Origin of the sequence: Spirillospora sp. CA-108201 (genome assembly GCF_050936235.1) — a bacterium.
Lineage (GTDB): Bacteria > Actinomycetota > Actinomycetes > Streptosporangiales > Streptosporangiaceae > Spirillospora.
On sequence record NZ_JBNJNE010000001.1, the window covers coordinates 8,820,127 to 8,932,461 of the forward strand.

The following is a 112,335-nucleotide window of genomic DNA, read 5'->3' on the forward strand; positions in this document are numbered from 1 at the left end:
GGCCGGGTGTGGGATGAGTAAAGAAACATCCGAGAGTTTCAGATAGTGGGTGCGATGCTTCTAATAAATGGCTGAACATCGCTTTTTCGCCCTTTAAATATTGATCTGGGGTAGTTGGTGGTGAGTCCGGCCGGTGTGAGCAACGTCTCAGCAGGTCACCTCGCGTGTTACACGGCGTTCACAAACGGGCAACAGATGCGAAATGCCCGGTTGGCACGTTCTGTGGAGCCGAACCCGCAAGGCCCGGCAGCGAACGAAGGGACCGACGTTGAGCTACAAGGCCGAGTACATCTGGATCGACGGAACCGAGCCGACCGCGCGGCTGCGGTCGAAGACGAGGATCCTCGCCGACGGGGCCGAGCTGCCGGACTGGGGGTTCGACGGGTCCAGCACGAACCAGGCGCCCGGCGACAACTCGGACTGCGTGCTGAAGCCGGTCTTCTCCTGTCCGGACCCGATCCGGGGCGGCGACCACAAGCTGGTGCTGTGCGAGGTCTACCTCGTGGACGGCACGCCGCACGAGACCAACGCCCGCGCCAAGCTGCGGCCCGTGGCCGAGCAGTTCGCGGCGCAGGACTCCTGGTACGGCATCGAGCAGGAGTACACCTTCTTCAAGGACGGCCGCCCGCTCGGCTTCCCGGAGCGCGGCTACCCGGCCCCGCAGGGCTTCTACTACTGCGGCGTGGGCTCGGACGAGGTGTTCGGCCGCGACATCGTCGAGCAGCACATGGACGCCTGCCTGGCGGCGGGGCTGAAGATCTCCGGCATCAACGCCGAGGTCATGCCCGGCCAGTGGGAGTTCCAGATCGGCCCGGCGGGGACGATCGAGGTCGGCGACCACCTGTGGATCGCCCGGTGGCTGCTCTACCGCATCGCCGAGGAGCACGACGTGTCCGCCACCCTCGACCCGAAGCCGGTCGAGGGCGACTGGAACGGCGCCGGCGCGCACACCAACTTCTCCACCCAGGCCATGCGCGAGGGCTACGACGCGATCATCACGGCGTGCGAGGCGCTCGCCGAGAAGGCGCAGGAGCACGTGGCCGGGTACGGCGCCGACATCGAGCGGCGGCTGACCGGCATGCACGAGACCGCCCCGTGGAGCGAGTTCAGCTACGGCGTGTCGAACCGCGGCGCCTCGGTGCGGATCCCGTGGCAGGTCGAGGTGGACAAGAAGGGCTACATCGAGGACCGCCGCCCGAACGCCAACATCGACCCGTACGTGGTGACCCGTCTGATCACGGGCACCTGCTGCGCGGCGCTGGAGAAGGCCGGCCTGGTCTGACGAATCCTGGCAAACCACGACAGATCCCCGGGGAGTGCGGCTCCCCGGGGATCTGCCGTGTTCTGCCTTACGGGGGAACGCGGCCAAACATCTGCAAAATGGTGACGTTGGGCGAGTTCCTCCCCGTGGTGCCGGGTAGCACTCCTACGTTCGCACCGGGGGAGGGAACATGCCCGACTCATCCTTCGGGCGGAACTCCGGTGGCCTGCCGGGCAGGCACGCCGGCCGCCCGGCGCCGCGGCCGTGGGAACGCTCGTTCCGCTGTCCTTCCGCGGCGCGGCGGCGGCCGACGGAGGCACCGCCCAGACGGTACGAGGACTTCGTCGCGCTGCACGAGGAGATATCCAGGGAGGGTTCGGGCGCGCCGCTGCGCCCGCTGTGGTGGACGGGGGTCTCCGCCGCGCTGGCCGGCGGAGGCCTGGCGTTCGCGGTGACGATAGGGATGCGCTCGGCGTTCGGCGTCGAGGTGCCGGTGTTCGCGGGCGGGCACACCGCCGCGGCGCCCGCCGCGGCGAGCTACGCCCTGTGCGCCATGGCGGCGACGATCCAGGCCACCGCGCTCATGCACCTGCTGCTGTCGTCGGCGGCGCGCCCGGTCCGGGCGTTCGCCTGGATCGGCGGCATCGCGGTCGCGCTGCTGACGATCCTGCCGCTCACCCTGCACGCCCGGCTCGACGCGGCGCTCGCCACGTCCGCGATCAACCTGGCCGGCGGGTCGGCCGTGGTGGCGCTGCTGTGCGCGGTGGTCGCGGCGACGTCGCGGCAGTTCCCGTGGGACGGCCCGTTCAGACGCGGCCGACCATGATCGTCAGCGGGCCGGGCGCCGCCGAGGAGACGACCCGGACGTGCCGCAGCCGCCGCCACACCTGAACGTCCACCGGCTCGTCCGGCGCCAGCAGCCGCAGCTCGCGGTGCATCCCGGAGAAGCCGAGGCACAGCGAGACGTCCCAGGTCCCGCGCGGCAGCGGGTCGTCGATGAACGCCCGCGTCGCGGGCACCGCGGCCCGGTAACCGAGCCGGTCCGGGCGCTCCTCCAGCATCGCGATGACCCCGTAGACGTGCCGCGAGCGGCGCTCGGTCATCTGCAGCGTCCCGGAGATCGGCATGCCGGTCCGCCGCAGGTCGAGGTGTCCGGTGACGACGACCTCCTCGCGCTCCTCGTTCCAGCTCAGCGTGTCCGCGGCGACGGACCCGGCGACGTGCGGGCGGCCGCCGACGTCGATCGCGAGACCGCCGTCGCCGAAGTAGGCGATCACCGTGCAGGAGCCGGGCAGGAACCGCCGCAGGGGCGAGGCGTCCAGGCCGGGCGCGCGGCCCCGGCCGAGCGGGACGACGGCGGTCCCCATCGGCGCGCCGACCGACAGGCTCACGTCCCAGAGGCCGCCGGGCACCGGATGCCCGCCGACGAGGGTCGCGACGTCGACCTCCGCCTCGAACGCGACGCGCCCGTCCCGCGCCGCGGCCGATGCGGGCACGCGCAGCAGGCCGCCGCCGTCGCGCTCGCGCAGCAGCACCTCGATCTCCGAGACGGGTCCGTCGGGTTTGAGGGTGCCGGCCAGCCGGAGCGCCGACCCCGCCCAGCCGATCTCCGTCAGTAGGGGGTCTGGCATCGCCGCCTCCGCCTCGTCCGCCGCCGTCCCTCCCACGCCTTCCCCGCGAGCGCCGCCCGAACCAGGGCGGGTCAGGGCACGACGGTCACCGGCCACCGCCCCGCCTTGACCAGCCGGACGGCGACGGACCCGATGAGCCGGTGCCCGGCCTGCGCCGACGCGCCGACGACCACGGCGTCCGCGCGGGACTCGTCGGCGACGCGGGCGAGCACGGTGTAGGCGTCGCCGAGCTCGGTGACGAGGTCGTAGCGGACCCGCTCGCGCCCGGCGGCGGCCTCCAGGTCGCGGCGGATCTGCGCGGTCACCTCCTCGGCGGTCTCGCGCAGCGCGGCGGCGCCGCCGGGGGTGAGGGTGCCCATCGAGGCGACCGGTGCGACGTGCACGACGACGAGCCGGGCCCCGGCGCGGCGCGCGAGGCCCCACGCGTAGGCGCCGGCGCGCATCGACGTCTCGGAGCCGTCCACCCCGGCCACGATCACCTTCGGCCCGTCGACGCCGTACTCGAACGGTCTCATGTGATCACCACGGGACCAGCGTAATCGGCGGGTCAGGGCCGGACGAACCGGGCCAGAAGGTCGTCGAGGCCGAGGGCGCCGGTGCCGAGCGCCGCGTACATGGCGTCGGCGTCGCCGTAGCCGAGGTCGCGGGCCGCGGCCAGGGACTCGCCGCGCGCCTCGGCGGCGAGCAGGTCGACGCCGCGCGCCGCCAGCGCCCCGGCGAGGCGGCGCCGGCCGGCGTCGGCGTCCTCCTCGGCGCGGCGCAGCGCGAGCCGCTGCTGGATGTGGACGCGGGCGGGCACCGAGACGGCGAAGCCGAGCCAGTCCTCCGACGGGGAGCCGGACGGGTCGGTGAGGATCTGCACGACGTTGCCGCTGCGGATCTGGACCGACATGGGCGCGAGCCGGCCGTTGACGACGGCGCCGATGCAGCGGTCGCCGGTGCCGGGGCCGAGCGCGTAGGCGAAGTCGAGCGCGGTCGCGCCCGCGGGCAGCGGCACGATGTCGCCGCGGGTGGTGAACGCGGCGACGTTGCCCGCGGCGAGGTCGGTGCGCAGCCGGTCCAGGAACTCGGCGGACGGCGAGTCGGACTGCCAGGCCAGCAGCCGGCTCAGCCACACCAGGTCGCGGCGCTCGGCGACGGTGGGGCCGGTGTCGGGGCCCGCGTCCCTGATGTGCGCGACGATGCCGTACTCGGCGACCGGGTGCATCGCCTCGCTGCGAATGATCACCTCGAACGGGTCGCCGTCCGGGCTGATCACGCGGGTGTGCAGCGACCGGTAGAGGTTGTCCTTCGGTGTCGCGATGAAGTCGCGGACCTGCCCGGCCACCGGGTGCAGCGCGGCGTGCACGGCCCCGAGCGCGATGTAGCAGTCGCTCTCGGCCCCGTCCACCACCAGCAGGAGCCGCGCCGCCTCGCAGGGCCGCAGCCCGGCCAGGCCGCCGCCGAACGACTGGTGCACCGCGTACAGGTGGGAGGGCCGGACCTCCACCCGCGCCCTGACCCGGTGCTCGGCGAGCGAGGGGCGCAGCAGCGCCGTCGCCGGCCCGAACGTCGGGCCCGCCCCGCTCAGGGCCGCCCGGACGGCGCGCCGGGTCGCCTCGTGCGCCCGCGGGTCGCGGGCGGCGAAGGCGAGGTCGTCCATCTCCCGCTTGAGGACGTGGATGCCGAGCCGCTCCGCGAACGGGACCAGCAGTTCGTGGGACGCCTGGGCGTAGGGGGCGCGCTTGTGCTCCGGCTGGTGGCGCAGCGTCCGCAGGTTGTGCAGCCGGTCCGCCAGCTTGATCACCAGGACGCGCAGGTCGGCCGCGGCCGCCAGCACGATCTTGCGGAACGTCTCGGCCTCGGCGCGGTCGCCCCAGCGCTTTCCGTCCAGCTTGGTGACGCCGTCCACCAGCACCGCGATCTCGTCGCCGAAGTCGGCGCGGACCTCCCCGAGCGTGTACGGGGTGTCCTCGACGGTGTCGTGCAGCAGCGCGGCCACCAGGGTCGTGGTGTCCAGCCCCATGCCGGCGAGGATCAGCGCGACGGCCAGCGGATGGGTGATGTACGGGGCGCCGGACTTGCGGAGTTGCCCGCGGTGCATGCGCTCGGCCACAGCGTACCCGCGCAGCAGCCCGGCCTCGGCGGAGCCCGGGAGGGGGCCGCCCGGGTGGGCGGCGCGATGGGCGGCGAGCAGGGGGGCGAGGGCGGCCCGCACGGGGTCCGGGCCGCCCCCCGCCTCCTCCCGCCGCCGCGCCGGGAGGCGGAACCGGCCCGTCGCCGCGTTCAGCGTCGCCATCGCGCCCCCGCCTGGCCCGTCCGCGGCACACCGCCACGGACTGTGATCGCCATTATGCGCGATGTGGCCGTGCCGGGGCGAGACCCCGGCCGGGGCCGACTCCGGCCCCCGCCGCGCGTCAAGGGACGTTCCAATCTCCTTTGCCGTGCCGCCATCAACGCGTCCCCGGGTGTGTCGCCTCCGTGATCGGGCCGTCGCCGACCGTAGTGTGGCGCACCGTTGTTGCGAGCCGCGCCGGTCACGCGCCGGGCCGCGCGGGACGTCGGGGGGCTGTGCATGACGGGCAGGGGCGGACGGGACGGGGGCCGGGACGAGCGACCCGGGACCGAGATCATCGGGGTCGCCCCGTTCGGCCGGCCCGCGCCCCGCCTCGCCGTCGCGGTCGCCCGCGCGGGCGGCACCGGCGTGCTCGACCTCGGCGCCGACCGGACCGCCGGGCTCGCCGCCCTCGCCGACGTCGGCCGCTGGTGGACGGGCCCGTTCGGCGTCCGCGTGCCCGCCGGGTGCCGGATCCGGCCGAACGAGGTCCCCGAGGCCGCCCGCACCGTCCTGGTCGACGCGCCCGTGCTGGTCGGCCCGCCCGCGCCGGGGGCGACGGCGCGCCGGACGTCGCGGGGCTCGCCCGCGGGCGCCGCCTGCTGGTGGAGGTCGTGGGCCCGGACGAGGCCGCCGCCGCGATCTCCGCCGCGCGGCGGATCGGCGGAGAGGTGGGGCTCGTCGCGCGGGGCCGCGAGGCGGGCGGGCGCGTCGGTGAGCTGACCACGTTCGTGCTGCTCCAGCACCTCCTGGCGGACACCGATCTTCTGGTGGACGGGGCCGTACCGGTGTACGCGGCGGGCGGGATCGGGCCGCACTCCGCCGCGGCGGCGGTGGCCGGGGGCGCGGCCGGGGTCGTCTTGGACGTCCAGCTCGCGCTGGTCCGGGAGGCGGAGACGCCCACCGGCGTCGCGGCCAGGCTGGCGGCGATGGACGGCACCGAGACCGCGGTCGTCGACGGGCACCGCGTCGACCAGGGGCCCGGCGCGCCGGAGGCCGGGGGGCCGCTGCCCGTCGGGCAGGACGCGCCGCTCGCCGCCGCGCTCGCCGGGCGGTACAAGACCGCCGGGGGAGTGGTGCGGGCCGTCCGGGAGCAGATCGACCTGCACCTGCGGGCCGCCGTGCGGTCCGAGCCGCTCGCGCCGCGCGGCGCACCGGCCGTCGTGCAGGGCCCCATGACGCAGGTCAGCGACACCTCCGCGTTCGCCGGCGCGGTCGCGCAGGACGGCGGCCTGCCGTTCCTCGCGCTCGCCCTGACCGACCCCGTCCGGGTGCGGGAGCTGCTGGGCGAGACCGCCGACCGGCTCGGCGGGCGTCCCTGGGGCGTCGGCGTCCTCGGCATCGCGCCGCCCGAACTGCGGGAGGCCCAGCTCGCCGCGGTCCGCGAGGCCGCCCCGCCCTTCGCGATCATCGCGGGCGGCGGCCCGGCGCAGGCCGAGCCGCTGGAGGCCGCCGGCATCAGCACGTACCTGCACGTCCGGTCCCCGGAGCTGCTGGACCGGTTCCTGGCCGAGGGCGCCCGCAGGTTCGTCTTCGAGGGCGCGGAGTGCGGAGGCCATGTCGGGCCGCGCGCGAGCTTCCCGCTCTGGGACGCGCAGGCCGAGCGGCTGGCGGCGTTCGGCGGCGATCCGCGCGAGCTGTCGGTGATGTTCGCCGGCGGCGTGCACGACGCGCGGTCCGCCGCGATGGTCGCCGCGCTCGCCGGGCCGCTGGCCGAGCGCGGCGCCGACGTCCGCGTCCTGATGGGCACCGCGTACCTGTTCACCGCCGAGGCGGTCGCGGCGGGCGCGATCCTGCCGGGCTTCCAGGACGTCGCGCTCGGCTGCGAGGCGACGGCGCTGCTGGAGACCTCGCCCGGCCTCGCGACCCGCTGCGCCCCCACCCCCTACGTCCGGACGTTCGAGGAGACCCGCCGAGAGCTGGAGCAGGTCGGCACTGCGCGGCGCGAGGTGTGGCGCCGCCTGGAGAAGCTGAACCTCGGCCGCCTGCGCGTCGCGAGCAAGGGCCTGCGCCGCGGCACGCCGGTGGACGCCGCCGTCCAGCGCTCCGACGGCCTCTACATGATCGGGCAGGTCGCCGCGCTGCGGTCGGCCACGACCCGGATCGCCGACCTGCACGAGCAGGTCACCTCCGGCGCGACCGCCTTCCTGGCCGCCCGCGCGGCCGAGCTGGGCGTGGCCGGGCCCGCGGCGGGCCCCGCCGGGGCCCGCCCGGCCGACATCGCGATCATCGGAATGGGCTGCGTCTTCCCGGGGGCCGGCGACGCCGGGCGGTACTGGGCGAACATCGTCGGCGGCGTCGACGCGGTCACCGAGGTCGCCCGCTGGGACCCGGAGATCCACTACTCGCCGTCCCGGGAGGGCGCGACGCCCTCGAAGTGGGGCGGCTTCATCCCCGACGTCCCGTTCGACGCGCGCGCCCACGGCATCCCGCCCGGCGCGCTCGGCGGCGTCGACCCGATCCAGCTGCTGTCGCTGGAGGTCGCGTCCCGCGCGCTGGCCGACGCCGGATACGCCGACCGCCCCTTCGACCGGTCCCGCACGGCGGTGGTCTTCGGCGCGGCCGGGGGCGGCGACCTCGGCGCCGCGTACGGGATGCGCGCGGCGCTGCCGTCCTACTACGGCGAGGTGCCCGCGGGCCTGGACGAGCGGCTGCCGCGCCCGGCCGTGGGCTCCCTCCCCGGCGTCCTCACCAGCGTCATCGCCGCCCGGATCGCGAACCGGCTCGACCTCGGCGGCGCGAACCACACGGTGGACGCCGCGGGCGCCGCCTCGCTGGCCGCGCTCGACGCCGCCTGCAAGGAACTCGTCACCGGCGCCGCCGACCTGGTGCTGTGCGGCGGCGCCGACCTGCGCACCGGCGTCCAGGACTACCTGCTGCTCGCCTCGGCGGGCGCGCTGTCCCCGTCCGGGCGGTGCGCCGCGTTCGACTCGTCCGCCGACGGCGTCGCGCCCGGCGAGGGCGTCGGATGCGTGGTCCTCAAGCGCCTCGCGGACGCCGAACGCGACGGCGACCGGATCTACGCGGTGGTCAGGTCGGTCGCCGGGGCCGGCGACGGCCGCGCCCCCGACCTCGCCGCGCCCCGGCCCGAGGGCCAGCGGCGCGCCCTGGAACGCGCCTACGAGCGCGCCGGCGTGGCACCCGCCGCGGTGGGGCTCGTCGAGGCGCACGGAGCCGGGGCCGAGGCGGACGACGGGACGGAGCTGGCGGCCCTCGCCTCGGTGTTCGCCGGCGCCGCGCCGGGGAGCGTCACGCTCGGGTCGGTGAAGTCGCAGATCGGGCACACCGGGTGCGCCGCGGGCCTCGCCGGCCTCATCAAGACCGCGTACGCGCTGCACACGGGCGTGCTGCCGGGGACGCTGCACCTCGCCCGGCCGAACGCGGAGTGGACGCAGGACGGCCCGTTCGCCTTCGGCGGCGGCGCCCGGCCGTGGACCGCCGGCCCCGGCGAGCGGCATGCGGGGCTGAGCGGCGTCGGGGTCGGCGGCGCGAACTTCCACGCCGTCCTGTCCGGCTACGCCGGCGCTCCCGAGCCGGTGTCGGGGCTGGGCGAGTGGCCGGCCGAGCTGTTCCTGATCCGCGGGGCGGACCGCACCGCCGCGAGCGCCGTCATCGACCGGCTCTCGGCGCTGCTGCCCGCCGCGCCCCGGCTGCGCGACCTCGCCAGGACCGCCGCCTCGTCCGAAGGGCCCGTGCAGGTGGCGCTGGTGGCCTCAGGCCTGGAGGACCTCCGGGGCAAGCTCGCGCTCGCGTCCGCCTTCCGCCCCGCGCCGGGCGTCTTCCCCGCCTCCGGCGAGCCGGGGCAGGTCGCGTTCCTCTTCCCCGGACAGGGCGGTCAGCGGCCCGGGATGCTCGCGGACCTCTTCGTCGCCTTCCCCCGCCTCCAGCGCCTGCTGCGGCACGCCGGCGGACGGTACGCGGCCGCGATGTTCCCGCCCGCGGCGTTCACCCGGTCGGACTCCCGCCGCCACCGGGCGGAGCTCGCCGACACGCGGGTCGCGCAGCCCGCCCTCGGCATCGCCGGGCTGGCCGTCCACCGGCTGCTGACCGCGGTCGGCGTGCATCCCGATCTCGCCGCCGGGCACGGCTGCGGCGAGCTCGTCGCGCTCTGCGCCGCCGGCGTGTTCGACGACGCCGACATGGTCGGCCTGAGCGCCGCGCGCGCCGAGGCGATCCTGTCGGCGGCCGGGACCGGGGCGGGCGCCATGGCGGCGGTGGGCGCGACGCCGGAGCGGGTGCGGGCGGCGCTGCCGGAGGGGGCGACGTGGTCGTCGCCCACCACGACGCCCCCCGCCGCGTCGTGATCTCCGGGACCTCGGCGGGCGTGGACCGCGCGCTGGGCGTCCTGTCGGAGGCGGGCCTGCGCGCCGAGCGGATCCCGGGGGCGTGCGCGTTCCACAGCCCGCTCGTCGCCGCCGCGTCGGAGGCGCTGCGCGCGGAGCTGCTCGGCCGCGACCTGCGCTCGCCCGCGTTCCCGGTCTGGTCGAACGCGACGGCGGCGCCCTACGACACCGATCCGCCCGAGCTGGCCGCCGCCCTCGCGGGGCAGCTCGCCGCGCCCGTCCGCTTCGTGGAGCAGATCGAGGCCATGTACGCCGCGGGCGCCCGCACGTTCGTCGAGGCGGGCCCCGGCCGGGTCCTCACCGGCCATGTCGCCGCGATCCTCGGGGACCGGCCGCACACCGCGGTGAGCTGCGACGCGCCCGGCGACGACGCGCTGGCCGGGCTGCTGCGCGGGCTCGCCGAGCTGGCCGCCGCGGGCGTCCCGGTCGACCCGCTGCCCCTGTTCGCCGGGCGCGACGCCCGCCCGCTCTCCGGCGAGCCCGCCCCGGCGCCCGGGTGGATCGTCAACGGTCATCTCGTCCGCACCGCCGGCGGCGGGTACCCGGCGGGCGCGCTCCGCCCCGCCGAGCGCATCGAGGGCCCCGGCCCGGACGGCTCGGAGGCCGCCGTCCTGGAGTACCTGCGCGCGAGCCGCGAGGTGATCGCCGCGCAGCGCGAGGTGGTCCTGCGCCACCTCGCGACCCCGGCGGGCCGGGACGCGGCGGCGCGGTCCGTCCCCGCGCCCCGTCCCGTCCTGCCGGGCGAGACGCTGCCGGAAGGCGGCCTGAAGCAGGAGCAGCCGACAGCCGACGACCTGCGGGACGTGCACGCCGCCGCCCACGCAGCGATCCGAACACCCGGGGACGCCCTCGCCGAGCCGCCGCTTCCCACCACCCCCAAGCCCGCCGTCGCCGCCGAGCCTGCTCCTGAGTCCGCCGAGCCTGCTCCTGAGCCCACCGTTGCCGCTGAGCCGGCGCCCGTCGCTGAGTCCGCCGCCACTTCGGCTTCCGCCGGAGCCCCGGAGGCCGCCGTCGTTCCGGGGCCGGGTGTGGCTCGGCTGGTCTGGTCCGCTTCACATGTGGGGGCCGGGGGGTTGTCCGGGGGGCGGCCTTTGCCCCGGGTGGCGCGTCAGGTTCCGCGGATCGTGGAGCTGGGCGCGTTGCCGGCGCCGCCGGAGTCCGGGACGGGGTTCGCCGGCCGGCGGTTCCTGATCGTGGACGACGCGTGCGGCGTCGCCCTCGAACTGGCCGACCTGCTGGAGCGGCACGGCGCGCAGGTGCGCGTCCCGCCGGACGTGGACGGGCCCTGCGACGGGCTCGTCCATCTGGCGGCGCTGCGGCCGGGAGCCGGGCGCGTGCTGCCGCAGGCGTTCGCGGGCGTCCGGCGGGCGCTGGCCGGGGGCTGCGGTGGCTGGTCTTCGCGAGCGGCGCCGGCGGGACGTTCGGGCGGCGGTTCGACGGCGGCGCCGTCGGGGACCCGGGGCCGGGAGCGGGCCTCGGGGGGCTGGCACGGACCATCGCGCAGGAGTACCCGGAGGTGCTCGTCCGCGCGCTGGACGTCGACACCGAGGACACCCCGCGCGCGATCGCGCAGCGGATCCTGGCCGAGCTGCTGACCGCCGAGGCGCCGGTCGTGGTCGGGCACGAGATCGGCAGGCGCACCACCCTGGACCTGATTCCCGCCGGGCCGCCCGGCGGGGACGCGGCGAGCGCGCCGGACCTCGAACCGGACGGCGTCGTCCTGCTGACCGGGGGCGCGCGGGGGATCACCGCGCGGGTCGCGTTGGAGTTCGCCCGGACGAGCGGCTGCCGCATCGAGCTGGTGGGCCGAACCCCGGAGCCGGTGGGGGAGCCGGAGTTCCCCGGCGCCGAGGACGAGGCCGGGCTGCGCCGGGCGCTCGTCGCGCACGGCGAGGAGCAGCCCGCCGAGATCGAGGCGACGGTCCGCAGGATCCTCGCCGAGCGCGAGATACGCCGGACCCTGGCGGCCCTGGGCGAGCACGCCGCCTCCGTGCGGTACCACGCGGCGGACGTGCGGGACCCGGGCGCCGTGCGGGCCGTGGTCGACGACGTCTACCGGCGGCACCGGCGGCTGGACGGCGTCGTCCACGGCGCCGGCATCGCCGAGGACCGCCTCATCCGCGACAGGTCGCCCGAGTCGTTCGCGCGGGTGTACCGGACGAAGGTGGACGGCGCCGCCGCGCTCGTCCAGGCGGTCCGCCCCGGCCTCGCGTTCTTCGTCGTCTTCGGCGGCGTCGCCGGTGTGCACGGCCGGGGGCGGGCCGGGCACGCGTCGGCGGGCGACGCGTGCGGATCGCTCGCGCACGTGTGGCGGAGGCGGCACGGGCGGGTGCTCGTCGCCGACTGGGGCCCGTGGGCGGGCGGAGCGGTGTCGCCCGAGCAGGTGCAGGAGTACGCGCGGCACGGCGTCGGGCTGATCGATCCGGACGCGGGGGCGGCCGCCCTGCTCAGGGAGATCGCGCACGGGGACGAGACGCGGGTCGTGCTGACCGGGACCGTCCGGTGAGCGGGGCGGCGGAGCCGATCGCGATCGTCGGCGCCGGGGCGGTCTTCCCCGGCGCGGGCTCGGCGGCCGAGCTGTGGCGCAACGTCCTCGACGGGGTCGACGCGATCGGCGACGTGCCGCCCGGCCGCTGGGACCCCGCCCTCTACTACGACCCGGAGGCGTACGGGCGGGAGCCGGAGAGCGACCGGTTCTACTGCCGGCGCGGAGGGTTCGTCGACGAGCTGGCCACCGTCGACCCGGCCCGCTTCGGGATCGTGCCGGCGGCGGTGCGGGGCATGGAGCCCGACCACCTGCTGGCGCTGCGCGCGGCCGGGGACGCGATCGCCGACGCGGGCGGCGCCGAGCGGCTGCCCGACCGGTCCCGGATCGGCGTCGTCATCGGGCGCGGCGGCTACCTCACCACGGGCTTCGCGCGGTTCGACCAGCGGGTCAGGACCTCCCACCAGGTCGCCGGGATCCTCGGGGAGCTGGTGCCCGAACTCGGGCCGCGGCGGCTGGCGGAGATCCGCCGGGCGTTCTGCGACCGGCTGGGCCCCGACGAACCGGACGCCTCGGCCGGGCTGCTGCCGAGCTTCGCCGCGGCCCGCATCGCCGACCGGTTCGACCTGCGGGGCCCCGCCTACACGCTGGACGCGGCGTGCGCGTCGTCGCTGCTCGCGGTCGAGCACGCCGTGCGGGCGCTGCGCGGAGGGCAGGCCGACGCGATGCTGGCGGGCGGCGTCCACCACGCGCACCACGCCACCGTGTGGGGCGTCTTCAGCCGGCTCCGCGCGCTGAGCCCGACCGGGACGATCCGGCCGTTCGACCGCGCCGCCGACGGGACGCTCCTGGCGGAGGGGACGGGCGTCGTCCTGCTCAAGCGGCTGTCGGACGCCCGGCGGGCCGGCGACCGCGTCCACGCGGTGATCCTGGGCGCCGGGTCGTCCAGCGACGGGCGCGCCGCGAACATCATGAGCCCGCTGGTGGACGGGCAGGTCCTCGCGGTCGAGCGGGCGTGGCGGGACGCGGGCCTGGACCCGGCCGCGCCCGGCGCGGTGGGGCTGATCGAGGCGCACGGCACCGGCGCCCCGGCGGGCGACGAGGTGGAGCTGGCGACGCTGCGCCGGGTCTTCGGCACGGCCGGCCCGCCGATCGGCCTCGGCACCGTCAAGTCGATGATCGGGCACGCGATGCCGGCCGCGGGGATCGCCGGGCTGCTCAAGGCCGCCTTCGCGCTGCGCGACGGAGTCCTGCCGCCGACGCTGCACGTCGACGACCCGCATCCGGCGCTGGACGGCGGCCGGCTGCGGCTCGTCCGGGAGGCCGCGGAATGGGCCCGGGAGGGCGGCCCCCGCAGGGCGGCGGTCAACGCGTTCGGGTTCGGGGGCGCCAACGCGCACGTGGTCCTGGAGGAGCCGCCCGCCGCCCGCAGGCCCCGGCGGCGCAGGCTCGACGCGCCGCAGTCGGAGGAGGGCGTCCTCCGGCTCGCCGCACGCACGGCGGAGGAACTGTCGGAGGCCCTGACCGCCCCCGACGAGGAGCTCCTCGCCAAGGTCCGCGACGACGTCCCGGACCTTCCGTGCCGTCTCGCCATCGTCGGCCCGACGCCGCGCAGGCTCGACCTGGCGCGCGCCCTCGTCCAGCGGGGGACCGCCTGGCGGGGCCGCAGCGACGTGTGGTTCACGCCCCGCCCCCTTCTCGCGGGCGGCGGGCGGCTGGCGTTCCTGTACCCCGGTTTCGAGGCCGCCTTCGACCCGCGCGTGGACGACGTCGCCGCGCACTTCGGCATGGCGGCGCCGGCGCTGACCGGCCGCACGGACCTGGTCGGGCACGCCGCCGACGTGCTGCGCACGGGCCGGCTGCTGACCGCGGCGCTGAGCGGGCTCGGCGTCGAGCCCGACGTCGCGGCGGGCCACAGCCTCGGCGAGTGGACGGCGATGACCGCCGCCGGGGTCTGCGGCGCGGACGCGTTCGAGGCGCTCCTCGCCGCCCTCGACGGGGAGGCCCTGGACGTCCCCGGCGTCGCGTACGCGGTGCTCGGGTGCGGTGCGGCCCGGGCGCAGGAGGCCGTGGGCGGGCGTTCGGGCGTCGTGGTCAGCCACGACAACTGCCCGCACCAGTCGGTGGTCTGCGGCCCGGCGGGGGAGGTCCGCGAGGTCCTGGGCCGGCTCGCCTCCGAAGGCGTGCTCGGCCAGGAGCTGCCGTTCCGGTCGGGGTTCCACACCCCGCTCGCCGAGGCGTACGAGAAGCAGGTGCGGCGCGCGTTCGAGGCGCTGGAGATCCGCGAGCCCCGCCTCCCGCTGTGGTCGGCGACGACGGTCGCGCCGTTCCCGCGCCGCCCCGCCGAGGTCCGCGAGCTGGTCGCGCGCCACCTGCTCGAACCCGTCCGGTTCAGCGAGCTGGTCGAGGAGCTGTACGGCGCGGCGCACGTGCGGGCCTTCGTGCAGGTCGGGCCGGGCGCGCTCCCCGAGTTCGTCGCCGACCGCCTCGGCGGCCGCGAGCACCTCGCGATGGCCGTCAACGTGCCGAAGCGCGACGGGATGGCCCAGCTCCGCCGCGTCGTCGCCGCGCTGTGGGCCGAGGGCTACGGCGCGTCCTCGCCGTCCCCGCCCTCCACGACGGGCATGCGCCTGGACCTCGGGACGCCCCTGGTCAGGCTGGACGGGGCCGTGAGCCCCCTGCGCCTCGGCCGGGAGGCTCTGCCGCTGCCGGCGGACGATCCGGTGCTGGCCGAGCTGGAGGCCCTGCTCGACGACGCGGCGAGCGGGGCGCGGTCGGTCCTGGAGGCGCTCGGCGGCGGGGCCGCGCCCGGCCCGGGCGAGGACGTCTCGCCGGCGGCCGCGGAGCTGAACGTCTCCCGCGTCTTCTCGATGGAGTCGATGCCGTGGCTGCGCGACCACTGCCTCGTCCCGCAGCCCCCCGACTGGCCGGACATGTCGGACAGATTTCCGATCGTTCCGCTGGCGGGGCTGCTGGAGGTCATGGCCGACACGGCGCGCGAGCTGCTGCCCGACCTGGTGGTCGTCGGGTTCGAGAACGTCCACGCGGTCCGCTGGCTCGTCGCGGCGCCCGCGACCACCGCCGACATCCGCGCCCACCTCATCGAGTCGGCCGGACGGCCCCTCAAGGTGAAGGTCGTCGTCAACGGCCACGCCGACGGGACGGTCCTGCTCGCCGAGCGCTACCCGGCGCCGCCCCAGCCGGACCGCACGCCGCTCAGCATCGAGGGGCCGCCGATCGTCACCGCCGAGCGCCTCTACGAGGAGCGCTGGATGTTCCACGGCCCGCTCTTCCGCGGCGTCAGCGAGATCACGGCGCTCGCGGAGGACGGCGTACGAGCCGTCCTGACCTCGTTGCCCACGCCCGGCGCGCTCATGGACGGCGCAGGGCAGCTCTGCGCCCACTGGATCCAGGTGTACGGCGACACCAACCAGACCGTCTTCCCCGTGGGGATCGAACGGGTCGCCCTCTACGGACCCACGCCGTCCCCGGGGGAAGACCTGGACACCACCATCTGGAACCAGTCCCTCACCGACACCACCATGCGCTGCTCAGCGGAGATGGTCACGGAGAACGGAACGGTGTGGGGGCGCGTCGACGGATGGACGACGCACCGCTTCTACACCGACGAGGCGCTCTGGCGGATGAAGTTCACCCCGGAGGTGTCCGGGACGGGGGAGCCGCAACCCGGCGGCTGGTGCCTGGCCCGCAAGCGGTGGGACGGCACCGCGTCCCGCGATCTGCTGATGCGCCAGTACCTCTGCGCCGCCGAGCGCGCCGAGTACGAGGCCCTTCCGCCGTTCGCGCAGGGGCCCTGGCTGCTCGGACGGATCGCCGCCAAGGACGCCGTCCGCCACCACCTGTGGCGCGAGGGCCACGGGCCGCTGTTCCCCGCCGAACTCGCCGTCCAGGACGGCCAGGCGGCGACGGGGCCGTTCGAGGAGCCGCTCACCCTCTCGATCGCCGCGGACGCCGAGCTGGGCGTGGCCCTGGTCAGATCCGGCCGCGAACCGGCCGGCGTCGGGCTCGCCCTGAACGGCGAGGGCGCGCGGATCCGCGCGGCCAAGCAGGCGGTGCTCCAGGCGGTGCTGCGGGGCCGGGGCCCCGGATCCGACCGCCTCGAACTCGTCGTGACCGTCGCCGACGCCGAACGGCTGCTGATCGCGGCGGACGGGACGGTCACCACGGTGGAGACCCGCGAACTCGAAGGACACGTCGTGGCCTGGACGGCCGCATCCGGAACGGCCGACATGGAGGAGACCCGCGCATGAACGACGTCGACCACGCCCGGCCGCCGGCGGGAGCCGGCCGGTGAGCGCCCGCCGCGTGCGGGTCCCGTCCCTGCTGGGCGACCCCGGGGTGGCGCGGGCGTGCGCCCCGTCGCGCCGCTTCCTGTTCGCGGTCCCGCCGCTCGCCGGGCATGTCGCCGCGGTCGCCGCGGTCGCCGCCGAGCTCGTCCGCCGCGGCCACAAGGTCGCCTGGACGGGCCACCGCGCGACCCTCGAACCCCGGCTGCGCTCCCGCGCGCGGATCTTCAGCGCGCTCGGTGACGAGGACGCGGCGCGCCTGCTCGACGACCGCCTGCGCGCGTGCGGTCCCGCCGACCCCCGCTTCTGGGAGGAGTTCCTCGTCCCCCTCGGCCACGCCATGATGCCCGGCGTCGAGACGGCGATCGACCGGTTCCGCCCGGACGCGGTGGTCGCCGACCAGCTCGCCCTCGCCGCGCCCGTCGCGGCCCGCCGCCGCGAGATCCCCTGGGCCACGGCCGCCGCGACGCCCGCCGAGTTCACCCGCCCGCTCGCCGGCCGGCCGGAGGACGAGCGGCGGGTGCGCGAGCGCATCGGCGGGCTCCAGCTCGACCACGGCATCGACGACCTGCTCGACCTGCGCTTCTCCGACCACCTCGTGCTGGTCTTCGCCACCGGCGCGCTGCTCGGCGACGTCTCCTTCTTCCCCGACCACTTCGCCTTCGTGGGGCCCGTCCCCGGCCGTCCCGCGCCGAGCGCGTTCCCGTGGGACCGGCTGGACGGCCGCCCCGCCGTGCTCGTCGCGCTCGACACGGCCGGCGACGCGTCCCGGGAGCGGTTCCTCCGGGTCGCCGCCGAGGCCGTCCGCGAGCTGGACGTCCAGGCGGTCTTCGTGGCGCCGCCCGGGGCGGTGGGGGCGGCGCCGCCGAACGTCCTCGTCCGCGGGCAGGTCCCTCGGCCGAAGATCCTCGAACGGATGTCGGCGGTCGTCTGCGACGGCGGCTACGGCGCGGTGTGCGAGTCGCTCGCCCGCGGCCTGCCGCTGGTGGCCGCTCCGATCCGCGACGACCAGCCGATCATCGCGGGCCTGCTGGAGAAGGCGGGCGCGGGGACCGCCGTCCCGTTCGACGGCGTCCGGCCGGACGCGCTGCGGGCCGCGATCACCGCCGTCCTGGCCGACGGCCCGCACCGCGCCGCCGCCGCGCGGGTCCAGGACTCCTTCGCCGCGGCGGGAGGCGCCGCCGAGGCCGCCGACCGCCTGGAGAAGCTCACCTGACCCCGGCGGGCGGCCGGCAGGCCGCGGCGCTCCATACTCTCGACCATGACGGAACGACGCGCGATCCTCAGCGGCTCGACGTTCGAGGAGCAGATCGGCTACGCCCGCGCCGTGGTGGACGGCGACCGGGTCCACGTCTCGGGCACGACCGGGTTCGACTACGCCACCATGACGATCTCCGATGACGTGGTGGAGCAGGCCGAGCAGTGCCTCCGCAACATCGGGGCCGCGCTCGCGGAGGCGGGCTGCGGGTTCGCCGACGTGGTGCGCGTCCGGTACCTGCTGCCCGACCGCGCCGACTTCGAGCCGTGCTGGCCGGTGCTGCGGCGCCGCTTCGGCGAGGTGCGCCCGGCCGCGACGATGCAGGTGTGCGGGCTCGCCGACCCCCGCATGAAGATCGAGATCGAGGTCGACGCGCGGAGGGCCGCGGGGTAGGGCGCGGCTAGTCGGGGCGGTCGGCGGTGGTGAAGGAGCCGAGGAGGCCGCCGAGGTCGCCGAAGGGGGACGTCGCCTCGCGGAGGCGGTCGGGCCAGTCGGGGTCGGTGCGCAGGGCGCCCACCGCGGTCTCCAGGCCCCGGGAGGAGCCCCACAGCGCGGAGTCGCGGGCGGCGGCGTCGCGCTGGTCGCGGGTCCACCAGGCGCCGACGGCGCGGAACTGCTCGGCGAGCGTGTCCCCGGGGATCGCGCGCCCGTAGCGGCTCTCCCACTCGCCGCTCAGCGGGTGGCGCCCGCCGCCGGGAGTCGAACGCCGCGCCTCGCCGAGCTCCTCCAGGACGAGGCACCAGCGGTACGGGGCGGCGAAGAACTCCGTCTCGCCGGCGGTGCACGCGCCGCCCTTCAGGATCGCGACCATATGCCCGGCCAGACCGGCGGGGGCGGCGCGGGACGCCGTGGCCGCGTCCACCGCGTGCGAGAGGGCGCAGTCGCGGATCCGGGACGGCAGCCCGTCCATGAGGGAGGCGGGCGGGCGCGGGGAGCCCCAGCCGGTCAGGTGGGCCGCGGCGGCGAGCTCCGCCCACACCGCCAGCTCGGGACGGTCCGACAGGGCCCGCTGGGCGGTGCGCATGTCCCGCAGTGTGCAGGGGGAGTCGCGGCAGTCCGTCCCGCACGTGCCGCTGCGGGGGGTCACCAGCACGCGGGGCGAGGCCGTCGGCGGCGCGGCCTCCTCCAGGCGCGAGCCGTCCGGCATCCGGACCAGGTGCGGGTAGTCCATGCCGTCGGTGAACACCGCGCCCTCGCCCGGCGTGAGCGTGACGAGGAACTGCGACTGCGCCTCGGTGATGTTCATCGTGGCGCCGACCGCGTCCCGGTCGTCCTTCGCGGGCAGCCGGTGGACGATCTTGACGGCGGTGTTCTTGATGACGTCCGGGACGAGCTTGGAGGGGATCTGCTCCGCCACGATCAGCCCCTCGCCGTACGCGCGGATCTCCGCCAGCAGGCTCGCGAACGTCTCCACGGCGTGCGACGCGGGCCCGGCCTGCTCGCTGCGGCGCAGCAGCCGGTGCGCCTCCTCGAACACGCTGAGGTGCCGCAGCCCGGTCGGGGCGCCCCGCCGCTGCCGCAGCCGCAGGTGCTCGACCAGCCGCACCAGGACGGTGCCCATCAGGAACGCCTTGTCGCGGTCGTCCCCGACGTCCTCGATCTCCAGGACGACGTTGCGGGCGAGCAGCGCGTCGAAGTCGATCGGGTGGCCGCCCTCGAAGAACCGCCCGGTGGTGCCGAGCCGCAGGCTGGACAGCCGGACCCGGATGAAGCCGCGCACGTTGTCGGTGATCTCCTGGCCGTAGCCGATCTCGTCGACGACCTGCTCGGCGGTGGCCTGCAGGTCGGCCAGCGTCGGGTAGCGCGGCGCGGCGCCCGGCGCGGCCGGCTCGCCGAGCGCGAGGTCCCACCCGAGCCGCTCGTAGCAGCGGGTCAGCGCCGCCGCGAGCACCTGCGGGAACGGCTCGTCGGCCTCGAACGCCGCGAGGAACAGGGCGCGGACGAGATCGGCGTGGGTCTGCAGCGGGAACGGCCGCCCGTCCGGTCCGGTCGCCGGTTCGAGCGGGTTGATCCCGGCCGCGATCGCCTCGGCGTCCCCCGGGCGGATCGTGACGACCTCCGCGTCCGGGAGCCGCGCCGCCATCAGCCGGTACTCCGCCTTCGCGGGCTCGACCACCAGCCACGGCAGCCCCGCCCCGGACGCGGCCGCGAGCAGCGACCGGACGGTCTGCGACTTGCCGGCGCCGGTCGCGCCGCACACGAACGTGTGCCGGTTCAGGCTGGACAGCGGCAGCGAGATCGGGCCCACGTCGCGGCGGTTGCGGTCCAGGACCCGTCCCAGCCCGACCCCGGTGCCCGGCGACTCGGGCGTGACGTCGAACTCCGGCCGCATCACGAACCGGACCCCGGCGATCTCCCGGACGGGCGGACGGGCCAGCGCCGCGACCAGCTGCGAGCTCGCCTCGAACGGGCCCGCCGCGCCCGGGACCAGCGCGTACGGCAGGCGGCCGAGGTCCGCCGACGCGCACACGAGCGCCGCGACGCGGGCGGCGGCCCGCGGCGTGGCCGCGCCGGCCGCCAGGTGCACCCGCCAGAGGCCGGACGTGGCCGCCTGGCGCAGCTCGCGGTGCCGCTTCTCCATCCGGACGGCCTCGACCGAGTCCTCCGGCGACATCTCCGCCATCGACCGGGCGCGCTGCTGCCGGTCGGCCAGGTCGTCGGCGAGGCGCCGCGCCTCGTCCGGGTCGACGGGCTCGGCGACCAGCATCCAGGCGAACGGCTGCATCCACACCGAGAGAAGGCCGTCCTCCAGGGACGGGCGCGCGGGCTCCTCCGGCGGGGGGTCCTCCACGAGCAGGCCGTCGGCGATGCCGCCGATGCTCACCCAGTGGGCCATCGCGTCCTCGCCGATCCCCTGGGGCAGCAGGGTCCCGCGCCCGCCCGCGGGGAGGCTCAGAGTCGCGGTCCGCCCGTCGCGGTCGGCGACGAGCCCGTCCCCGCCGACGAACACCTCCGTGGGCCCGAACGCCTCCGCGCGCCGCCAGCCGACCAGCACCGGATCCCTGCCCGCGTGGTAGGCCGACACCAGCGCCGCGAGCCGCTGGTCGCGCCACTCGTCCCGCCCGTCCGCCTCGTCCGGGCGGGGGACCTCCGTCAGCCGGCAGACCGGAAGACCGCGCACGACGTCCCACATCGTCAGCCCCGCCGAGGGGCCGGGCCGGACATTTTCGCGATCTCGCCTCGGTCCAAGGTCATGAGCAGTCAGGCTATTGAGCAAGGACCCCTTTGGGAAGGCCGTTTCCTTACGGAGGGCCTGACAAGTTACATGTCAATCTGCTTGGGTTATTTGCGGCATACCGAGCGGGACGGGACGGGCGTGACGAACGCGCCGGCACCCGGACGGGACGGGGGTTTGATCGTGAGGGGCGGTCCGGTCGACCATGGGGGATTGCTGTCACGCCGCGAGCGGCTCTTCACCCCCGATCCCCGCCTGGGCTGGGTCTTCCGGGACCGGTGGTGGTTCCTGCGCCCCTTCCCGGACGCGCCGCCCCAGCAGCAGGCCCTGCCCGACTACCTGGCCCGCCGGGTCGTGCAGACCGAGCAGCTCGCGCAGCGCAGGCTGAGCCGTACCCTCCCGGTGAGCGCGGCGATCGCCGCGGTGCTCGTGCTGTTCGCCGCCTGCTCGGCGGGCGGCTCCCAGACCGTCTCGGTCGGTTCGCTCCTGCTGGCCGCCGTCGCGCTGGCGCCCGGCGCGGTGCTGACATGGTGGGCGGTGCGGCAGCGGCAGAGCGCCCGGCAGGCCCACGAACTCGCCCAGCAGCAGATCATCGGCGGCTACCAGGACCAGGCGCGTCAGTGGCACGCGCGCAGGCAGGCCCACGACACCGCGGAGCGCGCGCGGCTGGACGGCCTGCCCGAGTGGGGCGCGGCCCCCCGCCCCGGCCGCCGCCTGGACGTCTTCGGCGGGACGCTGTGGGCGTGGGAGGCGCTGCTCACCACGTACGGGACGTCCACCCTCGCCGTCCAGCCGCTGCTCGTCCTCGACCTCTCCCGCGAGGTCGTCAGCCGCGAACTGGTCGAGCTGGCCCAGGCGGCGTGGATGGGCGTGGACGCGCAGCTGCTGCCCAGCCGCCAGGCCTCGTCCAGCCTCCTGGCCGACATGGCGCCCCGCGACCTGGTGGACGCGATCGTCGAGTCCATGCACGGCGGCACGCCCGACGCCGCGCGCGCCGACCGCAGCATGGACGACCGGATCCTGACCAAGGTCTGCGACGCGCTCGGCGGCGACGTCACCCTCGGCCGGATCGCGGCGGCGCTGCGCGCCCTGATGGGCGAGCCCGACGACGGCGACGCGCTGACCCGCGAGGAGCGGCGGCACGTCGCGAGCGAGCTGTTCACCGTGGAGTACCGGCGGCAGGCCCACGCGAACCTGTCGCGGATCGAGTCCTACGTCCACCCGCTGGAGGACCTCGGCGCGGCGCCCGCGGAGCGGGAGGGCGCCGGCTACCTGACCTGCGTCGCTCTCGACAGCCAGGCCCGCAACGTCCGCTCCGAGCTGCTCACCGACCTCATCGTCCAGTGGGTGACGCACCGCATCACGGCGTCGCGGGCCTCCACGCCCGCCCTCGTCGTCGCCGGCGCGGACGAACTGGCCCGCCGCCACCTGGAGCGGCTCTCGGACGCCTGCGAGCGGCGCGGCGTCCCGCTGACCCTGCTGTTCCGGCGGCTCCGGGAGACGTCCGCCGAGATGATCGGCGGCGGCGCCGTCGCGTTCATGCGGCTCGGCAACCACGAGGACGCGTCCCGCGCCGCCGACTTCATCGGGCGCGACCACCGCTTCGTCCTGTCGCAGATCACCAAGAACGTCGGCGGGAACGAGTCCCACACCACCACCGACACCGAGGGCACGGGCGACTCCGAGACCTACAGCACCAGCCGCACGACCGGGACGTCCCGCAACTGGGGGACGAACCGCTCGTCCGGCACCAGCTACTCGGGCGGCGAGATGTTCGGGCTGTTCCCCGACCGCTCCACGTCCTACCAGCGGGGCAGCAACCGCGGCGGCTCCACCAGCACCAGCGACACCGAGGGCACGTCCACCTCCACGTCGCGGAACTGGTCGGCCGCCTACTCCTTCGCGGAGGGGACCAACTGGAGCGACGCCGACACCACGCAGCGCGTGTACGAGTACGTCGTCGAACCCGTCACCCTCCAGCACCTGCCCGACCACGCCCTGCTGCTGGTCGAGTCGGCGCCCGGCGGCGGCCGCACGATCACGCCCGTCGAGTGCGACCCGGCCATCGTCACGCTGGACCGCGTCACCACCGGCCCCCTTCCGGAACCGCCGCCCCCGCAGCAGGCGCTGCCCGCCCCCACCGCGCTGACCTCGTCCGCCCCCGCGCCGCAACACCAGGGGTGGGGCGCGCCGTCCGCCCCCCCGTGGGCCGGCCCGGCCGCGCCGCCCCCGCCGCGCGCGCCCCTCTCGACCCGGCCGGGCCCGCCGCCCGGCCAGCAGACCGGTCCGCGGCCGCCCGGCGACCCCCGCCAGGGGCCGCCGCCGCTGTTCGGCGGGAGGAGCTGACCGGGCTCAGCCGAGCCGGCGGCGGAGCGCCTGCGCCCGCCGGACGAGCGGGAGCGGCAACCCGTCGGGCTGGTGCTCGATGCGGTGCTCCACGGCCGCGACGAGGTCCGCGCCGAACCCCATGCGCACCGCCGCCGCGTCGGCCCGCGCCTCGCCCCCGGCGCTCAGCAGGCGCGCCCCCAGCGAGGCGGCGTAGGCGAGGGCGGCCGGCAGCGCCACCAGCACCGTCACCACCGCGGCGACGGCGGCCAGCAGGAGCACCCCCAGGAACCCGATCGGCCGGTGCCACTCGACGGCCCGCTTCCACATCGGGCCGATCGGCGACCACACCGTGCGCAGCGCCCACTGGAGCGTCCGGTTCGGCAGCGTCACCTGCGCGTGGACGAACGCCGGCACCGCCCGCCACCCCTGGAGGTGCCCCAGCTCGTGGGCGAGGACGGCGGCGAGGCGCCCGGGCGGCAGCGAGCGGGCGGACTGCGACGTGACCGCCACCGTGCGCGTCGACGGCCGGCAGGCGTTCAGCCCGTCCGACTCGACGATCACGAGCCGGTAGCCGCTGACCCCGGCGTGCTGCTGCACGTAGCGCCACGCGTGCTCCAGCCGCGCGCGCTCGTCGCCGTCCGGCTCCCGGTAGCCGTACGAGCGCGAGGCGCTGAAGGGAGCCAGCAGCAGCAACGCCCAGACGGCGAACACCAGGACCGCGCCCCAGAGAGTCCAGACGGACCCCGCCCCGAACGCGACGGCGGCGACCACGCCCCCTTCGGCCGCCACGACGAGGCCGATCGCGATCCGAGCCCGCCCGGACGGCGTGCCCTGCGGCAGCCCCGGGGGAAGATAACGCGGCCCAGGCTCCTCCGCCTGCCGCGGCGCCTCCGGCCGCTGCCCCGGCACCGGCGGCCGACGCACAGGCCCGGCGGTCCGCGGCGCCGGAGGCCGCGGAGCATGCGGCTTCCGCTGCCCCGGCGTCGGGGGCGCCGACGACTCCATCCGAGCCTCCTGCAAGGGCGGTGGCTGCACAGGCCGCGCCGAACGAGCCCCACCCATCCGCGACGGAGGCGCCGGCGTCTCGAACCGCGCCTGCGGAGGCACAGGCCACGAGCCCGCCCCCCGCCCTGACGGTGTCTCAGGCCGAACTCCCGCCGAGGGCGGTGTGGGTGGCCGCGAAGGCGTCGACAGGCGCGGTGGGACCTGCGGCCCGACCGGGGCGGAGGGCGCACCCGCCTCGCCGCGGCTAGGCGGCGGGGCGACCGGCGTTTCTGATGGAGCCGAGGGCGAAGGTGGCGTGAGGCGCGGCGGTATCGGGCCGGGGGGTGCGGTGTGCGGGCCAGTTGACGGCGTACGAGCCTCTGTCTCCGGCGCAGGCGGGGAAGGCGGCGGCGCGGCTGGCCGGGACGGGGGTGAAGAGGGTCGTGGTGTGGAGGACGCACCGAGGCTCGGCGGGGGAGGCGTGGGGGGTTCGGGCCGAGCCTCTTGGAGGGGCGACTGTGAAGCAGACGGCGTCTCGGTGAGAGGGGGCGGCGGCGTGGCCGCGTGCTGAGGCAGCTCAGGGCCCAGAAGCGGAAGGTGTGGTGCCTCAGGCTCGGTCTTCGCCGAAGGCGGGGGGTCGACGGGCGCAGGGGAAGGCGGCTCGGGTGCCTGCTGTGGGGCGGGGCCAGGGCGTTGCGGGCGCGGGGCGGGGGCGGGTGGGGGGTCGGTGCTCAGGGAGGCGCGGCGGCGTGCGCGGGAGTCGTAGCGGCGCGACTCGCCGGTCCAGTTCTGGCCGTCCCAGTAGCGTTCGCGACCCATCAACTCCGGATCTGGATACCACCCAGGTGGTGCGCTCACCGGAACCCCGCCTCCCGTAAGGAACAGTTGACTTCCTCCCCACGGGCTAAGGCCGGGGGATTGCAGCCGGCGCATAGGCCGGTTGATGCGGTCTCCCTCGCGGGGCCGCAGGTTCCTGCTTCACTGACCGGCCGCTGCCGAGGTCTCCACAGGCTGGCACCGCATGCCCTGCGGCGCTGAGGATGTTCTTCGCGGCGTTGATGTCTGCGTGGTCGCGGTGGCCGCAGGCCATGCACGCGAAGACCGCTTGGCTCTCACGGTTCTTGGCGTCCACATGCCGGCACCGGTTGCACGTCTGTGAGGTGAACGCGGGGTTGACCAGCACCACTCGGGTGCCGGTCGACCTGGCCGCGTTGCGGATGGCCGACTCCATGCGGTGCCGGCCCTTGTCGAGGATGGCGCGGTTCAGCCCGGCCTTGGCCCGCACATTGCGGCCGGGCTCGTCGACGGTTCCTTTGGCGGAGGCAGTCATGCTCCGGGTGCGCAGATCCTCCAGCACGATGACGCTGCGCCGGGCGGTCAGACGGCCGGCCGTCCAAGCGGCGAAGTCGGCGCGCCGGTCGGTGACCCGGCCCATGACCCGGTTCATCGCGGCGACGGTCTTGCGCCGGTTCGCCGAGCCCTTCCGGCTGCGGGCCAGGCGCTGCTGAAGGCGCCGGTGGCGAAGCCTCTCGCCCGCGGTGGCGAACTCGCGGTCGTAGAACGCCCCGGTGCTGGCCACAGCGGCAACCTTCACACCACGGTCGATGCCGACCGCGGTTCCGGGGTGGTGCTCGGGGGTGAGCAGACCGTCCTCGACGAGGAAGGAGACGTGCCAGTGCCCTGCCCTGCGGGAAACGGTGGCCGAGCGGACCTCGCCGCCCAGGGGACGGGTCCATCGGAAGGCGGTCCAGCCCAGCTTGGGCAGCTTCACGCGGCCCCACTTTCGGTTCAGCCGTTCCACCCGGATCTGCTCGGCGTCGGGGAACCGGAAAGAAGGAGCCCAGCGGGCCTTGGATCGCCACCGGACCCTGAACGTCCCGTGCGCGCGGCACGCCCTGTCCGGATCCTTCAGCGTCTGCTGCAGGACATGCGACGGAGCGGCCCGCAGCCACTCGTGCTCGCTCTCGGCCTCGGCCAACTCGGCGGCCTGTGGAACGTAGTTCATCCATGCTCCGCGCCGCCGGTACTCACGGCGCTGCTCAAGAGCGGTGTTCCAGACCGACCGGCAGATGTCGCCGAACTCCTCGCACAACCCGGCCTGCTCAGGCGAGAGCCTGAGCCGGTACCTGCGGCCCGTCAGAATGGAGCACCCCCTTCCTCAGCCCGTGCTCCCGGCTCTCCCGGTGCTGGTTCACCACCTCACGGCGGGCGCCGCCCGCCGTGACGAGAGAGCAGGAGTTCCAGAAGACCAGGGTCGTGTCGGCTACCCAGAACAGATCAAGGCTTGCGCACGCCGCGACACAGCGTCAACACGGTGGTCACAGCTTGGGGGTGAAGGGGCGGCGATGGGCGGGATCGTCCGGCTCGGCGAGGCCGCGCAGGGCCGTCTCGACGAGCTCGATCCCCTGGAGGAGCGAGACGAGGCGCGCGCCCTCGCGGCGGTAGGCGTCCAGGACGGACTCGACGCCGTGCGGGGGGACGACGTCCCCGAGATCGACGCGAGCGGTGCGGAAGCCCTCCCGGGCCGCCTCCACGGACGCGTGGACGTGGTGGCGGGCCATGCGGGCGAGGGCGATGGGATAGCGGCGCAGGACGCCGTAGCGCCGGTACTCGGGCGGGACGAGTTCCAGCAGCCAGGCGAGCGCCGTGTCCACGAAGCGGTCGGTGCCCGGTGGATGCACCTGCGAGGGCCAGCCGGGCGGAACGTAGGTGCTCACGAGGGCAGGATAACCCGGATTCGAACTTGTGTTCGAGAGCGTTCCGGCGGCGTCACCCGGGCGGCGGGGTGCGGCGGATCCGGATCTTGCCGGACTCCAGGTCGTCGCGGACACCGCCGGATCCGGTCTGCTCGTGGTCGTCTTGGCGCAGCACCTTCTGCCGCTCCTGCTCCTCCTGCTTGACCTTCTTGGAGCCCTCGAAGGCGGAGGCGAGGTCCTCGAACATGCCGCCGCCGAAGCCGGCGCCGGTCTCACCGTCGCCCCTGATGGCCCCCATCAGGGACGACTTGCCCGTCCCCTCGCGGGGCCACTCGATGGTCTCCGGCTCGGCCGCCTCCGGGCGGGTGCCCATCGGACGGCCCTTGACGCGCTTGCGGCGGCGAAAGGGTGGCTTCACACACTCTCCAACGCGATGAGTCTCCAGAATGATCCCGGCAGACTTTCAGGTTACGAACGACCACCGGGTGGGAGAACCGGTGAAGTCTCCCTGGCGTAGCCCGAACACCGACTGTGGCCGCACCGCGACGGTGGCGTTCACCTCCGGGTCCAGGAAATCGACACGATAGCGCGTGGCGTACTTGGAGTTGACCAGGTCGATGAACCGCTGGAGCTCCCGCTGCTCGGTGACGATCTCGGCGCGGCCCTCGATGACCACGGGGTTCTCGGCCTCCTCGGTGGTGACCGTGACCTGTGGGTTCAGCCGCAGGTTCACCATCTTGCGGGACGGCACCGCGCTGCTGAACAGCAGTGCCTCCCCTGACCAGGCGCCCCAGACCGGCATGGCGTGGGGGCGCCCGTCCGGCCGTACCGTGCACACCCAGAAGTTGCGGGCGGCCCGCAGCCGCTCCACCGCCCAGGACCACGGCAGCAGGCCGCTTCCCTCGTGCGGTCCCTGGATGCCGTAACCCGGCATGTACGGACGTTCCGCCTTAGGTTCGACGGGGTGGACGGGCTTGATGGGCTCCGGTTCCGCGGCGGCGCCGGCGGCCGACATGGCGTTCCTCCCTCGGTCGTGCACTGTCCCGTCCCATATCGTTACAGACCTCGGCGTCTCGGGGTGACGCTCGGTGGCTCGTTGGGAGCGCCCAGGCGCGGTAGCCTGCGGGACGTGCGCCTATCCCACGTCATCTCCGCTCTGGAGGAGCTCTACCCGCCCGCGTGGGCGGAGTCCTGGGACGCCGTCGGCCTCGTCTGCGGCGACCCCGGCCAGGAGGTGGGACGGGTGCTGTTCGCGGTCGACCCCGTCGGCGCCGTGATCGACGAGGCGCTGGAGTGGGAGGCCGACCTCGTGGTCACCCACCATCCGCTGCTGTTGCGCGGCGTGCATTCGGTCGCCGCCACCACGCCCAAGGGCCGGCTCGTCCACCGCATGATCAGGAACGGGATCGCGCTGCACACCGCGCACACCAACGCCGACCGGGCCGTCCCGGGCGTGTCGGACGCGCTGGCGCGGGCCGTCGGGCTCACCGGGGAGCTGCGCCCGATGGTCCCCGCCGACGACGACCCGCGCCGCGGCCTCGGCCGGATCGGGGAGCTGGACGAGCCCGTCGCGCTGCGGGAGTTCACCCGCCGCGCCGCGGCCGGGCTGCCGTCCACCGCCTGGGGGGTGCGGGCGTCCGGCGACCCGGACCGCCCCGTCCGCACCGTCGCGGTCTGCGGTGGTGCGGGCGACTCCCTGCTCGGCACCGCCCAGGCGGCCGGCGTCGACGTCTACCTCACCGCCGATCTGCGGCACCACCCCGCGTCGGAGTTCACCGAGCAGGGCGGCCCTGCCCTGGTGGACGCCGCGCACTGGGCGACGGAGTGGCCCTGGCTCGCCGACGTCGAGCGGCGCCTGGCCGGGTCGTCCCAGGAAGCCGGCAAGTTGGAGACACGGGTGTCCACGCTCGTCACCGACGCGTGGACCCTTCACGACGAAGGAGCAAAGTGAAAGCCGCACCGCAAGCCCAGCTTCGCCTGATCGACCTGCAGGACCTCGACAGCTCGCTCGACCGCCTGGCGCACCGCCGCCGCACGCTGCCCGAGCTGGCGGAGATCGAGCGGCTGGAGGGCCGGCTGACCGAGCTGCGCGACGCGATCGTGGCGGCCGAGACGGAGGTCGGCGACCTGCGGCGCGAGCAGAAGAAGGCCGAGCAGGACGTCGACCAGGTCCGCACCCGCGCCGACCGCGACCAGAAGCGGCTGGACTCGGGGCAGGTGACCTCCGCGAAGGACCTCAGCAGCCTGCAGGCCGAGATCGAGTCGCTGCAGCGCCGCCAGTCCGACCTGGAGGAGGTCGTGCTGGAGATCATGGAGCGGACCGAGGAGGCCGAGGGCCGGGTCGCCGCGCTGAACGCCGAGCGGTCCGGCGCGACCGACGAGCTGGCCGCGCTCGCCGAGCGCCGCGACGCCGCCCAGCGCGACATCGACGACGAGGCGGGGACGTCGAGCGCCGCGCGCACCGCCGTCGCCAAGGACGTCCCGGACGACCTGCTCGGCCTCTACGAGAAGCTGCGCGGCCAGTTCGGCGGCGTCGGCGCGGCCAAGCTGTACCGCGGCGCCTGCCAGGGCTGCCACCTCGCGCTGAACACCGTCGACCTGAACCGCATCCGGGCCGCCGCCGAGGACGAGGTCATCCGCTGCGAGGAGTGCCGCCGCATCCTCGTCCGGACGCCCGAGTCGGGTCTGTGAGCGCCGGCCGGAAGCTGGTCGTCGAGGCGGACGGGGGCTCGCGCGGCAACCCCGGGCCCGCCGGGTACGGGGCCCTCGTCCGCGACGCGCTGACCGGCGAGGTGCTCGCGGAGGTCGCCGAGTCGATCGGGCACGCCACCAACAACGTCGCCGAGTACCGGGGGCTGATCGCCGGGCTCGCGGCGGCCGCCGGGGTCGACCCGTCGGCCCGCGTCGAGGTCCGGATGGACTCCAAGCTCGTCGTGGAGCAGATGTCGGGCCGCTGGAAGATCAAGCACCCGGACATGGTGCCGCTGGCGCTGGAGGCCCGCGAGCTGGCCGCCGCGCTGGGCTCGGTGTCCTACGGCTGGATCCCGCGCAACCGCAACGCGCACGCCGACCGGCTCGCCAACGAGGCCATGGACGCCGCCGCCCGCGGCGAGAACTGGACCCGCAAGGTCGAGGAGGCGCCCGGGGAGCCCGAGCCGCCGCCCCTGCCCGCCTCGTCCACGCCGACGACGACGCTCCTGCTCCGGCACGGCGAGACGCCCCTGTCGATCGAGAAGCGGTTCGCCGGGATCGGCCCCGTCCCGCTCACCCCGCACGGCCTCGCCCAGGCCCGCGCCGCGGCGCTCGCCCTCAAGGACCGCGGGATCGACGCGATCGTCACCTCGCCCTTGTCCCGCTGCCGCGACACCGCGGCCGAGGTCGCCGCCGTCACCGGCCTGGACGTCCGGGTCGAGGACGGCCTCCGGGAGACCGACTTCGGCGACTGGGAGGGCCTCACGTTCGCCGAGGCGGGCAGGGCCTGGCCCGCCGAGCTGAAGGCGTGGCTGGCCGACCCCGAAGCGGCCCCGCCCGGCGGGGAGAGCTTCGCCCAGGTGTCCCGCCGCGTCCGCACCGCCCTGGACAAGCTGAAGGTCCGCTACCGCGAGCAGACGGTCCTGGTCGTCTCGCACGTCACCCCGATCAAGCTCCTCGTCAGGGACGCCCTGGGCGCGCCCATGTCGTCCCTGTACCGGATGCACCTCGACGTGGCGGCGCTGACGTCCATCGACTGGTACGCCGACGGCCCGGCGACCCTGCGTGCCTTCAACGACACCCATCACCTACCCGCCTGACCACTGTTCTTCCCGGTTCCGGCCCCTACCCTGCGACGAGGGAGGGGACCGTGACCACGAAGATCCTGCTGGACGAGTCGAGGCTTCCGCGCCGCTGGTACAACGTCGTCCCCGACCTGCCCGCGCCGCCGCCCCCGCCGCTGCACCCGGGGACGCGCGAGCCGGTCGGGCCGGACGACCTGGCCCCGCTGTTCCCCGCGGACCTCGTCGCCCAGGAGGTCAGCGGCGAGCGCTTCGTCGACGTCCCCGAGGACGTCCGGGACGTCTACCGGCTCTGGCGGCCCACCCCGCTCATCCGCGCGCACCGCCTCGAACGGCGCCGCTGCTCTCCCACATGTACGACCTGGGCGTCTTCGAGGCCACCGCCAAACACCAGCGCGAATGCCTCCAGGCCGGCGTCCTGTTCGCCCGCACGGAGGGCGTCGTCCCGGCCCCCGAACCCACCCACGCCCTGGCCGCCGTCGTCGAGGAGGCCCGCCGCTGCGCCGAGACGGGCGAACCCGAGGTCATCCTGACCGCCCTCTGCGGCCGCGGCCACTTCGACATGACCGCCTACGACCGCCATCTCTCCGGACGGACGCAGGACCACGCCGTCCCCGACTCCCGCCTGCGCGAAGCCCTGAACGCCCTCCCGTAGGTTCGCGAGTCGGCTCGCGCACCCGCTAATCTTGGTGGACGGCGGACGAGCCGGCCGGACGGCCGCGTCGGGGAGCGATCCCCGTCGAGGAAAGTCCGGGCTCCACAGGGCAGGGTGGTCGGTAACGCCGACCCGGGGTGACCCGCGGGACAGTGCCACAGAAAGCAGACCGCCACCGGTCCGCCGGTGGTAAGGGTGAAACGGTGAGGTAAGAGCTCACCAGCGCCCACGGTGACGTGGGCGGCTAGGTAAACCCCACCCGGAGCAAGGTCAAGAAGGGGCCCCGCAAGAGGCCCCGCGCAGGTGCCTGAGGGCGGCCCGCCCGAGCCTGCGGGTAGACCGCTGGAGACCGCCGGCAACGGCGGCCCGAGATGGATGGCCGTCACCCGCCGCCCCGCAAGGGACGACGGACACAAAACCCGGCTTACAGGCCGACTCGTCCGCCCCCCATCTCCCCGACCTGCGGCGGGCTGCGGAGGTGGGGCCCGGTGGTGGCCGGGCCCCAATGGTGCTGGGTCGGGGACGCCGCTTCGAACCCGTTGTCCGGGCCCGCGCGGTCTCCCCTGGCGGATCCGCCTCGCCCTACGGCCGGATCATCTTCGAGCCGTCGGGGTACGTGGTGGTCTTGCCGTCCTCGCTGACGTGGACCCGCTCGCCGCCGGGGTTGTTCGTGACGCTGACGGCGTTCGGCTCCAGGGGCTCGGGCGACGCGCCGTCCTGCGGACGGACGCGCTGCGTCCCGTCGGAGTACGTGGTGGTCTTGCCGTCATCACTGACGGTGGCCTCCTCGCCGCCGGCGCCGCGCCGGAAGCTGATCACTTTTTTGGCCATCGAGGGACCTCCTTCGTTGCGGTCGGGCCGCGGACCTCGTCCGGGGCCATGACTATTCACCGCTACCGTCCGGGAACGCCGTGCCTCGGCAACCGGGCGCGTGCCGTTGGGGACAGAGACTCTCTCGAAACAGGTCATGGGACACAGAGAGCTTCATACGGGGCGCTTACCGTTCTGGTAAGAGCTGATCGCCCTGATCGGTGACGGCGGCGGGGCCGGGGTGCTGGAGTCCCGTGGAGAGGAGCGATGATGATCATCATCGTGTTCGTGGGCCTGGTGCTCGCCGGAGTGCTGGGAGGCCTGGTGTACCTGTGGGACTTCTCGCGCGCCAGCCGGCGCGACGCGCTGTTCCTTCCGGCGACGGACCGGCGCGCGCGCCGGGCGCGCAAGGTCACGGGGATGTACGTACGCAGCTACACGCGCGGCGAGGACGAGCTCGTCGGGCGCTGGTAGAACCGGGAGCGCGGGCCGTCCCGCCGGGGGGACGACCCGCGCGTTCTCAGGTGAGGGACCGGGTCCGCGGCGCCTCGTCCGGGACGGGGACGAAGGCGCCGCCGGCCGGGTCGAAGACCTCGACGGTGGCGGAGCCGAGGTCGAGGTAGAGGCCGACCAGCTCGATGTCGCCGGACCCGACCCGCTCCCGGAGCCACGGGTAGGTCAGCAGGTTGTCGAGCTGCTGCATCACGTTGATCTTGCAGAGGCGGGCGAGGGGCGGCTCGTCGCCCGGCTGGTCCTCGGCGAGGAAGCGGGCGAGGCTGTGGTTGCCGTGCTTCAGCCAGCGCGACAGGCTCTCCAGGTGCTCGACCTCGGTGCCGCCCGCGAGCAGCGCGGCCATCGCGCCGCAGTTGGAGTGGCCGCAGACCGTGATGGTCTTGATGTCCAGCACGTTGACGGCGTACTCGACGGTGGCCGACACCGAGTCGTCGGGCGTCCGGGAGCCGTGCCGCGGCACCAGGGCGCCCACGTTGCGGTTGATGAACAGGTCGCCGGGGCCGCTCGCGGTGATGATGTTGGGCACGATGCGCGAGTCGACGCAGGTGATGAACAGATGCTGGGGTTTCTGCTCCATCGCCAGCTCGGCCATGATCGGGCGGACGAGCGGGGCCGTGCGCCCGTGGTACTCGCGGACGCCGTCCAGCAGGACGGCCGCGGGGGACGTCTCGGGTGCGTCCAGCTCGGTCTCGGACCGCCGCCGCCGGTTCCCCCAGGGGGCCCACCAGCGGGCCGGGGGCGGAGTCTTGGCCGGTTGGGACATATCGCCTGTCACAGCTCTTTCATACCAAGCCTCATGAACCTCGTCGATGTCGACCCTCCCCCCTTGGCGTTCGTGGGCGAGCCGCCACCGGTGGACGGCGTCGAACGCGGCGTGGTCCATGAAGTCGACGTTGAGGTCCAGGTCGACGCTGCCGTCCGGCGGAATCTGCTGGAGAGCGCGCGCCACGCGGGGAACGCCGAGGAAGGTGAACGTGCCTTCGACGACCACGTGCCAGCGGGGCGGCGCGGGGGCGTCGCCGGGAGCGGGCACGAGCCGCTCCGTCCGGACCGAGAGCCGGGTGAGCCGGCGCAGGGCCAGCACCGCCATGACGCCGATGCCGAGCAGGACGCCCTCGCCGAGCCCGAACAGCACGACGCCGCCGAGGGTGACGAAGTAGGCGGGCGCCTCCCGGTGGTGGCGCAGGGCGCGGACCCGGGACACGTCGGCCAGCCGGACGCCGAGCACGACCAGCAGCGCGGCGAGCGCCGCCAGCGGGACCTGCTCGATGAGCGGCCCGCAGGCCAGGGCGAGGACGAGGACCCAGACGCCGTGCAGGACGGGGGACAGCCGCGTGCGGCCGCCCGCCTCGATGTTGGCGGTGCTGCGGACGATCACGCCGGTGATCGGCAGCCCGCCCAGCAGTCCGGACACGGCGTTCGCGGCGCCCTGGCCGAGCAGGTCCCGGTCGAGGTCGGCGGCCGGGACGCCGGCCGGGCGGGAGCGGTCGACCGCGACGCTGCACAGCAGGGACTCGACGGCGGCCACGAGCGCCACGGAGATGACGGCGCCGGTGATACCGAACAGTGACCCCTGCGGCATGACCGGAAGGGTCCAGCCTTCCAGCAGGGAGGACGGCAGGTCGACGCGCGGCACCCGCCAGTCGAGGGCCCAGGCGACGGCCGTGGCCAGGGCGACGGCGGGCAGCGGGCCCGGAACGAGCCGCAGCGGCCCGCTCTTCGGCAGCCGGGACCAGCCCAGCACGACGATCACGGTCAGCCCGGCCACCAGCGCGGACCGCGTGTGCGGGTGCGCGAGCTGGTCCGGCAGTTCGCGCAGGTTCGCGACGGCCGACTGCTGGGGGCTGCCGCCGAGGACCACGTGGACCTGGGCGAGGACGATGACGACCCCGACCCCGGCGAGCATCCCGTGCACGATGGCGGGGGAGACGGCGAGGGCGGCGCGCGCGACCCTGCTCGCGCCGAGCACGATCTGCAGGAGGCCGGCGAGCAGGGTGATCGTGCAGGTGGCGCGCCAGCCGTAGGTCTGCACGAGGCCGGCGACGAGGACGGTGAGGCCGGCGGCGGGCCCGCTCACCTGGAGCGGCGAGCCGCCGATCAGGCCGGCGACGATGCCGCCGACGACGGCGGCGATCAGCCCGGCCGCGACGGGTGCGCCGGAGGCGACGGCGATGCCCAGCGAGAGCGGGATCGCCACGAGGAAGACGACGAACGAGGCGAGCAGATCTCGCCGGAGCGTGGACACGCTCGGTGGCTTAAAAGTCACACAAGGTATTCAATCATGTGCGCGGGGGTTCCTTTGGACACGAACGAGGGCCGCCGGAAATCCGGCGGCCCTCGTTCGCGTGCGCGCTTGGTCAGCGGCGGTAGTTCTCCCAGTCGTCGGTGGGCTGTTGGGAGCCGTACGGCGGGTTGTCGTTCTGCTGGCCGCCCTGCTGCTGCGGCGGGTAGCCGCCCTGCTGCGGCGCGCCGCCGTAGTAGCCGGACCCGTACGCCTGTGTGGCGTTCGGGTCGGAGTAGCCGCCGGTGCCCTGGTCGTGGGGCGCGGCCAGCGGGTCGCCGCCGTTGTAGCTGCTGCCGCTGAAGTCGCCGTAGGCCCCGGTGCCTCCGGGGCTGCTCTCGGCGCCGCCGCCGAAGCCGCCGAGCGGGTCGTCGTAGCGCTGCGAGTCGCCGTAGGCGGGGGCGGTCGGGTAACCGTCGTTCTGCTGGCCCTGCCCGTATCCGGGCGGCCCGCCGATCCCGGAGTCGTACCCCTGGCCGGAGCCGCCGCCCTGCTGCCCGCCGGACGGCCACGGACCGGTGTTGCCGGTGCTCGGCCCGCCGGACGGGGTCGTCCCGTAGGAGCCGGTGCCCAGGGGGTCGCCCAGCGGGTCGTTCAGGGAGCCGCCGTAGGAGCCGCCACCCGTTTCGGACGGCGAGGGCGGGCCCGAGGTCCGCTGCCGGTCGGTCTGGATGCGCTGGAGCAGCTCGTCCACGGTCGGAAGCTTGTGGCCGTCGGTGTCAGAGCCGCCGCCGTGCGCCGCCGGAGCGGCCGGGGCGGGGGCGGGGGCGGGGGCGGGGGGAGCCGGCGGCGCGGGCGGCGCGGGCGGCTCCTCCGGGCGGCCGATGGGCAGCCCGAGCGGGTCGCTGCCGAGGGCCCCGCCGGCGCCGGACGAGCCGAGCGGAAGGTCGTAGTCCTGGCGGCCTCCGGGCGGCGGGCCCGCGGCCGGGCGGCCGCCGAGCGGGTCGGAGGTGTAGTCGCCGTAGGACGGCTCCTGGGAGCCGTACTGGGGCTGCTCGGGGATGCCGTACTGCGGCTGGTCCTTGCCGTACTGGTCTTGGCCGCTCCCGTACTGGTCTTGGCCACTGCCGTACTGGTCCTGCCCGCCGCCGTACTGGTCCTGCATTCCGTACTGGTCCTGCCCGCCGTGCCCGCCGTAGGACGGGTCGCCGGTGCCGTAGTCGGCGGAGCCGTACGCGGGCTGCGGCTCCGGCCCGCCGTACGCGGGCTGCTCGGGCGCGCCGGGGCCGCCGAAGGGGTTCTGGGGGCCGGGGCCGCCGGGGGCGCCCGGTCCGGCCAGGTCGGTCGGGATCGGGTCGAGTGACGTCGCGCCCGGATCGCCGCCCGGGAACGGGGATCCGCCCTGGAACCCGCCGGGGCCGTGGGGCGTCTGCTGCGGCCCGGTGCCGCTGCCGAGGCCGTTGAGGACGGTGCCGTCGGCGCCCAGGGAGACGGGCTGGGTGAGCCCGGGCGGCTCGATGGCCGGCTGCTCGGGCGGGGGGCCCTGCGCGTTCAGCGGGTCGGCGGCCGGGTCGGTGTCGGGCCGCGCGCCGCCCTCGTTCTGCTGCCAGGGGAACTTGGGCTTGTCGAAGGTGATCGTCGCCCAGTAGTCGTCGTCCTCCATCTCGTCGGACGCCTGGCCCGGGGGCGGTGGCGGCGGGGCGGACGGACCCGGCGCGGCGGTCGGAGCGGCGAGCGGGCCGCCGACGCTGCCGACGCTGCCGGCGACGCGGCGGTCGGGACCGGGCTCGGGGGCGCGGTCGTAGCCGCCGTCGTAGCCCTCGTCGTAACCGGGGCCGTACTCGTCGGGGCCGCCCATCTGCTCCTGCGGCGGGGCTCCCCGGCGGCCGCGCGGCTGCTTCTGCGGCTCCTCGTCCATCCAGTCGTCGTCGTCATCGCCTCCCGCCCTGCTGGCCCGCAGGCCGAGGGCCACGAGGACGACCACGAGGACGACGACCACAATGAGGCCGAAGACCACGATGTAAGAAGTCATGCCACCACCCAATGCCTTGGCCCGGCGAGAGTCGCCAGCGCGGACCGCGGGTCCGTCCCGATTGTCGCCAGCGTCCGGATCGTCACGGGTTTCCGCCGCCTTGGCTTAACCCGATTCTCTCCGACCGCTATGACCGTTGTCACACCCTTCGCGCACATTTACCCTCACATGGCGCATGCCGATCGGCCAACTCGGCCGGTCCGCACGCCCCTCACGGCTCCGGCCCCCGCGGCGCCCGCCCTGGCCCCGCGCCCTCGGGCTCCACGGTCAACGCGCCTGCTCGCCGCCGAAGTTCCCGGTGATCCGCCCGCGCCCCACCGTGTGCTCGGCGATCGCGGGGAGCGAGTCCTTCAGCGCCGCGCCGTTCTGGAACGGTGCCGGATCGTCCAGCGCGTAGATGCTGAACCGGTACCGATGCTTCTCTCCCTTGGGCGGGCACGGGGGCGCGTACCCCGCCTTCTTGCCGGTGGTCAACCCCTCGACGGTCCGGTCCAGCCGGGCGCCTTCGACCAGCTCGTTCACGGTTCCGTCGATGCCCGCGATCACCCAGTGGACCTTGGCGCCGCCGGAGGCGTCCGGGTCGTCCATCACGATCGCGAACGACCGGGTGCCGGCCGGCGTGCCCGACCACCGGAGCGGCGGGGTCTTCCCCTGCCCGCCAGGGTACGTCGTGCAGCCGTATCTCGGGGGCAACTCGCGCCCATCGCGGAAGACCGGGCTGGTCACGGTGAACCACTCCGACAGCTCCGCGCTCTTGTTCTGGGGCTGGCCGATCAGCCCGCAGCCGCTCAGCGCCCCGGCGAGCGCGAGCGCGCCCGCCGCGGCCATGACCGGACGCCGATCTCTGCTCATCATCGATACGCTCCCGGGCGAGATCGTACGCCGCGCGCCGCCGGATCGCCGTCATCTCGGCCCCCGCTTGTCGGCCGCGTGCGTCCCGCCGCCGGCGCCCCCTTCCTCGTCCGCCCCAACCTTAGGGGTTTTCTCGGGGTGGGACGGGCCGTTCGCCCCGCCTCCGGGACGCCCAGCCCGGCGCGGCGTCCTGTGACGTTCGTCATGCGTGCATTGCTGCGCTCCACCCTCTTTTCGGTAAAGCAGTGGCGTGTTTCACACCTCTGAGGGGCCCATCCTTTGCCGAAATGGGAAGTTCGGCGGTTCTTTCGTGGTTCTTGATTGGTGAACGGCACGTTCCATCCGCTAGTTTGTGAATGTCTTCACAAGCCGACCGTGACATTGGAGGGCCGCAATGGCCAGGACCGCCCAGGGGACCCCCGGCGCTCCCCACATCCTCATCGTGGGTGGCGGCTATGTGGGCATGTACACCGCTCTTCGCCTGCAGAAGAAGCTGAAGCGGGAGCTGCGGAGGGGCGAGGTCAGGGTCACCGTCGTCGACCCCAACTCGTACATGACGTACCAGCCGTTCCTGCCCGAGGCCGCCGCCGGGAACATCTCCCCGCGGCACGTCGTCGTCCCGCTGCGCCGGGTGCTGCCGAAGTGCACCGTCCGCAAGGCGCGCGTGACCGAGCTGAACCACGACGAGCGATGGGCGATCGTCCAGCCGCTGGCCGGGCCGCCGGAGCGGATCACCTACGACTACCTGGTCATGGCGGCCGGCGCGGTGCCGCGGCTGCTGCCGATCCCCGGACTGGCCGAGCACGGCATCAGCCTCAAGACCGTCGGCGAGGCCATCCACCTGCGCAACCACGTCCTGGAGCAGCTGGAGATCGCCGAGTCGACCGACGACGTGGAGCTGCGCCGCAAGGCGCTGACCTTCGTGTTCGTCGGCGGCGGGTTCGCCGGCGTCGAGGCGGTCGCCGAGCTGGAGGACATGACCCGCGACGCCACCAAGTACATGCGCAAGGTCACGCCGCAGGACCTGCGGTTCGTCCTGGTGGAGGCGAGCGACCGCATCCTGCCCGAGGTCGGCCCCGACATGGGCAAGTGGACCGCCGAGCAGCTGCGCGGCCGCGGCATCGCGGTGAAGATGAGCACCTTCCTGCAGTCGGCGGTGGACGGCCAGATCGAGCTGTCGGACGGCAGCAGCTTCCCGGCCGGGACCCTCGTGTGGAACGCGGGCGTCAAGCCGTCGCCGGTCGTGCGCAACGGCGACCTGCCGGTGGACGAGCGCGGCCGCGTGAAGGGCACCGAGTACCTCACCATCGAGGGCCTCGTCCGCGCGTTCACCGCGGGCGACAACGCCGCCATCCCGGACCTCACCGAGGACGGCATGTTCTGCCCGCCGAACGCCCAGCACGCGGTCCGCCAGGCCAAGCTGCTCGGCGACAACATCGTCCGGTCGATGCGCGGCAAGGCGCTCAAGCCCTACGTGCACGGCAACCTCGGCGCCGTCGCGGGCCTCGGCCTGCACAAGGGCGTGGCCAACCCCCTCGGCATCAAGCTCAAGGGCTGGCCCGCGTGGTTCTTCCACCGCAGCTACCACGGCGCGATGGTCCCGACCTTCAACCGCAAGATCCGCGTGATCGCGGACTGGACGCTCGCGCTGTTCCTCAAGCGCGAGACCGTCTCGCTCGCGACCATCGAGCAGCCGCGCGCCGACTTCGAGCTCGCGGCGCTTGAGGACGGCAAGGCGAAGGCCAAGGCCGACCAGAACGCGGCCTGACCCGTTCCACGCGAAACGCCCCGGCGGTCACCCCTCACCTCCGGGGCGTTTCCCGTTCCAGCACGTTCTGGACGACATCGGCCCCCGGGGGCATCCGGGGGAGCGCCGACCCGGGCGGGCCGGTCCGTCAGGTGATGTTGGAGAACCGCTGGTTCATCTTGCTCGTCTTGCAGGTCCACACGGTGGTCAGCGCGCCGTTGCGCTTGGACGCCCCCGCGATGTCCGTGCACTTGCGCGCCTTCTGGTTGATGAGCTGGTGCAGCGGCGTGTACCAGAACAGCTGAGGCGTGTAGTTGTCGCCGTACTTGGCGTTGCGGCACTGCCGCTGCCTGATCGCGCTGCCGTTCTTCGTGCCCTCGACGGTCAGGCACAGGCCGCTGTTGCGGTTCTGGATCGCGTAGATGTAGTGGCGGACGGTGCCGCTGCCGGGCGCCTGGACGAGCCACAGGGCCCACTGCTCGTTCGCCTGCTTGACGCAGGTGTACTGGTCGGCGCGGGTCCCGGACTTCTTGGACCAGCCGGGGATCTCGACGCACTTCTTGGAGTGCTGCGCGCGCAGCCTGGTCCACGGCGGGCGCTTGGCGGCCAGGTCGGCCGACGTGGCGCCGGTCCGCTGGTCGGCGACCCTCGGGGAGGGCCCGACCGCGGGCGGCGCCGCGTCGGCCGGGGCGGCGGAGGCCGGGTGCGGGACGGCGAGCGCGGCTCCGGCGGTCAGCAGCGCGGCGAGGACCCGGATCGATCGCATGGACGGCATGGACGGCGTGAGTGGCATGGACGGCTCCCAGATCGGAGGACTGTTGGCCCGCAGCCAAGCGCGGCCTCGTCTCCGTGCCGTCTTTCCGCCGTCTTCGCGCTGTCTTTCCGCCGTCTCAGCGCCGTCTCAATGCCGTCAATCGGCCCGCTCGCGCCGTCCCCCTGCCGCCGTCGCCCCGTCCTCGTGCCGCCGTCCGCCGTCTCCGCGCCCGGCCTCGCTTCGCTCCGTGCGGGCTTGCGCCGTCCCCGGCCGCCCTCGCGGGTCAGGCGCGCTGCTTGAAGGCGCGGAGCGACAGGGGCACGAAGACCAGCGAGATGCCCACGCCCCACGCGAGCGCGACCCAGGCGTGCTCCAGGACGGGGCCGCCGACCAGCAGCCCGCGCATCGCCTCCACCAGCTGCGTGACCGGGCTGTTGTCCATGCAGAACGCCAGCCAGCCGGGGATCCCGTCCGTGGACGGGATGAACGCGGTGCTGAGGAAGCTCAGCGGGAAGATCACCACGAAGCCGAAGATCTGTACCTTCTCCGGCTCGCTGACCTTCATCGCGATGAACACCGACGTCCAGGAGAACAGGATCGCGAAGGTCAGCAGCAGCAGGAAGGCGCCGAGCACCGCCAGGACGTTCGTCTCCACCCGGAAGCCGATCGCGAACCCGACGAGCAGCAGGATCGTCATCGACCACGCCTGCTTGACGGTGTCGGCGATGATCCGCCCCGCGAGCGGGGCGCTGCGCGCGATCGGCAGGCTCCGGAACCGGTCGAACACGCCCTTGGTGATGTCGGTGTTCAGCCCGAACCCGGTGCTCATCCCGGCGAACAGGGCGTTCTGGGCGATGATGCCGGGGATCACGATCGGCAGGTACGCCTCGACGCTGCCCTTCATCGGCGGGCCGAACACGTAGGCGAACAGCAGCACGAACATGATGGGCTGGATCGACAGGTCGAGCAGCTCCATCGGGTTGTGCTTGATCTGGACCAGGTTGCGCCAGGCCAGGGTGACCGTGTTGCGCAGGGCCGTGGCCGGCGCGACCCGCTTGGACAGGTCCTGCGGCGCGAGCGTCGCGGTGGTCATGCGGAGGCACCTTCCTTGTCGGCCTGCTTCTCCAGCTCGCCGGCCTCGGCGTCGATGTCGTCGGTGTGGTGGCCGGTGAGGGCGAAGAACACCTCGTCCAGGCTGGACTTGCGCAGCGACAGCTCGCCGACGGCGACGCCCGCCTCGTCGAGCCGGCGGACCACGGCCGGCATGAGCTGCGGGTCGGTGATCGGCGCGCTGACCAGGTCGTCGCGGACCTCCGGGACGGCCTCGGCCAGCTCGCCGACGATGCGCTCCACCGTCGCCACGTCCGCCGCGTCGACCGGCCTGACCTCCAGCACCTGCCCGCCGACCTGGGCCTTCAGCATGTCGGACGTGCCGTGCGCGATGGCCTGGCCGCGGTCGATGACGATGATGTCGTCGGCCAGCTGGTCGGCCTCCTCCAGGTACTGCGTGGTGAGCAGCACGGTGACGCCGTCGTCGGTGAGGCCGCGGACGATGTCCCAGAGCCCGTTCCGGCTGCGCGGGTCGAGGCCCGTGGTCGGCTCGTCCAGGAACAGGATCTGCGGGCGCCCGACGAGGCTCGCCGCCAGGTCGAGGCGGCGGCGCATGCCGCCCGAGTACGTCTTGGCGGCGCGCTCGGCGGCGTCGGTCAGCTGGAAGCGCTCCAGCAGCTCGGCGGCCCGCGCCCGCGACTCCCGGCGCGGCTGCCCGAGCAGCCGCCCGATCAGGACGAGGTTCTCGGTGCCGGTCAGCATCTCGTCGACCCCGGCGTACTGGCCGGTCAGCCCGATCAGCTGCCGCACCTTGTGCGCGTCCTTCACCACGTCGAAACCGGCGACCCGGGCGCTGCCGCCGGTCGGCTCGATCAGCGTGGCGAGGATCCGGGTCATGGTCGTCTTGCCGGCGCCGTTCGGCCCCAGCACGCCGAGGACCGTCCCGCTCTCGGCGGTGAGGGAGACGCCGTCCAGCGCCCGGGTCTCACCGAACCGCTTCTCCAGGCCGTCCGCCTGGATCGCGTAGGTCATGGGATCTCCTAGGACTCGGTTGCCGGACGCCGGGACTCCCCGAGCGGGGAGACCAGCCAAAATAGGCGGAGTCCGGGTCAGGTGCATTCGAATTTTCCCGCCGCCCCGGGGCGGAGGCCGCCGGCGGCGTGAACCACGCCACAACCTCGCACGCGCCACCGACAGTCTCGCGCGCACCGCCGACAATCTCGCATCCGCCACTGACAGAAACGACGGCGCGCCCGGGATCGTGCCGCCCTTTCCCCGTGGTCTCACGCGGCAGGGGGCGGCGGAAGGGCGCCTCCGGCGCTCTAGACTCGCGGTGTGACGTCGGTGCGGCGCGGTCGCCGGAGGGACGGCGGGGGGCCGCACCCGCCGCGTCTGCGGCCGCCCGAACACCGGGTGTCGCCCCGCGCTGTCGCGCAGTGGGCCATCGAGTACCTGCTGCTGTGGGGCCTGGCGTTCGGCCTGGCCCTCGGCGTCGCCGCCTGGGTCGGGGACGCGGGCTGGGACGCGTCGCCCGGCTGGCTGGTCGGCCGGATCGGATGGCTGCCCTCCATCGTCGGCGCCGCGGGGCTGCTCATGGTCGCGGTCGCGCCCGTGTGGCGGTACCGCGTCCACCGCTGGGAGGTCAGCTCCGACGTCGTCTACACGCGGACGGGCTGGTTCAGCCGCGAATGGCTGCTGGTGCCCGTCGGGCGCATCCAGACCGTCGACAGCAAGCAGGGCCTGATCGAGCGGATGCTCGGCCTCGCCACCATCGAGGTGAACACCGCCTCCCACACCGGCTCCTCGGAGGTCTCGGGCCTGCCGGTGGCCGTGGCGACGCGCCTCGCCGAAGACCTCGCGCACCGCGCGCACGACCTCCGCGACGACGCGACGTGACCGCGCGCCTGCATCCGCTCACGTTCGTGGTCGGCGCCGTCCGCGAGCTCCTCGCGCTCATCGCCGCCGGCGCGACGGGGCTGCTCGTGGGCGGGCTGTCCACCGCGTTCTACTTCACGCTCGTGGGGCTGGCCTTCGGGCTGCTCTTCCATGTCGCGAGCTGGGTGACGTTCACCTACGTCCTGCACGAGGACCGCATCGAGTTCCGGCGCGCGCTGATCGGCCGGTCGGTCAAGAGCATCCCGCGCGACCGGATCCGGGGCGTGGACATCAGCGCGTCCCTCCCGCACCGGCTGCTCGGGCTGGCGGTCGTGCACATCGACGCCGGGGCGGACGGCGGCGAGGGGGAGCTGAACGCGGTCTCCCTCGCCGAGGCCGAACGGCTGCGCGGCGTGCTGCTCGCCCGGGACGCCCCGGTCCCGCCCCAGCGCGCGCTCGGCCGGATGCGGCGGCGCTGGTACCTGTACGCCCCGCTGAGCGGCGCCTACCTGCTGACGCCGTTCGCGCTGGCGGGGAGCCTCCTCGGCACCGTCTACAACCTCGGCGACGACCTCGGGCTGATCACGCGGGAGCGGGTGGAGAGCCTCGGCCACGACGTGGTGGGCCTGCCCACCGTCCTGGTCCTGGTGCTGGCCATCCTCATGCTGATCGCGATGCCCGTCATGTCGGTGATCGCCTTCACCCTGTTCAACTGGGACTTCACCGTCCGCGAGCGGGACGGGTCCGTCGTCGCCGAGCGGGGGCTCCTCACCCGCCGCAGCGTGTCCCTCGAACGCCGCCGGCTGCGGGGCGTCGAGCTCGCCGACAACCCGTTCGAGCGCGCGGCGGGCGTGACGCGGCTCGGCGCCCTCATCACCGGCCTGGGGGACGCCGCCCAGCGGGGACGGCTCCTGCCCGCGGCGCCCCGGGCGGCGGCCGAGGCCCTCGCCGCCCGCGTCGTCGGGAACGTCCCCGGGCCGCTGACCGCGCATCCGGCCGCCGCGCGGAGCCGCCGCGTCGTCCGCGCGGTGGCGCCCCCGGCCGGCGTCGCCGCCCTGGCGGTCCTCGCGGGGCAGCCCTGGGTCGCCGGCGCGTGCGCGGTGGTCGCCGTCCTCGCGGTGCCGCTGGGGCTGGACCGCTACCGCCAGCTGGGCCACGCCACCGACGGGGAGCGCCTCACCGTCCGGTCGGGCAGCCTGCGCCGCCGCCAGGTCGTCGTCGAGCACTCCGCCGTCATCGGCTGGCGGGTACGGCAGACGCTCTTCCAGCGCCGGCTGGGCCTCGCCACCCTCTTCGCGGCCCTGGGCGCGGGCGACGGGGGCTGCTCGGCGACGGACATGTCGGAGGAGGGCGCCGTGGCCCTCGCCGCCGCCATCACCCCGGCGTGGCTGGACCCGTTCCTGGACGGGCCGCCCGGTGCGGGCGCCGAGCCTATTCGGGCCGGCGGGCACCGAACATGATCTCGTCCCAGGACGGGACGGAGGCGCGCTTGCCCTTCGCCTTGCGGCGCCGGGCCGGACGCTGCGAGGCCGGGGTCTCGCCGGCGGCCGCCGCGGCGGCGGGCGATCCGGTGGCCGGCTTGTCCTGAGCGGCGGCGGGCATGGTGGGCCGGGCCGGCTTCTTCTTGGCGGGCGGCCGCGCGGGCTGCCGCGGCGGCGCCGCGGGCTTGCTCTCGGCGGCGGGTTCGCGGGGCGGGGCGGGCCTGCGGACGGGCGCGGTCTCCCACTCGTCCTCGACCGCCGGCAGGGCGGCGGCCGGCGCCCGCGGCGCCTCGGCGGGCTCGGCCGGTTCCTCCGGCTCCGCCGGGGAGTCGGCCCGGACCGGTTCGGGAGCCTCGGCGGGCTCCGGCGCCTCGCCGACCGGTTCCGGCGCTTCGCCGGCCCCGTGCGCGCCGGCCCCGTGCGCCTCGGCCGCCTCGTGGTCGTCGCCCGCCTGCTCCGGGGGAGCCGTCACGGCCGGTTCGGCGGACGCGTGCTCCTCTTCGCGGGTCCTTCCGGGGCCGTCCGCTTCGAGCGCTTCGACCTCCTCGGGCGCGGGGGCCTCGTCCTCCGCCTCCTCGGCGGCCTCGGCCGGGCCCGCCTCCTCGGCGGCGGCCTCGGCGGCGGCGTCCTCGCCGGGCTCGTCGGGCCCGCTCGACAGGGCGCCCGCGTCCTCGCCGCCCACGCCGGGCTCCGCCGTCGCGGGTGCGGCGTCGACGCCGTGCGGCTCCCCGCCCTGGACGGGCGCCGCGTCCTCGTCGGCGCGCGTCTCGGCGGGGGGCGCCTCCGGGGCGGGCTCCTCGGCCGGCGGGGCGGGACGGGGCACCTCAGGGGCGTGCGCGGCCGGACGGGCCGGGGCGGCCTCGCGCAGGGAAGGCGGTTCGGCCGCCTCGCGGAAGGCGGGCCGGGGGTCGACCATGCGGCCCCGCTCGACGATGTACGCGCGGGGCTCGGCGGCGCGCAGCGGCTCGGGGGCGTTCGGCTGCTCGGGCTCGGCGGGCAGGCCGCGCGAGGGCAGCCCGCGGCCGCCGGGAAGGGCCTCGCGGTCGCCGGAGACGACCTTCATCGCGGGACGCCGCGGGACGAGCGGCGTGACGGTGTCGGAGAGCGCGTCGTCGTCGTCCCACTCGACGGAGGTGAGCCGGGCGGCGACCTCGTCCAGCGGGGAGACGTGCCGGCGGCGCGGGTCGAACGTCCACTCGGCGGCGTGCGGGCGGCCGCTCTCGAAGAAGGACAGCCGGACGCGCCAGGTGTTGTCCTCGCACTTCCAGGAGTCCCACTCGACCTCTTCCAGGTCGACGCCGCCGCGGCCGAGGCGCTCCTCGACGGTCTCCCCGAGCGGCGGGCCCGGCGTGGACTCGCCGGGGCGGCGGACGGCGACGCGCTGCGCCTGCTGGGCCATGTATTCGCGTTCCTGCAGGACCGGGCCCTCGAACCAGCGGACGCGTTCGACCGGGATGCCCGCCGACTCGGCGATCTCCTCCGCGGTCTCCCCGGACCGGATGCGGGCCTGGATCTCCTTGGGGCGCAAGGGACTCTCCACTTCGATCTCGAACTGGCCGAGGCGGGAGAAGTGCCCACGGACCGCGGCGCGGAGCCGGTCGTCGACGGGCAGGGTGAACCGGGTGCCTCGGCCCGCGGTGGCCAGGACGAGGTACGTACCGTCCTCGCTGACCGCGACGAGGCGCAGCTCCTGCATGCGTGTCCTTCCTGCCCTGTCCAGACGGCACGGAGGACGCCGGACCGCGCGACCGTGCTCTCACCGGTCGGCCGTCCGATGCCCACCGAGGGCGCATGCGTGCCCTTCCCCCGGGTTCCCGAGTCTCTCTTTCGGACACACCTGCTGCCAGCACCGTACCCGGCATGTCCGAACATCGCCGCTCTCGAAGCCCTCTTCACGAGGTCGAAGAGGGCACCCGGCCAAGCTTGCCGGTGCCGCGACCGGCGGGGGGCCGCTCTGCTCGATTCTTGTCCATCCTTTTCCACACCGTTCCTGACGAGGTCGCGAACCTCCCGTCGGCCCGACGTTGCGAGTGTCACGTCGTGGGCAGGAACATCCGCATCCTCCTGATCAGTTCACCTTCGGGGGGTTCGTGGCGAGAGACAGGGGTGAGGAAGGCGATGCCGCGCAAGCTGCCGGACGTGAGCACGACGCAGCTGATCGCGAGTGCGGTGGCGACGGCGGTCGCCGCCCTGGGCGCGTCCTATCTGGGCGTGTACGGGACGATCATCGGCGCGGCGCTGATGAGCGTGATCTCGACCGCCGGGTCGGCGGTCGGCAAGCACTATCTCGACCAGGGCCGCGAGCAGATCAGGGAGCTGACGCATCTGCAGTCGGCGGTCCGGCGGCGGGACATGGCCGAGGGCGCGGCGGAGGAGGCGACGAGCGCCGACCCGACCCGGACCGTGGCGTGGTCCGGCGACCCGGGCGCGACGCGCCTCGACCCCGTGTTCGGCGGGGGCGACCCGAACGCCACGCGGTTCGATCCCGGCGGGGATCCCGGCGCGACGCGCCTGGACCCGGCGCAGACGGTCGCCGCGGCGTTCGCCGAGGAGGCCGGTGAGGACGCGGTGCGCCAGGTCGTGCGCCGCTCGGCGTGGCAGAGCACCGTGGAATGGGCCAAGGCGCACTGGGTGACGCTGGTGGTCTCCTCGGCGGCGGTGTTCGCGGTCGTCGTCGGCGGGATCACGATCTACGAGGCGGGCACCGGCCGGCCGGTCGGCGGCGGGGGCGGCAAGGGCCTGACCGTCACCAAGGTCCTCGACGGCGGAGGCGGCGGCCGGCCGGCCGGCCGTCCTTCGCCGCACCCCTCCGGAGGCGCCACCGAGGAGCCCGGCTCCTCGCCGAGCGGCACGCCGACGGGCGACGCGCCCACCGGGGGGCCGGGCTCGACGACGCCGCGGCCGTCGTCGGAGCCGACCGTGCGGCCGACGCAGGAGCCCACGACCGCGCCGCCGTCGACGACGCCGACGACCCCGGAGGCGCCGGCGACCACCGGGAGCCCGCAGGACGGCGGCCAGGGCTCCCCCGACCCGCAGGGCCGCGCCACCCCCGGCGGCTGAGCACGGCTTCCGCCGTGGAGTCCGGCTCGGCTAGTCGCCGAAGACCTGCCTCGTGTACGGGTTGGCGAACCGGCGGTCGGGGTCCAGTTCGTCGCGCAGGGCGCGGAAGTCGCCGAACCGGGGGTACACCTTCTGCAGGTAGGAGGCGTCGCGGGTGTGGAGCTTGCCCCAGTGCGGGCGGCCGTCGAGCGCGGTCAGAAGGTCCTCGACGCCGCGGAAGTAGTCCTCGTGCGGGTCGCGGTGGAAGACGTGCACGGCGATGAACGCGCTCCGCCGCCCGTGCGCCATCGACAGCCAGGCGTCCTCGGAGGGGAGCAGCCGGACCTCGATGGGGAAGCTGATCCGCCAGTCCCGCTTGGCGAACAGGGAACGGAGTTCGCGCAGCGCGGGGACGAGCGCCTCGCGCGGGATCGCGTACTCCTGCTCCTTGAAGCGGACCGTCCGCGGGCTGGTGAAGACCTTGTACGAGGTGTCGCTGTAGGTACGGGCTCCGAGCGCCTTGGCGGAGATGCCGTTCACGAACGGCGCCGCGGCGGGCGCTCTGTGGGTGACCCTGTTGACGGCCCCGAAGACCGTGTTCGACAAGAACTGGTCGTCCATCCAGTGCTTGAACTTGGAGAGAGGCTCCGCGGGGCCCTCGACGCGGTTGTTGCGCTTGGTCAGGCAGCCTTCGGTGTGCGGGAACCAGTAGAACTCGAAGTGCTCGTTCGCGGCGTCGAACTCGTCCACGCGCGCGAGCACCTCGTCCCATCTCATCGGCGCCTCCTGCGCGCGGAGCAGGAACGCCGGGACGGTCCGCCAGGTGATGGCGGTGACGACGCCGAGCGCGCCGAGCCCGGCGAGGGCCGCGGCGAACAGGCCGGGACGCTCCTCGCGCGAGCAGTTCGCCACGGTGCCGTCGGCGAGGACGAGTTCCAGGGCGGCGACCTGGGAGGCGAGCCCCGCGGCGTCGCGCCCGGTTCCGTGCGTGGCGGTCTGCAACGCGCCCGCGACGGTCTGCTCCTGGATGTCGCCCATGTTGGCCAGCGCGAGGCCGTGCTCCTCCAGCACGCGGTTGAGCGCGTGCAGCGGCAGGCCCGCCTCGACGGTGACGAGCCCCGTCGCGGTGTCGACGGCGCGGACCGCGGTGAGCGCGGTGGGGCGGAGCAGGACGCCCTCGGCGACGGCGGCGCCGGTGAAGGAGTGCCCTGTGCCGGTCATGCGGATCGTGAGGCCGTCGCCGGCGGCCGACCGGACCGCGCCGGCCACCTCGTCGGTGCTGCGCGGCGTGACGACGCTCTGCGGCGTGGCCTGCTGGTTTCCCGCCCAGTTCTGCCACGTCCGGTTGGTCGCTGGGGACATGCGGTGACTCTACTCACGAATCGATCGTGAGGAAAGTTCACATTTTTGGACGGCCTGAGCGGGGGCACAGAGTCGGCGATACCGTACGATCCGGTAACCACGGCAGGCTAACCGTCCGTAGCGAGACTCGTGGGGAAATGTTGTGGCTCCTCCTTCAGCTCCGCGCACCGGCGCGATCGGCGGTGGTGAGGCGTCCGCCGCCCGTCCGCAACGTCCACGGCCCGACAAGAAGAAGCGCGATCCGCGGGGGAGGAGCGCGGGGCCGCGGGGCGGCAGGGCGCTGCCCTACCTCGCCGGCGGGATCGCCGTGCTGGCCGTCGCCAGCACCTCAGGCGGCGTCTACGCGGCGCTGACCGCGCAGAAGCCGGACCGGGCCCGCGCCGAGGCGGCCCGCGGGGCGGCGCCGCCGAGCGTGCGGCCCGGCGACCCCGTCAACGTGGCCACCGGCGGCCAGGTCGCGCCGCTGCGCCGCGTCGTGCCGCCGGACGTGCTCGCCGTCGGCGCCGGCTCGATCCCGGCGGCCAAGATCAGCCGGATCGCGAGGCTGGGGAAGGTCGGGGACGTGGCGGCCGTCGCGGGCGGCGCCGTCCAGCTCCAGGGCCGCCAGGTGAACGCGCTCGCCGTGGACCCGTCGGCGTTCCGCTCCTGGACGCCGCCCGCGACGGCGAAGAAGACCGACCTGTGGGCCGCCCTGGCCGGGAACCAGTTCGTGGTGTCGCCCGGCGCCGCCCAGCAGCTCCAGCTCAACCGCGGCTACCAGTACCCCGTGGTGGCGCGGACGATGCCGAAGCTGACCATGGGCGGCTCCGGCCCGCTCGGCCTGCCCGGCATCGACATGCTCGTCAGCAGGAAGTCCGGGGAGGACATGGGGCTCGTCCCCAACGTGGCGGTGCTCGTCAACGCGCCCGGGGTGAACCCCTCCAAGGTCGTCGAGGCGGTCACCAAGGTCCTCGGCCCCGGCACGAGCGTGCTGAACCTGCACGAGACCAAGTACCAGGCGCCCGCGGACGACGGCCGACCGGGCAGTTACCTGGACCTGTACAAGCAGGCGGCCAGGAGCTGCGGCGGCATGTCCTGGACGGTCCTCGCGGCGATCGGCCAGGTCGAGAGCGACCACGGGCGCAACGCCGGCCGCTCCAGCGCGGGCGCGCTCGGCCCGATGCAGTTCCTGCCCTCGACGTGGAAGGCGTACGGGGTGGACGGCGACGGCGACGGCAAGGCCGACATCATGAACCCCTACGACGCCATCCCGGGCGCGGCCAAGTACCTGTGCGCGAACGGGGCCGGACAGGGGGGCCGGCAGCTCTACCGGGCCGTCTTCCAGTACAACCACGCCGACTGGTACGTCCAGAAGGTCCTCAACCTGGCGAGGGCCTACTCGGCGCGCTACGAGTGAGCACCCCTGGCGGGGGATCGGGCCCGGGACTGGTTGGATGGACGCATGACGTCGTATGACGCGTTGCTCCTGCTGTCCTTCGGAGGGCCGGAAGGGCCCGAAGAGGTGATCCCCTTCCTGGAGAACGTCACCAGGGGCCGCAACATCCCCAAGGAGCGCCTGGAGGAGGTCGGGGAGCACTACTTCCTGTTCGGCGGGGTCAGCCCGATCAACCGGCAGTGCCGGGACCTCAAGGCCGCGATCGAGGCCGACTTCGCCGCCAACGGCGTGGACCTGCCCGTGTACTGGGGCAACCGGAACTGGAGCCCCTATCTGGCCGACACCGTCCGGCAGATGAAGGAGGACGGGATCCGGCGCGCCGCCGCGTTCGTCACGTCCGCCTACAGCGGCTACTCGACGAACGTCCAGTACGTCGAGGACATCGCGCGCGCTCGCGACGAGGTGCCCGGGGCCCCCGAGATCGACAAGCTCCCCGTCTACGCGGACCGCCCCGGGTTCGTCGAGCCGTTCGTGGACGCGGCGAAGGACGCTCTGAGCCGCCTGCCCGAGGGCGCGCGACTGGTCTTCACCGCCCACAGCGTGCCGCTGTCCCAGCCCGACCAGGAGCTGTACACCGCGGAGCTGCGCGCCGCCGCGGAGACGGTCGCGCGGCGGGCGGCCCCGGGGGCGCCGTGGGACCTGGTGTACCAGAGCCGGAGCGGGCCGCCGAGCCAGCCGTGGCTGGATCCGCAGATCACCGACCACCTGGAGGAGCTGCACGGCCGGGGCGTGCGCGCCGTGGCGGTCGTGCCGATCGGGTTCGTCTCCGACCACATGGAGGTCAAGTACGACCTCGACGTCGAGGCCGCGGACCGCGCCGCCGGGCTCGGGCTCGCGTACGAGCGCGCCGCCACCCCCGGGAGCGACCCGCGCTTCGCCGCCCTGCCCCGCCACCTCCTGGAAGGGGCCTCATGAGCCTGGCCGACGAACTGCTGGAGCTGGCCGTGGCGACCGCCCGCGAGGCCGGCCGGATGCTGGTCGACAAGCGGCCCGCGGACGGCCCGGACGTCGTCCAGACCAAGTCGTCGCCGACCGACGTCGTCACCCAGATGGACCGCGCCGCCGAACGGCTGATCATCGAGCGGATCAGGGCGGTCCGCCCGGACGACGGCTTCCTCGGCGAGGAGGGCGGCACCCGGGCCGGCGGGAGCGGCGTGCGGTGGGTGGTCGACCCGATCGACGGCACCGTCAACTACCTCTACGACCTGCCCGACTGGGCGGTCAGCATCGCCGCCGAGGTCGACGGCGAGGCCGTCGCCGGCGTGGTGGAGATCCCGCGCCGCGAGGAGACCTACACGGCGGTGCGGGGCGGCGGCGCCCTCCAGCACACGGCGTCCGGCGCGCGCGAGCTCCGCGTGAACGCGCACGTGCCGCTCGGTCGGGCGCTGGTGTCCACGGGGTTCGGCTACGAGGCGGGACGGCGGGCGCGGCAGGCGGAGGTGCTCACCGGGGTGCTGCCGAACATCCGCGACATCCGCCGGGGCGGATCGTGCTGCGTGGACCTGTGCGGCCTGGCGGCCGGACGGGCGGACGCCTACTACGAGCGCGGCGTGCAGGCGTGGGACATCGCCGCCGGCGGGCTGATCGTCCGGGAGGCGGGCGGGCGCGTCGAGGGGCTGCGCGGTGCGGCTCCCGGCCCGGAGCTGACCATCGCCGCGGGCCCGGGCACCTTCGAGGCCCTGCACGACCTGCTGGCCCCGCTCGACCCGGCCAGGGACTGACGCGGGCGGGCGGACACCGGAACGGGAAGCGCGGGACCGGGTCCCGGGCTCCCCGTCACGGACGGCGTCTTGCGACGGCGGGGTCAGTCGCAGCGGGGCGGTTCGACGCCGATGTCATTGTTCGCTGCGATCCGGCGCAGATCGTCGATCTCCTCCCGGCGGATGTCCGCCAGGTAGGTGTCCCCATCCTGGTGGGCGCTGCGCAGCGACGCGTACGCGTCGTCGAGCCGCTGCTGGATCATGCGTGACAACTCGCCCATGGGCCTCCTCCCGGATCGTGCCCATGCCTACCCAGGCCTAGGCTGAAGGTAAACCTGTCTTGCGATGCAATTTTCGCGGATCCTTGCGTCCGTGAGATCACGATCTGGCGTACCGGAAGAGGAACAGCTGCTTACGGGCGTCTTACGGCCTCCATGGCATATCTGAAGCGGGCATATCCGGAGCGCTGACGCGGGCATGCGCGCGGCGCCATGGTCCGGGCGCGCGGTCGGCCGCGCCCCGACGAGGAGGGGGACCCTTTGCGTGTTCTAGTCGTCGAGGACGAGCGCGTGCTCGCCGACGCGATCGCCACCGGCCTGCGCAGGGAGACGCTGGCGGTGGACGTGGCCTATGACGGCGCGGGCGCGCTGGAGCGGGCGGGCATCAACGAGTACGACGTGATCGTGCTGGACCGGGACCTGCCCAAGGTGCATGGCGACGACGTCTGCAAGCAGCTCGTGGCGCAGCGCTACCCGGCGCGGATCATCATGCTGACGGCCGCGGGCGAGCTGGACGACCGGGTCGAGGGCCTGTCCATCGGCGCCGACGACTACCTGGCCAAGCCGTTCGCGTTCGCCGAGCTGATCGCCCGGGTGCGCGCCCTCGGCCGCCGCGCCGCCGCGCCGCTGCCTCCCGTCCTGGAGCGCGCCGGGATCACCCTCGACCCGGCCCGCCGGGAGGTCGCACGCGACGACCGTCCGGTGGAGCTGACCCGCAAGGAGTTCGCGGTGCTGGAGGTGCTGCTCAGCGCGGACGGCGCCGTCGTCAGCTCCGAGCACCTGCTGGAGAAGGCGTGGGACGAGCACATCGACCCGTTCACCAACGTGGTCCGGGTCACGATGATGACGCTGCGCAAGAAGCTCGGCGACCCCCCGGTGATCGAGACCGTTCCCGGCGTGGGATACCGGCTGTGAGCGAGGAGAGCGCGCCCCGGGACCGCCCGGACGGAACCGGCGGCGAGGGCGCCCGCCCGGCGCCGCCCGGAGAGACCGGCGCGCGGGCCACCCAGCCCACCGCCCTCCCCGGCGACGCCGGCGACCCCGGAGGCCGGCGCGGCGGGCGGTGGCGCCGCCCCGGCCCGCAGCAGGTCCCCCAGCCGCACCCGGCCGCGAAGGGCATGTGGCGCGGCGAGGGCGGCGGGCCGTTCGGCCAGATGACCGTGATGCCGGGCCGGATGAGCGTGCGACTGCGCCTCACCCTGCTGTACGGGCTGCTGTTCTTCATGGCGGGCGCGCTGCTGCTGTTCGTGATGTCGGTCCTGATGGCCAACATCCTCGGCAACGTCAAGGTGATCGGCTTCGGCATCTCCGACGCGGAGGCGGCCGAACTGCAGCGCCAGTTCGTCGAGCAGACGATGCGCCAGCTCGTCGGGCGGTCGCTGCTCGCGCTCGGCGGGGTGGGCGTCATCACGCTGGTGCTCGGCTGGTTCGTCGCCGACCGGGCGCTCAGCCCGCTGCAGCGGGTCACCACCACCGCGCGCCGGCTGTCGGAGAGCACGCTGCACGAGCGGATCGCGCTGGAGGGCCCGGACGACGAGATCAAGGAGCTGGCCGACACGTTCGACGCGATGCTGGAGCGGCTCGGGCAGGCGTTCGACACCCAGCGCCGGTTCGTCGCGAACGCCTCGCACGAGCTGCGCACCCCGCTCGCGATCAACCGGACGCTGCTGGAGGTGGCGCTCGGCGACCCGGAGGTCTCCGACGACCTGCGCGCCGTCGGCCGGACGCTGCTGGCGACCAACGCCCGGCACGAGCGGCTCATCGAGGGGCTGCTGCTGCTGGCCCGCAGCGAGCGGGAGCTGACCGCCCGCACGCCGGTCGACCTCAAGGAGGTGGCGGCGACGGTGCTGGAGCAGTCGGCCCGCCGCGACCACGACAACGAGGTCGCCGTCCATCCCGAGCTGACCTCCGGGACGGCGCTCGGCGACCCGGTGCTGCTGGAGCACCTGGTGTCCAACCTCGTCGAGAACGCGATCAAGCACAACGTCGAGGACGCCGGCGAGCTGTGGATCCGCACCGGCATGCTGGAGGGCTACGCCACCGTCCAGGTCGAGAACACCGGGCCGGTCGTGCCCGCCTACGAGGTGGAGCGGCTCTTCGAGCCGTTCCGGCGGCTGAACGCCGACCGCGTCGAGTCGGCCAAGGGCGCCGGGCTCGGCCTGTCGATCGTCCGCTCGGTGGTGCTGGCGCACCGCGGCGCCGTCTACGCGGTGCCCCGGCCGGACGGCGGGCTGATCGTCACCGTCCGCCTCCCCCCGGGCCAGCCGGCCGCGTGAGAGCCGCGGCCGCCGCCACCTGGGCGCGGCGGCCGCGGGGCTACTTCAGCGCCGCGGTCGCCGCGGTCGGGTCGCCGTCGTAGTCCTGCTCCAGGCGGACGTACTTGCCCGACCGGGCCATGGCGACCCGGCCGTCGTTCAGCAGCGGGATGAGGGCCATGTCGTCCAGCGCCACCTTCTCGGCCTGCCGGAACAGGCCGCCCCGGTCGGCCGGGGCCGCCGTCCTGAGCGCCCTGGAGATCGTCCCGTCGAAGGTGCCGTTCCTCCACTTGCCCAGGTTGTAGAAGCCCGTGGCGCTCGCGTCGCCGCCGCCCAGCAGGGGCCACAGCATCGTGTAGGCGCCCGGGTAGTCGGGGCCGTAGGGGAGGAACGCCAGCCCGGACGCGTCCTTGGACATGACGTCGTCGCGGTACTTCGTGAACTCGGAGACGGGATAGGACTTCATCTCGACCTCCAGGCCGAGCACCGACTTCAGCTGCGAGGCGACGACCGGGGCGAGACGCTGGTCGAGGGGGGACTGGCGGTAGTAGAGCCGGACGGCCGTGCCCGTCCCCAGCCCGGCCTGCGCGGCCAGCATCTTCGCCTTCTCGGGGTTCGTCCCGTCGCAGGACGGGCAGGTGCCGCGCCGGCCGAACCCGGGTACCGGCACCGGGACGATGCCGTACGCGGGTTTGAGGAAGCCGCCGAACGCGAGGCTGAGCTTGCTCCGGTCGAGGGCGTAGGAGACGGCCTCCCGGGCCTCCTTCGTCTTCATCGGGCCCCGCGCGGTGATCGGGACGAGCATCCGGGTGAACGGAGCGGGACGGGAGACCAGGTCGGTCCTCGGAGTCGAGGCCAGCTCCTCGGTGCCCACCGCGTACCAGTCGGTCTGCCCGGCCGCGTAGGCGCCGCGCCCCGCCGCGGAGTCGGCCGTCAGCGTCACGGTGACGCCGTCCAGCATGGTCTTGCCGAACGCCCAGCCGTCGTTGCGGACGAGCGAGACCGACGCGTCCTTGCGGTAGTCCTGCAGCTTGAACGGGCCGTTGCCGATCGGGCGGGTGTTGAACGCCGCGTCGTCGACCTTGCCCGCCCCCTCGGGGACCGGCATGAACGCCGGCTCCGACAGCCGGGCCGCGAAGTCGCAGTTGGGGGAGGTGAGCGTGACCGCGAGTTCGGTTCCCGACACCACCGAGACCCCGGACAGCTCCCCGGTCCCGCTGTCCGACACCGAGGAGTACCCCTCGATGTCGGTCATCAGGTAGGACGCGGGGCCGGTCTTGTCCGCCGCGCTGCGCGCCCAGCCGCGGGCGAAGGCGTGCGCGTCGACGGCCTCGCCGTTGGTGAAGCTCGTCCCGTACTTGAGCGAGATCGTCCACCTGCGGCATTCGGCGTCCGGCGTGATCGCCGTCGCGAGCCGGTTGCGGGCGGCGCCGTCGGCGCCGATCTCGGTGAGGCCGGTGAACAGCTGCTTGCTGAGGAACCGCTCGGTGCCGCTGAGCGCGCGGGACGGGTCGAAACCGCCGTCGGCGGCGGTCGGCGCCGGCATCGCGACGGGCAGCGTCCCCCCGACCCGCCCGCCCGTGGCCGTCGAGGTCAGGCCGCCGTCCCCGCGGAACTGGACCCAGGCCACGGCGGCGGCGAGGGTCAGCACGGCCAGCGCGGCGCCGCCCACGCCGGCGAGAACGCCGATGCGGGGCCCCTTCCCGCCTCCGGACGGCTTGGTGAAGTCGACCCCTGGCGCGGACACGGACGGCCATGTGGCGGGCGCGTCCCCGTTGGGCGGCGGGACCGGCGAGGGCCAGCCCGCGCCGGGCATGGGCGGCGGCGCGTGCGGCGGCGTGTGCGCCATGGGAGGCGCGGCGGGGAAGGGCGGCGGCGTCTGCGTCTGGAGCCGCGCGGACTCCTTGGCCGCCGTCTGGGCGCCCTGCGTGAGCATCAGGGCGTCCTGGGTGAGCGCCGGGGCGCCGCTCTGCTGGGCGCCGGGCCGCGGCAGGCTGCCCGCCAGCGCCAGCAGGTGCGCCAGGACCTGCTGGGAGGCGGGACGCAGCGCCGGGTCCTTGCTGAGGCAGTCCGCCACGATGCCGCGCAGCGGATCGGGCAGCGCGCCGAGGTCGGGCGGCAGGTTCAGGATGCGGTGCATCACCGCGGGGATCGAGTCCTGCCCGAAGGCCGGCCGCCCGCTCGCCGCGTAGACCATCGTGGCGCCCCACGCGAACACGTCCGCGGGCGGCCCGACCGGCGTCCCGGAGATCTGCTCGGGCGCCATGTAGGCGGGGGTGCCGACCGCCGTGCTGGTCAGGGTCCCGGTGGCGTCCAGCGCCCGCGCGATGCCGAAGTCGATCACCCGCGGGCCGTCCGGCGCGAGCAGCACGTTGGCGGGCTTGAAGTCGCGGTGCACGACGCCCGCCTGGTGGATCGCGGCGAGCGCCGTCATCGTGCCGATCGCGAGCCGGTCCAGGTCGGCGCCGCGCCGCGGGCCGTCCTGCGCCAGCACCCGCGACAGCGCCGGCCCGTCGATGTACTCGCTCACGATGTAGGGCCGGTCGCCCTCGACGTCGGAGTCCAGGACGCGGGCCGTGCAGAAGGCCGACACCCGCTTGGCGACCGCCACCTCGGCCGCGAACCGCGAGCGGGCCTTCGGGTCGCCGCTGAAGCGCGCGTGCAGCAGCTTCACGGCGACCCGGTGGCCCGGCTCGTCCTCCCCGAGGTAGACGGCGCCCTGCCCGCCCTCCCCGAGGAGGCCGGTCAGCCGGTACGCGCCGAGCCTCGGAGGGTCGCCCTTGCGGAGAGGGGCGACCTCGGTCATGACTTGGAGACGGTCCCGTAGGCGGTGGCCGACGTGGCGGACTGGAGCTGGCGCCACTCCCACCGCATCGAGGTGCCGCCGGAGGACGGGATGAACGTGACGTACCCGGAGGCGCACTCCTTCGGGTCCATCCCCGCCATCGGCGTCTCCCGGTACTCGACCTTCGAGCTGTTCTCGTCGCCGGACAGCAGCGACAGCCGGGTGTAGCAGTTGTCCTGGGCGCCGGACGGATAGGTGTACGTCGCGACGCCGCTGGAGTACAGCAGGGAGAACTTGACGGTGAAGGACGTGTGGCCGGACCCGGCGCCCGGCTGGTACCCGTTGCCGGTGAAGTTGCCGAGCAGCCCGCCGGTGGTGCTGGAGGTCGGCGTCTCGCTCGGCGTGTAGGTGTTCGGCGGGGTGTAGGGCGGCGTCGGCGGGTCGTCCTCGCTGTTGGCGCCGATGATGGCGAGCACCACGACGACCAGGATCACGATCAGCGCGAGCGCGCCGCACCCGATCGCGATGATCGGCCCGGCGGAGCTGGACTGCTTCGGCGGCGACCCGTACTGCGGTCCCGGCGGCATCGGCATCCGCGGCTGCGCCTGCGGCGGGGGCGGCATCGCGCCGCCCTGGTACATCGGCATGGGCGGCGGCGTGATCGGCTGCGGCGGCGGCGAGCCGGGGGCGGGGCCGTGGCCGGGCATCCCGCCCTGGTGCAGCGGCATCGGGGGCGGGGTGATCGGCTGCTGCTGCGGCTGGGGCCGCGGCGCCGGCGGCACCGGGGGCGGCGGCGGAAGCTGCGAGGCGATCCGGGTGCCCTGGTTGAGCAGGTCCTCCTGCCCGCCGCCCTGGTTCGCGGGCGCGGCGCCGACGTGGCCGAGCAGGTTCAGCAGCAGCTGCGCCGCGGGCGGGCGCAGGCCCGCGTCCTTGGACAGGCAGCGCCCGATCAGGTCGCGCAGCGGGCCCGGGGGCAGCGCCGACAGGTCGGGATCCTCGTTGAGGATCCGGTTGATGATGACCGGGAGCGTCTCGGCCTCGAACGGCGACTGCCCGGTGGCGGCGAACACCATGGTCGCCGCCCAGGCGAAGATGTCGACCGCCGGGGTGAGCGGCGCGCCGGTGAGCTGCTCGGGCGCCAGGTAGCCGGGCGTGCCGACCACCATGCCGGTCGCGGTGACGGCGCTCTCCTGCGAGTTGACCGTCCGCGCGATGCCGAAGTCGACGACGCGCGGGCCGTCGGAGGCCAGCATGACGTTGTTCGGCTTGAAGTCGCGGTGCACGATGCCGGCCTCGTGGATGGCCGCGAGCGCGGTCACCGTGCCGATCGCGAGCCGCTCCAGCTCCGCCGCGCTGCGCGGTCCGTCGTGGGCGACCACGTCGTGCAGGGACGGACCGTCGATGAACTCGCTGACGACGTAGGGCTGGTCGCCCTGGACGTCGGCCTCCAGGACGCGGGCCGTGCAGAAGGGCTCGACCTTCTGCGCGGCCGCGACCTCACGTGTGAACCGGGCACGCGCGGCCGGATCGTTCGCCATCTGCGCGTGCAGAAGCTTGACGGCGACGTACCCGCCGTTCGGCGCCTTGCCCAAGAAGACGGCGCCCTGGCCCCCGGCGCCCAACCGTCCGATGACCTCGTACCGTCCGAGTGCCCTAGGATCGCCCGGCTCCAGCGGAGCGGCATCCGGCATCTGACCCTCCAGTGACCCGCAGTGATGTCCGCGACATTGTGCGCCGGACCCGCTCGCGGGGCCCCGTGCCGGCGATCGCCGGGCTGATCCCCGCAAGGGGATCCGCCCCCAACCTCAGGCGGGCACGATATCGCGTTAGTTCAGACGTTTCACCGATGTATACGGTTCGGTGTTCCGCCTGCCGGATCGGGCCATCGCGCCGCGCCGCGCCGTCCGCCGGGCGGTCGGTGCGCACAACGCCTCCGGGACCGATATGATCCCCGCCGCCGCGGGAACCCCGGCAGGCGCCACGGCCCCCGGAACGGGGTGGTATCACTTGCCGGGTATGTGATGGAAGACACAGTACGAGGGAAGAGTCGGGTGATGGGTGTCACTCGTGGGAACGGTCGCGCCTCGTGTGTCGCAGGTCACCAACCGTGACAGAATTTCCCGCCCGGATCGGGCACAAGAACGGTCCCCCGAGCGTTAGATCCGCGCGACGGGGCGCATAAAGCACTGAGGGGGATGGAGATAGAAGATGGCGACCGACTACGACAGCCCACGCAAGACAGATGACGACCTGAGCGAGGACAGCCTCCAGGAGCTCCAGGCGCGGCGCGCCGACAAGGCCGCCAGCATCATCGACGAGGACCTGGACGCCGGCGAGGTCGCCGAGCTGCCGGGCGCCGACCTGTCGAACGAGGAGCTCACCTTCCGGGTGGTGCCGCGACAGGCCGACGAGTTCACCTGCACGCGCTGCTTCCTGGTCCACCACCGCAGCCAGCTGGCCACCGAGAAGAACGGCCGGCCGGTCTGCCGCGAGTGCGCCGCCTGACCGGCGGCGGCCGCGAGGTGACCGGACGAGGGCGCGTGACGGGAGAGGCCGGGTGACGGGAGAGAGCGAACCGCGTCACGGCGAGGTGGAGCCGGCGCACGGCGACGGCTCCGCGGAGCTGGGCGAGCTGATCGGCCGGCTCGCCTCCGACGAGGACATGGACCGCGAGACCCGCGGCCGCCTGCTCGGGCGACTGGCCAGGCTGCTCGGCCAGAGCGCCCGCCGGGTGGGGGCCGCGGGGGTCGCGCGCGGCAGGTGGCTCGCCGACCTGCTGCTCGCCGCCGCGCCGCACATCCCGATCCGCGATCTGGAGACCCTCCAGGCCCACCACCACGGGCTGATGGGCGAGGAGCTCGCCGACCGGATCGTCAAGGCGGCGGGCAACGCCACGACCGCCGTCGGCGCCGCGGGAGGCGCGCTGGCCGCGGTGGAGTTCGCCGCTCCGCCGCTGCTGCTGACGGCGCCCGCCCAGCTCGCCGCCGAGACGCTCGTCGTCGCGGCCATCGAGGTGAAGATGATCGCCGAGCTGCACGAGGTGTACGGCGTCAGCGTCCAGGGCAGCGGCACCGCGCGCGGGGCCGCGTTCGTGACGTCCTGGGCCCGGCAGCGCGGCATCAACCCCCTGGAGGGCGGCACCCTCACCAGCGCGCTCGGGACCGCCGCCAAGAGCGCCCTGCGCAGGCGCATGCTCCGCGTCTTCGGCCGGAGCATGTCCACCATGGGCCCCCTGCTCACCGGCGCCGCGGCCGGCGCCGCCCTCAACCGCTCCGCGACCAAGGGGCTGGCCCTGAAGGTCCGGAGCGACCTGCGGGAGATCGCCGGCTCGCTGCCCCCGCTCCCCGGCGACCAGCCCCGCCGTCTGGACCCGTAGCGGGCCGCCCACCCCCCGGCGGCACACACGAGTGGTCGGACCGCTTCCCCCGGCTCCATCGCGAGCGCGCCGTGGCCGGTCCCTTCGATCATCGAAGGGACCGGCCACGACGCGTTCACCGCCGACCGGGGGCCGGCCCCCGGCGGGACGTCTCAGACGTCGGCCTTGAGGCTCTGCGGGAGCTGGCCGGTGCCCTTGGCCCACTGGTGGGCGGCGGCGCGGGTGGCGAGCAGCCGCGCGACCTCCATGCCGACGCCCATCACCACGGCCCACCCGATCGCCTCGGCCAGCGCCACGTCGGGGGACTCGGGGTTGGTCGGGGGCTCCTTGCCGGTGCTCTTCTTCCAGGCCAGCGTGATGACTTTCTTCGCGACGAAGCCGCCCGCGAATGCGGCCGCGCCGGCCATCACCCGCCAGCCGATGTCGCCCTTGTCCGCCATGTTGGTCCCTTCTCGTCCTGTCGTCTCCGACGCTACCGGAACGGCCCGGCCCCGGCGGGGAAGGTGATCGCCGCGTCGGCGCCGGCAATCGGCCTGCGGCCCGGGCCGATGTCAATACCATTGGCCCATGACAGAGCAGCCGCGTACCCCGCACGTCCCTCCGAAGCCCTCCCTGGACGGCCTGGAGGACAGATGGGCGCGCGTCTGGGAGGACGAGGGAGTCCACCGCTTCGACCGCACCCGGCCGCGCGCCGAGGTCTACTCGATCGACACCCCGCCGCCCACCGTGAGCGGTTCGCTTCACGTCGGCCACGTCTTCTCCTACACCCACACCGACACCGTCGCCCGGTACCACCGCATGCGCGGTAGGGCGGTCTTCTACCCGATGGGCTGGGACGATAACGGCCTTCCGACCGAGCGCCGCGTCCAGAACCACTTCGGCGTCCGGTGCGATCCGTCCCTGCCGTACGACCCGGACTTCGAGCCCCCGGCCAAGCCCGACCCGAAGCGCCAGCAGCCGGTCTCGCGGCGCAACTTCATCGAGCTGTGCGAGCGCCTCACCGAGGTCGACGAGAAGGCCTTCGAGGAGATGTGGCGGCGCGTCGGCCTGTCGGTCGACTGGAGCCACCTCTACACCACGATCGGCGACACCGCCCGGACGGCGTCCCAGCGCGCGTTCCTGCGCAACCTGGCCCGCGGCGAGGCGTACGTCTCCGAGGCGCCGACGCTGTGGGACGTCACGTTCCGCACCGCCGTCGCGCAGGCCGAGCTGGAGGACCGCGAGCAGCCCGGAGCGTTCCACCGCATCCGGTTCCACGGCGACCAGCGCCCGGTCTACATCGAGACGACGCGGCCGGAGCTGCTGCCCGCCTGCGTCGCGCTGGTCGCGCACCCCGACGACGAGCGGTACCGGGAGCTGTTCGGGACGACCGTGCGCACGCCGCTGTTCGGCGTGGACGTCCCGGTCGTCGCGCACCGGCTGGCCGATCCCGGCAAGGGCTCGGGCATCGCGATGATCTGCACGTTCGGCGACGTCACGGACGTCATCTGGTGGCGCGAGCTGGACCTGCCGACCCGCGCGATCATCGGCTGGGACGGGCGGCTCGCCGCCGACCCGCCGCCGGGCGTCCCCGCGGGGCCGTACGGCGAGCTGGCGGGCAGGACGGTGTTCTCGGCCAAGGAGCGCGTGGTCGAGATGCTGCGCGAGTCCGGCGACCTGGACGGCGAGCCCCGCAAGATCAGCCGGCCGGTGAAGTTCTACGAGAAGGGCAACAGGCCCCTGGAGATCGTCACGACCCGGCAGTGGTACATCCGCAACGGCGGCCGCGACGAGGGCGTCCGCGCGGAGCTGCTCGCGCGCGGGCGGGAGCTCGGGTGGCATCCCGGCTACATGCGGGCCCGCTACGAGAACTGGGTCGAGGGCCTGAACGGCGACTGGCTGATCTCGCGGCAGCGGTTCTTCGGCGTGCCGATCCCCGTGTGGTACCGGCTGGACGACTCCGGCGAGCCGGTGTACACCGAGCCGATCGTGCCGTCCGAGGACGCGCTGCCGGTCGACCCGTCGTCCGACGTCCCGCCGGGCTTCACCGAGGACCAGCGCGGCCGGCCGGGCGGCTTCGCCGGCGACCCGGACGTGATGGACACCTGGGCGACCTCGTCGCTGACCCCGCAGATCGCGGGCGGCTGGGAGCGCGACGCCGACCTGTTCGCCCGGGTCTTCCCCTACGACCTGCGGCCGCAGGCGCACGACATCATCCGGACGTGGCTGTTCTCCACGGTCGTCCGCTCGCACCTGGAGCACGGCTCGCTGCCGTGGAAGGGCGCCGCCCTGTCCGGGTGGATCCTCGACCCGGACCGCAAGAAGATGTCGAAGTCCAAGGGGAACGTCGTCACGCCGATCGACCTGCTGCGCGAGTACGGCTCCGACGCCGTCCGGTACTGGGCGGCCGGCGGGCGCCCCGGCACCGACACCGCGTTCGACACCGGCCAGATCAAGGTCGGCCGCCGCCTCGCCATCAAGATCCTCAACGCGTCGAAGTTCGTGCTGGGGCTGGGAGATGCGGCCCCGGACGCCCCGGTCACCGAACCGCTCGACAAGGCGATGCTGGCCGCGCTGGCCGGGGTCGTCGAGGAGGCGACGGAGGCGTTCGAGGGCTACGACTACGCGCGCGCTCTGGAGCGCACGGAGCGGTTCTTCTGGGAGTTCTGCGACGACTACCTGGAGCTGGTCAAGGCCCGCGCCTACGGGGACGGCCCGCAGGCGGTGTCCGCGCGTGCGGCGCTGCGCGCCGCGCTGTCGGTGATGCTGCGGCTGTTCGCGCCCGTCCTGCCGTTCGTGACCGAGGAGGTCTGGTCGTGGTGGCGGCACGGGTCGGTGCACACGGCCTCGTGGCCGTCCGCCGCCGAGCTGCCGGCGGGCGGCGACCCGGCCGTCCTCGCGGCCACGGGCGAGGCGCTCCGGCAGGTCCGCAAGGCCAAGTCGGAGGCCAGGGCGTCGATGCGCGCCGACGTGTCCCGCGCGGTCGTGCGCGGCTCGCAGGTGGCGCGGATCGCGCGGCCCGACCTGGCCGCGGCGGGGCGGATCGCCGACCTCACCCTGGAGGCCGCCCCCGCCGCGCTCACCGTCGACGTCGTCCTGGCCCCCGCGACGTAGATCACCCCGGCCGGGCCTTGACGCGGGTCCGGCGCTCTCCACATATTGGATCGGCGGTCTAATTAGGCGCCGCCGCGGGACGCGCGCGGTCCGGCGCGGGAGGAGACGGGATGAGCGAGATCGACGAGCGGCACCCCGTGATCGCCCCGCGCCGGGTGCGGTTCGACTGGGCGGGCACCGCGCTGCACTGGATCCCGGACGAGCCGGTCGCCACGCACTTCATCAACGTCCTGCACCTGCTGCTGCCCGCGGGCGAGCGGTGGTTCGTGCACGTCTACAAGGAGGCGCTCCCGCTCGTCCAGGACGACGAGCGCCTGCACCGCGAGGTCAAGGGCTTCATGGGCCAGGAGGCCGTGCACGCCTACTCCCACCAGGGCGTCCTGGACCGGCAGATGCGGGAGCAGGGCCTCGACCCGCGCCCGCTCACCGACCGGATCGAGTGGGTGTTCCGGCGGATCCTCGGCGACCGGTGCTGGATCCCGTTCCTGCCCCGCAAGCGCTGGCTGTTCGTGCGGATCGGCGTCATCGCGGGCATCGAGCACTACACGGCGGTGCTCGGGCAGTGGATCCTGGACGCCCGCGAGCTGGACGAGGCCGGCGCCGACCCGACGATGATGGACCTGCTGCGCTGGCACGGCGCCGAGGAGGTCGAGCACCGGTCCGTAGCGTTCGACGTCTACCAGCACGTGGCCGGGCGGTACTGGATGCGGTTCATCGCGTTCTTCATCGGCGTCCTCGCGCTGCCGCTGATGGTGTACGCCGGGGCCGTGTTCTTGTGCCGGGCCGACCCGACGCTGAAGGGCGTCCGCCCGCGGATCCGCGACTACCGGCGGGCGGTGCGGCGCGGGCTGTTCCCCAGCAACCGTTTCATGATCTCCGCCGGCCGCGCGTACCTGCGGCGCGACTACCACCCGTCCCGCGAGTGCTCCACGCAGCGGGCGCTCGACTACCTCGCGGTGTCGCCCGCCGCGCGGGCCGCCGGGCGCCCGGCGGCCTGAACGGCGCCGCTCGCAGGGCCGCTCGCGGGGCCGCTCGGGGGCCCGCTCACAGCGTGCAGGGCAGGTGCTTCACGCCGTTGATGAAGTTGGAGTAGAGCATCTGCGGCTCGCCGCTCGCCCGGATGCCCGGGACGCGGGTGAACAGCTCCCGGAACATCACCGTGATCTCCTGCCGGGCCAGGTTCGCGCCCAGGCAGAAGTGCGGGCCGGGGCCGCCGAACCCGACGTGCGGGTTGGGGGAGCGGGTGATGTCGAAGACGTCCGGGTCGGTGAACACCTCCGCGTCGCGGTTCGCGGAGTTGTAGAACAGCAGGACCTTGTCGCCCGCCCGGTACCGCTGGCCGTTCATCTCGTGGTCGCGGGTCACGGTCCGGCGGAACTGGATGACCGGCGTCGCCATCCGGACGATCTCCTCGACCGCCCCCGGGGCGCGGGCGTCGAAGTCCTCCATCAGCAGCGCCCGCTGCTCGGGGTTGTCGGTGAACAGCTTCAGCCCGTGCGTCATCGCGTTGCGGGTCGTCTCGTTGCCGGCCACCACGAGCAGGATGAAGAACGAGCCGATCTCCTGGTCGGTCAGCGACTCGCCGTCCACGTTGGCCGAGACCAGCCGCGACACCAGGTCGTCGCCGGGGTGCCGGCGGCGCCTGCGGGCGAGCTTCATCGCCAGGTGGTTCAGCTCGTACCCCGCGGACATCGCCATGAGCAGCCCGTACAGGACGCCGATCCGGGTGACGCCCTCGCGGGTCACGTCCTTGCCGCCGGTGTACTCGGGGTCGCCGAGCCCGAGGATGGTGTTCGTCCGGTCGTACACCATCGGCCGCACCCGCTCGGGGATGCCCATCATGTCGCAGATGACCTGCACGGGCAGCCGCGCGGCGACGTCGGTGACGAAGTCGGCCGACCCCTTGCGCTCCAGGTCGTCGACGATCCGCGTCGCGGTCGCCTGCAGGTCGGTCTCCAGCTTGGCGAGGACGCGCGGGGTGAACGCCCGCGACACGATACGGCGGATCTTGGCGTGCCGCGGGTCGTCCATGTTGATCATCGAGCCGAAGTAGCGGGCCATGTACCGGGGCAGGTCGGCGATGCTGTTCGAGCACGGCTCGCTGCTGAACACGTCCGGCGTCCGGCTGGCCTCCACGACGTCCGCGTGCCGGGTGAGCGCGTAGTAGCCGGGCCCGGTCCGGATGAACGGCAGCTTGAGTTCGGGGAAGAACTCCGGATGATCGCGTTCGCGCAGCCGCGCGAACGCGGCCAGCCGCCGGTCCGGGGGAAGCGACCAGAAGGCCAGATCGGACAGGTTGTCCTCGGTCGCCCGCGCCGTCGTCGTCACCGCACACCGCCCTCGAAAGTCAGAACGCCGTTCGGTTGCCATCGAACCGAGCCTTCCGGACATCCGTCAAGCCCGATCAGGCGGCCGCCGCGGCCCGGCGGTGCAGGACGGCCCGCTCCGCGGCCGTCCACGCCCCGGACGTGAGCAGGTACAGCCCCGCCGCCAGGGGCACGAACGCGGCCGCGACGACAGTCCCGAACGGCATCAGCCGCGCGACGGCGCCCATCGGCCCCGCGGCGGTGACCCGCCGCGACGTCACCACGGCGACGGCCGCGAGCAGCGCGAACAGGCCGAGGAAGACGAGGGAGGGCGGCGAGAGCAGGCCCCCGCCGAGGACGCCGATCCAGTTCTGCCCGAGCGGCGCCGCGAGCAGGGTGTGCGCGAGCAGCAGGTTCTGGTGCCCGGCGACCGTCGCGGACATGAACAGGCGGTACATGACCATGAAGAACGGGATCTGCGCGGCCATGGGCAGGCACCCGGCCACCGGCGTGGCGCCCTCCGCCTCGTACAGCGCGGCCATCTCCCGCCGAAGCCGCTCCGGATTCCTCGCGTGCTTCTTCTGCAGCGCCTGGACCCGGGGCATGAGCCGGGCCCGCGCCCGCTCGCCCTTCGCGGCCGAGACCGCCAGCGGGACGAGCGCCAGCCGGACCCCGGCGGTGAACAGGACGATCGCCAGCGCGGTGGCCAGGCCGCCGGCCACCGGGTCCAGGGCGTCCGCGAGGCCGCCGACGAGGGCGGCGGCGATGGAGACGGGAACGTCGAACATGAAAAGGAACCTTCCGGAACGAGGGGATCGATGGCGTTCCGGCCGCGCTCAGGCGGCCGCGATCCCCGTTCCGGGCGCTCGCGGGCGGGGCCGTCCCGCCGCGTCCGGGTCGCGCTGCGGGAGGAAGGCGGTGCGCAGCGTCCGCTCACGCAAGGTCGTCCGCACCCGCGCCCGAGCCGCTCCCCGGCCCCGCCGCGCCGCGCCGACCCGCGCCGCCGCGAGCACCAGGAGCCCGGCGACGGTCAACGCGCCCAGCGTGACCAGCACGGACTGCCCGGGGGCGGACCCGGCCCATTCGGCCACGGCGAACCCCCGCAACAGCGCGGAGATCAGCACTGACCAGAGCACGAGGGGCCCTTTCCGGTGGGCGACGGCGAGACGCGATCAGTCTGCCATGGCGGCGCGATGATGATCGACCTTCCTCCGGTCACAGCAGCAGGAGGGCGAGGGCCGAGAGGGAGGCGAGGGCCGCGGCGGTCTTCACGGGCGGCATGCGGGCGGCCAGCGCGGCGTCCCGCCGACCGTCGCGGGCCAGGTAGGTGAGGAGGGCGCTCAGCGCTCGCCCGGCGCCGAAGGCCGTGCCGGCCAGGACGGTGGTGAGCGGGTCCTCGTGGGCCAGGAGCAGGCCCAGGGCCAGGACATAGGGAGCCGTTGCGGAAACGTAGGTGCGGACGCCGGTTCCGAGTTCGAAGCCGAACTGGAGGGCGCCCTTGCGGAGGTGGGCCTGCAGCACGTCCTGGGGGATCTGCCGGGCGTTCTGGGGGAGCGGGACGCGGATCAGCCCGGCCTCGCGCGCGGCTCCGAGCCCGGCGACGGCGAGGACCGCGGCGGCGCGGACGGACGGGGGGATCGGCGCGGAGAGGCCGGACAGCAGCCAGATCACCGTCGCGGTGAGCGTGCCCCCGAGCAGGAGCCCGAGGGTGAAGACGGCCAGGACCTCGCCCTGCCGTACGGGAGCCCGCCAACCTGGCGAGAACAGCACGGATTCGCTGTTGCGCGTTCAGACGCTGCCCGACAGGGAGAACCCGGCGAGCGCGCCGATCGACGCCCAGCACAGGACGGCGGCGTCCAGGGCGGCGGCCGACACCGCGAGGAGCGCCAGGGCGGCGACGGGCAGGAGCGGGTCGGTCGTGCCCCGCCGCAGCCGCCCCGCGGTCAGTTCTTGCACGCCATCGCCTTGCGGCAGATGGTCTTGTACCAGTTGCCCTTCTTGGATTTCTTCCACCCGTCGTGGCAGCGCCAGGTGACGCCCTTCTTGCAACTGCCGCAGCTCTTGGCGTAGGCCCAGAGCCAGCCGTCGTAGCCGCCGCCGTAACACTGGTTGGGACGCAGCTTGTAGCGGCCCGGGTCCGACACGCCGGACTTGTGGAAGCCCTTGTACTTCCCGCTCGTTCGGCAGCACACGCTGCACACCAGGCTGGGACCGCAGCCGGGGGAGCAGTTGTGGTTGGCCGCGTACGAGGGGCAGCGCGGATAGATGTCGTAGTAGCCGACCAGCTGGAAGCCCGACGCGAGCGCCTCCCGCGCGGGCGGGAAGACGCCGAGGGCCTTCAGCCCGGCGGTGGCGCCCGCGGCGGCGAGCCCGGTGAGCACGCTGCGCCGCACCGGGCGCAGCCGGGGCTCGTCCGGGGGCACGGGGCGCCGCCGGACGCGCTGCGCTCCGGCCGGGCGGGGGCCGCGCAGCGGCGGGACGTCCTCCAGTTCGATCATCGTGCCGCCTCCAGGGTGAGGGCGCGGAGGGCTTCGGGGGAGCCGACGGGCTCGGCGGCCCGGACGCGGCCGTCGTCGCCGACCAGGACGGCGAACGGGGTCGCGGGGATGCGGTAGTCGGCGAACAGGCCGTCCTGCTCGCCGGCCAGCACGGTCACGCCGGGGCGGGCGGCCTCGCCGGGCGGCGGCCCCGCGAAGACCGCGTGCAGCGGCCGCCCGTCCGGGACGGCGGCGAGGACGTCGGCGCACACGCCGCACTCGCGGTCCAGGAAGAGCAGCAGGCCGGGCCCGAGCCGGTCGAAGGCGGGCGCGGGCGCGCCCGCCGCGAGGCCGGGCCCGGCGGGCCGCGAGGCGCCCTGGCCGAGCGCGTGGACCTGCCGGACCAGCCCGGCGACCACCAGCGCGAGCAGCAGGATCGCCACCCATGACAGCAGGAGCGCGCTGTTCTGGAAGCTCATCCGGCCGTCCTCCTCTCCTCGGTCAGGGCGTGGGGGGTGGTCATGGCGTGCGGGAGCGTCCAGAGGAGCACGGCGAATCCCAGCCCCGCCGCGACCTCCACGGACGTCTCGTACAGGGCGGGCCCGGCCGGAAGCCCGAGCAGCGCGCCGGTGAGGGCGAGCGCGCAGAGCGCGGCGGCCCGGCCCGCGACCCAGCCGGTCATCGGCGTGCCGGCGCCGCCGCATCCGCAGGGCACGCCGCGCCGGGTGCGGGCGACGTGCGCCGCGTAGGCCGCGTAGAGGGCCAGCAGGACGGCCGCGGCCCCGCTCGCCGCGCGCATCGGACCGTCCAGCCGGAGCAGCAGCGCCACCGCCCCGGCGGCGCCGATCAGCGCCTCCGCGGCGACCACGGCCGCCGCGGCCGCGCCGGCGAGGGCGGCCGGGAGCACCCGGTGCGCCCGGACCGCGGCGGCCAGCGCCGCCGGGCGCCGGGCCTGCCCGGCCGCCGAGGCCAGCAGGACGAGCGGGACGGCGACGGCGGCGATCCCGGCGAGCGGCCCGGTCACCGGACCGCCTCGACCGCCAGCCCCGCGAGCCGCCGCGGGACGTCGCGGACCCGGTCCTCCTCGGGCAGCACGGTCACCAGCAGCGACGTCAGCGCCAGCAGGAAGTAGGGGCCCTGGCCCTCCACGGTGTCCCGGAACAGCTCGCCGCCCGCGACCGCGGCGCCGCGCCACGGCGGGAGCCGCCTGCGGGTCACCGTGGTCAGCGCGGCGATCTCCAGGAGGCCGATCCCCGGCACCTCCTTGACCATCTCGGCGGGCTCGGGGCGCCGCGCCCGGCCGCGCGGGACGGCGGTGACCCCGTCCTCGTGCTCGGTCAGCCGGACCGTGTCGAAGAAGGCCACCGCGTCCGCCGGGCGCCCGTGGTAGAGGTGCGTGAACACCGCGTGGCGGCGTCCCTCCCACACGGCCGCGAGGACGGGGTCGCTCAGGCCCGTCTCCGCGTCGCGGGTCGCCGTCCCGCCGACCCGCAGCCGCCCGCCCTGGACGCGGAACTCCTGCTCGAAGCGGTCGACGCCGATGTCGGCGGCCCAGGCCAGCGCGTCCTCGCGGGTGCCGCTGGAGATCTCGTGGAGCCGCCCGCCCTCGGCGATCCGCGCCACCGAGGTGCACGGCCGCCGCAGGTCGTGGTCTCCGGCGAGCCGGACCCGCACCCCGTCCAGCGACCGGTGGGTGACGCCGTGCCCGCGTGTGTGCCGGCTCCGTGTGCCCATGCCGTCCCCTTTCTGCGGGGACGCGCCCCCCAGAAGCGCCGTGGGTAACAATTGCGACGCTACGCCCGATACGTCACTTCAGGGGCAAACCTTCCGGAAGTGGTCACGCCCGGGAGCGGGTAGGGTCAACTGCCGGACTCGCGCGGCAGCGGCGTTTCAGCGGCGGCCGTCAGCTGCGCCCTGGGTAGGGTCGTGAGGTTCTCCGGCAGGCGAGCGCGTGAGGTGGAGCCCGTGAGCAAGGTCGATGTGCTGATCCAGCGGCTGGATCCGGAGCTGCCCCTGCCGCAGTACGCCCACGCGGGCGACGCGGGCGCCGATCTGGTCGCCGCCGCCGACGTGGAACTGCCGCCGGGGGAGCGCGCCGTCGTCCCCACCGGGATGGCGATCGCCCTGCCGGACGGCTACGCGGCGTTCATTCACCCGCGGTCCGGATTGGGCGCTAAGTTGGGGGTGACCATCATCAACGCACCCGGTACGGTCGACGCCGGCTATCGGGGTGAGATCAAGGTGACCCTGCTGAACACCGACCCCCGCGCCACGGTGAGACTGCGGCGCGGAGACCGCATCGCGCAGATGGTCGTCCAGCGGGTCGAGCACGCGGTGTTCCACGAGGTCACCGAGCTTCCCGGATCGGCGCGCGGAACCGGCGGGTTCGGCTCCACCGGCGGATTCGGTCCGGCCCCGCGATCCGGGGACAATGAGCACAGTCGAGAAGGAGCGTGAGTCGTGGCTTTTGGACGTCGCCGGCAGGCCGAGGAGCCCGCGGAGGGTCCCGAGGTGACCGAGGAGCCGGCGGAGACCGCCGAGGAGGCTCCCGCCGAGGCGGGGTCGGCCAAGGCAGAGTCGGCGGAGGGCGGCCCGTGGGACTCCGAGGAGTCCTACCCCGAGCTGCAGCGGCTCGATTTCGGCGCCCTCCAGGTTCCGGTCGCGCCGGGACTGGGCTTCCAGGTGAACTTCGAGGCGACCCAGGTCGACGAGGAGGGCAACCCGCTCGACGGGCGCCCTGTCGCCGTGCTGGTGCAGTACGAGGAGAGCGCCATGCAGCTCCAGGTGTTCGCCGCGCCGAAGCGCAGCGGCATCTGGGACGACGTGCGCCGTGAGACCGCCAAGGACATCCAGGAGGAGGCGCAGGGCCAGACCCAGGAGGGCGAGGGGCCGTTCGGCTCCGAGCTGCTGGCGATGGTCCCCGCGGCGCTGACCGAGGAGGTCCTCGCCGAGATGGCGCCGGAGGTCCGCGAGCAGATCCCGGCGGAGTTCGTCGAGCAGGGCTGGGCGCCGCAGATCATCCGTTTCCTCGGTGTGGACGGCCCCCGCTGGTTCCTCCAGGCCGTGGTGCAGGGCGCCGCGATCGAGGACGAGGAGCAGTGGCAGGTCCTGGAGGACGTGCTGCGCGGCGTGGTCGTGCACCGCGGCGACGCCCCGATGCCGCCCCGCGAGCTGCTGGAGCTGCAGATCCCCCAGGAGTTCAGCGAGGCCGGCGAGGACGGGCAGGAGGAGGCCGTGGAGACCTTCGACCCGTTCGAGCGCGGCCCGGAGATCACCGAGGTCCGCTGACCGCACGAGCCGCGAACCCGCCCGCCCGCACGCTTTTCGGACGTGCGCCCGGGCGGGTTCGCGGCGTCTGCGCCAGGCCGAACCCTTGCCTTGGACCGGCCCGAGGGCGGTCAATCGGGGCATGTCCAAGAAGACGCGCAAACGCCGGGCCCGCAAGCGGGGCAAGCACAACAAGGGCAAGCGGCCCAACGCCCGCCACTAACTCCCGATCATCTCGAACGTCATCGCGTGCTCGACGCCCGCCTGCTTCCCTCCCGCCTCGGCGGTCCCGGTGAGGAACGCCTCGGCGTCGAACCCGGCGCCGAGTTCGGCGAAGTACACGCGGTGCGCGAGCAGCGAGTCGATGCCGGCCCGCAGATGGCCCGTGACGTCCACGTAGTGGGTGGCCTGCGGCGATCCGCCGAACAGCGCGAAACGCACGCCCTGCCACGGTTCGAGGCCGAGGTCGCGGAACACCCAGCGGTTCGCCGCGTCCCGGACCGCGTCCGCGACCGCGAGGCCGAGCACCCGGTGGTCGGCCATGTTGAAGCCGCCGCCGGGGAAGGTCTCGCGGAAGTTCACCGACAGCACCACCTCGGGCCGGTGCCGCCGGATCGCCGCGGCGAGCGTCCGCCGCAGCGGCAGGCCGTACTCCAGCGTGCCGTCCGGCAGGTCGAGGAACTCGACCTCGCGGACGCCGACGATCCGCGCCGCCTCGACCTGCTCGGCGCTGCGGATCCGCCGCACCTCGCCGGGGTCCGTCGAGTCGATGCCCGCCTCCCCGCGGGTGGCGAGCACCTCCGTCACGGTCTTGCCCTGGCCCGTCCACTTGGCGACCGCCGTCGACGTCCCGTACTCCAGGTCGTCGGGGTGCGCCACGATCGCGAGCGCGCGTTCCCAGTCCTCAGGCACCTCGTCCATCCCCCCATCCTCCCGGACGCGGGGGCGATCGTCACAGGTAGCGGAGCCAGAGGTACGGGGTCGCCAGCGCGATCGTCACGAGGGTGACGACGGCGCCGTGGCGGGTGAAGCGCCAGAAGCCGATGGGCGTGCCGTTGCGGGCGGCCAGCCCCAGCACGACCACGTTGGCGCTGGCCCCGATGGCGGTGGCGTTGCCGCCGAGGTCGGCGCCGAGGGCGAGGGCCCACCACAGCACGTGCCCCTGCTCGCCGGGGTGCTGCTGGGCGAGGTCGGACACGATCGGGCTCATCGTCGCGACGTAGGGGATGTTGTCCACGATCGCCGACAGCCCGGCGGACGCCCACAGCAGCAGCGTCGCGGCGGCGCCGGGTCGTCCGCCGGTGGCGTCCGCAGCGGCCTTGGAGATCTCTCCGATGACGCCGGTCTCGACGAGCCCGCCGACCATGACGAAGAGTCCGGCGAAGAACACCAGCGTGGGCCACTCGACCTCGCTCAGGGCCTCCTCGGTGGTCACCCTGGTCGCGGCGACGAGCAGCCCGGCGCCGAGCAGCGCCACCACGGACGGCTCGTAGTGCAGGACGGGGTGCAGCACGAACGCCGCGATCACGAGCGCGAGGACGGCGAGCCCCTGGGCGAGCAGGCGGCGGTCGGTGATGGCCTCCCGCTCCCGCAGCCGCATGACCTCGGCGGCGAGGTCCGGGTCGTAGCGGAACGCCGAGCGGAACATCCACCGGCACAGCAGGGAGAACACGATCACCAGCACCACGACCAGCGGGGCAAGGTGGACCAGGAAGTCGTTGAACGACAGCCCGCCGCGGCTGGCGATGATGATGTTGGGCGGGTCGCCGACGAGGGTCGCGGTGCCGCCGATGTTGGACGCCATGACCTCGGCGATGAGGTACGGCTCGGGCGGGAGGGCGAGCCGCTCGCAGACGAGGAACGTGACGGGCGCGACCAGCAGGACGGTGGTGACGTTGTCCAGCAGCGCGGACGCACCCGCCGTGAGCACGACCAGCATCACCATGAGCCGGTAGGGACGTCCCCGCGCGCGTTTGGCGGCCCAGATCGCCACGTACTCGAACACGCCCGTCCGGCGCAGCACCGAGACGATCACCATCATGCCGAGCAGCAGGAAGACGACGTTCCAGTCGATCCCGGACTCGGAGGAGAAGAACGCGCCCCGGGCGTCGCTGACGTGCAGCAGGAGCATCAGGCCCGCGCCGCCGAGCGCCGCCGCCGTCCGGTGCACCCTCTCCGACGCGATCAGCGCGTACGCGCAGACGAAGATGACGATCGCGGCGGTGGCCTGCACGGAGCCTCCTGGACGGCAGGGGGATGACGGGACCTGCCGACCAGACTTCCCGGCGCACCTCGGGCGACTCTAGCCGTACCGGCCCGCTCTGGGGGATACCGGGCCCGGCGAGGGTGGGGTTTTGCCTACCCCGATCGGAGTGCTGGACCCATCCTCCGCGGCCCCGCGCGTCCGTAGCTTCGTGTTCCGGAGGCGCTCCGCGAGGGGGCGCCGGGCGGAGGTGAGGACGATGTTCGGACGCAGGGGACCGGAGCCGGAGCGCCGGGCGCCGGGTGAGGCGCTCCGGCTGGAGGACGTGCGCCGGATCTACGGCCCCGAGGGCAACCGGGTCGTCGCGCTGGACGGGGTGTCGCTGTCGCTGCCGACGGGGTCGTTCACCGCGGTCATGGGCCCGTCCGGGTCCGGCAAGAGCACGCTGCTCCAGTGCGCGGCGGGCCTGGACCGCCCCACCGGGGGCCGCGTCTTCGTCGACGGCGCGGAACTGACGGGCGACGGCGAGGCCGAGCTGACGAAGTTCCGGCGGGAGCGGATCGGTTTCGTCTTCCAGCAGTTCAACCTGCTGCCGACGCTGTCGGTCATGCAGAACACGGTGCTTCCGCTCAAGCTCGCCGGCCGCAGGGTGGACGGGAACCAGGCGCGGGCCGTCCTGGAGAGGGTGGGCCTCGGCGAGCGGCTCGGGCACCTGCCCGCGGAGCTGTCCGGCGGGCAGCAGCAGCGGGTGGCGATCGCGCGGGCGCTGCTCACCCGGCCGCGGGTGCTGTTCGCGGACGAGCCGACCGGCGCGCTCGACACCCGGAGCGCCCGCGACGTGCTCGGCCTGCTGCGCGAGTCGGTGGGGGCGTTCGGGCAGACGGTGGTGATGGTGACCCACGACCCGGTCGCCGCGTCCTTCGCCGACGCCGTGCTGTACCTGGCCGACGGGCGGATCGTCGGCCACCAGCCCGCGCCGACCGCCGAGGCCGTCGCGGAGCGGATGACGCGCCTGGCCGACGAGGTCGAGCGCCAGCGCGTCACGGCGGTGGCGTGAGATGTTCGCACTGGCGATCGGTTCCCTGCGCAGGCGCGCGGGCGCGTTCACGGCGAGTTTCCTCGCGCTGTTCCTCGGCTCGACGATCATCATGGCGTTCGCCTCGATGCTGGACACCGCCGCGGCGGGCGGCGCGACGGGGGAGGCCCGGGACACGCTGGTCATCATGGCGAACGTCGTCGGCGGCTGGGGGCTGCTGCTGGTGGTGTTCGCCGTCAGCTCGACCCTGACCCTGTCGGTGCGGCAGCGCGCGTCGGAGATCGCGTTGCTCAAGAGCGTCGGAGCGACCCCGGCGCAGCTCGCCCGGATGATCGTCGGCGAGGCGGCCGGGCTGGCGGTGGCCGCGGCGCTGCTCGCCGTCGTCCCCGGGATGCTGGCCGGCCGGGGCGTGCTCGGCCTGCTGCACGGCACGGGCCAGGTGCCCGCCGGGATCGGCCACCACTTCGGCCCGGTCGCGCTGTCGATGGGGTTCGGGATCACGACCGTGTCCGCGACCGCCGCCGCGCTGATCACCGCCCGCCGCGCCACCCGCGCCGGGGTCGCCGACTCGATGCGGTCCGCGGCGGTGGACGCCGGGAGGACGAGCAGGAAGCGCATCGTCTTCGCGGTGCTGTTCCTGCTGCTGGCCCTGAACGAGGCGGTCATCACCATCACGCTGATGGACGGCAAGGGCAGCGACGTGATGGCGACGTCCGGGCAGGCCGACATCCTCGCCGCGATCGGGCTGGCGCTGCTGGCTCCGGCGATCATGCGGTGGACGACGTCCCTGCTGTCCCGGCCGCTGCGGGCGTTCGGCGCGGCCGGCGACCTGGCGGCCGCCACCATGCGCCGCCGGACGGGCGCGCTGGCGTCCGCGGTCGCCCCGGTGGTGCTGTTCGTCGGCACCGCCGTCGGGACGCTCTACCTCCAGGCCACCGAGAACGAGGCGATGGAGGCCGCCGGGGTCGCGAAGACGGCCGAGCAGAAGAGCATCGAGACGCTCAACTTCGTCGTCATCGGCATGGTGGTGCTGTTCACGGCGATCATGCTGGTCAACACGCTGGTCGCGGCGACCGCGCACCGGCGCCGCGAGTTCGGGCAGACCCGGCTCGCCGGCGCGACCCCGCGCCAGGTGCTCGCCGCGGCGGCGCTGGAGGCGGCGGTGCTGACGGTCACCGGCGTGGCCGGCGGGACGGTCGCCTCGGTCTTCACGATCGTGCCCTTCGGACTGGCCCGCCGCGACTCCGCCGTCCCCGGCGGGGACGCGTGGACCTACCTCGCGGTCGTCGCCCTCGCCGCCGCCCTGACCGGCGCCACGACCTGGGCCGCCACCCGCCGCGCGATCCGCGTCCCCGCCGTGGAGGCCGCCCTGCGCTGACCGCCCGGCTTGTCTTCGGGTGGATGCTCGCCCATACTGGGTGAGCACCCACTCATTTCAGGGAGCGGACATGGCGGGATCAGTGCGGGCCACGCGCGGCGGGTTCCCGGTGGCGGCCGCCGTCCAGGGCCTCGGGGCGTTCTGGACGCGCGGCCGCCGGGTCGAGCGCGCCGCCTACGCCGCCGGCGCGGCGCTCATCGCCTCGGGGCTGCTGCACCTGGTGGTGTTCGCGGTGGACGGCGGCCCGTGGACGGGACCGGTGTCGTGGCGCAAGCCCGTCACCTTCGGGCTCTCCTTCGGCCTGACGCTGCTCACGATCGGGTGGGCGAGCACGTTCGTGCGGCTGGGCGACCGCGCGCGGACCGCGATCCTCGGGGTGTTCGCGGCCGACTGCGTCGCCGAGGTCGCCCTCATCACCCTCCAGGCGTGGCGCAGGGTGCCGTCCCACTTCAACGAGGAGACGGCGTTCGACACGGCCGTCACCCGGATGCTCGCGGCGGGCGGCGGCGTCCTGGTCGTCACGCTGGTCGCGCTCGCGGCCGCCTCCTTCCGGCGGAACGAGGGGACCGCGCCGAGCATGCGGCTGGCCGTCCGCTCCGGCTTCGCCGCGCTGATGCTCGCGCTGGCCTCCGGGGCGGCGATGATCGCCCGCGGCGTCGTGACGGTGCGGGCGGGCGACCAGCAGGCCGCCTACCACGTCGTCGCCGCGCTGAAGCCCGCGCACTTCGTGACCATGCACGCGATCCTCGTCCTGCCGCTGCTGGCCTGGCTGCTCGCGTTCACCGCCCTGCCCGAGGCCCGCCGCGTCCGGGCCGTCGCGCTCGCCTCCGGCGCCTACTGGGCGGTGGCGGCGCTGGTCATCGCGGTCTCCGCCGTCCGCTTCGCGACCGCCTGAGCCGTCCGCCGGCGCGGTGACCCGCCCTCGCCGCTCTCGGGCGGGCTCACGGGGCCGTGCGTTCCAGACCGGACGGCGGGCCGTCCAGGACCTCGCCGCCGAGGGCCTCCCGGAGCGCGGCGGCCGTCGCCTCGGCGCGCGTCCCGTGCACGGCGGTGTGGACGAGGGCGCCGAGCGCGGGGTGCTCGACGATGTGAAGGGCCGTCTCCTCGTCCATGGTCGTGTAGACGGCCTCCTTCCAGCCCGAGCCGTCGGCGTCCCTGCCGACGACGGCGATGTTCCAGTCCTCCCTGTAGCACCAGAAGGCGGGATTCTCGGCGTCATCGGTGGCGAGGCGGAGCCAGACGACCGGGCGCGGGACGGCCCGGTCCGGGATCCCCGCCCGGACCGTGACCCAGTCCTCATCGCCCTCCACCGGCCGCGCGGGGGCGAGGACGCCCGTCGGCTTCTCCCGGGGCGCCTCCCGCATCACCAGCGGCGGATGGACGAGTTCACCCGCGACCGTCCGCGCGTACTCGGCCGCCTCCCGGACGTCGTCATCGCCGTGGGCGAGAGCGCGCCGGAGCAGGTCCGCGGTCTCCGGGTCGGGCTCGGCGCCGCCCGCGGCCATCATCATCGCGACGAGCGTCCAGGGCGCCTCGGTGAGCGACTCCTCCAGTTGCGCGCGCAGCGTCTGCTCCGTCCAGACCTGGACGTGTTCGCCGACGACCGCCCGGATCGCGACGGCCTCGTCCGCCGTCTCCGACCGGACGAACACGGCCTTCGCCCCGACCTCGTCGGCCGCCACCTCCATCAGAAGGTTGCGGCCCGCCGCGTCGGCGTACACCTCCGCGAGGGTCTCACCGCCGAAACCGCCGCTTCCGTAGTACTCGAACGTCCGGTCCGTCGCGTCGGCGAGCGCGCTCAGGAGCGCGTCGTCGACCCCGTCCTGGTACCGGATCACCAGCGCGCACCGGTACGGGCCGGCGTCAACAGGAGCGATCATCCGGGTACGGTACCGGCGATCATGATCATCTGTCCGGCGGGCGCCGTCATCCCGATCAACGGGTTCCGGCGGGAGGGCGCACCCCCACCGCTGACGCGGACGCCCGGCGCGCCGTCCGAAACGGACGGCGCGCCGGGCTTGGAACCGGGCGGGGTCAGTGCGCGCGGGCGCGGCGGGGGAGCAGGAAGGCGACGAGGAACGCGGCGGCGGTGAGCCCGGCGGTCAGGGCGGTGACCTGCTCGGCGGCCTCCAGCGCGGCCGGCGCGGCGAACCGCCCGGCCACCGGGGCGCCGATCGCCCCGAAGAACACCGTGCCGAGGACCGCGACGCCGAGCGACGCGCCGAGCTGCTGCACCGACTCCAGCGCGGCCGAGCCGGAGCCCACCTCGTGGTCGGCGATGCCCGCGACGATCACGTCGAACAGCGGGACGAAGATCATGCCCATGCCGGCGCCGAACAGCAGCAGCGGCGCGGCCAGGTGCCAGCCGCCGACGCCCGTCCCGGCCGCCTCGAACACCGCGTACAGCGCGGCCAGTCCGGCGATCATGAGCATCAGCCCGAGGTGCAGGATCCGGCGGCCCAGCCGGGTCATCGTCATGCCGCTGAACGCCGACCCGGCGAACGCCCCGACCGCCCAGGACGACATCGCCAGGCTCGCGGCCAGCGGCGTGTAGCCGAGGCCCAGCTGGAGGAACAGGCCGGTGGCGAGGGAGAACCCGGCGATCGCGCCGAAGAACACGACGACGAACAGGACCCCGGAGGAGTAGGCGCGGTTGGCGAACACGCTCAGCCTGACCAGCGGCGTCCGTCCCCGGCCGGCGCGGCGCAGCTGGTGCAGGGCGAACAAGGCGAGGACGGGGACCGAGCCGGCGAGCAGCGCGAGCGACCAGGCGGGCCAGCCCAGCTCGCGGCCCTGGACGAGGGGGTGGACCAGCATGCTCATGCCGAGGCCGCCGAGCAGCATCCCGGAGACGTCCAGGCCGCCCGAGCGGTCGGCGGCAGCCGGGGCGGGCAGCGCCCGGGCGCCCACGACCAGCGCGTAGGCGCCGACCGGCACGTTCACCAGGAAGATCGCGCGCCAGCCGGTACCGAACGCGTCGGCGTCGATCAGCAGGCCGGCGACCACCGGGCCGAGGATCGTGGCCAGCCCGATCACGGGCCCGAACAGGGCGAACGCCTTGCCCGTGTCCGCGCCGAACAGGTCGCGGATCAGCCCGAAGCCCTGCGGGATCATCACCGCGGCGCACAGGCCCTGCGCGACCCGGGCGGCGATCAGGCTCTCCGGCGACCAGGCGAACGCGCACGCCACCGACATCGCCGTGAACGCGGCCGCGCCCGCCAGCAGGACGGGCCGCCGCCCGAACATGTCGCCGAGCCGCCCGCCGGTCAGCAGCGCCACCGCGAGGGCGAGCGTGTAGCCGGCGGCCGTCCACTGCAGCGCGGAGAACGATCCGCCGAGGTCCGCGCGGATCGCGGGCGCGGCCACGTTCACCACGGTGGAGTCGAGCAGGTTCAGCAGGGTGGCGGCCAGGATCGCCGACAGGCCGAGCCAGCGGCGCGGGGCGGGGGCGGCGGCCGCGTCGCCGGGGCGCGTCCCGGCCGCGGGGACCGGGGTTTCGAGGGTGGCGGTCATGATCCGTCCTTCCATCACGGAGCGGAATGCTCTGTTCCGATAGTACCAGAACGGAATGCTTCATTCCACGCTGTGGCCGACTTGGTTCCGCCGGTGGGCAAGGGGTCCGCTTCGTCCGGGGATGCCATACGCTTCGAGGTATGGACGAGGTTTCGGCCGGCACGCCCCGGGGGGCGGAGCCCCGCGAGCGAGGCAAGGGCGGGCTGCGGCGCTTCCTGCGGCGCATGGCGTCCACCAAGGCCGAGCTGGAGGCCGAGGAGCTGCAGAAGACCACCGGCGACGAGGGCGCGACGCCGATCACCGACTGCGCCGCGCGCAAGCGGCACTGCGTGGCGGGTACGCTACGTACCGTGACACTCCGTCCCCGGGGCGGCGCCCCCGCCCTGGAGGCCGAGCTCTACGACGGCACCGACGTGATCAACCTGGTCTGGCTCGGCCGCCGCAGGATCGCCGGGATCGACCCCGGCCGCCGGCTGCGCGCCGAGGGCCTGGTGAGCGAGCAGGACGGGCGCAAGGTCATGTTCAATCCGCGATACGAGTTGCGCGGCGGCGTGTGAGGCCGCGGCGATCCGCCGGGAGAGCGACGTGAGCGAAACGGAAACGGGCACCGCGCGGGAGACCGCCGCGCACGACACCGTGGAGGCGGCCGTCCGCGCCCAGCTCACCAAGGCGCTCGGCGGCGTGCGCGGCATGGTCGAGGCGGCGGTGCCGACGATCGCCTTCACCGGTACCTACGTCGCCGCCGACAACGTCAAGATCGCCGTCGGCGCCGGCGTCGGCGCCGCGGTCGTGCTGCTCCTGGTCCGCATCGCGCAGCGCTCCAGCCCGCAGTTCGTCCTGAACAGCCTGTTCGGCATCGCCATCGCCGCGTTCTTCGCGCTGCGCTCGGGCAAGGCCGAGAACGCCTTCCTGCCCGGCATCATGCTGAACGCCGGCTACGCGGCCGCGATGATCTTCTCGATCGCGGTGCGCTGGCCGGTCGTCGGCTTCATCATCGGCTCGGTCACCGGCGACCCGACCGCCTGGCGGGCCGACCCCGGGATCGTCCGGCTGTGCTCCCGGCTCACGTGGCTGCTCGTGCTGCCCTGCATCGTGCGCGTCGCCGTCCAGTACCCGATCTACCTCGCGGACGGCGACCAGAGCGGCCTGCTCGGCACCGCGAAGATCGCGATGGGCTGGCCGCTCCAGGTCGCCGCGCTGGCCGCCATGGTCTGGCTCCTCGCCCGCGGCCGCACCCCCATCGACCGCGGGAGCCCGGCCAAGAGCCAAGAACCCGCCTAGCGAGCTCCTGCCCGGCCCCCCACCTTCTCGCCCTACCTTCTTCGCGCCGACCTCAGTCGTCGCAGCAACCACGCGACAACCTCAAGGGTTGCGATCGCGTCCGAAGGCAGGTTCGAGCGTGCGAGAACCTGATCGCGCAGCGAGCCGCCTAGGCGAGACGGAGCGATGCCAGCGATCGCCCGCGTTTCTCGACGATGGAGGGCCGCCAGGCCCGAAGGAGGAGAGAAATGCCGTAAGTGCGGACTATCTCCCGCCGAGGAGTTCTGCGAGTTCGTCTTCGACGTCCTGGCTGGCCACGAACATCAGCTCGTCGCCCGGCTCCAGGGTGTCGTCGGCCGAGGGGACCAGCACCCGGCCCTCGCGCAGGATCGCCACCAGCGCGGTGTCGCGCGGCCAGTCCACCGACCCGACGCGCTCGCCGCCGAGCGGGGCGTCCTCGGGCAGCGTCAGCTCCACCAGGTTGGCCTCGCCCTGCCGGAACGTCATCAGCCGGACGAGGTCGCCGACGCTGACGGCCTCCTCGACCAGCGCCGACAGCAGCCGCGGCGTGGAGACCGCCACGTCCACGCCCCACGACTCGTTGAACAGCCACTCGTTGTTCGGGTGGTTGATCCGCGCCACCACCCGGGGAACCCCGTACTCGGTCTTGGCCAGCAGCGACACCACCAGGTTGACCTTGTCGTCGCCGGAGGAGGCGACCACCACCTGGCAGCGCTCCAGCGCCGCGTCGTCCAGGGCGGCGATCTCGCACGCGTCGGCGAGCAGCCACTCCGCGCGCGGCACCATCTCCACCTTGATGGCCTTCGGGCTCTTGTCGATCAGGAGCACCTCGTGGCCGTTCTCCAGCAGTTCCTGGGCGATGGAGCGGCCCACCGCGCCCGCCCCCGCGATCGCGACCCGCATCAAGCTTCCTCTCCGTTCCGCGCCGCGACCGCGGCGTTGACGCGCTCCAGATCGTCGGCCCCCGCCATGATGTGCACGATGTCGCCGTCCTGGATCACCGTGTCCCGCTCGGGCACGAGCGCCTCGCCCATCCGGGACAGGAACGCCACCCGGGTCCGCGCGTGCTCCTCCAGTTCGCCGACCTTCTCGCCCACCCACAGGTGGCCGGAGTCCAGTTCGGCGAGGACGACCGCGCCGGTCGGGTCGCGCCACAGCGGCTCGGCGCCCTCGGGGAGCAGCCGCCGCAGGATCTGGTCGGCCGTCCACCGGACGGTCGCGACCGTCGGGATGCCGAGGCGCTGGTAGACCTCCGCCCGGCGCGGGTCGTAGATCCGGGCCACCACGTTGTCGACGCCGAACGTCTCGCGCGCGACCCGCGCGGAGATGATGTTGGAGTTGTCGCCGCTGCTGACGGCCACGAAGGCCGACGCGCGCTCGATGCCCGCCTCGGCGATGACCTCGCGGTCGAACCCGAACCCGGTGATGCGGCGGCCCCGGAACCCGCTGCGCAGCCGGCGGAACGCCTCCGGGCTCTGGTCGATGATGGCCACCGAGTGACCCTTGTCCTCCAGGATGTGGGCGAGCGTCGAGCCGACCCGCCCGCATCCCATGATCACGATATGCACGGCCGTTCCCTCTTCCGTCCAGGGGGCCGTCCCCCCGTACCCCCGCGCCGGGCACGGCATCCGCCGCCGACACCGCGCCGCACCCGAGGACCGTTTCCTGTGAATGATCCCTGCCGGGCTGCAAACCTACACATCCGCCCTGGCGAGTACTACTCAACCAGGCTTCCGCCGGGGCGGCGAGGCGAGCGCCCGCCCTCCGCTCCGCGGTGGCCGGGCGAGGCGCTGCGCAGCGCCTCGCAGGGGCTAGAGTCTCGTTGCGTGTCAAAGGTTCCAGACCTCGCGAAGCGGCTCCTCCTCGGCCGCGCGCTGAGCAGCGCCCAGCAGCACGAACAGCTGCTGAAGAAGCGCATCGCGCTGCCCGTCTTCGCGAGCGACGCGCTGTCGTCGGTCGCCTACGCCCCCCAGGAGATCCTCCTCGCGCTCGGCGCGGGCGGGCTCGTGATGTACCAGTACACCCCGTGGATCGCCGCGGCCGTCGTGGTCATCCTGCTGACCGTGGTCGCCTCCTACCGGCAGAACGTCCGGGCCTACCAGAGCGGCGGCGGCGACTTCGAGGTCGCCACCACCAACCTCGGCGGGAACTGGGGCGTCGTGGTGGCCAGCGCGCTGCTGGTCGACTACGTCCTCACCGTGGCGGTGTCGGTGTCGTCGGGCGTGGAGAACCTCGGCGCGCTGCTGAAGTTCATGCAGCCGCACGAGGTCGCCGTCGCGATCGTCATCGTGGTGCTGCTCACCCTCGGGAACCTGCGCGGCCTCAAGGAGGCCGGGGTCGCGTTCGCGATCCCCACCTACCTGTTCATGTTCGCCGTCTTCAGCATGCTGGCGTGGGGCCTGGTCCGGCTGTTCGCGGGCGCCGACCTCCAGGCCGAGACGGCGCACTACGAGGTCCGCGGCGACGAGACGGGCCTCGCCGGGTTCGCCCTGGTGTTCCTGCTGCTGCGGGCGTTCTCCTCCGGCTGCGCCGCGCTGACCGGCGTCGAGGCGATCAGCAACGGCGTGCCCGCGTTCCGCAAGCCCAAGGGCGAGAACGCCGCCACGACCCTGCTGATGCTCGGGCTCGTCGCGATGACGCTGTTCGGCGGCGTGACCGCGTTCGCCTACATCACCGACGCCAAGTTCGCCGAGCCCGACCAGGGCAGCCAGCTGATCGACCCGTCCACCGGCAAGCCCGTGACCGACGCCGACCCGGTGATCGCGCAGGTGGCGCACACGGTGTTCAGCAACTTCACCCCCGGGTTCGCGCTGGTCACCGCGATGACCGCGCTGATCCTCTTCCTCGCCGCCAACACCGCGTTCAACGGGTTCCCGGTGCTCGGCTCGGTGCTCGCGCAGAACCGCTACCTGCCCCGCCAGCTGCACACCCGCGGGGACCGGCTCGCCTACAGCAACGGCATCATCATCCTGGCCACCATGGCCGGGCTGCTGATCTACGCCTACGACGCGTCCGTCAGCCGGCTGATCCCGCTCTACACCGTCGGCGTCTTCGTGTCGTTCACCGTCAGCCAGGTCGGCATGGTCCGCCACTGGAACCGGCTCCTGGCCGCCGAGCCGGACCCGGCGCAGCGCCGCCGGATGCGCACCTCCCGCGGGATCAACGCCTTCGGCGCCACCCTCACCGGCATCGTCCTGGTCGTCGTGCTGATCACCAAGTTCGCGCTCGGCGCCTACATCGTCTGCATCGCGATGCCGCTGCTGTTCCTGCTGATGAAGGCGATCAGGCGGCACTACGACCGGGTCGCCGCGGAGCTGGTGCCCTCCGGCGAGGACGTCGCGCTGCCCGCCCGCAACCACGGCATCGTGCTCGTCTCCAAGATCCACAAGCCGACGCTGCGGGCCCTGGCCTACGCACGCGCCACCCGCCCGTCCACGCTGGAGGCGGTGACCGTGGCGGTGGACGCCGAGGAGTCGCAGCGGCTCCAGCAGGAGTGGGACGCCCTCGACATCCCCGTCCCGCTGAAGATCCTCGACTCGCCCTACCGGGAGATCACGCGCCCGGTCCTGTCGTACGTCAAGGGCGTCCGGCGCAAGAGCCCCCGCGACGTCGTCACCGTGTTCATCCCCGAGTACGTCGTCGGCCACTGGTGGGAGCACCTCCTGCACAACCAGAGCGCGCTGCGGCTGAAGGGCCGGCTGCTGTTCCAGCCGGGCGTGATGGTGACGAGCGTCGCGTGGCAGCTGCAGTCCTCCGACCGGCTCAAGGGGCGCCAGGAGCCACCCGGGCCCGGCTCCTCCCGGCGCCCGCCGCGGACCGGGGCGCACCCCGGTGCCGGTAGTGTTTCGGACCGTGACTGAACTCGAACCCGACGTCCTCGAACTGGAGGTCGGCAACGTCGCCAACGGCGGTTTCTGCGTCGCCCGGCACGAGGGGCGCGTGGTCTTCGTCCGGCATGCCCTGCCCGGCGAACGGGTGAGGGCCCGCGTCACCGACCGCACCAAGAACTTCCTCCGCGCCGACGCCGTGGAGATCATCGAGGCGTCCCCCGACCGGGTGCAGGCGCCGTGCCCGTTCGCCGGTCCCGGACGGTGCGGCGGCTGCGACTGGCAGCACGCCTCCCTGCCCGCCCAGCGGGCGCTGAAGGCCGCGGTCGTCCAGGAGCAGCTGGAGCGGCTCGCCGGGATCACCCGCACGGTCCTCGTCGAGGAGGTCCCGTACCCGGTCGACAGCGAGGTGACGCCGCCGCCGGGCCTCGGCTGGCGCACCCGCGTCCAGTTCTCGGTCTCCTCCGGCGTCGTCGGCCTGCGCAAGCACCGCTCGCACGACATCGAGCCCGTGGACGAGTGCCTGATCGCCCACCCCGGCGTGGAGCTGATGGGCATCGAGCGCAAGCGCTGGCCCGGCGCGTCCGGCGTCGAGGGCGTCGTCTCGGCGAGCACCGGCGACCGCCTCGTCGTGCTGCGTGGCCGCGACCGCCGCAAGATCCGCGTCCCGCGGCTGGACTTGCCGGTCCGGCTGGTGCGCGGCAAGCCCGAACCGGGCGCCGGGCTCCCGTACGTGCGCGAAGAGGTCTCCGGGCGGCTCTACCAGGTCAGCGGCAGCGGCTTCTGGCAGGTGCACCCGGGCGCCGCGCAGCTGCTCGCCGACGCCGTCGTGGACGCCCTCGAACCGAAGCCCGGCGACATCGCCCTCGACCTGTACTGCGGCGTCGGCCTGTTCGCCGGCGTCCTCGCCGACCGCGTCGGCGGTGACGGCCTCGTCGTCGGCGTCGAGTCGGACGGCCAGGCCGTCCGCGACGCCCGCTTCAACCTGCGCGACCTCCCGAACGTCTCGATCGAGCGCGGTCCCGTGGAGGAGGTCGTCGCCGACCTGGAGTTCGGCCGCGCGTCCTCCGGCTCCCGCACCCAGAACAAGCGGGGCACCGGCCACCAGGGCGGAGCCCGGGTCCGCAAGGCCGACCTCGTCGTCCTCGACCCGCCCCGCACCGGCGCGGGCCGCGAGGTGGTCGACCGGATCACCCGAGTGGCCGGCCGCAAGATCGCCTACGTCTCCTGCGACCCGGCCACCCTCGCCCGCGACCTCGCCTACTTCAGCGAACGAGGCTGGACCCTGGAAACCCTCCGCGCCTTCGACGCCTTCCCCATGACCCACCACGTCGAGTGCCTGGCCACCCTCGTCAAAGGCTGACCAACCCTCGACCTGGTGAGTTGCGTGACCAAGTGGGACTGGACGGGACCAAGCGGATCCGGTTCTCCGCCCTGTGCGCGCACGAATCGCGCACGATCCTGGTCCGCCCGGTTCTGATCGCCGCAGCCACCCGCCCGTCGACCCGCCGGTCGGCGGGCGGGTGCTATTCCACTGGCAGGACGTACTCGGCCTCGTACCGGTCTGTCGGGACGACGATGTCGGCCGCCTCCACCGGGCGCTCCGCCGTGCGGTAGGTCCGCCGGATCACCAGCACCACCGACCCGAGCGCCTCACCGAGCAGCTCCGCCTCCGCGTGCAGCACCGGCCGCGCCGACACGACCTCCTGCACCGACTCGACGTGCTGCGCAACGCCGGCGTGCTCACGAGCGAGGAGTTCGGGCGAAGTAGGCCGAGTTGCTCGCTCGCATCTGGCCGGCGCGTCACCGCCTACCGGGAGGCCGACGCGCGGTTCGCCCTCCTCGGCTCTGGTCAGAACTCGTCGATGCCGCCGACCTGGCCGATGGTGAAGATGTGCCGCGTCGCCGAGCAGATCGTCTCCAGGGTGTGGATCGGCGTCCCCTCGGTGGAGTAGGAGGCGCGCAGCACCTGCACGACCCATTCGCCGGGGTCGAGCTTCAGCGTGTCGGCCTCGAATCGGGTCGCCGGGCGCGCAGTGAGCGTCTCCTCGGCATGTCCGAATGCGTAGCCCAGCGCGACGATCGCGGCCTGCAGCGACGGCTTGACGAACTCCGGCTCGGCTATGCGCGTCCCGGTGAACAGGTCGGCGCGGAAGTAGCTCGTGGCGATGCGGACGGGCACGTCGTTGGCCGTCATCATCTTGCGGCGGGCCAGGATGTCCTCGCCGGGCTCGACGCGCAGGCAGGCGGCCACGTGCTCGCTGGCGGGCTCGGTGCCGATGTAGAGCATCCGGCGGCCGGGCGTGATGCCCTGGCGCTCGGCCTCGGTGAGGAACAGTGACGCTGACCCGCGGGTTGCCGGGTCGGTCGGGAGTGCGCGCTGCACGATGACGGGCGGCCCCTGGCTGACCGGCGCGGCTGGGGCCTTGGCAACGGGACCCTTGCGCATCTGCGAGACGCGGCCGGGCGTGACGCCGAGCGCCTTGGCTATGTCCTCCAGGTTGTGGCCGGCCTCGCGCGCCTCTGCGATCGCGCCGCGGCGGATCCTGGCCGCCTCCTCGGTGAGCCCCTGCTGCTCGGTCATGGCGCGGCTGATCGCCCGCGCCCGCTCGATCGGGTCAGCGATAGCGGAGATGTCCCGCAATGTCCTCAAGTCCACGTGATCGATACTCCGGTCTTTACCTGGTGAACTTTAGCCCCCCTATTGCGCGTGCTTCCGAGGCGGCCTAACCTCACCTCCGAAGCGATTTTAGACCCCCTAAAGGTCACTACGTCGAGGGGTGTAGTCATGGATACAGCCACGTCCGGTGACGCGGACCAGTCTCCTACAGAGGGATCAAAGGCCGCACCGCCGCCCCGTGATCTCGAAGCACGCGTCGCGGCGTTAAGGGCCGAATTCCCCGGCTGGACGGTCACGTCCCACGACACGCCGCCCCTCTACCGGGCGGTCAAAGAAGGCGGTGGCGACAGGGGGATCATCCTCGGCGCCGGGAGCCGTGCCGCCTTGTGGAACCACCTCGCGCGGCAGGACGATGCCGACTGTGAGCGGGCCATGCTCGCGCTGAGGATGGTGCTGGAGAAGCACGGCGCAAGGATCGTGAAGCATGACGTCAGCCTCGTCGTGAAGACGCGGACCGGCATGGCGCGGTCGGTCGGTGTGCTGCGGGGGCGGTTCGTCTGGGACTCCGGGCTCGATCTCGGGCCGGCAGACGCCGTGGACGAGGTCGCCGTGAAGGTCGCGCGGCTGCTCGGGCTGGAGCTGCATCCGCAGCTGTCGGTGCTCGCCCGGCGCATGGGCGTCCGCGGCTACACCGTGGACGTCGGCGCCCCGGAGATCACCGTGAAGACCGCCGTCGGCGTCTCACCGCCGCGCGCCGTGCGGATCACCTGCGAGCCGCGGCCGACGGACGAGGACCGCGACTGGTTCTGGACGCACTGGGGAGACGCGCTCGCTGAGGCCGGCGACATCACCGGGGCGGAAGTCGCTCTCGTAGGGCTGCTGGCGGCCAAGCCATGAGCCGGGCCCGCCTACGCCACGGCGGCCGAAGCCCGTGCGGAGGTCATCGGCATTCTGGTAGGACGTAGCGGCCCCGCTTTCGGGATGTCGGGAGGCGGGGGTGTTCGGTTGCGGGTCGACTTCCGGAGAGGCTTGGTGGATGGTCGGTATCCGAGAGTGCAGGGAGGAAGATCTTGAGCTGCTGGAGTCCCGCATTCCCTCGCCCGGTCGGACCAGGAGGCATGCGGCACGGTTCGACCAGCAGCGGCGCGGTCTCACCACGTTTCTGATCGCCTGGGACGAGACCGTTCCCGTCGGAACGGGGCAGATTCTGTGGCACGGCTGCGCCGCTCCCGAAGTGAGGCGGCGGCATCCGGACTGTCCCGAGCTCAACGGCCTGGGCGTCTGGCCGCCCGAACTGAGGTACCGGGGCATCGGGAGCGCCATCATCGACACGGCCGAAGCCCTCGTCCGCCGACGCGGTCACGACCAGATCGGGCTGGGTGTGGACGACGGCAACCAGCGCGCAGCCGATCTCTACCTCCGGCTCGGTTACCAGGAGACCGGCTGCCGCTACCTTGATCGGTACCACTACATCGACGACCACGGGACCCGCCACGAGGTAGTCGATCCCGCGCGGTTCCTGGTCAAGCGACTCGGTCGGGCGGGCGGCGCGCCGGCTTCTTAGGCCGGTCGTAGGCAGAAGGGGTGTCCGGTCGGGCTGGCGTAGACCCGGCTGCCGTTCTCTTCCGGGTGGACGTCGTCTTTGGGGCGCAGCCTGGTGGCGCCGGCTTCGGTCGCCCTGCGGTCGGCGGCCGCGAGGTCGTCGACGGTGAAGTCGAGGTGCATCTGCTGGGACGTGCCGTCCGGCCAGTTCGGGGCGATCTGTCCTGGAGCCGACTGGATGACGAGCATGGGCAGGCCGGGGGCCTGGACGAAGTGGTGGCTCGGCGTGCGGGTGATCGAGCCGCCGAACAGCCGGTGCCAGAAGGCGCCTTCCGGCTCCAGTTCGGCGGCGTCGATGACCATGGAACTCAGGTTGATGATCATGGTTTCCCGTTCTTCGGGTCGGGCGGTGCTCAGACGGTCGGGATGATGCCGCCGTCGACGCGGAACTGCGCTCCGGTGAGCCATTTCGCGCGCCGGGAGGCGAGGAACGCGATCAGGTCGGCGACGTCCTCCGGGTCTCCCGGGCGGCCCATCGGGACCTTCAGGTGGTCCACGATCCGCTGCTCGATCTCCTCGGGGCTGATGCCCTGCTGGTCGGCCATGCGCTGGAGGTGGGCGGCCGCGCCTTCGGTGACGACGAAGCCCGGAAGAACGCACACCACGCGCACTCCGTGCTCGCCCACTTCGGTCGCCAGTTCGCGGCTGTAGGCGTTGAGCGCCGCCTTGGCGGCGGCGTAGGACGCCTCGGTGCGCTGCGGGAGCCGGCTGGCGATCGAGGAGACGTGCACGACGACGCCGGAGCCGCGTTCGACCATCCCCGGTACCAGGGCCCGGTCCAGGCGCACGGCGCTGAGGAGGTTCATCTCCAGGTCCGCCCGCCAGGACTCCTCCGACCGGGTCAGCGTCGGCGCCGGGGCGCTCGCCGCACCCGCGTTGTTCACCAGGACGTCCACTCCGCCCACGCGGTCGACGACGCGGCGGCCGAGTTCCGCCACGCCCTCCTCCGTCGAGAGGTCCGCCGGAATGAACGTGGCGCCGGCCCCCTCCTTCGGTCTGCCCCGGGACGCCGTCAGCACGGTCGCGCCCGCGGCGGCGAACCGGCGGACGGTCGCCTCGCCGAGGCCGCGGCTGCCGCCGGTGACCAGCACTCGAAGGCCGCCGAGTCCTTCATCTGCGATCGTCATGGGATCTCCCTCGTAACATGAACCCGACTCCGGAAACAGTACACAAGCGGAACCGGACTCACCTTATGGAGGTCCCGTTGGCTTCATCACGCCCGCTGCGCGCCGACGCGCGACGCAACCGCGAGGCGCTCCTCGCCGCGGCGCGGGAGGCGTTCCTCGGCGGCGACACCGACGCGCATGTCGAGGAGATCGCCCGTAGTGCCGGCGTGGCGGTCGGGACGTTCTACCGCCACTTCGAGACACGCGAAGTCCTCATCGAGGAGGTCTATCGCAAGGAGGTCGACGAACTGTGCGCCGCGCCCGCGGAGCTTCTGGACCGGCACGCCCCCGACGAGGCCCTGCGGCGCTTCCTGCTGCTGCTCGTGGACCACGCGGCCGTCGGCAAGGGGATGTCCGTCGCCTTGGAGAGCATCATGGCGACGGACTCACCGGTCTTCGGGGCCGCCCGCACCCAGATGGCGAACGCCCTCGACCGGCTGCTCGCCGCGGGCGCCGAGGCCGGCGCCGTCCGCTGCGACGTCACGGGCTCCACCCTGCTGCGCGCGCTGGGCGGCATCTGCGGGATGCGCGCCACGGAAGGCTGGCTGGTCGAAGCCCGGCAGATCACCGCCCTCCTCTTCGACGGCCTGCGCCACGGCGCCCGCCGGGCGACCTGAGCCGGATGCGCCGGCCCACTCCCATGGCCTTGGAAAACCTGTTGCGCGGCCGCATAGCGTGGAAGTGTGATCGAGATCAGAGAGGTGCCGGAGGCCGATGCCGGGTTGATGATCGACTTCGCCGGGATGGTCTTTCACGTCCCCGTGGAGGAGATCGACCGCGAGCGGGACGGGTGGCCGCTGGCGCGGGCCGAGCGGATCGGGGCCTTCGACGGGGAGACGAAGGTCGGGCAGTTGGCGGCCCTGCCGATGCGGCTCTCGGTGCCGGGTGGGCTGCTCGACTGCTCGGCGGTCACGTTCGTCGGGGTGCTGCCCACGCACCGGCGCCGGGGGATCCTCACGTCCATGATCGACCGGATGGTCGCCGACGCCCGTGCCGCGGGGCGTCCGGTCGCCGCGCTCTGGGCGTCCCAAGGCGCGATCTACGGCCGGTACGGGTTCGGGCCGGCCACGCGGGCGATCGGGCTCGAAGTGGACACGTCGCGTCCGCTGGCGCTGCGCACGGCTCCGGATGACCGGCCGCTGCGGCTCGTCGACGCCGGCTCCGCGTTCGAGGTGGTCGACCCGATCCACCGGCGGGCGCTGTCGGTGCGGCCGGGCGGGCTCGTTCGGGACGCCGAGTGGTGGGCCCGGGGGATCCTGCGGCCGGTCGACCGGGACGCTCCCGGGTACACGGCGCCGCGCGTCGTCGTCCATCCCGCCGGTTACGCGGTCTACCGGGGCCGGCCGGGGATCGTGAGGGTCGTCGACCTCGTCGCCGACACGCCCGAGGCCGAGGCGGCGCTCTGGGGATACCTGGCGTCGATCGACCTGACGTCAAGGATCGAGGCGCCGACCCGACCGGTGGACGACCTGCTGCCGCACATGGTCGCCGACCCCGACCGGGTCACGATCAAGAGCGACTACGGTGCGCTGTGGCTGCGCCTGATCGACCTGCCGGGCGCTCTCCGGGCCCGCTCCTGGGCCGCCGAGGACACCTTCGTCCTGGAGGTCGACGACCCCCGCATCCCGGAGAACGCGGGCCGCTGGCTCGTCAAGACCGGCGTCGCGCCTGCCTGTGACCCGTCCGACCGGGCCCCGGACCTGAGCCTGAGCGCAGCCGACCTCGGGGCCGTGTACATGGGCGGGCAGAGTCCGGTCACGCTGGCCCGGATCGGCGCGGTCGCCGAGCACACGCCCGGTGCGGCGGCCCGGCTGGAGGCCGCCTTGTCCGTCCCTCTCGCGCCCTACATCAACGACGACTTCTGAGGGCTCAGCGCCAGAAGAAGACCTTGGCGCTGGCCTTGTCGATCGTCGCGGCGGCGGCGCCCTGGTGGAGCAGCTGGAAGCGGACGCGCTTGCCCTTCTCGACGGTGTCGGCGGCGAGGCCGTAGACGAGGTTGGTGATGTCGCCGACGGAGATGTAGTCCTGGATCGGGCCGATCTGGTAGTCGGAGGCGTCGCCGTCCGCCACCTCGACCACGCGGGCCTGGATGAGCGTGCCCGCCGGGACGCCGCTCAGCGCCGCGCTCACCGACAGGCTGTAGCGGGCCGATCCGGTCAGCAGGCTGGGGCCGCCCGGGTCGTTGTGCTGGTGCTTCTTGTCGGAGTACTCCTTGCTCCAGGTGACCTCGGTCCACTTGCCGGGAGGAAGCTCCTGGTGGTCGCCACCGGTGCCGACGGACACGTAGTCGGGCATGTCGTCCTCTCCCTGGGGCGAGACGCCGACGCGCCACTGCCCGAAGTCGCTCGCGACGCCGCGGTCGTAGTCGACGCCGACGCCGTTGATCGTGTGGTCGTTGGAGTACTGCTGGAGCTGGGCGCGGGCGTCCCACCTGCCGCCCGACCAGGCGTACGTCTGCCAGCCGAAGGCGATCTTCTTGGCGTCGAAGGCGCGCCTGACCGGGCCGTAGCCGCCGTAGAGGCCGACCCGGCCGCGGCCGAGGACGCTCGCCGCGCCGTCCAGGTAGGCGTTGATCTCGTCCTGCTGGCCGGCGGCGGCGTCCCAGTCGGCGGCGAAGTAGACGGGCCGGTCGTCCGGCATGCCGCAGGCCTCGGCCTGGGCGGCGGCGTCCCGGGCGTCGGCCGCCCCGGCGGACCGCCCGTCGAGGGGACGCTTGGCGGACGACTCCCACACGACGACCAGCCAGATGCCCGCCGCGGACAGCTGGTCGGCCTCCTCGCGGGTCAGGTTCTTGCCGGTCGTGTCGTGCGACAGGTAGCGGCACGCGAACTTCGCCCCGGCGCGTTCCAGCGCGGGCGCGCCGGGGCGGCCCCACGCGTAGTCGACGCCGAAGACAGCCATGTCAGCTCCATGTGCCGGGGATTGTGGGGGTCCTGGCGATTTAACAGGCTTCGTGCTTTGAGGCGCAGGAGATTGCGGAGGTTGACAGTCCGTAAGGGGGCGGACGGTCAAGAGTCGCCGTGCGTGACGACACGCCGACGCAGCGTTGGCGGGCGTGCCTCCGGATCACTAGAACGGACGGTGACCGCAAGAAGAAACCGCAGGCCACGGGGGGTTCGCAGTGATCCGGACGTTGAGGGTGCAGGGCATGGTGCTGGCGATGGCCGCGCCGCTGCTGGGGGGTGCGCTCGCTCCGGCGGCGGCGCAGGCCGACGGCCCAGGGCCGAGGACGAAACCCGGGCCGCCCGGAAAGCACGCCGCGGGTGTGGCGCTACGCCTGAGTGGTCCCGCGAGCGGCGTGGCGCCGGGACGCACCTACGAGTGGACCTTCACGATGGCCGCCAGGGGGCCGGGAAAGTCCGGTAAGGCGGTGTTCAGGACGAGGCTGCCGAGGTCGCTGGCGTTCGTCTCGGGGAACAGGGACTGCGCGGCCGCGGGATGGACGGTCGAGTGCGACCTCGGCGCCGTGCGGAAGGGCCGGACCGTGACCGGCGCGATCAGGGCCAAGGTGTCCGAGGACGCCCGGTCCGGCCAGAAGATCCGCCTGCGCGGGACGGTGACGTGGGGCCGGGCGCACGCGGCCCGCGCGTTCCCGGTCGCCCGCGTGGCAGAGTCCGCTCACCTCGGCCACTCCGAGGCGGCACCGAAGAAGCCGGAGGTGAAGAAGCCGCGGGGAAAGAAGCCGGAAGGGAAGAAGCCCGCCGCGAAGAAGCCGCCCGCGAAGAAGCCGGCCGCGAAGAAGCCGGCCGCGAAGAAGCCGGCCGCGAAGAAGCCGGCCGCGAAGAAGCCGGCCGCGAAGAAGCCTGCCGCCAAGAAGCCTGCTGCCAAGCCTGCGGCGCACAAGCCGGCCGCGAAGAAGCCCGCTGTGAAGAAGCCGGCGGCGGTGCGGAGGGTCGCTCGCAGGTGATGGCGCCGCGGGGGCGCTGACCCGGCGCGCGGTGGACGCCGGGTTCGTACGAGGATGGGAGCATGCGACTTCGAATCTTCACCGAGCCCCAGCAGGGGGCGACGTATGAGACACAGCTCGCCGTCGCCAAGGCGGCCGAGGACCTCGGCTTCGACGCGTTCTTCCGTTCCGACCACTTCGTCAAGATGGGGGACGTCTCGGGCGAGCCGGGGCCGACCGACTCCTGGATCACCCTGGGAGCGCTGGCCCGGGAGACCAGCCGGATCAGGCTCGGCACGCTGGTGACGGCGGGGACGTTCCGCTACCCGGGGCCGCTGGCGATCTCCGTCGCGCAGGTCGACCAGATGAGCGGCGGGCGCGTCGACCTGGGCCTCGGGACGGGGTGGTTCGAGGAGGAGCACACCGCCTACGGCATCCCGTTCCCGAGCCTGGGCGAGCGGTTCGCGCGGCTTGAGGAGCAGTTGCAGATCCTCACGGGGCTGTGGGGGACGCCGTCCGGCGAGACCTTCTCGTTCAGCGGGGAGCACTACACCCTGAGCGGGTCGCCCGCGCTGCCCAAGCCCGTGCGGCCGGGCGGGCCGCCGATCATCATCGGCGGGGCCGGGGCGAAGCGGACGCCGCGGCTCGCCGCCCGCTACGCCGACGAGTACAACGTCCCGTTCCACCAGGTCGAGGACACCGGCGGCGCGTTCGACCGGGTCCGCGCGGCGTGCGCGGAGGCGGGCCGGACGCGGCCGCTGGTCTACTCGGCCGCGCAGGTCGTCTGCTGCGGGCGGGACGAGGCGGAGCTGGCGCGGCGCGCCGACGCCATCGGGCGGAAGGTCCCCGAGCTGCGCGAGAACGGCCTGGCGGGCACCCCGCAGGAGCTGGTCGACAAGATCGGCCGATTCGGCGAGCTGGGCGCGGAGTGCCTCTACCTCCAGGTCCTCGACATGAGCGACCTGGAGCACGTGGAGTTGCTGGCCTCCGAGGTGATGAGCAAGCTCTGACGACGGGCCGGGGCCCGCGCCCGGGGAGTCCGGGCGCGGGCCCCGCGCGTTCCGTCAGGCGGTCCGCTCCTCCGGGCGCGCGTGCCTCGGCAGCAGGAACGTCACCAGGAAGGTCAGGCCGAGGAGCCCGACCTCGACCCACAGCGTGATCTTCATGGCGTCGCCGAAGCCGACCTTGGCCGCGTGCTCGGCCGCCCCGGCGACCGCCTTCTGGACGGCGGGGGCCGACTGGGGCGCGGCGGTGACGGCGGCGGCGGTGGCGTCTTCAAGCCGGTGGCAGGACGCGGGCACGGCGGCGGCGTCCTTGGCGATGGCGCGGTCGCGGCCGCAGTCGCGCAGGCCCTCCACGACGCGGTCCCGCTGCGGGGCGGGGACGGACGCGGCGGCGAGGTCGCGGCGCAGGCCGGCGGCGCCGTCGTCGGCCGCGCCGGCGACGTGCCCGCCGAGCAGCCCGAAGAAGACCGTGCCGAGGACGGCCGCGCCAAGCGCGCTGCCGAGCTGCTGGACGGCGGTGAGCGTGCCGCCGGCCGAGCCGGTCTCCTCGGGCTCGACGCCCGCGAGCACGGTGTCGAAGAAGGGCCCCATCAGCAGGCCCATGCCGATCCCGGTGACGGTCAGAGCGGGGACGAGCTGCCAGGGGGTGACGTCGATGCCGGCGTACCGGAGGGTGAAGTACAGCCCGGCGATCCCGGCGGCCATGATGACGGCGCCCGCGTGGATCACCTTGCGGCCGAGGCTCTGCACGGCCTGCATGAGGCCGAACCCGAGGACGATGCCGACCGACCACGGGATCTGCGCGAGGCCCGCCTTGAGCGGGGAGTAGCCCAGCCCGAGCTGGAAGAACAGGGCCAGCACCAGGCCGAGGCCGGCGACGCCGGAGAAGAACACCAGGCCGACGACGAGGCCGCCGGTGAAGCCGCGCTTGCGGAACAGGCTCGGCACGATCAGCGGGTCGCCGCCGAGGCGCTGCTTGCGGGCCTCGTACCAGGCGAACACGCCCCACACGACGAGGGAGGCGGCCATCATGGCGAACGTCCAGGCGGGCCAGTCGTGCTCCCGGCCCTGCACGAGGGGGTAGATCAGCAGGCCAGCGCCCAGGGAGGCCAGGGCCGCGCCGGTGAGGTCGAGGCGGGAGGCGTGCTCGGCGCGCCCCTCGGGCAGGAACCTCAGCCCGGCCAGCACGGCGGCGGCGCCCAGCGGCAGGTTGATCAGGAAGATCATCCGCCAGCCGGTGCCGAACAGGTCGGCGTCGATCAGCCAGCCGGCCAGCACCGGGCCGCCGACCGACGACAGCCCCATGACCGGCCCGAACATGGCGAACGCCGCGCCCATCTCCTTCGCCGAGAACATCTGCTTGATCATTCCGATGCCCTGCGGCAGCATCAGCGCGCCGAACAGGCCCTGCACGGCGCGGGAGCCGACCAGCATCCCGGGGGAGCCGGCGATGCCGCACAGCAGGGAGCCGACCGTGAAGCCGGCCGCGCCGACGAGGAACATCCGCTTGCGTCCGTAGAGGTCGCCGAGGCGACCGCCGGTGATGAGGCCGACGGCCATGGCGAGGGTGTAGGCGGCGGCGAGCCACTGGATGGTGGCCGCCGAACCGCCGAGCTCGGCGCGGATCGTGGGGGCCGCGATGGCCGTGATCAGGGCGTCCAGCATGTCCATGACCTCGCCGGCGAGGATCACGAACAGGGCGACCCAGCGCCAGCGGTAGCCGCCGTCCGCGGCGCCCCGGGCAGGGGAGGTCAGTGTGTCGGTCATGGTCGCTCCGAAGGGGGGAACAGTGTTCGTTGATTACGAACAACGTTCTATGGGCGAACGGCGTTCGTGTCAAGTACGATGTTCGTGTTCGAGAGATCCTCTCTGCAATAGAGAAGATATATCGCGATTCGCGACAGTCAAGATGTATCGCGAGATTGGGAGGTCCTGACGTGGTCACCGCACGCCCGGACATGCCGACGCCGCCCGGCCGCAGGCCGCGCAAGGCCGCGCCCGCCAGGCAGCCGCTCACACAGGAGCTCGTCGTCGAGACGGCGATCCGCGTCCTCGACGCGGAGGGGCTGGAGGCCGTGACCATGCGCCGCGTCGCCCAGGAGCTCGGCACGGGCCCGGCGTCGCTCTACGCCCACGTCTCGGGCAAGGACGAGCTGCGCGAGCTGATGCTCGACCGGGTGGCCGGCGAGATCCGGCTGCCCGTCCCGGACCCGGCGCGCTGGCAGGAGCAGCTGAAGGAGCTGGCGCGCGAGATCCGCCGCGTCTACATCTCGCACCGCGACATCGCGGTGGTGTCGATGGCGCACATCCCCACGGGACCGAACCTGCTGGACGTCGCCGAGGCGCAGCTCGCCCTCATGGAGGCCGGCGGCGTCCCGAAGCGGATCGCCGGGCTGGCCGTCAGCACCCTCGGCATGTTCCTCGACGCCGACGCCATCGAGGACACGCTTCACCACGCCAAGACGCCCCCGGGGGCGGGCGACCCCTGGACGTACTTCCAGGAGTACCTCGGCCAGATCCGCGACTACTTCGCCGCCCTCCCCAAGGACCGCTATCCGACGATCTCCGGCATGGTGGACGAGCTCACCGCGGAGGACGGCGACGGGCGCTTCGAGTTCGGCCTCGACATGCTCGTCCGGGGGATCGCCTCCTACGCGGCGGAGGCGTCCCGCCCCGAGGGGGACGGTTAGGCGAAGACGCGCTGGAAGGCCGCGTGCCGCGGGGCGCCGGCGGCGGTGTCCCAGACGGCGAAGACCACGTGCTCGAACCGGTCGGCGAACTCTCCGCCCGGACGCAGCGCCTCGGCGAACACCTCGGCGACCTCGGCCGGGTCGTTGCGGAACACGCCGCAGCCCCAGGCGCCGAGGACGATCCGGGCGTGCCCGTTGGCCAGCGCCACGGCGAGGACCTTGCGGGCACGCAGCCGCAGCGCCGCGGGAATCCGCTCGGCCTTGGCGGCGTCGCGGATCGCGCCGCGGTTCGGGGCGGGCGACGTCAGGAAGGCGACGCCGTAGGGCTCCTCCCGCAGCCGGCCGGAGTCCTCCCGGAACACCGGCACGTCCGGTGAGTAGATCATGTGGTCGCTGTAGAGGAGGTCTCCCTGCGCGCGGTGGAAGTCGTAGTACTCCCTGGCCGAGCGCAGTGACGCGTAGAGGCCCGACGAGCGCGCCAGCCCCTCCTCCTGGGCGTGGGCTCCGTTGAGGAAGCCGCCGCCCGGGTTCTTCGCGGAGGCGAAGTTCAGCGCGAACGGCACCGTCCCGGGGGCGCGCAGCCGGTGCGCGGCGGCGAGCGTGGTCTCGCCGGTCACCTCGATGCGCGTCCGCGTGCCCGGGGCGGCCGGAGGAAGGTTCTTCAGCAGCGTGTCCAGCTCGCCCGGCCTGTAGAGGACGGTGCGCCGGACGGCGTCGGCCAGGCCGTCCGCGATCGAGACGGCGCGGCCGGACGGCGCGGTGTAGTCGCCGTGTTCGATGATGGCCACGGTCTCCTGCGCGGTCATCCGGCGGGGGTGTCTGCTCATGTCACCCCGGATTCTGCTGGCCCGCCGAACCCGGGCGCAAACCGATTAGCCCGGCCTTTCGGAAAATGGATGGGGGCGTTCGGCGGGTTCGGCCACACTTGGGGCGTGCTTCTGACGATCACTACGACCATGGGCCAGGCGACCGACCTGGGGTTCCTCCTGCACAAGCATCCAGGCCGGGTGCAGCGCTTCGAGCAGTCCTACGGCACGGCGCACGTCTTCTACCCGGACGCGGAGGAGCGGCGCTGCACGGCGGCGCTGCTGCTGGACGTCGACCCTGTGCAGCTCGTGCGCACGCGCGGCAGAGGCACGCCCGACTTCTCTCTCGGCCAGTACGTGAACGACCGCCCGTACGCGGCGTCGTCGCTCCTGGCGTCGGCCATGGCGAACGTGTTCCGCACCGCCATGCGGGGGCGCTGCGACCTGCGTCCCGAACTGGCGGAGACGCCCGTCCCGCTGGAGGTCGTCCTTCCGGCCCTCCCGTGCAGGGGCGGGCCGGGCCAGGCCGAGCGGTTCTTCGCCCCGCTCGGCTGGGACGTGTCGGCCGCGCCCGTGCCGCTCGACCCGGACTTCCCCGAATGGGGGGACTCCCGGTACGTGACGCTCACGCTGGCCGGGACGCTGCGGCTCGCCGACGCCCTCAACCAGCTGTACGTGCTGCTGCCCGTCCTGGACGACGCCAAGCACTACTGGATGGCGCCCGACGAGGTCGACAAGCTCATACGGGCGGGGGAGGGCTGGCTGGCGGCGCACCCCGACCGCGGCGCCATCACGCGCCGGTACCTGGCCAACCGGCGCGGCCTGGTGCAGTCCGCGCTGGGCCGCCTCGCCGACGCCGAGGAGGCGCCCGACGAGGAACTCGACCCGGTGGAGGTCGAGGAGGAGGGGCCCGCCGCCGAGGACGGCCAGGAGGCCGCGCCCGAGGAGGCGTCCGTCTCGCTCGCGGAGCTGCGCCTGCGGTCGGTGGTTCAGGCGCTGCACGACGAGAACGCCCGCCGGGTCATCGACCTCGGCTGCGGCTCCGGCAGGCTCCTGGCGCGGCTCGCCAAGGACGACTTCTTCAACGAGATCTCCGGTTCGGACGTCTCGTACCGCGCCCTCGGCCACGCCTCGCGCCGCCTTCGCCTCGACGGGCAGCCGCGCCGCGAGGGCGACCGCGTCCAGGACGTCTTCCAGGGCGCGCTCACCTATGCCGACGAACGGTTCGGCGGGTACGAGGGGGCCGTGCTGATGGAGGTCATCGAGCACATCGACCCGCCGCGCCTCGGCGCCGTCGAGCGGGTCGTGTTCGGCCACGCCTCGCCCCGCGTGGTGGTCGTCACGACCCCGAACGCCGAGCACAACGTCCGCTACGAGGGGATGGCGCCCGGGGCGATGCGCCACCCCGACCACCGTTTCGAATGGACGCGGCCGGAGTTCCGCGCCTGGGCGGACCGGGTCGCCGCCGAGCACGGCTACAGCGTCCGCCACGTGCCCGTGGGCGACGACGACCCCGAGGTCGGCGCGCCGACGCAGATGGGAGTGTTCACCCGATGACCGAGATCAAGGTCCCGGAGACGGGGCTCGTCGTGCTCGTCGGCGTGTCCGGGTCGGGCAAGTCGCACTTCGCGCGCAAGCACTTCAAGCCGACCCAGGTGGTGTCGTCGGACTTCTGCCGCGGGGTCGTGTCGGACGACGAGAACGACCAGGCGGCCACCGGCGACGCGTTCGACCTGCTGCACTACATCGTGGGCAAGCGCCTGCGGCGCGGCCTGCTGACCGTGGTGGACGCGACCAACGTGCAGAGCAGGGCGCGGGAGTCGCTGCTCCGGCTGGCCAAGGAGCACGACGTCCTGTCGGCCGCGATCGTGCTGGACGTCCCCGAGGGCCTCGCGGCCGAGCGCAACGCCGGACGCCCGGAGCGGGACCTCGCGCCGCACGTCGTCCCGCGCCAGCGCCGCGAGCTGCGGCGCGGCATGCGGTCCCTGGGCCGCGAGTTCCGCCGCGTCCACGTCCTGAACGGTCCCGAGGAGATCGACGCCGCGACGATCCGGTACGAGAAGGCCTGGAACGACAGGCGCGACCTGACCGGTCCGTTCGACGTCATCGGCGACGTGCACGGCTGCCGCGCGGAGCTGGAGGACCTGCTCGCCGACCTCGGCTACGAGATCCTCCGGGACGAGCGGGGCCGCGCCGCCGGCGCGAACCACCCCGGCGGGAGGTCCGCCGTCTTCGTCGGCGACCTGGTCGACCGCGGCCCCGACTCGCCGGGCGTGCTGCGCCTGGTCATGGGCATGGTGGCCGCCGGCGACGCCCTGTGCGTCTCGGGCAACCACGAGGCGAAGCTCGTCCGCGCGCTGCGCGGGCGCAAGGTGCGGGTCGCGCACGGGCTCGCCGAGTCGCTGGAGCAGCTCGCCGCCGAGGACGAGGACTTCCGCGACGGCGCCCTGCGGTTCATGGACGGCCTCATCAGCCACTACGTCCTGGACGGCGGGCGGCTGGTGGTGGCCCACGCCGGGCTCAAGGAGGACTACCACGGCCGCGCGTCCGGACGGGTCCGCTCGTTCGCGCTGTACGGCGACACGACCGGGGAGACCGACGAGTACGGCCTGCCCGTGCGTTACCCGTGGGCGCGCGACTACCGGGGCAAGGCGATGGTCGTGTACGGCCACACGCCCGTCCCGGAGGCGGAGTGGGTGAACAACACCATCTGCCTGGACACCGGCGCGGTGTTCGGCGGGAAGCTGACGGCGCTGCGGTATCCGGAGCGGGAGCTGGTGTCGGTTCCGGCGCGGCAGGTCTGGTACGAGCCGACGCGTCCGCTGGAGGCGCCGGCCCAGGGGAGCGCGGGCGGCCACCGGGAGAACGACGTCCTCAACATCGGGGACGTCCTCGGGAACCAGGGCGTCGAGACCCGCCTGATGGGCCGCGTCTCGGTCAGGGAGGAGAACGCGCTGGCCGCGCTGGAGGTGATGAGCCGGTTCGCCGTGGACCCGCGCTGGCTCGTCTACCTGCCGCCCACCATGGCCCCCGCCGAGACGTCGCCCCTGCCGGGATACCTGGAGCACCCGGCCGAGGCCTTCGCCGCGTACCGGGACAAGGGCGTCGTCGTGCGCGCGGTGTGCGAGGAGAAGCACATGGGCTCGCGCGCCGTGGCGGTCGTGTGCCGCGACGCCTCGGTGGCCGCGGAGCGCTTCGGCGTGGACGACGGGACGACCGGTGCCGTCTACACGCGCACCGGGCGCTCCTTCTTCCGCGACCCCGCCCGTACGGACGAGGTCCTGGACCGGCTCCGCGCCGCCATCGGCGCGGCGGGGCTCTGGGACGAGCTCGACACCGGCTGGCTCGTCCTCGACGGCGAGCTGCTGCCGTGGTCGGCGAAGGCGATGGACCTCATCCGCACGCAGTACGCGGCGACCGGCGCGGCGGCCCGCGCCGCCCTGCCCGTGGCGGCCGACGTGCTGGCGCGGGCGCACAAACGGGGGCTCGACGTCGGGGGGCTGCGCGAGCGCATCGACCGGCGGGCCGCGAACGCGTTCCGGTTCCGCGACGCGTACGCGCGCTACTGCTGGACGGTGGACGGGCTGAACGGCGTGCGCTTCGCGCCGTTCCAGGTCCTCGCCGGAGAGGGCCGCTCCTGGGCGGCCCTGCGCGACCACGAGTGGCACATGTCCGTGGCCGAGCGGCTCGCGGAGGGCGACGCGAGCGGTCTCGTCCAGCGGACGGGGTCGATGACCGTCGACCTGGGCTCGCCGGAGTCGGAGGCCGCGGCCACCGAGTGGTGGGAGAAGCTCACCGCGGCGGGCGGCGAGGGCATGGTCGTCAAACCGCTCGGACCGATCCCGGACGACGCCAAGGTGCAGCCCGGGATCAAGTGCCGCGGACCGGAGTACCTGCGCATCATCTACGGGCCCGACTACCGCGAGCCGGAGCACCTCGACCGGCTGCGCCGCAGGTCGCTCGGGCGCAAGCGGTCGCTGGCGATACGCGAGCACGCGCTCGGCGCGGAGGCCCTCGACCGCCTCGCGGGCGGGGAGCCGCTGTGGCGCGTCCACCAGGCGGTCTTCGCCGTCCTGGCGCTGGAGTCCGAGCCGGTGGACCCGCGCCTGTAGACCGTTCGCGCGCGCCACGGCCCGCCGCCCTCGGGGCGGGGCGGGCCGTGGCCGCCCGGTCAGGTGGAGAAGAGCATGTGGAACACGCCGCCGCCGTGGTGCGGGCGGTGGTGCCCGTGATGGTGGTGGTGGACCGACCCCGCCGGGGCGCCCCAGCCGGGCGCGGCGGCGGGCGGAGGCGCCGCGCGGTACTGCGACTCCATCTGGGCCAGGGCCTCAAGCTCGCCGTAGTCGAGGAAGATGCCCCGGCAGCTGTCACATTGCTCGATGTGGACGCCGCTGCGGGTGTAGGTCCGCATCACGCCACGACATTTAGGGCAGTGCATCGCCTTGTCATCCTTCCGGTATGGATCCCCAGGTAGAGGCTAAATGTAGGACAGGTTCGGCGCCACGTCATGCCGCCTCCCCTGCCGCGGATATTCTCACGCAGGCGTCGACCATCGCCTGCTCCGCGCCGTCGAGTGGTCGATCTTCCCTCCCCGCGGATATGACGCACGTGGCCGCGATCTGGATCGCCAGACTTCGGGCGGGGACGTCCAGGGCCGTCCAGGGGTCGCCCTGCGCGGGCACGGCCGGGCCGCCCGCCTCCCGGTACGCGCCGAGGAAGCGCTCCCAGTCCCGGGGGGCCAGCACTCCGCCGGAGTAGAGCGCGGCAGGCCGTGCGAGGTCCCATGCGGGGTCGCCCGCGCCGAGGTCCTCGATGTCGATCAGCCGCCACCGCCCGCCCGGTGCGCGGACCATCTGCCCCAGATGCCAGTCGCCGTGGATGAGGCGGCGGGCGCCTCCCGCGGGTTCCTCCTCCTCCCCGCGTATCCAGGCCGGGAGAGTGGCGAACGCGCGGCGCACCGCGTCTTCGGCGGGGCCGTCGCCCAGGCGGGAGACCAGCCGGGCCACCCGTGCCGGACGTCCCCACGACGGCGCGTCGGCCGGGACGGGCGCCGAGTGCAGGGCCGCCAAGAGCCGGGCGCCCTCCTCCCAGGGGAGGTCCTTGGCCGGGTCCACGGGCTCGCCGAACGTCGCGAGCGTGACCGTGCGGCCGTCCACGGTGAGCGGTGGCCCCAGGGCGCCGACGACCAGGTCGGGCAGCGCGCCCGCCAGCCGTATCCGGTCGAGGAGGGCGGGGCCGTGCTCCCGGTCGGCCTGGTGCGCCTTCACGACCACGTCGCCGACGCGGACGACGAGCACGCCGTGCCGGTCGTACAGGGTCAGCGGCGATCCGTCTTGCGTGGCCCTCTGGCGCCCGATCTGGGCGAGCCGTGTGAAGAGCTCTGGCTGGACGGTCTCGTTGCGCACCCGACCAGTCAACCACTCCGCGCGGGGCCCATCCGCTCCGCCGACGAGGACGCGAACTCGTCCCGCAGCCGCTGCCGGACGACTTTGCCCAGCATGTTCAGGGGGAGTTCGGTCCGGGGCAGGAACTCCGAGGGCACCTTGTAGTGCGACAGAAAGCGTTCGCAGTGCCGGCGCAGCTCGTCCGCCGAGAACGGGTAGGCGGGGTGTTCCACCACGTGGGCGATGATGCGCTCGCCGCGCCGGGCGTCGGGCACGCCGACCACGGCGCAGTCGTGCACGGCGGAGTGGCGGCGCAGCACCTTCTCCACCTCGGACGGGGACACGGTGAAGCCGCTCACCTTGATCATGTCTCGCTGGCGGTCCACGATGGTGATGAAGCCCTTCTCGTCCATCACCCCGATGTCACCCGTGCGGAGCCAGCCCTTCGACAGGGCCTGCGCGGTGGCGAGCGGTGCGTTCCAGTAGCCCGCGAACACCTGCGGCCCGCGCACGACGACCTCCCCGGTCCCGCCCGGCGGCAGGACCTTCGTCGGCTCGTCCTGGTCGACGATGACGGCGTCGGTCATGGGCAGCGGCAGCCCGACCGTCAGGTTCCGGGCCCCGCCTCCCAGCGGGTTCGCGGTGACGGCCGGAGACGCCTCGGTCAGCCCGTAGCAGTTGATCAGGCCCCTGGCCCCGACCGCGGCGAGCCGGTCGACCGTGCTCTGCGGCATCGCCATCGCCCCGGAGATGAAAATGCGCAGCGACCGCAGGTCGTCCGGCCGGAGCCGCGGGCTGTCGAGCACCTGCTCGTACAGCGTCGGCACCCCGGGGAAGATCGTCGGCCGGTACCTGCGGATCGCCCGGACCACGCGTTCGCCGTCGTAGCGGGGGAGCAGCACCACCGCCCCGGCCGTCATCACGGGCGCGACGAGGCAGCTCATCAGCCCGAACGAGTGGAACAGGGGCAGCACCGCCAGCGTCACGTCCGCGCCGGGACGCCCGTCGAGGTCCCACGCCTGCTGCTGGCAGGCGTTCGCGACGAGGTTGCGGTGCGTCAGCATCGCGCCCTTGGGGCGCCCCTCCGTCCCGCCGGTGTACTGGATGGCGGCGAGATGCCTCGACGGGTCCAGGGGCAGCTGCTGCACGCGCCGCGTGGGGGCCCGCTGCAACTCCTTGAACTGGACGACGCCGGGGTCGTGCGGCACGTCCGCGGTGATGGCCGCGCGCCGCCGCTGCATCTGCACGAGCGGGAGCCGCAGGGCGATCCGCCTGCCGGCCGGCAGGAAGTCGGCCAGGGACGTCACGACGATGTGCTCCAGGCCCGCCCGGGCCCGCACGGCCCTCACCGTCTTGTAGGAGCGATCCAATACGACGGCGACGCGCGCGCCGCAGTCGGCGAGCTGCCGGAGCATCTCCTCCTCGGTGTAGAGGGGGTTGTGCTGGACCGCGATCGCGCCCCTGCGCAGCACGCCGAAGAACGCGATGACCTGCTGCGGGCAGTTGGGAAGGATCAGTGCGACCCGGTCGCCGGGCTGCACTCCCAGCCGGTGCAGGCCGTCGGCGAACCGGTCCACGGCCGCGCGCAGGTCGCGGTAGTTGATCCGCCGGCCGAAGAAGATCAGCGCGTGGTTGCGCGGGTACCGGTCCGCGGCATCGTCGAGCAGGCGCGTCACGGGGACGTCCGGGATGTCGACCTCCCCGGGGACCCCCGGCTGATACCACTGCCGCCAGGACGAGGAGCGCAGTGACGAGTGCCACATAACGCCCGATTGAATCATCTCCGGCACCTTCGCGCGGTGCGAAGAAACGCGAACCCGCGGGGCGGGCGGGTGCGCCGGCTCAGCGGGTCCAGCCCTCCGAGCGCGTGACCCTGCGGGTCTCGTGGGCGGGCGGCTCCACCGCGCGGCCCTCGTAGGCGGTCGACAGGACGATGTGCGAGTTCATCTCGCCGTGCTCCCCGAGGCGTTCCAGGAGTCCCTCCAGGTGCGGCATCGAGGCGACCCGCACCCCTCAGCATCGAGCACCGGCTGCCGCTCAGCTTGTGGACCTCGGTGACCTCGGGCAGGTCCTCGGCGGCGGACGTCTTGAGCAGGCAGCGGCCGAGGGCGCACCGCATCTGGACGAAGGCGGTCAGCGGCTGGCCGACCCTGGCCGGGTCGACCCGCGCCTGGTAGCCGGTGATCACACCGGACTCCTCCAGCCGCCGCACCCGCTCGGCGACCGCCGGGGGCGACAGGTTCACCAGGGCCGCGAGCCGGTTGAACGACAGGCGGCCGTCCCGCTGCAGCTCGGCGAGGATGCTCCAGTCCGTCTGATCCATGTGGAAAGTCCTTTCGGGACATCGCTTTGCGAACTATAAGCCGAGAAGGTCGAATGCCGGGGATTGTCCATTCCTTTTGCGAATCGGCGTTTCTAGCGTCAAGGCATGGAGAAACGATCCCGGCCGATGGCGGCCCTCTGCTCGGGCGTCGCCCTGATGAACGCGTCCATGGCGGTGGCGAGCACGACCGCGACCCTGGTCGCGGCGGACCGGCTCGGCGCCGGGTGGGGAGGCGTGCCGAACACGGCCGGCATCGTCGGGACGGGCGCCGGCGCCCTGGCCCTGACCCGGCTCGTGCGGACGGGCCGGCGCCGCGCCCCCGCCCTCGGCTACGCCGCCGCGGCGGCGGGCGCGTGCCTGGCCGCCCTCGCGGTCGCGACCGGCGACGTCGCGGGGCTCTGCCTCGGGATGCTGCTGCTCGGGCTCGGCAACGCGGGGGCCCAGCTCTCGCGGTACGCGGCGGCCGACCTGCATCCGCCGGGACGGCGCGGCTTCGCCATCGGGCTCGTGGTCTGGTGCGCGGCGGCCGGCGCCGTCGGCGGGCCGCTGCTGCTCGACCCGTCCGGCGCGGCGGCCGCGGACGCCGGCCTCCCCGCGTTCACCGGCCCGTTCCTGCTGGCCGTCCTGACCTGCGCGGCCGCCGCCGGCGCCGCGGCGGGCGGGCCGGGCGGCCGGGCGAGGGCGCAGGGCTCGCCGCCGCCGCTGCGCCGCCTGGCCCGGACGCCGGCCGCCCGCTCCGCGCTGGCGGTGATGGCCACGGCGCAGGCCGTGATGGTCGCCGTCATGACGGCCGCGCCGCTGGACATGCACATGCACGGCGACGGCCTCGGGGCGGTCGGCATGACGCTGTCGGCGCACACGCTCGGCATGTTCGCCCTCTCACCGCTGACGGGGCGCATGACCGACCGGTACGGCGCGCACCCGGTGATCGTCGCGGGCCTGGCCGTCCTCGCCGCGTCCACCGCCCTCGCCGCGGTCGCGACCGGGGCGCCGGGACGCGTCGCGGCGCTCTTCCTGCTCGGCTACGGCTGGAACCTTTGCTTCGTCGGCGGCAGCGCGCGCCTCGCCCGCGACCTGCCCGAGGCGGAGCGTCCGCACACCGAGGGCGCCGTCGACGCGGCCGTCTGGACGGTCGCCGCTGCCGCGAGCCTGCTGTCCACGGCCGTCCTGTCGGCGGGCGGGTACGCCCTTCTGGCCTGGGCGTCGTGCGCCGGGGCGCTCGCCGTCGCGGGCGGCCAGGCCCGGCGCCGCACTCCAGGGACCCGCCCGGAGCCGTCCGAGCGGGGGATCGGACGGCCGTGACGCGGCGTCAGATGCGGCCGGTGCCGCGGCAGACGTTGCACCGCTCGTGGGTGGCGGTGCTGGTGCCGGTGCCGTTGCAACCGGGGCACGACCGCGTCGCCGGTTTGTTGTGCTTGCCCAAGTCCACCACCCCCTGGGGGTTCATCCTAAGGGCTCGGCCGATCGCCTGCCGTGCCCGCTTATCAGTTCGCCGGCGGGACCCTCCGGGTTCACCGGCGCGCCGGCGAACCCGCGCCGGGCCGGGTCGGAGAACGACGCGCCGGGGACGACCCGAGTAGCGTTCGCCTTCCCCCGCGACGCTTGTACGCTGTCCCTCACGCGCGCCGTCGTCCGGTCACGGTGCCCCGAGCAAGGAGATCGCGCAGGTTGGTGCCATTGCCGCTGACCACCGCGATCCGTCCCTACGACTGGGGATCGCGGACCGCTCTGGCCGAGCTGCTCGGCGTGGAGCCGACCGGCCGGCCGCAGGCCGAGCTGTGGGCGGGCGCGCATCCCGCCGCCCCCTCCCGGGTGGACGGGACTCCCCTCGGCGCCCTCATCGACCGCGACCCGATCGGGATGCTCGGCGCCCCGTGCGTGGACCGGTTCGGCCCGACACTGCCCTACCTGCTGAAGGTGCTGGCCGTCGAGAGGCCGCTGTCGCTCCAGGTGCACCCGACCACGGCGCAGGCCGAGGCCGGGTTCGCCCGCGAGGAGGCGCAGGGCATCCCCGTCGACGACCCCGCCCGCACCTACAAGGACCCCTTCCACAAGCCCGAGATGGTCTGCGCCCTCACCGAGTTCCACGGCCTGTGCGGCTTCCGCGAACCCGGCGAGACCGCCGGCATGCTCGAAGACCTGAAGGTCCCCGAGCTGGACCCGTGGATCGGGACGCTCCGCGACGAACCGCCCGCCGAGGCGCTCCGGACCGTCCTCACCCAGATGCTGGACGAGCGCTCCAGGCCCCTGCAGGCCGCGGTCGAGCCGGCCCTGACCGGCGTCTACGCCGACATCGCCCGCGCCCACCCCGGCGACCCCGGGGTCCTCGCCGCGCTCCTGCTCGACCACGTCGAGCTCAAGCCCGGCCAGGCCCTCTTCCTGGACGCCGGAGTGCCCCACTCCTACCTGGGCGGCCTGGCGATCGAGGTCATGGCGAACTCCGACAACGTCGTGCGCTGCGGACTCACCGCCAAGCACATCGACGTCCCCGAACTGATGCGCGTCGTCGAGTTCGCCCCGTCCAGGCCGCACCGGGTCGCGCCCACGGAGGACCGCCGGTACCGCACGTCCGCCGAGGAGTTCACCCTCGTCCGCCACGACCTCTCAGCGGATCCCGAGGACCTGCCCGCCGGCCTTCCGCAGACGCTCCTCTGCCTGGAAGGCGAAGCGCGCCTCACCGCGGAGCGGGCCCTGACGCTCGCCCGGGGGGAAGCCGCCTTCGTCCCCGCCGGCGCCCCCGCCGCCCGCCTCACCGGACACGGCACGCTCTACCGCGTGCTGCCGGGGATCGGGTCATGACCGTCCTCGCCCTCGACATCGGCGGGACCAAGTTCGCCGTCGCCCGCGTCGACGCCGACGGCACGCTCCTCGACCGCGCCGAGCACCCCGTCGGCCAGGCCCCCACCGCCACCCTGCGCGGCCTCGTCGCCGACTTCGCCCGGCCCGGCCTGACCGGCGTCGGCATCGGCTCGGCCGGCCCGATCGACGCGGCCGGCGGCACCGTCAGCCCGATCAACATCCCCCGCTGGCGCGGCTACCGGCTCGTCGCGGCCGTCCAGCGCCTCGTCCCCGGCGTCCCGGTCGCCCTCGCGGGCGACGCCCAGTGCATGGCGCTCGGCGAGTGGTGGCGCGGCGGCCACGACCGCGGGTCCCTGCTCGGCGTCGTGGTGTCGACCGGCGTCGGCGGCGGCCTCGTCATCGACGGCCGCCCCTGGACGGGACGCACCGGCAACGCGGGCCACATCGGCCACGTCATCGTCGACCTCGACGGCGAGCCCTGCGTCTGCGGCGCCCGCGGCTGCCTGGAGACCGTCGCGGGCGGCCCCAGCATGGTCCGCTGGGCGCTCGCGCAGGGCTGGACGCTCGCCCCGGCGACGGGCCGGCCCGACGCCCGCGCCCTGGCCGCCGCCGCCCGCGCCGGCGCCCCGATCCCGCTCGCGGCCTTCCAGCGCGCCGCCGGCGCCCTCGCCACCGCGATCCTCAACACCGCCTCCGTCCTCGACGTCCGCGACGTCGTCGTCGGCGGCGGGGTGGCGGCCGCGGGCGACCTGCTCCTCGACCCGCTGCGCGCCGCGATCGCCGCCCGCGCCGGCATGCCGCACCTGCGCGACCTGCGCGTGTCCGCCACCGCCCTGGACCGCGACGCCGGCCTCTACGGCGCCGCCGCCCTCGCCCTCCTCGCCTCCGGCGAACCCCTCCGCCCCGCCCCCTGAACCGGAGCCTCAACGCTTCCTTAACGCCGCCATAAGGACGGCGGCGGGACGGGGGAGGGGTGCGAAGTTCGTCGTGTGGCACTGCGAATGGGCAAAGACACCGGTTCTTTCGCCCCCGGTTCGCCGGGGGAGCGGACGCGCCCCGCGGTGGTCGCCCGGGCCTTCCAGGGGCTGCCTCCCGCGCACCGCGAGATCCTCACCGAGACGGTCTTCCGGGACCGGTCGGTCAACGAGGCCGCGGCCTCGCTGGGGGTGCCGGTCGACGTGGTCAAGGTCCGCGTCTACCACGCGCTCCGGGCGCTCAGCGCGGCCGTGGAGACGCCGCGGACGTACGCCTGACGCCGGCGAGGTCGCGGACGATCGCGGCGAACGCCTCGACGAGCGGACCGCCGTCCGCCCAGGCGAGCGCGACGCGCAGCGGCTCCACGTCCGTGAGCGGCGCCCAGGACAGCCCAGGGCGCGCGTCGTACAGCGCCATGCTCGACGGCGCGAAGCAGATGGCCGCGCCCTCGGCGACCTGTTCGAGCATCTCCTCGACGTTGTCGTTCGTGGGGCCCCAGCGCGGGGCCGACCCGTCCGGCCGGGGGTTGACCGCCCACCAGTCCACCCACTCGCGGGGCGCGCGCTCGGTCCACATGAGGGGCTCGTCCTTGACGTCCATGATGGAGACGGCCTCGGCGGAGGCGAGCGGATGGCCCGCCGGGAGGCCCACGACGCGGGGCTCGGTGTGGACGATCTCCGAGTGCAGGCCGCCGAGGTCGGCGGGCAGCCACACGAACGCCACGTCCACCTGCCCGGCGCGCAGCGCGGCGGTCTCGCCGCCCCAGTCGAAGCGCTTGGGCTCGACGCGGACGCCGGGATGGGCGCGGGCGAACTCGGCGCGGGCCCGGGTCGTCAGCTCGCCCGCGCCGCTCGCCTCGAACCCGACGCGCAGGACGCCGGTCTGCCCGCGCCGGTGCCGCTCCGCCGCGGCGGCGACGCGGTCGGCCTGCCGGACGGTGCGGCGCGCCTCGGCGATCACGTCGCGGCCCGCCGCAGTGGGGGTCACGCCGCCCGCGTGCCGGTCGAACAGCCGGACGCCGAGCTCGGTCTCGAGCCCGCGCAGCGCGTAGGAGAGCGCGGGCTGGCTGACGTAGAGGGCCCCGGCGGCCCGGCCGAGGTTGCCGGCGTCCGCGATCGCGGCGAGGTAGCGCAGCCGGCGCAGCTCCATCCGGCGATCATAAACGCTCCTTATCGGCCGGAAGGATCTCTGTCTTGGACGGCGCGGCCGGAGGGCTGCGATAACTGCGGGCATGACGAACACCGCTGAGCAAGGACGGGTCTGGCTGATCACCGGGGCGAACTCCGGTTTCGGGAGGGCGGTCGCGGAGGCGGCGCTGGCGGCCGGCGACACGGTGGTCGCGGCGGCGCGGCGCCCGGAGACGCTGGACGATCTGGTGGCGCGGCATCCGGACCGGGTGAGCGCGGTCGAGCTGGACGTCACCGACCAGTCGAAGGCCGCGGACGTGGTCGCGGACGCGGTGCTGTGGCACGGACGGATCGACGTGCTGGTCAACAACGCGGGGCGCGGCGTCGTCGGGGCCGTGGAGGAGACGACCGACCGCGAGCTGCGCGAGCTGATGGACCTGCACTTCTTCGGTCCGGCGGCGCTGGTCCGGGCGGTGCTGCCGCACATGCGCCGGCAGGGGAGCGGCGCCGTCGTGCAGATGTCGAGCATGGGCGGCCGGTTCTCCTTCCCCGGCGTGGGCGCCTACTCGGCGACCAAGTTCGCTCTGGAGGGCCTGTCGGAGGCGCTGGCGCTGGAGGTCGCGCCGTTCGGGATCAAGGTGCTGGTGGTCGAGCCGGGCGCGTTCCGGACGTCGTTCGCCGCCGGAGGGCTGCACCAGACGTCCGCGATGCCGGAGTACGCCGCAGGGGTGGGCCCGGTCCGGGCGAACCTGCCGGGCAGCGACGGGAAGCAGCCGGGCGATCCGGCGAAGGCCGCC

At 74.1% G+C, this 112,335-nt stretch carries 100 protein-coding genes, 1 other RNA gene and 1 pseudogene (1 of these 102 only partly in view); 52 read left to right on the forward strand and 50 right to left on the reverse strand.

The window, feature by feature from the left end; translation table 11 throughout:
- Positions 1–268: 268 nt before the first annotated feature.
- Positions 269–1,282, forward strand: a complete 1,014-nt coding sequence (glnII, locus tag ACQEU6_RS42200) for a glutamine synthetase GlnII (protein WP_499339392.1) — start codon at positions 269–271, stop codon at positions 1,280–1,282.
- Between the two features lie 169 nt (positions 1,283–1,451).
- The gene (locus ACQEU6_RS42205) at positions 1,452–2,087 is read left to right on the forward strand and encodes a hypothetical protein (protein ID WP_499339393.1); all 636 of its coding nucleotides are present in this window, start codon (positions 1,452–1,454) and stop codon (positions 2,085–2,087) included.
- Here the strand turns inward: ACQEU6_RS42205 and ACQEU6_RS42210 are convergent.
- The 3 genes from ACQEU6_RS42210 to ACQEU6_RS42220 form a co-directional block, all read right to left on the reverse strand.
- A complete protein-coding gene (locus tag ACQEU6_RS42210) occupies positions 2,068–2,892 on the reverse strand; it encodes a hypothetical protein (RefSeq protein ID WP_499339395.1) in 825 nt (274 codons plus the stop codon). The two genes, ACQEU6_RS42205 and ACQEU6_RS42210, sit on opposite strands and share 20 nt — an antisense overlap.
- A gap of 71 nt (positions 2,893–2,963) precedes the next feature.
- Complete coding sequence (locus ACQEU6_RS42215) at positions 2,964–3,407, reverse strand: universal stress protein (RefSeq protein WP_499339396.1); 444 nt, start codon at positions 3,405–3,407, stop codon at positions 2,964–2,966.
- A gap of 32 nt (positions 3,408–3,439) precedes the next feature.
- Entirely contained in the window at positions 3,440–5,170 is a 1,731-nt protein-coding gene (locus ACQEU6_RS42220; protein ID WP_499339397.1) for a RelA/SpoT family protein, read from the reverse strand.
- Between the two features lie 276 nt (positions 5,171–5,446).
- Between ACQEU6_RS42220 and ACQEU6_RS42225 the strand changes: the two genes are divergently transcribed.
- The 7 genes from ACQEU6_RS42225 to ACQEU6_RS42255 are packed head-to-tail and all read left to right on the forward strand — an operon-like array spanning position 5,447 to position 17,992.
- Positions 5,447–5,929 (forward strand): hypothetical protein, encoded by a 483-nt coding sequence (locus tag ACQEU6_RS42225; protein ID WP_499339398.1) that lies wholly within the window; start codon positions 5,447–5,449, stop codon positions 5,927–5,929.
- Positions 5,821–9,510 carry a beta-ketoacyl synthase N-terminal-like domain-containing protein gene (locus ACQEU6_RS42230; RefSeq protein ID WP_499339400.1) on the forward strand — a complete coding sequence of 1,230 codons (3,690 nt, stop codon included), beginning with the start codon at positions 5,821–5,823 and terminating at the stop codon, positions 9,508–9,510. The genes ACQEU6_RS42225 and ACQEU6_RS42230 overlap by 109 nt, the downstream gene beginning before the upstream one ends.
- Complete coding sequence (locus tag ACQEU6_RS42235) at positions 9,471–11,144, forward strand: acyltransferase domain-containing protein (protein ID WP_499339401.1); 1,674 nt, start codon at positions 9,471–9,473, stop codon at positions 11,142–11,144. The genes ACQEU6_RS42230 and ACQEU6_RS42235 overlap by 40 nt, the downstream gene beginning before the upstream one ends.
- On the forward strand, positions 11,066–12,055 hold the full coding sequence (locus ACQEU6_RS42240; protein ID WP_499339402.1) for an SDR family NAD(P)-dependent oxidoreductase: 990 nt from the start codon (positions 11,066–11,068) through the stop codon (positions 12,053–12,055). Before ACQEU6_RS42235 ends, ACQEU6_RS42240 begins: the two co-directional genes overlap by 79 nt.
- The gene (locus ACQEU6_RS42245; protein WP_499339403.1) at positions 12,052–16,305 is read left to right on the forward strand and encodes a beta-ketoacyl synthase N-terminal-like domain-containing protein; all 4,254 of its coding nucleotides are present in this window, start codon (positions 12,052–12,054) and stop codon (positions 16,303–16,305) included. The genes ACQEU6_RS42240 and ACQEU6_RS42245 overlap by 4 nt, the downstream gene beginning before the upstream one ends.
- Positions 16,306–16,345: 40 nt before the next feature.
- The gene (locus tag ACQEU6_RS42250) at positions 16,346–17,557 is read left to right on the forward strand and encodes a glycosyltransferase (RefSeq protein ID WP_499339404.1); all 1,212 of its coding nucleotides are present in this window, start codon (positions 16,346–16,348) and stop codon (positions 17,555–17,557) included.
- A 45-nt stretch (positions 17,558–17,602) separates the two neighbouring features.
- A complete protein-coding gene (locus ACQEU6_RS42255; protein ID WP_499339406.1) occupies positions 17,603–17,992 on the forward strand; it encodes a RidA family protein in 390 nt (129 codons plus the stop codon).
- A 7-nt stretch (positions 17,993–17,999) separates the two neighbouring features.
- Here ACQEU6_RS42255 and ACQEU6_RS42260 read toward each other — a convergent pair whose 3' ends face one another.
- Positions 18,000–20,720, reverse strand: a complete 2,721-nt coding sequence (locus tag ACQEU6_RS42260) for an ATP-binding protein (protein ID WP_499339407.1) — start codon at positions 20,718–20,720, stop codon at positions 18,000–18,002.
- Positions 20,721–20,987: 267 nt separating this feature from the next.
- Between ACQEU6_RS42260 and ACQEU6_RS42265 the strand changes: the two genes are divergently transcribed.
- Positions 20,988–23,120, forward strand: coding sequence for a hypothetical protein (locus ACQEU6_RS42265; RefSeq protein ID WP_499339409.1), 2,133 nt, complete (start codon positions 20,988–20,990; stop codon positions 23,118–23,120).
- A 6-nt stretch (positions 23,121–23,126) separates the two neighbouring features.
- Here ACQEU6_RS42265 and ACQEU6_RS42270 read toward each other — a convergent pair whose 3' ends face one another.
- From ACQEU6_RS42270 to ACQEU6_RS42295, 6 genes and pseudogenes are all read right to left on the reverse strand, one after another.
- Complete coding sequence (locus ACQEU6_RS42270; RefSeq protein WP_499340524.1) at positions 23,127–24,026, reverse strand: M48 family metalloprotease; 900 nt, start codon at positions 24,024–24,026, stop codon at positions 23,127–23,129.
- 831 nt (positions 24,027–24,857) lie between these two features.
- Positions 24,858–25,019 (reverse strand): annotated as a pseudogene (locus ACQEU6_RS42275) (DUF2510 domain-containing protein); the annotation flags it as partial.
- On the reverse strand, positions 24,991–26,229 hold the full coding sequence (locus ACQEU6_RS42280; protein ID WP_499340526.1) for an RNA-guided endonuclease InsQ/TnpB family protein: 1,239 nt from the start codon (positions 26,227–26,229) through the stop codon (positions 24,991–24,993). The gene ACQEU6_RS42280 and the pseudogene ACQEU6_RS42275, both read right to left, overlap by 29 nt.
- 175 nt (positions 26,230–26,404) lie before the next feature.
- Positions 26,405–26,803, reverse strand: coding sequence for a hypothetical protein (locus ACQEU6_RS42285; protein ID WP_185026136.1), 399 nt, complete (start codon positions 26,801–26,803; stop codon positions 26,405–26,407).
- A 52-nt stretch (positions 26,804–26,855) separates the two neighbouring features.
- Positions 26,856–27,200, reverse strand: a complete 345-nt coding sequence (locus ACQEU6_RS42290) for a DUF6191 domain-containing protein (protein WP_499339411.1) — start codon at positions 27,198–27,200, stop codon at positions 26,856–26,858.
- Between the two features lie 45 nt (positions 27,201–27,245).
- Positions 27,246–27,797, reverse strand: coding sequence for a pyridoxamine 5'-phosphate oxidase family protein (locus ACQEU6_RS42295; RefSeq protein WP_499339412.1), 552 nt, complete (start codon positions 27,795–27,797; stop codon positions 27,246–27,248).
- 114 nt (positions 27,798–27,911) lie between these two features.
- Here ACQEU6_RS42295 and ACQEU6_RS42300 point away from each other — a divergent pair, with 114 nt between their 5' ends.
- From ACQEU6_RS42300 to rnpB, 5 genes are all read left to right on the forward strand, one after another.
- Complete coding sequence (locus tag ACQEU6_RS42300; protein ID WP_499339413.1) at positions 27,912–28,733, forward strand: Nif3-like dinuclear metal center hexameric protein; 822 nt, start codon at positions 27,912–27,914, stop codon at positions 28,731–28,733.
- Complete coding sequence (locus tag ACQEU6_RS42305) at positions 28,730–29,473, forward strand: zinc ribbon domain-containing protein (protein ID WP_499339415.1); 744 nt, start codon at positions 28,730–28,732, stop codon at positions 29,471–29,473. Before ACQEU6_RS42300 ends, ACQEU6_RS42305 begins: the two co-directional genes overlap by 4 nt.
- Positions 29,470–30,573, forward strand: a complete 1,104-nt coding sequence (locus ACQEU6_RS42310) for a bifunctional RNase H/acid phosphatase (RefSeq protein ID WP_499339416.1) — start codon at positions 29,470–29,472, stop codon at positions 30,571–30,573. Before ACQEU6_RS42305 ends, ACQEU6_RS42310 begins: the two co-directional genes overlap by 4 nt.
- A 334-nt stretch (positions 30,574–30,907) precedes the next feature.
- Complete coding sequence (locus ACQEU6_RS42315) at positions 30,908–31,210, forward strand: hypothetical protein (RefSeq protein ID WP_499339418.1); 303 nt, start codon at positions 30,908–30,910, stop codon at positions 31,208–31,210.
- Positions 31,211–31,256: 46 nt separating this feature from the next.
- An RNA gene (rnpB, locus tag ACQEU6_RS42320) (RNase P RNA component class A) lies at positions 31,257–31,653 on the forward strand.
- A gap of 139 nt (positions 31,654–31,792) precedes the next feature.
- On the opposite strand, the gene ACQEU6_RS42325 is transcribed toward rnpB, so the two are convergent.
- Positions 31,793–32,041, reverse strand: coding sequence for a hypothetical protein (locus ACQEU6_RS42325; RefSeq protein WP_499339419.1), 249 nt, complete (start codon positions 32,039–32,041; stop codon positions 31,793–31,795).
- Positions 32,042–32,287: 246 nt separating this feature from the next.
- Between ACQEU6_RS42325 and ACQEU6_RS42330 the strand changes: the two genes are divergently transcribed.
- A complete protein-coding gene (locus ACQEU6_RS42330) occupies positions 32,288–32,494 on the forward strand; it encodes a hypothetical protein (RefSeq protein ID WP_499339420.1) in 207 nt (68 codons plus the stop codon).
- Between the two features lie 46 nt (positions 32,495–32,540).
- Here the strand turns inward: ACQEU6_RS42330 and ACQEU6_RS42335 are convergent, their stop codons facing one another.
- The 3 genes from ACQEU6_RS42335 to ACQEU6_RS42345 all read right to left on the reverse strand — a co-directional run bounded on the left by ACQEU6_RS42335 (position 32,541) and on the right by ACQEU6_RS42345 (position 37,641).
- Positions 32,541–34,778 (reverse strand): SulP family inorganic anion transporter, encoded by a 2,238-nt coding sequence (locus ACQEU6_RS42335; RefSeq protein ID WP_499339421.1) that lies wholly within the window; start codon positions 34,776–34,778, stop codon positions 32,541–32,543.
- A 112-nt stretch (positions 34,779–34,890) separates the two neighbouring features.
- The gene (locus ACQEU6_RS42340) at positions 34,891–36,786 is read right to left on the reverse strand and encodes a hypothetical protein (RefSeq protein ID WP_499339422.1); all 1,896 of its coding nucleotides are present in this window, start codon (positions 36,784–36,786) and stop codon (positions 34,891–34,893) included.
- Between the two features lie 267 nt (positions 36,787–37,053).
- Positions 37,054–37,641 carry a YbhB/YbcL family Raf kinase inhibitor-like protein gene (locus ACQEU6_RS42345; RefSeq protein WP_499339423.1) on the reverse strand — a complete coding sequence of 196 codons (588 nt, stop codon included), beginning with the start codon at positions 37,639–37,641 and terminating at the stop codon, positions 37,054–37,056.
- Between the two features lie 391 nt (positions 37,642–38,032).
- Here ACQEU6_RS42345 and ACQEU6_RS42350 point away from each other — a divergent pair, with 391 nt between their 5' ends.
- Positions 38,033–39,406: an NAD(P)/FAD-dependent oxidoreductase gene (locus ACQEU6_RS42350; protein ID WP_499339424.1), complete on the forward strand. Its 1,374-nt coding sequence runs from the start codon at positions 38,033–38,035 to the stop codon at positions 39,404–39,406.
- A 127-nt stretch (positions 39,407–39,533) separates the two neighbouring features.
- On the opposite strand, the gene ACQEU6_RS42355 is transcribed toward ACQEU6_RS42350, so the two are convergent.
- The 3 genes from ACQEU6_RS42355 to ACQEU6_RS42365 all read right to left on the reverse strand — a co-directional run bounded on the left by ACQEU6_RS42355 (position 39,534) and on the right by ACQEU6_RS42365 (position 42,221).
- Positions 39,534–40,178 carry an RICIN domain-containing protein gene (locus ACQEU6_RS42355; RefSeq protein ID WP_499339425.1) on the reverse strand — a complete coding sequence of 215 codons (645 nt, stop codon included), beginning with the start codon at positions 40,176–40,178 and terminating at the stop codon, positions 39,534–39,536.
- A 244-nt stretch (positions 40,179–40,422) separates the two neighbouring features.
- A complete protein-coding gene (locus ACQEU6_RS42360; RefSeq protein WP_499339427.1) occupies positions 40,423–41,232 on the reverse strand; it encodes an ABC transporter permease in 810 nt (269 codons plus the stop codon).
- Positions 41,229–42,221 (reverse strand): ATP-binding cassette domain-containing protein, encoded by a 993-nt coding sequence (locus tag ACQEU6_RS42365; RefSeq protein ID WP_499339429.1) that lies wholly within the window; start codon positions 42,219–42,221, stop codon positions 41,229–41,231. The genes ACQEU6_RS42360 and ACQEU6_RS42365 overlap by 4 nt, the downstream gene beginning before the upstream one ends.
- 381 nt (positions 42,222–42,602) lie before the next feature.
- Here ACQEU6_RS42365 and ACQEU6_RS42370 point away from each other — a divergent pair, with 381 nt between their 5' ends.
- Together ACQEU6_RS42370 and ACQEU6_RS42375 are read left to right on the forward strand one after the other, a co-directional pair.
- Positions 42,603–43,085 carry a PH domain-containing protein gene (locus tag ACQEU6_RS42370; protein WP_499339431.1) on the forward strand — a complete coding sequence of 161 codons (483 nt, stop codon included), beginning with the start codon at positions 42,603–42,605 and terminating at the stop codon, positions 43,083–43,085.
- Positions 43,082–44,524, forward strand: coding sequence for a PH domain-containing protein (locus ACQEU6_RS42375; RefSeq protein WP_499339433.1), 1,443 nt, complete (start codon positions 43,082–43,084; stop codon positions 44,522–44,524). Before ACQEU6_RS42370 ends, ACQEU6_RS42375 begins: the two co-directional genes overlap by 4 nt.
- Here the strand turns inward: ACQEU6_RS42375 and sepH are convergent.
- Positions 44,496–46,241, reverse strand: a complete 1,746-nt coding sequence (gene sepH, locus ACQEU6_RS42380; protein ID WP_499339435.1) for a septation protein SepH — start codon at positions 46,239–46,241, stop codon at positions 44,496–44,498. The genes ACQEU6_RS42375 and sepH overlap by 29 nt on opposite strands.
- A gap of 422 nt (positions 46,242–46,663) precedes the next feature.
- Here sepH and ACQEU6_RS42385 point away from each other — a divergent pair, with 422 nt between their 5' ends.
- On the forward strand, positions 46,664–47,605 hold the full coding sequence (locus ACQEU6_RS42385; RefSeq protein ID WP_499339437.1) for a hypothetical protein: 942 nt from the start codon (positions 46,664–46,666) through the stop codon (positions 47,603–47,605).
- Between the two features lie 30 nt (positions 47,606–47,635).
- Here ACQEU6_RS42385 and ACQEU6_RS42390 read toward each other — a convergent pair whose 3' ends face one another.
- Positions 47,636–48,946, reverse strand: a complete 1,311-nt coding sequence (locus tag ACQEU6_RS42390) for a D-arabinono-1,4-lactone oxidase (protein ID WP_499339440.1) — start codon at positions 48,944–48,946, stop codon at positions 47,636–47,638.
- A gap of 142 nt (positions 48,947–49,088) precedes the next feature.
- Between ACQEU6_RS42390 and ACQEU6_RS42395 the strand changes: the two genes are divergently transcribed.
- Genes ACQEU6_RS42395 through ACQEU6_RS42405 form a run of 3 tightly spaced genes read left to right on the forward strand, consistent with a single transcriptional unit; the run spans position 49,089 to position 52,102 of the window.
- Complete coding sequence (locus tag ACQEU6_RS42395) at positions 49,089–50,342, forward strand: lytic transglycosylase domain-containing protein (protein ID WP_499339442.1); 1,254 nt, start codon at positions 49,089–49,091, stop codon at positions 50,340–50,342.
- Positions 50,343–50,387: 45 nt separating this feature from the next.
- Entirely contained in the window at positions 50,388–51,296 is a 909-nt protein-coding gene (locus ACQEU6_RS42400; protein ID WP_499339445.1) for a ferrochelatase, read from the forward strand.
- Positions 51,293–52,102 (forward strand): inositol monophosphatase family protein, encoded by an 810-nt coding sequence (locus tag ACQEU6_RS42405; RefSeq protein ID WP_499339448.1) that lies wholly within the window; start codon positions 51,293–51,295, stop codon positions 52,100–52,102. The genes ACQEU6_RS42400 and ACQEU6_RS42405 overlap by 4 nt, the downstream gene beginning before the upstream one ends.
- Before the next feature lie 83 nt (positions 52,103–52,185).
- Here ACQEU6_RS42405 and ACQEU6_RS42410 read toward each other — a convergent pair whose 3' ends face one another.
- Entirely contained in the window at positions 52,186–52,362 is a 177-nt protein-coding gene (locus ACQEU6_RS42410) for a hypothetical protein (protein ID WP_499339450.1), read from the reverse strand.
- Between the two features lie 258 nt (positions 52,363–52,620).
- Here ACQEU6_RS42410 and ACQEU6_RS42415 point away from each other — a divergent pair, with 258 nt between their 5' ends.
- The gene (locus ACQEU6_RS42415; RefSeq protein WP_499339451.1) at positions 52,621–53,274 is read left to right on the forward strand and encodes a response regulator transcription factor; all 654 of its coding nucleotides are present in this window, start codon (positions 52,621–52,623) and stop codon (positions 53,272–53,274) included.
- Positions 53,271–54,635, forward strand: a complete 1,365-nt coding sequence (locus ACQEU6_RS42420; RefSeq protein ID WP_499339453.1) for a sensor histidine kinase — start codon at positions 53,271–53,273, stop codon at positions 54,633–54,635. The genes ACQEU6_RS42415 and ACQEU6_RS42420 overlap by 4 nt, the downstream gene beginning before the upstream one ends.
- A 40-nt stretch (positions 54,636–54,675) precedes the next feature.
- Here ACQEU6_RS42420 and ACQEU6_RS42425 read toward each other — a convergent pair whose 3' ends face one another.
- Positions 54,676–57,420 (reverse strand): ABC transporter substrate-binding protein, encoded by a 2,745-nt coding sequence (locus ACQEU6_RS42425; RefSeq protein WP_499339454.1) that lies wholly within the window; start codon positions 57,418–57,420, stop codon positions 54,676–54,678.
- Positions 57,417–59,090 (reverse strand): serine/threonine protein kinase, encoded by a 1,674-nt coding sequence (locus ACQEU6_RS42430; protein ID WP_499339455.1) that lies wholly within the window; start codon positions 59,088–59,090, stop codon positions 57,417–57,419. Before ACQEU6_RS42430 ends, ACQEU6_RS42425 begins: the two co-directional genes overlap by 4 nt.
- 517 nt (positions 59,091–59,607) lie before the next feature.
- Here ACQEU6_RS42430 and ACQEU6_RS42435 point away from each other — a divergent pair.
- Together ACQEU6_RS42435 and ACQEU6_RS42440 are read left to right on the forward strand one after the other, a co-directional pair.
- Positions 59,608–59,904, forward strand: a complete 297-nt coding sequence (locus ACQEU6_RS42435; RefSeq protein WP_089313703.1) for a DUF4193 domain-containing protein — start codon at positions 59,608–59,610, stop codon at positions 59,902–59,904.
- Between the two features lie 52 nt (positions 59,905–59,956).
- Positions 59,957–60,775 (forward strand): hypothetical protein, encoded by an 819-nt coding sequence (locus tag ACQEU6_RS42440; protein WP_499339456.1) that lies wholly within the window; start codon positions 59,957–59,959, stop codon positions 60,773–60,775.
- 152 nt (positions 60,776–60,927) lie between these two features.
- Here the strand turns inward: ACQEU6_RS42440 and ACQEU6_RS42445 are convergent, their stop codons facing one another.
- Positions 60,928–61,215, reverse strand: a complete 288-nt coding sequence (locus ACQEU6_RS42445) for a DUF4235 domain-containing protein (RefSeq protein WP_499339457.1) — start codon at positions 61,213–61,215, stop codon at positions 60,928–60,930.
- 127 nt (positions 61,216–61,342) lie between these two features.
- On the opposite strand from ACQEU6_RS42445, the gene valS reads away from it, so the two are divergent.
- Both valS and ACQEU6_RS42455 read left to right on the forward strand, forming a co-directional pair.
- Entirely contained in the window at positions 61,343–63,868 is a 2,526-nt protein-coding gene (valS, locus tag ACQEU6_RS42450; RefSeq protein WP_499339458.1) for a valine--tRNA ligase, read from the forward strand.
- Positions 63,869–63,978: 110 nt separating this feature from the next.
- Positions 63,979–64,866 (forward strand): metal-dependent hydrolase, encoded by an 888-nt coding sequence (locus tag ACQEU6_RS42455; RefSeq protein ID WP_499339459.1) that lies wholly within the window; start codon positions 63,979–63,981, stop codon positions 64,864–64,866.
- A gap of 46 nt (positions 64,867–64,912) precedes the next feature.
- Here ACQEU6_RS42455 and ACQEU6_RS42460 read toward each other — a convergent pair whose 3' ends face one another.
- The 9 genes from ACQEU6_RS42460 to ACQEU6_RS42500 all read right to left on the reverse strand — a co-directional run bounded on the left by ACQEU6_RS42460 (position 64,913) and on the right by ACQEU6_RS42500 (position 70,385).
- Entirely contained in the window at positions 64,913–66,238 is a 1,326-nt protein-coding gene (locus tag ACQEU6_RS42460; protein ID WP_499339461.1) for a cytochrome P450, read from the reverse strand.
- Between the two features lie 34 nt (positions 66,239–66,272).
- On the reverse strand, positions 66,273–66,962 hold the full coding sequence (locus tag ACQEU6_RS42465) for a YidC/Oxa1 family membrane protein insertase (RefSeq protein ID WP_499339462.1): 690 nt from the start codon (positions 66,960–66,962) through the stop codon (positions 66,273–66,275).
- Positions 66,963–67,010: 48 nt separating this feature from the next.
- Positions 67,011–67,310, reverse strand: coding sequence for a DUF6412 domain-containing protein (locus ACQEU6_RS42470; RefSeq protein WP_499339463.1), 300 nt, complete (start codon positions 67,308–67,310; stop codon positions 67,011–67,013).
- Between the two features lie 79 nt (positions 67,311–67,389).
- A complete protein-coding gene (locus ACQEU6_RS42475; RefSeq protein ID WP_499339464.1) occupies positions 67,390–67,944 on the reverse strand; it encodes a hypothetical protein in 555 nt (184 codons plus the stop codon).
- 18 nt (positions 67,945–67,962) lie between these two features.
- On the reverse strand, positions 67,963–68,130 hold the full coding sequence (locus ACQEU6_RS42480; RefSeq protein WP_179836384.1) for a hypothetical protein: 168 nt from the start codon (positions 68,128–68,130) through the stop codon (positions 67,963–67,965).
- Entirely contained in the window at positions 68,118–68,672 is a 555-nt protein-coding gene (locus ACQEU6_RS42485; RefSeq protein WP_499339465.1) for a hypothetical protein, read from the reverse strand. The genes ACQEU6_RS42480 and ACQEU6_RS42485 overlap by 13 nt, the downstream gene beginning before the upstream one ends.
- Positions 68,669–69,130 carry a hypothetical protein gene (locus ACQEU6_RS42490; protein ID WP_499339466.1) on the reverse strand — a complete coding sequence of 154 codons (462 nt, stop codon included), beginning with the start codon at positions 69,128–69,130 and terminating at the stop codon, positions 68,669–68,671. The genes ACQEU6_RS42485 and ACQEU6_RS42490 overlap by 4 nt, the downstream gene beginning before the upstream one ends.
- On the reverse strand, positions 69,127–69,675 hold the full coding sequence (locus ACQEU6_RS42495; protein ID WP_499339468.1) for a MauE/DoxX family redox-associated membrane protein: 549 nt from the start codon (positions 69,673–69,675) through the stop codon (positions 69,127–69,129). The genes ACQEU6_RS42490 and ACQEU6_RS42495 overlap by 4 nt, the downstream gene beginning before the upstream one ends.
- A complete protein-coding gene (locus ACQEU6_RS42500) occupies positions 69,672–70,385 on the reverse strand; it encodes a hypothetical protein (RefSeq protein WP_499339469.1) in 714 nt (237 codons plus the stop codon). Before ACQEU6_RS42500 ends, ACQEU6_RS42495 begins: the two co-directional genes overlap by 4 nt.
- Before the next feature lie 231 nt (positions 70,386–70,616).
- Between ACQEU6_RS42500 and dut the strand changes: the two genes are divergently transcribed.
- Both dut and ACQEU6_RS42510 read left to right on the forward strand, forming a co-directional pair.
- Complete coding sequence (dut, locus tag ACQEU6_RS42505) at positions 70,617–71,108, forward strand: dUTP diphosphatase (protein WP_499339470.1); 492 nt, start codon at positions 70,617–70,619, stop codon at positions 71,106–71,108.
- Positions 71,109–71,111: 3 nt separating this feature from the next.
- Positions 71,112–71,939 (forward strand): DUF3710 domain-containing protein, encoded by an 828-nt coding sequence (locus ACQEU6_RS42510; protein ID WP_499339472.1) that lies wholly within the window; start codon positions 71,112–71,114, stop codon positions 71,937–71,939.
- 198 nt (positions 71,940–72,137) lie between these two features.
- Here the strand turns inward: ACQEU6_RS42510 and ACQEU6_RS42515 are convergent, their stop codons facing one another.
- Positions 72,138–72,797, reverse strand: a complete 660-nt coding sequence (locus ACQEU6_RS42515) for a PIG-L deacetylase family protein (RefSeq protein ID WP_499340528.1) — start codon at positions 72,795–72,797, stop codon at positions 72,138–72,140.
- Positions 72,798–72,870: 73 nt separating this feature from the next.
- A complete protein-coding gene (locus tag ACQEU6_RS42520; protein ID WP_499339473.1) occupies positions 72,871–74,151 on the reverse strand; it encodes an ArsB/NhaD family transporter in 1,281 nt (426 codons plus the stop codon).
- Positions 74,152–74,380: 229 nt separating this feature from the next.
- Between ACQEU6_RS42520 and ACQEU6_RS42525 the strand changes: the two genes are divergently transcribed.
- The 3 genes from ACQEU6_RS42525 (at position 74,381) to ACQEU6_RS42535 (ending at position 77,430) form a co-directional block, all read left to right on the forward strand.
- Positions 74,381–75,178 carry an ABC transporter ATP-binding protein gene (locus tag ACQEU6_RS42525; RefSeq protein ID WP_499339475.1) on the forward strand — a complete coding sequence of 266 codons (798 nt, stop codon included), beginning with the start codon at positions 74,381–74,383 and terminating at the stop codon, positions 75,176–75,178.
- A 1-nt stretch (position 75,179) separates the two neighbouring features.
- On the forward strand, positions 75,180–76,535 hold the full coding sequence (locus tag ACQEU6_RS42530; protein WP_499339476.1) for an FtsX-like permease family protein: 1,356 nt from the start codon (positions 75,180–75,182) through the stop codon (positions 76,533–76,535).
- Positions 76,536–76,605: 70 nt separating this feature from the next.
- On the forward strand, positions 76,606–77,430 hold the full coding sequence (locus ACQEU6_RS42535; RefSeq protein ID WP_499339477.1) for a hypothetical protein: 825 nt from the start codon (positions 76,606–76,608) through the stop codon (positions 77,428–77,430).
- Between the two features lie 46 nt (positions 77,431–77,476).
- On the opposite strand, the gene ACQEU6_RS42540 is transcribed toward ACQEU6_RS42535, so the two are convergent.
- Together ACQEU6_RS42540 and ACQEU6_RS42545 are read right to left on the reverse strand one after the other, a co-directional pair.
- A complete protein-coding gene (locus tag ACQEU6_RS42540) occupies positions 77,477–78,415 on the reverse strand; it encodes a hypothetical protein (protein WP_499339478.1) in 939 nt (312 codons plus the stop codon).
- A gap of 154 nt (positions 78,416–78,569) precedes the next feature.
- Positions 78,570–80,048 (reverse strand): MFS transporter, encoded by a 1,479-nt coding sequence (locus tag ACQEU6_RS42545; protein WP_499339479.1) that lies wholly within the window; start codon positions 80,046–80,048, stop codon positions 78,570–78,572.
- Between the two features lie 140 nt (positions 80,049–80,188).
- On the opposite strand from ACQEU6_RS42545, the gene ACQEU6_RS42550 reads away from it, so the two are divergent.
- Entirely contained in the window at positions 80,189–80,605 is a 417-nt protein-coding gene (locus tag ACQEU6_RS42550) for an OB-fold nucleic acid binding domain-containing protein (RefSeq protein WP_499339480.1), read from the forward strand.
- Positions 80,606–80,633: 28 nt separating this feature from the next.
- On the forward strand, positions 80,634–81,329 hold the full coding sequence (locus tag ACQEU6_RS42555) for a DUF3159 domain-containing protein (RefSeq protein WP_499339481.1): 696 nt from the start codon (positions 80,634–80,636) through the stop codon (positions 81,327–81,329).
- A 243-nt stretch (positions 81,330–81,572) separates the two neighbouring features.
- On the opposite strand, the gene ACQEU6_RS42560 is transcribed toward ACQEU6_RS42555, so the two are convergent.
- Both ACQEU6_RS42560 and ACQEU6_RS42565 read right to left on the reverse strand, forming a co-directional pair.
- Positions 81,573–82,232: a potassium channel family protein gene (locus ACQEU6_RS42560; RefSeq protein WP_499339482.1), complete on the reverse strand. Its 660-nt coding sequence runs from the start codon at positions 82,230–82,232 to the stop codon at positions 81,573–81,575.
- Positions 82,232–82,897: a potassium channel family protein gene (locus ACQEU6_RS42565; protein ID WP_499339483.1), complete on the reverse strand. Its 666-nt coding sequence runs from the start codon at positions 82,895–82,897 to the stop codon at positions 82,232–82,234. Before ACQEU6_RS42565 ends, ACQEU6_RS42560 begins: the two co-directional genes overlap by 1 nt.
- Before the next feature lie 258 nt (positions 82,898–83,155).
- On the opposite strand from ACQEU6_RS42565, the gene ACQEU6_RS42570 reads away from it, so the two are divergent.
- Positions 83,156–85,189 (forward strand): APC family permease, encoded by a 2,034-nt coding sequence (locus tag ACQEU6_RS42570; RefSeq protein ID WP_499339484.1) that lies wholly within the window; start codon positions 83,156–83,158, stop codon positions 85,187–85,189.
- Positions 85,182–86,519 (forward strand): class I SAM-dependent RNA methyltransferase, encoded by a 1,338-nt coding sequence (locus ACQEU6_RS42575; protein WP_499339485.1) that lies wholly within the window; start codon positions 85,182–85,184, stop codon positions 86,517–86,519. The genes ACQEU6_RS42570 and ACQEU6_RS42575 overlap by 8 nt, the downstream gene beginning before the upstream one ends.
- Positions 86,520–86,682: 163 nt before the next feature.
- Here ACQEU6_RS42575 and ACQEU6_RS42580 read toward each other — a convergent pair whose 3' ends face one another.
- Entirely contained in the window at positions 86,683–86,868 is a 186-nt protein-coding gene (locus ACQEU6_RS42580) for a UTRA domain-containing protein (protein ID WP_499339486.1), read from the reverse strand.
- Positions 86,869–87,008: 140 nt separating this feature from the next.
- Complete coding sequence (locus ACQEU6_RS42585; RefSeq protein ID WP_499339487.1) at positions 87,009–87,815, reverse strand: GntR family transcriptional regulator; 807 nt, start codon at positions 87,813–87,815, stop codon at positions 87,009–87,011.
- A 129-nt stretch (positions 87,816–87,944) separates the two neighbouring features.
- Here ACQEU6_RS42585 and ACQEU6_RS42590 point away from each other — a divergent pair, with 129 nt between their 5' ends.
- The gene (locus ACQEU6_RS42590; protein WP_499339488.1) at positions 87,945–88,673 is read left to right on the forward strand and encodes a hypothetical protein; all 729 of its coding nucleotides are present in this window, start codon (positions 87,945–87,947) and stop codon (positions 88,671–88,673) included.
- Between the two features lie 100 nt (positions 88,674–88,773).
- Positions 88,774–89,340 (forward strand): GNAT family N-acetyltransferase, encoded by a 567-nt coding sequence (locus ACQEU6_RS42595; protein ID WP_499339489.1) that lies wholly within the window; start codon positions 88,774–88,776, stop codon positions 89,338–89,340.
- Here the strand turns inward: ACQEU6_RS42595 and ACQEU6_RS42600 are convergent.
- Together ACQEU6_RS42600 and ACQEU6_RS42605 are read right to left on the reverse strand one after the other, a co-directional pair.
- Entirely contained in the window at positions 89,337–89,702 is a 366-nt protein-coding gene (locus ACQEU6_RS42600) for a VOC family protein (protein ID WP_499339490.1), read from the reverse strand. The genes ACQEU6_RS42595 and ACQEU6_RS42600 overlap by 4 nt on opposite strands.
- 29 nt (positions 89,703–89,731) lie before the next feature.
- Positions 89,732–90,505: an oxidoreductase gene (locus ACQEU6_RS42605; protein ID WP_499339491.1), complete on the reverse strand. Its 774-nt coding sequence runs from the start codon at positions 90,503–90,505 to the stop codon at positions 89,732–89,734.
- Between the two features lie 77 nt (positions 90,506–90,582).
- Between ACQEU6_RS42605 and ACQEU6_RS42610 the strand changes: the two genes are divergently transcribed.
- Together ACQEU6_RS42610 and ACQEU6_RS42615 are read left to right on the forward strand one after the other, a co-directional pair.
- Entirely contained in the window at positions 90,583–91,161 is a 579-nt protein-coding gene (locus ACQEU6_RS42610) for a TetR/AcrR family transcriptional regulator (protein WP_499339492.1), read from the forward strand.
- Between the two features lie 66 nt (positions 91,162–91,227).
- Positions 91,228–92,409, forward strand: a complete 1,182-nt coding sequence (locus tag ACQEU6_RS42615; protein WP_499339493.1) for a GNAT family N-acetyltransferase — start codon at positions 91,228–91,230, stop codon at positions 92,407–92,409.
- Between the two features lie 4 nt (positions 92,410–92,413).
- Here the strand turns inward: ACQEU6_RS42615 and ACQEU6_RS42620 are convergent, their stop codons facing one another.
- Positions 92,414–93,445, reverse strand: a complete 1,032-nt coding sequence (locus tag ACQEU6_RS42620; RefSeq protein WP_499339494.1) for a glycoside hydrolase domain-containing protein — start codon at positions 93,443–93,445, stop codon at positions 92,414–92,416.
- A 247-nt stretch (positions 93,446–93,692) separates the two neighbouring features.
- Between ACQEU6_RS42620 and ACQEU6_RS42625 the strand changes: the two genes are divergently transcribed.
- Together ACQEU6_RS42625 and ACQEU6_RS42630 are read left to right on the forward strand one after the other, a co-directional pair.
- Positions 93,693–94,451 carry a hypothetical protein gene (locus ACQEU6_RS42625; protein WP_499339495.1) on the forward strand — a complete coding sequence of 253 codons (759 nt, stop codon included), beginning with the start codon at positions 93,693–93,695 and terminating at the stop codon, positions 94,449–94,451.
- 62 nt (positions 94,452–94,513) lie between these two features.
- Positions 94,514–95,440 carry an LLM class F420-dependent oxidoreductase gene (locus ACQEU6_RS42630; protein WP_499339496.1) on the forward strand — a complete coding sequence of 309 codons (927 nt, stop codon included), beginning with the start codon at positions 94,514–94,516 and terminating at the stop codon, positions 95,438–95,440.
- A 54-nt stretch (positions 95,441–95,494) separates the two neighbouring features.
- On the opposite strand, the gene ACQEU6_RS42635 is transcribed toward ACQEU6_RS42630, so the two are convergent.
- Positions 95,495–97,201: an MFS transporter gene (locus tag ACQEU6_RS42635; RefSeq protein WP_499339497.1), complete on the reverse strand. Its 1,707-nt coding sequence runs from the start codon at positions 97,199–97,201 to the stop codon at positions 95,495–95,497.
- A 170-nt stretch (positions 97,202–97,371) separates the two neighbouring features.
- Between ACQEU6_RS42635 and ACQEU6_RS42640 the strand changes: the two genes are divergently transcribed.
- Positions 97,372–98,124, forward strand: a complete 753-nt coding sequence (locus ACQEU6_RS42640) for a TetR/AcrR family transcriptional regulator C-terminal domain-containing protein (protein ID WP_499339498.1) — start codon at positions 97,372–97,374, stop codon at positions 98,122–98,124.
- Here the strand turns inward: ACQEU6_RS42640 and ACQEU6_RS42645 are convergent.
- Complete coding sequence (locus tag ACQEU6_RS42645) at positions 98,121–98,951, reverse strand: TIGR02452 family protein (protein ID WP_499339499.1); 831 nt, start codon at positions 98,949–98,951, stop codon at positions 98,121–98,123. The genes ACQEU6_RS42640 and ACQEU6_RS42645 overlap by 4 nt on opposite strands.
- 105 nt (positions 98,952–99,056) lie before the next feature.
- Between ACQEU6_RS42645 and ACQEU6_RS42650 the strand changes: the two genes are divergently transcribed.
- Both ACQEU6_RS42650 and ACQEU6_RS42655 read left to right on the forward strand, forming a co-directional pair.
- Positions 99,057–100,487 carry a 3' terminal RNA ribose 2'-O-methyltransferase Hen1 gene (locus ACQEU6_RS42650; RefSeq protein WP_499339500.1) on the forward strand — a complete coding sequence of 477 codons (1,431 nt, stop codon included), beginning with the start codon at positions 99,057–99,059 and terminating at the stop codon, positions 100,485–100,487.
- Positions 100,484–103,042, forward strand: a complete 2,559-nt coding sequence (locus tag ACQEU6_RS42655) for a polynucleotide kinase-phosphatase (RefSeq protein ID WP_499339501.1) — start codon at positions 100,484–100,486, stop codon at positions 103,040–103,042. Before ACQEU6_RS42650 ends, ACQEU6_RS42655 begins: the two co-directional genes overlap by 4 nt.
- 59 nt (positions 103,043–103,101) lie before the next feature.
- On the opposite strand, the gene ACQEU6_RS42660 is transcribed toward ACQEU6_RS42655, so the two are convergent.
- From ACQEU6_RS42660 to ACQEU6_RS42675, 4 genes are all read right to left on the reverse strand, one after another.
- On the reverse strand, positions 103,102–103,368 hold the full coding sequence (locus ACQEU6_RS42660; RefSeq protein WP_499339502.1) for a TFIIB-type zinc ribbon-containing protein: 267 nt from the start codon (positions 103,366–103,368) through the stop codon (positions 103,102–103,104).
- Positions 103,369–103,435: 67 nt separating this feature from the next.
- Complete coding sequence (locus ACQEU6_RS42665) at positions 103,436–104,335, reverse strand: phosphotransferase family protein (RefSeq protein WP_499339503.1); 900 nt, start codon at positions 104,333–104,335, stop codon at positions 103,436–103,438.
- Between the two features lie 8 nt (positions 104,336–104,343).
- Positions 104,344–106,077 (reverse strand): AMP-binding protein, encoded by a 1,734-nt coding sequence (locus ACQEU6_RS42670; RefSeq protein ID WP_499339504.1) that lies wholly within the window; start codon positions 106,075–106,077, stop codon positions 104,344–104,346.
- Positions 106,078–106,091: 14 nt separating this feature from the next.
- Entirely contained in the window at positions 106,092–106,637 is a 546-nt protein-coding gene (locus ACQEU6_RS42675) for an Lrp/AsnC family transcriptional regulator (protein ID WP_499339505.1), read from the reverse strand.
- A 105-nt stretch (positions 106,638–106,742) separates the two neighbouring features.
- On the opposite strand from ACQEU6_RS42675, the gene ACQEU6_RS42680 reads away from it, so the two are divergent.
- From ACQEU6_RS42680 to ACQEU6_RS42695, 4 genes are all read left to right on the forward strand, one after another.
- Positions 106,743–107,939, forward strand: a complete 1,197-nt coding sequence (locus ACQEU6_RS42680) for an MFS transporter (protein ID WP_499339506.1) — start codon at positions 106,743–106,745, stop codon at positions 107,937–107,939.
- A 369-nt stretch (positions 107,940–108,308) separates the two neighbouring features.
- Positions 108,309–109,436 (forward strand): mannose-6-phosphate isomerase, class I, encoded by a 1,128-nt coding sequence (manA, locus tag ACQEU6_RS42685; protein ID WP_499339507.1) that lies wholly within the window; start codon positions 108,309–108,311, stop codon positions 109,434–109,436.
- Complete coding sequence (locus tag ACQEU6_RS42690) at positions 109,433–110,350, forward strand: ROK family protein (RefSeq protein ID WP_499339508.1); 918 nt, start codon at positions 109,433–109,435, stop codon at positions 110,348–110,350. The genes manA and ACQEU6_RS42690 overlap by 4 nt, the downstream gene beginning before the upstream one ends.
- 75 nt (positions 110,351–110,425) lie before the next feature.
- The gene (locus ACQEU6_RS42695; protein WP_499339509.1) at positions 110,426–110,689 is read left to right on the forward strand and encodes a sigma factor-like helix-turn-helix DNA-binding protein; all 264 of its coding nucleotides are present in this window, start codon (positions 110,426–110,428) and stop codon (positions 110,687–110,689) included.
- Here the strand turns inward: ACQEU6_RS42695 and ACQEU6_RS42700 are convergent.
- Positions 110,652–111,560 carry a LysR family transcriptional regulator gene (locus ACQEU6_RS42700; protein WP_499339510.1) on the reverse strand — a complete coding sequence of 303 codons (909 nt, stop codon included), beginning with the start codon at positions 111,558–111,560 and terminating at the stop codon, positions 110,652–110,654. The genes ACQEU6_RS42695 and ACQEU6_RS42700 overlap by 38 nt on opposite strands.
- A gap of 82 nt (positions 111,561–111,642) precedes the next feature.
- Here ACQEU6_RS42700 and ACQEU6_RS42705 point away from each other — a divergent pair, with 82 nt between their 5' ends.
- Positions 111,643–112,335, forward strand: the 5' portion of a protein-coding gene (locus ACQEU6_RS42705; protein WP_499339511.1) for an oxidoreductase. It continues 150 nt past the right edge of the window; 693 of the gene's 843 nt are visible here — the first part of the coding sequence; it begins with the start codon at positions 111,643–111,645; its stop codon lies beyond the right edge, outside the window.

What these genes read in the sequence shown, in the direction of transcription:
- ACQEU6_RS42525 (WP_499339475.1), top strand. Translation starts at nt 74,381, where the DNA reads ATGTTCGGACGCAGGGGACCGGAGCCGGAGCGCCGGGCGCCGGGTGAG.
- ACQEU6_RS42325 (WP_499339419.1), bottom strand. Translation starts at nt 32,041, where the DNA reads ATGGCCAAAAAAGTGATCAGCTTCCGGCGCGGCGCCGGCGGCGAGGAG.
- ACQEU6_RS42625 (WP_499339495.1), top strand. Translation starts at nt 93,693, where the DNA reads ATGGTGCTGGCGATGGCCGCGCCGCTGCTGGGGGGTGCGCTCGCTCCG.
- ACQEU6_RS42385 (WP_499339437.1), top strand. Translation starts at nt 46,664, where the DNA reads ATGCCGCGCAAGCTGCCGGACGTGAGCACGACGCAGCTGATCGCGAGT.
- ACQEU6_RS42225 (WP_499339398.1), top strand. Translation starts at nt 5,447, where the DNA reads ATGACGGGCAGGGGCGGACGGGACGGGGGCCGGGACGAGCGACCCGGG.
- ACQEU6_RS42340 (WP_499339422.1), bottom strand. Translation starts at nt 36,786, where the DNA reads ATGACTTCTTACATCGTGGTCTTCGGCCTCATTGTGGTCGTCGTCCTC.
- ACQEU6_RS42550 (WP_499339480.1), top strand. Translation starts at nt 80,189, where the DNA reads ATGGACGAGGTTTCGGCCGGCACGCCCCGGGGGGCGGAGCCCCGCGAG.
- ACQEU6_RS42590 (WP_499339488.1), top strand. Translation starts at nt 87,945, where the DNA reads ATGGATACAGCCACGTCCGGTGACGCGGACCAGTCTCCTACAGAGGGA.
- ACQEU6_RS42350 (WP_499339424.1), top strand. Translation starts at nt 38,033, where the DNA reads ATGGCCAGGACCGCCCAGGGGACCCCCGGCGCTCCCCACATCCTCATC.
- ACQEU6_RS42455 (WP_499339459.1), top strand. Translation starts at nt 63,979, where the DNA reads ATGAGCGAGATCGACGAGCGGCACCCCGTGATCGCCCCGCGCCGGGTG.
- ACQEU6_RS42255 (WP_499339406.1), top strand. Translation starts at nt 17,603, where the DNA reads ATGACGGAACGACGCGCGATCCTCAGCGGCTCGACGTTCGAGGAGCAG.
- ACQEU6_RS42635 (WP_499339497.1), bottom strand. Translation starts at nt 97,201, where the DNA reads ATGACCGACACACTGACCTCCCCTGCCCGGGGCGCCGCGGACGGCGGC.
- valS (WP_499339458.1), top strand. Translation starts at nt 61,343, where the DNA reads ATGACAGAGCAGCCGCGTACCCCGCACGTCCCTCCGAAGCCCTCCCTG.
- ACQEU6_RS42360 (WP_499339427.1), bottom strand. Translation starts at nt 41,232, where the DNA reads ATGACCACCGCGACGCTCGCGCCGCAGGACCTGTCCAAGCGGGTCGCG.
- ACQEU6_RS42485 (WP_499339465.1), bottom strand. Translation starts at nt 68,672, where the DNA reads ATGATCGAACTGGAGGACGTCCCGCCGCTGCGCGGCCCCCGCCCGGCC.
- ACQEU6_RS42645 (WP_499339499.1), bottom strand. Translation starts at nt 98,951, where the DNA reads ATGAGCAGACACCCCCGCCGGATGACCGCGCAGGAGACCGTGGCCATC.
- ACQEU6_RS42330 (WP_499339420.1), top strand. Translation starts at nt 32,288, where the DNA reads ATGATGATCATCATCGTGTTCGTGGGCCTGGTGCTCGCCGGAGTGCTG.
- ACQEU6_RS42655 (WP_499339501.1), top strand. Translation starts at nt 100,484, where the DNA reads ATGACCGAGATCAAGGTCCCGGAGACGGGGCTCGTCGTGCTCGTCGGC.
- ACQEU6_RS42675 (WP_499339505.1), bottom strand. Translation starts at nt 106,637, where the DNA reads ATGGATCAGACGGACTGGAGCATCCTCGCCGAGCTGCAGCGGGACGGC.
- ACQEU6_RS42545 (WP_499339479.1), bottom strand. Translation starts at nt 80,048, where the DNA reads ATGACCGCCACCCTCGAAACCCCGGTCCCCGCGGCCGGGACGCGCCCC.
- sepH (WP_499339435.1), bottom strand. Translation starts at nt 46,241, where the DNA reads ATGCAGGAGCTGCGCCTCGTCGCGGTCAGCGAGGACGGTACGTACCTC.
- ACQEU6_RS42465 (WP_499339462.1), bottom strand. Translation starts at nt 66,962, where the DNA reads ATGTTCGACGTTCCCGTCTCCATCGCCGCCGCCCTCGTCGGCGGCCTC.
- ACQEU6_RS42400 (WP_499339445.1), top strand. Translation starts at nt 50,388, where the DNA reads ATGACGTCGTATGACGCGTTGCTCCTGCTGTCCTTCGGAGGGCCGGAA.
- ACQEU6_RS42630 (WP_499339496.1), top strand. Translation starts at nt 94,514, where the DNA reads ATGCGACTTCGAATCTTCACCGAGCCCCAGCAGGGGGCGACGTATGAG.
- ACQEU6_RS42680 (WP_499339506.1), top strand. Translation starts at nt 106,743, where the DNA reads ATGGAGAAACGATCCCGGCCGATGGCGGCCCTCTGCTCGGGCGTCGCC.
- ACQEU6_RS42460 (WP_499339461.1), bottom strand. Translation starts at nt 66,238, where the DNA reads ATGGCAACCGAACGGCGTTCTGACTTTCGAGGGCGGTGTGCGGTGACG.
- ACQEU6_RS42500 (WP_499339469.1), bottom strand. Translation starts at nt 70,385, where the DNA reads ATGGGCACACGGAGCCGGCACACACGCGGGCACGGCGTCACCCACCGG.
- ACQEU6_RS42205 (WP_499339393.1), top strand. Translation starts at nt 1,452, where the DNA reads ATGCCCGACTCATCCTTCGGGCGGAACTCCGGTGGCCTGCCGGGCAGG.
- ACQEU6_RS42690 (WP_499339508.1), top strand. Translation starts at nt 109,433, where the DNA reads ATGACCGTCCTCGCCCTCGACATCGGCGGGACCAAGTTCGCCGTCGCC.
- ACQEU6_RS42365 (WP_499339429.1), bottom strand. Translation starts at nt 42,221, where the DNA reads ATGACCTACGCGATCCAGGCGGACGGCCTGGAGAAGCGGTTCGGTGAG.
- ACQEU6_RS42355 (WP_499339425.1), bottom strand. Translation starts at nt 40,178, where the DNA reads ATGCCACTCACGCCGTCCATGCCGTCCATGCGATCGATCCGGGTCCTC.
- ACQEU6_RS42560 (WP_499339482.1), bottom strand. Translation starts at nt 82,232, where the DNA reads ATGCGGGTCGCGATCGCGGGGGCGGGCGCGGTGGGCCGCTCCATCGCC.
- ACQEU6_RS42445 (WP_499339457.1), bottom strand. Translation starts at nt 61,215, where the DNA reads ATGGCGGACAAGGGCGACATCGGCTGGCGGGTGATGGCCGGCGCGGCC.
- ACQEU6_RS42490 (WP_499339466.1), bottom strand. Translation starts at nt 69,130, where the DNA reads ATGAGCTTCCAGAACAGCGCGCTCCTGCTGTCATGGGTGGCGATCCTG.
- ACQEU6_RS42295 (WP_499339412.1), bottom strand. Translation starts at nt 27,797, where the DNA reads ATGTCGGCCGCCGGCGCCGCCGCGGAACCGGAGCCCATCAAGCCCGTC.
- ACQEU6_RS42425 (WP_499339454.1), bottom strand. Translation starts at nt 57,420, where the DNA reads ATGACCGAGGTCGCCCCTCTCCGCAAGGGCGACCCTCCGAGGCTCGGC.
- ACQEU6_RS42315 (WP_499339418.1), top strand. Translation starts at nt 30,908, where the DNA reads ATGTACGACCTGGGCGTCTTCGAGGCCACCGCCAAACACCAGCGCGAA.
- ACQEU6_RS42530 (WP_499339476.1), top strand. Translation starts at nt 75,180, where the DNA reads ATGTTCGCACTGGCGATCGGTTCCCTGCGCAGGCGCGCGGGCGCGTTC.
- ACQEU6_RS42430 (WP_499339455.1), bottom strand. Translation starts at nt 59,090, where the DNA reads ATGCCGGATGCCGCTCCGCTGGAGCCGGGCGATCCTAGGGCACTCGGA.
- ACQEU6_RS42660 (WP_499339502.1), bottom strand. Translation starts at nt 103,368, where the DNA reads ATGCACTGCCCTAAATGTCGTGGCGTGATGCGGACCTACACCCGCAGC.
- ACQEU6_RS42405 (WP_499339448.1), top strand. Translation starts at nt 51,293, where the DNA reads ATGAGCCTGGCCGACGAACTGCTGGAGCTGGCCGTGGCGACCGCCCGC.
- ACQEU6_RS42410 (WP_499339450.1), bottom strand. Translation starts at nt 52,362, where the DNA reads ATGGGCGAGTTGTCACGCATGATCCAGCAGCGGCTCGACGACGCGTAC.
- ACQEU6_RS42210 (WP_499339395.1), bottom strand. Translation starts at nt 2,892, where the DNA reads ATGCCAGACCCCCTACTGACGGAGATCGGCTGGGCGGGGTCGGCGCTC.
- ACQEU6_RS42435 (WP_089313703.1), top strand. Translation starts at nt 59,608, where the DNA reads ATGGCGACCGACTACGACAGCCCACGCAAGACAGATGACGACCTGAGC.
- ACQEU6_RS42605 (WP_499339491.1), bottom strand. Translation starts at nt 90,505, where the DNA reads ATGACGATCGCAGATGAAGGACTCGGCGGCCTTCGAGTGCTGGTCACC.
- ACQEU6_RS42220 (WP_499339397.1), bottom strand. Translation starts at nt 5,170, where the DNA reads ATGGCGACGCTGAACGCGGCGACGGGCCGGTTCCGCCTCCCGGCGCGG.
- ACQEU6_RS42600 (WP_499339490.1), bottom strand. Translation starts at nt 89,702, where the DNA reads ATGATCATCAACCTGAGTTCCATGGTCATCGACGCCGCCGAACTGGAG.
- ACQEU6_RS42540 (WP_499339478.1), bottom strand. Translation starts at nt 78,415, where the DNA reads ATGATCGCTCCTGTTGACGCCGGCCCGTACCGGTGCGCGCTGGTGATC.
- ACQEU6_RS42700 (WP_499339510.1), bottom strand. Translation starts at nt 111,560, where the DNA reads ATGGAGCTGCGCCGGCTGCGCTACCTCGCCGCGATCGCGGACGCCGGC.
- ACQEU6_RS42390 (WP_499339440.1), bottom strand. Translation starts at nt 48,946, where the DNA reads ATGTCCCCAGCGACCAACCGGACGTGGCAGAACTGGGCGGGAAACCAG.
- ACQEU6_RS42215 (WP_499339396.1), bottom strand. Translation starts at nt 3,407, where the DNA reads ATGAGACCGTTCGAGTACGGCGTCGACGGGCCGAAGGTGATCGTGGCC.
- ACQEU6_RS42670 (WP_499339504.1), bottom strand. Translation starts at nt 106,077, where the DNA reads ATGTGGCACTCGTCACTGCGCTCCTCGTCCTGGCGGCAGTGGTATCAG.
- ACQEU6_RS42535 (WP_499339477.1), top strand. Translation starts at nt 76,606, where the DNA reads ATGGCGGGATCAGTGCGGGCCACGCGCGGCGGGTTCCCGGTGGCGGCC.
- ACQEU6_RS42345 (WP_499339423.1), bottom strand. Translation starts at nt 37,641, where the DNA reads ATGATGAGCAGAGATCGGCGTCCGGTCATGGCCGCGGCGGGCGCGCTC.
- ACQEU6_RS42620 (WP_499339494.1), bottom strand. Translation starts at nt 93,445, where the DNA reads ATGGCTGTCTTCGGCGTCGACTACGCGTGGGGCCGCCCCGGCGCGCCC.